The following is a 115,343-nucleotide window of genomic DNA, read 5'->3' on the forward strand; positions in this document are numbered from 1 at the left end:
ATCGGTTTAATCATTCTTCGCTAGGTTTGCTGATGGCTTAACAGCATGGTATGCTTGGCAGCGGTTTCGTTAATTAATGTTTTAGGAATTTACTATGGCAATTTTGCCAAAAATTCTGCGTCGTTATGCCAAAAATTCATCACGCGTCTACCTTGAGCAATTTGTTCAGCAGGCTGCTCAACGTATGCAACCAGGTCAGCGCATGCTTGATGCTGGCGCTGGTGATGCTGCCTATCAGCGTTTTTTTCAGCACGTCACCTATGAATCAGCCGACTTTTGCCAAGTTGATAAAGCCTACGCTACGATGACGTATGTCTGCGATTTGGCAGCAGTGCCGGTTGAGGATCAGCGCTACGATTTGATTTTGCTGACCCAAGTATTGGAGCATTTACCTGAGCCTCAGCTGGTATTAAAGGAGATGCTGCGGCTGCTCAAGCCCAATGGGACGCTTTGGCTTTCAGCTCCTTTGTTTTATGAAGAGCATGAAGTGCCGTTTGATTTTTATCGCTATACGCAATTTGGCTTTCAGCAGCAGTTGACCCAAGCTGGTTTTCAGGTTGAGCAAACCCAATGGCTTGAAGGCTATTATGGAACCTTGGCCTATCAGGCTGATTTAGCGGTACGCAGTTTGCGGCTCAATCCACGCTTTTATGGTGGCGGCTGGGCAGGTTTAGGCGGTAGTTTGGCCGCGCTTCTGTTGCGCCCAATCCTCGTGGCTACATCATTACTGTTTAGTCGCCTCGATCTGCACTATAAATTTACCGAAGCTGGAATGTGCAAAAATTATGCGCTAATCGCCCGTAAACCTGCTTAAAACTGACTAATCCTTTTGGGTTAATTAGCGAGTTTAAGGCTGTTTAGAGGGGTTAATTTCGCTCGATTAACGAGGAGTTGCCAGATTTGGGAATCAAAGCACGCTTAAAGAATAGCTCGTCAAAACTGATCAACACATGGCGTTTGAGTACGCTCAATCGGGTGCAGCCAAAGCTGGTAAGTGCGATCAGTCATGTCCAAAAACAGCACTTAACCTACCTTGATCAAGCTGCCTTAATCGATCTTGGCTTGGCGGTGCGTGAGCTTGAACAACAAGGGATAGCTGGTCAAATGCTCGAACTGGGCTGTGCTGCTGGTGGCTCAGCGATTGTGATTACCAGTGTCAAAGCTAAACAACGTCCATTTGCAATTTATGATGTCTTTGGCATGATTCCGCCACCGTCAGAGCGTGATGGTCACGATGTGCATCAACGCTACGAAGTGATTAGCACTGGTAAATCGCCTGGGCTTGGGAATCGCCGCTACTATGGCTACGAAGAGGCGCTTGATCAAAAGGTAATTGCCGCCTTTGCCGATGCAGGCTACCCAATTGAGCAACACCATGTAAGCCTAGTAAAAGGCTTATACGAAGATAGCCTCCAGATCGATCAGCCAGTCGCTTTTGCCCATATTGATTGTGATTGGTACGATTCAGTGATGGTTTGTCTTGAACGGATTGTGCCGCATCTGGTTCAAGGCGGCATCTTAGTCATTGACGACTATGAGAGTTGGTCTGGTTGTCGCCAGGCTATCGATGATTTCTTTCGTAATCGCCAAGCTGAATTTCGCTTTGAGCATAAAAGTCGCTTGCATATCACTCGGCGCTAATTTCGTGTTTTAAGAAAGAGGTACATTGTCTATGCGCAAAATTATTCTGACAGGCTTGATCCTTGGAGCGTTGGTTGGCTGTAGCGATAGTAGTTTGCCCGCTACAACCAACCCCTTGCCAACCGCTAATAACACCTTGCCCACGGTAGCAACCCTGCCAACCCCAACCCTCATGATCGCCGAAGATCGCGATTTGAGCCAGATCAAAGATCCTGAAAGTGGCCGGACAACGGTTTTTGGTAATGTTAGCAACCCAACCAATAACCAACCCTATAGCCAAGTGCCCGTTCAATTGGCTGAAGCCTATGATAATGATCAGGGCCAAACTAATTTTGTGCTCAACACTGCTAAAAGCCCAATCACGATTGCCGATGATCAGGGCGATTTTGTCTTTGAAAATATTCCACCTCATCGCTACGTGGTGGTGGTCGGCGATGTGTTTGGCAATTATAAGGTGTTGCTTGGCCCTGATCAGGTAACGCTGGTCATTGATGCTAAAAGCGACGAAAAGCTTGATCTTGGCAAACTCAAGGTCGATATTTTTGCTCCCTAATCAGCCGTTCGTAGATTGCCTCATACTGGGCAGCAGTGCGCTCCATCGTGAATTGCTGCCCCCACTCGTAGCCGCGCTGGCCCATCAGCGCCGCTTCGCTGGGATGTTCCAGCATCCAAATCATGGCTTCGGCCACAGCGCTAGCATTTTCTGCCTCAACCAATAGCCCCGTCTCGCCATCGACCACTTGCTCGTTGTTGCCGCCAATATCGCTGGCAATAATTGGCGTGCGCGCTGCCATTGCTTCCAAAATAACCGTTGCGAAGCCTTCCCAGCGCGAGGTTGAAACTAGCACATCAACGTGGCTCAAAACCTCGGGAATATCATCGCGTGGCCCAAGGAATGTTATTGCATGCTCAATCGCTAGATTGGCTGCAAGCTGGCGGAAATTAGCTTCTTGCGTGCCTTCGCCTGCGAGCCAAAATTCTGCATTTGGAGCGTGTTGCAGCACCAAGGCCGCCGCTTGAATAAAAATATCTTGGGCTTTTTGAATTTCTAGCCGCCCAATTAATAAGAAGCGTGGTGGGCTAAACGGGATGTGCTGTTTTGGCAGATCGAATTTTTGCAAGCGAGCCAAGGGTAGGCTATTTTGAATCAGCGTTGCTGAACGCCCAAAAACCCGCGCCGCCATCCGCTGATCAAGCATCGTTTTGGTGGCTTGCGAAATCGCAATTTCTTCGCTAAACAATTGGGTGTAGGCAATGTTCATCAAGCGCCGCACCAACGGCCTCGTTACCCACATCGAGTTGATATGCAGGGTTCGCACTAATTTGGGGTAGTAGCTTGGGTGCAAAAGTTTTTGCACACTAATGAAAAATTCGATCCGTTCGACGTGGGTATGAATAATATCAACTGCTTGCTCTTGAATCAGTTGATTGAATAAGGCACTAAAACGCACCATATCGTAGCGCAATTTTCTGCGTTCTGGCACCATAATTCTGGTTTCGATGCCTTCAGCAGCCAAAGTTTCGAGCCAGCGTTGCTCGGATGGAGCTTCGTAGCGATGAATTCCACAGACAATTGGTCGAAAGCGGCTTTTATCGAGGGCGCGGGCAACTTCGATGCCAAACAGCGCTGAGCCTCCAGCACCTTCGGCGCTGGCAAAGCCGGTAATCACATGAGCGACAGTTATTTTATCCATATACTTTGCTACTTTGCTCCTCGTAACCAATTGCCAACCGCTGCCCGAATTTGGCTGGGCAAGCGCGCTAGTTGGCTTTGCAGGCTGGGTATTGTGCTGTGCATCAGGCTTTTAATCAAGCTGCGCGCGGCAACGGTTTGGTCGAATGCGCTGATAAGGTTGGCACTCTCAATCGATTCGATCGGAATTTGATAATCAGCTAAGCCCAGCATCTGCATAACGCCCGCCGATTTGTGCAAATAGCCAATCACAAAACTTGGCGTGTTGCTGCTCAAGGCAAAAATCGCCGAATGCAAGCGGGTTGCCACCAACAAATCAAGCTGGCTATACAATTGCTTGAGCATCGCTGGCTGCAAACGATCATCAATAAAGGTAATTGGGGTTTCAGCAGGCAATTGAGCCAGCAAACGCCGCGCCACAACCCGATCATCCTCGGCCTCGCTCGCGCCCACACATTGGGCAAATACCAAGATATGCACATCGTTGCGCTGGCTGATATGCTGAATCAAATCAAGCAAGGCTTGTTCGTAGCGCTGACCATGGCTAAAGCCAGAGCCTGGATGCTGAATGCCAAAATCCATCGCCGTAAGGCCAACCACCAAGGCTGGGCGTTTGGCTGGTTGCCACCAACGTGCCAAATAGGCTTCGGCTTGGGCTGGCTCGACAGTTGGGCAATTGAAGGCCACATCGGGCACAACATGGACTGGTTGATTCACTCCAATGTTATACAAATACTGTTGCGAGCGCTCCTCGCGAGCATAAGCCAGCACCGAGCGATTGACCAACCATGCCAACAGCAGTTGGTTGAGCTTGCCAGTGACTGGCCCAAACGATTGCGGCAACAGCACCAGCGGCTTGCCCATCAGCACCGGCAAGGCCACGCCCAACCAAACCCAAATATAGTTAAGGTCAAAGGCTTTGGTGGCGTACAAATAGCCACCACCAATCGCCGCAGTTACATCGGCCTCAAAATAATGATCAAGTAATTCGCGCCAAGCACTAGTTGCCCGTGGCCTGAGTTTGAGGCCTGTCCAGCGATAAATTAAGCTGATGCTGACCAACCAGATTGCCAAGCCAAGCATCAGCCATTTGCGCCGTGACTTGGGAGCATCTTTGATCAAATTGGTTTTATGTTCGTGAATCGAACGAATATATGGCACATTGGCTGGCAGCCAAGCTGCTGGCTCTGGCTGATTGATCACATAACTCAAATCGGCGTGAGGAAACGCTGCCTGTAAATGGGCCAACGATTGCTCAAGCAAGGCCAAATCGCCAGCATTTTGCGGCGAATGGGCGTTTAACAACAAAACCTTCATCGCATCACTTTCTGATAGGTTAGCCAAGCACCATATCCATACGAGATAAACAGGGCAATTTCGGTGATCATATTGATAATCGCCACGCCTTGCAAGCCATACAACGGAATCACCACAAAATTGCCGAGAATGCTAATGGTCGCGCCGATAGTTTGCAATTTGACCCGTAATGGCTGCTGATCGTTGGAAACCATAAAGGTCGCCCAGCAAAAATTCAGGCTCTTGAGCAAGGGAATTATCGCCATAATTTGCAACAATGGAATTGCATCGGCATATTGCGCGCCATACATCAGGTTGATAATCCAATCGGAATACCATGTGAGCAGCGCGAACCATGCCAAACCATACAGGATGCTCAAGCCAATTGCCAAGCGAATGACCCGCCGATACAGTGGCGATTTTGGCGAATGCTTGACGATCATCGGGAGCAAAATTTGGGCGGTAATGCTCGGCACCAAAAAAGTATTGTTGATAATCGCTAGCGGTGGCGCATAAATTCCCGAATCGATCGTTGGTAAGAGCAAGGCCACCAAAAAGAGGTCGACGCGCAAGGTCAGGTAGGCCATAACTTCGGAAACAAAGTAGAAGCGGGCCTCGCGAATCGTATTAATCCATTGGCGCGGCTGCCAAACCCAGCGCAAAATGCCATGCAAATAGTAAGCGCTCAGGCCAAAACCTAGCGCCACCGCAATACAACGATAGAGCACCACAGTTGAGAATGGCAATTGCGGCGTAAGCCAAATTGGCACAAACAAACTTAGCGCGACGACAATTTGCAGGCTAGAGGCTTTGAGCACCTGAATCGAGGCCCGCAATGCAGTATCGGCAGTGCCAACCAATAAATCGCCAATAATGCCTGCGCAGGCCAAGGCGATCAAGTGCGGCGTAAAGGCGGGGTTGCGCATGCTCACAAACGGCGCGGCGGCCAATAATAGCCCAGCCAACACAAAGCCACGTAAAGCAAAAACGCGACTGACCGATTTATTCAACAGCACCCGATCGGAGCTTTGGCGCAGCAGCCAATTATCCAAGCCCAAATTGGCGAGAATAATTAATGGGTTCAGCAAGGCGTAGAGTGAGTTGAATAAGCCATATTGCTCGGCACCTAAGCGGCGGGCCAAAATAATTTGGGTGAAAATACCCAATAGCCGCGCCAACATAACGCCGCCAACCCCAAAGCTAATCTGAAAAAGCCGTGCCCGGGGTAATTTGGCCGATGCTTGGGTTTCGCTTGCAGTGGCTTGGGTTGCGGTGGAATCCTTAATCATGATGCTGCTCGCTCATTGGTTGGGGCCAGATCAGGCGGCTCATTTGCATATTATTCCTCGTAGCCTGTGCGCCAACGTAGCGCTAAAGCAGACCATGCATAGTCAGCAGCGCGCGCAAAACAGGCTTGACGATCTGCATTGCTCCAGCTTGCGAGCACGCTTTGTAGGGTTTGGGCTAAACCTAAGGCGTCGCCAGCAGGCGCAATCAAGCGATCGGCGACAAAATTCAAAATCAAGCGCCGATCGCCGACATCGCCTGTAACCGCAGGGATGCCTAAGGCCAAACTTTCAAATAGCTTCAATGGCGAACGTGCTTGCGCCACCGCATCATCATACACGGGATCAACCGTAACATCGGCAAGCGCCATCCAAGTCGGAATCGTGCGCCGATCTTGATGGCCGAGGCAGATGATCCGCTGCTGATAGCCATGTTCACGAATCCAATTTTGGATATAGCCCAAATCTTCGCCGCCGCCAATCAACAGCACGCGAATATGTGGATCGTGTTTTAATTGCAGGTCAAAGGCTTCGAGAAGCAAATTGATTGGGTGATTGTGGAGGGCAATTGTGCCAACGTAGGCAATCACTGTTGTGCCAGCTAAGCCCAAACTATTGCGCAAACCAGCCAAAACTGTTGGTTCTGGTGCTTGAAATAAGCTATGATCAACGCCGTTGGGCACATAGACAATTTTGGGCACGCGCGCTTGGCGCATGCGGGCGGCCAAGGCTTGGGTATTGACGGTTACGCCTTTGGCCAAGCGCGGCAAAAGCCATTGCCAAAAAGCAAAGACCATGCGCTGCGCCTGATTGGTGAGCCGATTACTGCCAACTTCATCGTCATCGCAATCGACCCAAAAGCGTTGGCCACGCCCAAGCATTACGCCTAAAACCGCCGCTAATCCATTGACGGGCTGCGGCTTGCCAAGATGATAAATGGCTGCTGGCGAGCAGAAAATGCCCCAAAGCATGCCCAAAGTTGCGCTGATTAAGACCCAGAGCAATTGCAAGGGCGAAAATGGCAGCACCTCGCCATGGCGTTTGCGCGAGTGCATCTGGCCAACATACCAAATTTCTACACCATCTTGGACAAAGCGGCGCTGTTGGCACTGGGCCAAATCGGGGTGTAAGGCCAAAATGCGCACCTGATCGCCATTGCGCACCAACTCGCGGGCCAGATTAAAGTAGCGCTGGCCCGAAGGTCGTTCAATGCCCATCGTTATCAGAAACACGATCCGCCGCATTATTTGGCCCCAATTTGTTCAATGCAGTTGATCAGATTCTCCCAGCCATGCAATTGTTGGCCGCGTTCAGCCTGAACCGCTGCCGTCATCGGCGCTTTAAGCTCTTCTTGAAAATAGCGCACAATTGCCTTGGCCAAAGCTACTTCATCTTGTGGCGGCACAACCAAGCCATTAACCCCATCGCGCACAACTTCGTGCAAACCGCCAACGCGGGTGGTGATGACTGGCTTGCCAAGCCCAAAGGCCAATTGCACGACTGCGCTTTGGGTTGCCGAGATATAGGGCAAAACAACGACATCGGCCAGATCGAAATACGGGCCAAGCTCTTCGTTGGGCACATAGCGATTCACAAACGTCACATTGGCTTCAACCCCATACTCGCGGGTGTAGCGCTGATAAAATTCGGGCGAAGCCCAAAACTCACCAACCACCAGCAAATGCACAGGCCGCTCTTTGACTACCAATGGCAAGGCTTGAATCAAATATTCGAGGCCTTTGTAGGGCCGTACAAAGCCAAAAAATAGTAAAATATCGTGCTCGCTGGCGATGCCAAGCTGGCTGCGCAAACCTTCAATCGCCGCCGCATCGGTGTGCTTGGCAACCTCTTCAAAGGTTGGTAGCTGCGATTTAAGCACGGCAGCTTGCGGCAACAGCGCTTGAGCACGATGCAAATCTTGGTCGCTATGCACAATTAAGGCATCGCCCTGCTTGAGCACCGTCGAAGCCATGCGCCGATCCAAAAAGCCGCCGCCATCATGCGGCATGACGTTGTGGCAAATATAGACAACTTTGGCTTTGGTGTGTTTTTTCAGCCAGCGCGAAATATAGCTCAGCGAGGGTGTCCAGTAGGGGACCCACCATTGTAACACCACCAAATCTGGATTATCGGCGCGAATTTTGCGGCATAAACGCCACCAGGTAATCGGGTTGGTTGGGTCGAGCACATATTCGCATTCAACTCGCAATGGCGTTGCACTAGGGTCTTTATCGGTTTTGCCTGGAAAAAGCCAGCGCGGATATTGGCGGGTATACGAATAAAATCGCACCTGATGGCCAACTTCGCGCAAGTGTTTGACCAAAAGCGTGGTGTAATGAGCAATCCCCCCACGATAGGGATAGGTTGGTCCAACCACACACAGTTTCATTGTTGCGCCTTTACTGCAAAGATCACCACTCCATCACGCTCGTAGACAATTGGAAATTGCTCTGGCCGATAACGAAGGGCTTGAATGTTCAGCTGGGTGTTTTGAGCATTCTGGCCCATATGCGGGCCTGTATAAATATAATCAACCTGATTTTTCTGAAGCAAGGCGCTGCCTTCGGCGCTTTCTAAGGCGGTCGAACGCAAGGCGTCATAGAGCATATACACGTCGCGATCAAGGTTTGGATCGCTGGATTTTTCCGAGCCATAGGTTAATGGCGGAATGGTGGTTTGGCGACCAGTTAGGAAGGGAATCCACATGCCACCATCATCGGCAATAATTAATGCATCGCCATAGCTCGATAGCCCATTGATCAAAAAGCGTGCATCTGGCTCGGTTGTTGTGCGAATCCAATTCATCGCTTGCTCATCAGCGCTGGTTAATAGCCGATTTTGTTCATTCACAATCGCCGTTTGCCATGGTGTCGACCACACGATCAAGCCATACAAACCAACCACAGCCGCAGCTTTGAGATACCAGTTGCTGCTGAAGCGATCGAGCAACAGCCCAATGGGGTAGGCGGCTAAGGGAATAATCGGAATATACAACATAATTGAAACTGCGAAGCCACTAATGATGCCACTAATCGGCAAATTAAAGACATATGGAACCGCTAAAATCTCGATTCCAAGGCTCCAAACCAATAGCAAGAGCATGCGCCAGGCGCGTTGGGCAAAAGCCAGCCAAATGCCAACAAATGCCAACAACATAATTGGCGCTTTAATATAGGTTGGCACAATTTGGTCGAGCGTGGCAACGGTTGCCGCATAGCCTGAACTATAGCCAGTCACATAGTTGCGGGCAATCGCCGTAAGTTTGCTCTGAATAATCGTATACAGCCACGGCGCGGCGATCAGCGCGCTGGTTAGGGTAATGACGCTCGCTCGTAAGCTCAGCTGCTTTAACTGCTCAAATGTTGGGCGCAGGGCTAATAATGCCAAAATTAGCATGCCAACCATCACCACCGCAAACAGGGTTACCAAATAGTGGGTCAATAACAAGCCAGTGGTCAGAATCGTGGCTAAACCAATCAATTTCCACGAAAAGCGCGAGTATTCCAAGGCCATAAACCAAACGACGACCAAGCCCACCAAAATAATTTGGCCAGTTAATTGGGTAAAGCGGCTCCAGTTAACATAAAAAGCGGGCATGAGATTGTAGAAGCTGGTGAGGGCAAAGGCGATCAAGCCCACGCTAGGTCGTCCGCTGAGTCGGCGCCCAAGCAGGTAGGCCATGACTGTGGTGGCAACGCCGTGGAGTTGGCCGGTATACAACACGCTGGTTGTGGCGGCGAGCTGGCTCCACCAGGCCAAAAAGGCGCTATTCGCATGGAATCCATAGTGATAGCTGAAGGTGTTTAACGCTGCATAGGGTTGCCATGTCTCGAAAATGCCACCATTATCTAAAAAGAGCTGCGTGATAATTGTATGATGATAAGCATCGTTCCATTGGGCAACGCTTAAGTTGCGCACTGCCAGCATGCGTTGTAGCAGGCTCACCAGCGCAATGCTCAAAAGCAGCCAGCCATGGCCGCTAATCTTGATGGTTTTAAGCTGGCTAAGCCGCGTCGTCCAACTTGAGCGTGGCGCTGGCCAGATTGCAGCGAGCAACCCGATCAAGGCATAGGCGATAATCACCCAGCGATTGAGTGCTAGCCCAAGAATTGCAAAGAGGTTTAAGCTGATTGGCGGCAACGCAATCCCAACGCACCAACTCAAGGCCCAGCGTTCGCTTCTACTAAGCACTTGGGCAGGGCTAAGCCAGCGAATGGCTGCCCAGCCAGGAATTAACATCACAAAGAGCAAAAAACTGCCAACCCCAACCAGCGGCATGAGATTAAGCTTAAACCAATCGATGCTCGGCCCAAAGCCAAAGCTGAATAATGCCAAGATGATAGCTAGGCCTGCGCTGGCAATCGTTATCAATGGCTGATAGCTCTGCCAACCTGATTGCTTCACCTGAGTTGAAGGATGGGATTCGATCTGCATGCATCGTGGCCTTTAATTCATGTGACAGGTGTCACAACGTGGCGAGTATAACAATAGCCTAAAACGCTGTCAAACCTTAAGGCTTGGCCAGAGCTAGGCTATTGTGGGTTTTTGGCACGCTTAGGCTTGGGCTACTGGCCGCACTTTAACGTCGCCTGCATAGACCGTTTGGAGTTGGCCTGTGCTGTCGCGCACCTGCAAGCCACCATGCTGATCAACCGCTTCGGCCACGCCAACAAAGCTATGGCTGCTTAGTTCAACCTCAACCATTTTGCCCAAGGTCGTTAATCGATCCAGCCATGCTTGGCGTAATGCTTCGCGGCGTCCGCTGCGCAAATTGAGATAATGGCGGTCGTAGCTGTACAAAATTGCTCGTAGCAAGCTAGCTCGATCAACCTCATGGCCACATTCGCTTGCCAACGAGGTTGCCGCTTGGTTAATTGTTGGATCATCGCTTGGCTGCCAATTGACGTTGATGCCGCTGCCAATTACCGCCCAGCGCAACCGTTCGGGGCCTGCGGTTTCTAGCTCAACCAAAATACCAGCCAATTTGCGCCCATTAATCAGCAGATCGTTGGGCCACTTGAGTTCAACTGTGCAGTTGGTTTCGCGCTCGATTGCTTCGCTGATGGCCACGGCGGCCAACATGGTTAATAAGAAGCTCTCGCTCGGCACTAGCCAAGTTGGCCGCAACAGCAGCGATAATAACAAACTACTGCCAGCGGGAGCGCTCCAGTTGCGCCCACGTCGCCCACGGCCTGCGGTTTGCTCGTTGGCCACAATCACCAAGCCTTCGGCGACACCAGCAAAGGCCCGTTCGCGAATCAAGCTGTTGGTCGACGCCGTTTGTTCAAGGCCGAGCAATTCTTGGCCAATAATCAAGGTCTCTAGTTGATACCGGGCTGGTTCGATAATTGTTTGTTCAAATGATGTCAACATAGGCGCGTTAACCGTCCCTCGTGTAAGTGCCAAATCTCGCCAGCAAATTGCTGGATAAAGCGCCGATCGTGCGAAACTGCAATGATCGGCCCAGCAAATTGATTGATCGCCGCCTCAAATTGCTCTAAAACATCAAAACTGAGGTGGTTGGTTGGTTCGTCGAGCAAGAGCACATTGGCGCGCAAGGCAATCAAGCGGGCTAATTGTAACTTATGCAACTGGCCTGTGCTAATGCCACCAACCGGACGGTTAACCTCGGCATAGCGAAACAGGCCCGACCACACTAGTTCGTTGATCAAGTCTTTGTTGAAGCCAATTAAGCCCTCGCGGTAGGCTTCAAACAGGGTTTGCTCAGGCTTGGGGCGCTGATATTCTTGGCGTAAATAGCCAATTTGCAAATTCGGGCCAGAGCGAATTTGACCACTACTGGGTTGCAAATCGCCTGCGATCAGATCAAGCAATGTGGTTTTGCCGCTGCCATTGGCGCCGGTTATCAGAATCCGTTGGCGAGGCCGTAATTCCAAATCGATCTGCTTAAGGATGGTTTGTTGCTCGCGTTGGTAGCTTAGGCCTTCGATCGAGAGCATTTGTTGGCTGCCATCAGGGCTTGGGTTAAAGGTTGGGTTAATTGCTAGTGGTTTGGGTGGCTCGGCAATTGGATCGGCCAAAATCCGATCGAGCGCTTGTTGGGCTGAACGCACATTGCGCGAAACTGCCGCCGCCACATTTTCACCCTTGGAATGATAAATAAAACCATCGTTATCGCGCGGCGCTCGATTATGGGCAACTTGTTGATTTTGAGCCTTGGCACGCTGTTGCAACTGGCGAATTTCGGCCTGCTGACGCTCATAATCAGCTTCCCAGCGCTCGCGTTCTGCTTGCTTGGCGGCAAAATAAGCAGTGTAATTGCCGGGGTAAGTTTTGAGTTGATGGCTATGTTCGTCAAGCTCAAGAATGGTGGTTGCCACTTGGTCGAGAAAGGCTCGATCGTGCGAAACGACCAAAATTGCACCAGTATGCGCTTGCAGCCAGGTTTCCAGCCATGCGCTAGCCTGATGATCAAGGTGATTGGTTGGTTCATCGAGCAACAATAAATCGGGGTTGCTAATCAGTAGTGCTGCTAAACCAAGCCGCGTTTTCTCGCCACCAGATAGCTCTTGCACCGAGCGTTCGCGTGGAATATGGCTCAAGCCAAGGCCTTGCAGCACTTGATCGATGCGATGATCAAGCTCGTAGCCACCACGCAGTTCAAAGCGTTGGGCCACATCGCCATAGTGTTCTAAAATCGCTGAAAGCTGATCGGGGTCGGCGCTTGCCATATGGGCACTTAATTGCTCAAGTTCTTGGCTTAGCGCGCTCAGCTGTTGTTGGCTGGCGGCCAATAATTGCTCAACATTGACATCAGCGGGGCTGGTTAATTGCTGGGTTAAATAGCCATATTCGCAGCCTTCGCCCAAGCGAATCGAGCCAGTATCTGCTTGCTCTTGGCCAATAATTAAGCGCAGTAAGGTTGATTTGCCAACGCCATTGGCTCCAACTAAGCCAATCCGTTCGCCGCGATTGATAATTAGCGCAATGTCGCTGAGGATTTGATGTGGGCCATAGGCTTTGTTGAGGTTGTTGATCTGCAATAACATATGTTCGATGATCTCCCGTATAGTCTATTTTGGGCCGAAGCGCGATTCAGGATCATCAAACGAGTAATTTTCATTGGTGTAACTCCCTAAAAGAATCAATAACTTCAGTGTAGCATAGCTAGGCCCGCCCCAAGATCGGGCTTGCGAAGGAGGAAATCAAGAGCATAGAGCAAAGAACATAGAACATAAGGATGAATTATGAGGGAGTAGGATTCAGGGGTCAGGCTTTGGGCTAAAGGAAGATAATCAACATAATCTGATCAATCTGTGGCCAACGGCAAGGATGAAGGATGAGGGATGAAGGCAAAAGCGCTAACGCAGAGGCGCAGAGAACATGAGGCTATGAGTTGTAAACGAAAGGCTATTGATCTTTCCAACGAATTTTCGCTAGCCAAAAGCCAATAGCCAATAGCCATTTCCCTTTGCGCGCTTCGCGTCCTTCGCGGTTTCAGACTTCGTGCTCTTTGTGCACTTCGTGGATCAATATGGTCATTTTCGCATACTTGCATAGCGCAGCACATCGCAGTAGAATGGCGCTACTTGAATCTGGTACGGTAGCTCCGTACAGCAGCAAATGTTCGGGAACAATTGGGTTCTTGAGCGTTTTTTTATAGGCAGTGGGAAACGGCCTGTTGCCAAGGACAAACGTGCTATGCAATGGAAATTAGCACTTCATCGGCCAATTGCTCCCCGAGCGAGCAATGAAGAAACTTTGCGCCGCAACATGCGCTTAGGAGTGGCCAATGGAGTTTTATTTATTTTAGCCGACGCATTTAGCGATGCGAATTTGGTTTTGACCGTGTTTGTGCGTGAGTTGGGCGCTGCGCCGTGGGTGGTTGGCCTATTGCCATCGCTCAAATCGGGCGGTTGGTTGTTGCCACAATTGTTGAGCGCTGGGCGTTTGCAAGGCATGACCTACAAACTGCCAGTCTATCGCCAAGTTGGGATTGTGCGCTTCTTTATTTGGTTGGCGATGGTGCTGGTGGTTTGGAACGCAACTAGTTTGCCAGTTTTGGTGCTACTGCCATTGTTTTTGCTGGGCTACGCCATGTACAACTTTACTGGCGGTTCTGGTTCGGTGGCGTTTCAAGAAGTGGTGGCCAAAACGATTCCCGCTCGCCAGCGGGGCAAATTTTTTGGCTCGCGCAATTTGATTGGTGGTTTGCTCTCGTTTGCCTTGGTTAGCCCCTTGGTTGGTTGGCTGCTTAGCCGCAGCAGTCCCTTGGTTTTTCCGCACAACTACGGCATTTTGCTGTTTATTTCGTTTGTGCTGATTGGCTTTGGGATTATTTCGTTTAGCTTATTTGCCGAGCCGCCAACGACCAACCCGCCTGCGGCTATCTCGGCCAGGCAGATGTTTGCCAAAATTCCGGTGTTGCTCAAGCACGACCGCAACTTTCGCCAATATGTGCTTTCGCGTATGGTCACGCGCTTGGGTGGCTTGGCCGACCCATTTTATATTTTGTATGCCCGCGAAGTTCTGCACGTCTCACCACGTATGATTGGGGTCTATTTGGCGGTGCGGGTGTTCGCCGCAGCCCTATCCAACTTGGTTTGGTCACGGATTGGCGATCAACGTGGCAATCGCTTGTTGATTGTATTAACTGGTGCGTTGATTATTACTGTGCCAAGCTGGGCTTTGTTGATTATGCCCTTTGCCAGTGTTTTAGGCCCAGAGGCCTTGGGTTGGCTGTTTGGCGTCATCTTTTTGCTGATTGGCTTGAGTGTCGATGGCTCGAATACCGCCAGTTTAACCTATGTGATGGAGCTGGCGCCAGCTGAGCAACGGCCTGTGTATGTGGGCGTTTGTAATACGCTGATGGGCGTGGCAACCTTCTTTCCCGTCTTGGGTGGCTTGCTACTGGCCCAATTTGGCTATTTGCCCTTGTTTTGGATCAGCGCTGCCAGTGGTTTTGGCGGCTGGTTGCTCTCGCGCCGTTTACCTGAGCCACGAACGTAGAGCAAAGAGCATAGAACATAGAGGGTATTTTGGGCTATGATTTAACGCAGAGGCGCAGAGGATTAAGCTGTAACTGATCATCAGTCGTAGCTTGGTTGCTCTGTGTCTCTGCGTTAAAGCAAGATTACGAAGGATCGTAACCGCGAAGAGCACGAAGGACACAAAGGATTATTTTCGCCACAGATTTTTAGGCTTGGGCTTTTGAATTCTGCCTTTTGATTTTTGCCTTCATCCCTCATCCTTCATACTTTCTCTCAATGTTCTAGCAATATGGTATGATGGCGCAAATGTATAGCTGAGAGCCAGACCCGTTTCGGAGTGCAAGGAGGCATTTGCATGCTACGTGGCCTGATGATGGACTATCCGCTGACTGTTGATCGGTTGCTCGACCACGCTTATAAACTCTACCCCCACAAACGTGTTACAACCAAGCAACCAGATGGCTCACTCCACCGCTATTCGTTCGCCGATTTATACCACCGCGTCAAACGCTTAGGGAATGTGCTCCACAAACTTGGCATCAACCAAGGTGATCGAGTCGGTACGTTTGCATGGAACAACTACCAACATCTTGAACTCTACTATGCAATTCCTTGTGCTGGCGCTGTCTGCCATACGCTCAACATTCGGCTTTCAAGCGAGCAATTGGCCTATATCATCAATCACGCCGAAGATAAGGTGATTTTTGTTGATGCGACCTTGTTGCCGTTGTTCTCCAAACTTGCCGATAGCATTCCTGCGGTCGAAACCATTGTCTTGATCAATGGCCAACCTGGCATCGAACTCCCCTTCCCCAATGTTGTGCACTATGAAGATTTGATGGCCGCCGCTGAGGCTGAATTCGCTTGGCCCGTGACTGATGAGCGCCAAGCGATGGGTTTGTGCTACACCAGCGGCACGACTGGCAATCCTAAAGGCGTGTTGTATAGCCATCGCTCGCTCTATTTGCATACGATGGGCGAAAATCAGGCCACCGCCTTGGCCTTTACCCCCGATGATATTGTGATGCCTGTTGTGCCCCAATTTCATGCGATGGCTTGGGGCTTGCCCTACTCGGCCATCTTTGCAGGCGCAGATTTGGTGATGCCTGGCTTGCACTTGAATCCAGTAGCCTTGGCCGATTTGATTGCCGAAGAAAAAATAACCTTTCCTGCTGGCGTGCCCACGATTTGGACGGCGATGTATCAAGAAATGCGGGCTAGACCACGCGATTTTTCGCATGTGCGCTGTTTGGCTGTGGGTGGCGCGGCTATGCCACGCGGCTTAATCGAAGCCTACGAGCGCGATTTTGGCGTGCCAGTGCTCCACGCGTGGGGCATGACCGAGCTTTCGCCCTTGGGCACAATTTCGAGTTTGCAACCGCAACATCGCAACCTAAGCGACCACGAGCGTTGGGATTTACGCGCCAAACAAGGCTATCCAATTGGTGGTGTTGAGCTGCGCATTGTCAACGATGCAGGCGAGGAATTGCCGTGGGATGGCACGACGGTTGGTGAGTTGCAGGCGCGTGGCCCGTGGGTTACTGCTGGCTATTACAAAGTTGAGCCAACTGCCGAGCATTTTACCGCCGATGGCTGGTTTCGTACTGGCGATGTAGCCACAATCAACCACGAAGGCTATTTGGGCATTACCGATCGCACCAAAGATTTGGTCAAGAGCGGCGGCGAATGGATTTCGTCGGTCGAGCTGGAAAATGCCTTGATGGGCCATGCTAAAGTGACCGAAGCAGCGGTGATCGCAATTCCTGATGAGCGCTGGAGCGAGCGCCCGCTGGCCTGCGTGGTTTTGACTAACGATGCTGGCGAGGTTGCGCCAAGCGAATTGTTGGATTATCTTGAGCCGTTGGTTGCCAAATTCTGGCTGCCTGAGCGAGTTGTCTTTCTCAGCGAAATTCCTAAAACCAGTGTTGGCAAGTTTGATAAAAAAGTCTTGCGTGCTCGCTATGCCAATGGCGAACTGGGCTAAATAAAAACAGGGCGGATGCACCATCCGCCCTGTTTGATCTATCGCTTGGAGTTTAACAGACTGTTTCCCCAAAGCAGGCTTCAAGCAGGGTGCGAATTTGAGTTTGGTGTTGTTGCCACCAGCCGCGCCCGCCGAGCACTTCGACAACGGTTACAACTTCGGTAAGTTGGTAACATGTAGCCTCGATGCCATCAGAGCGCACAATTGAAATGCTTTGCTCATCTGCATTGGGCGAAATTTTGATTGTATATGTTTGTGTTTCAAGTACCATGCTCATTTGTGTGCTACTACCCTTTCGTTTCTACTATGTACCATAGATTCCGCTGCTTGGAAACGTTTTCGCCTGTAAGCGGACTATGATTTTAGCCTACAATTTCAAGTTAACCAACTAATTTACCCAATTTGCTTTCGTTGTAAGTAGAACGTTTGAAAACGTCGAACGTTCCTAGAAAATTCCTTTTTGGCTACTCTTTAACATTGTGCTAACAGTAGTTACTCGTTGGGCTAGGCTTAACGTTGACGCTTACCCGGATAAATGTATGCCGCAGTTTTCCCACAATCTTGAGGCACATCGACCACGGCCTTGCAGTGCGAACATGCTTAGGCCATTGCTGGCAAAGGTGAGAGTATTTGAATTTACTTTGCCAGTATGTTGGAACGATTTGCCCCAAGCATAATGGTTCTGTCGCCTGCGATCACTATCATCTGTGCCTGGTTGGACAGCAATTGGGCTTAAATGCTGAGCGATTTTTGGCCAGTTGGACCAGAATTTAGCCCAACAGCAAGCGCGATTGATCAAACTGAGCTGGATGTTTAGTGGCGCTTCCTTGAGAGCCTTTGCTAAGCAAATATCGATCCATGGCTATATATGTATAGTTGTAGGGCTAATGATGAAAATCAGAAGGCAAAATAGCAGGATGAAGGATGAGGAATGAAGTCAAAAATCAAAAATCAGAAGGCAAAAGTCAAAAGGATGAGGGATGAAATGATAGCGATAGGCTGATGGCTATGGGCTGGCGAGAATATAATCCTGCTCATCTGTGCCAATCTGTGGCTAAAATAATAAGGACTTTTAACCACGAAGAGCACGAAGGACACGAAGGGGATAAGTCTAATGGCTTTTGGTATGCGGCTATCGGATCGTTTGAAATTCCAAACCAAATTCCGATAGCCTATCGCCCATAGCCTTTATTTCTCTGCGCTGCTGCGTTAAAACTTTGCGCGCTTCGCGGTTAATAAACGTATGTTCTATGCGCTATGTTCTATGTTCTGTTTACTGCCCCAAAATTAAGGCAAACATCAACGGCGCCACAATTGAGGCATCGGATTCGACGATAAACTTCGGCGTGGTTGGCTCCAACTTGCCCCAGGTAATTTTTTCGTTGGGCACAGCGCCTGAGTATGAGCCATAGCTGGTGGTCGAATCGCTGATTTGGCAAAAGTAGCCCCAAACTGGCACGTTGCCCATCTGCATGTCTTGGTGCAACATTGGCACAACACAAATTGGGAAGTCGCCAGCGATGCCGCCGCCAATTTGGTAGAAGCCAATTGAATGGGTTTTGCTGGTTTCAATATACCAGTCGGCCAAGTAGGTCATGTATTCGATGCCCGTGCGCACGGTGTGCACATTTTTGACTTCGCCTTGCATAACGTGAGCTGCAAACATATTCCCAGTCGTCGAATCTTCCCAGCCTGGCACGATGATTGGCAGGTTTTTCTCCATTGCGGCGTACATCCACGAATCTTTGATGTCGATTTGGAAGAATTCTTCCAACACACCTTTGCGCAAGATCCGATATAAAAACTCGTGGGGGAAATAGCGCTCGCCAGCAGCATCAGCCGCTGTCCATTCATCGACCAAGGCCCGTTCCAAGCGGCGCATTGCTTCTTCTTCTGGAATACAGGTGTCGGTGACGCGATTCATGTGGCGAGCCAACAGCGCTGCTTCATCGTCTGGGGTTAAATCGCGATAATGCGGCACGCGTTCGTAGTAATCGTGGGCCACCAAGTTAAACAAATCTTCTTCGAGATTGGCTCCGGTACACGAAATAATTTGCACTTTATCTTGGCGAATCATTTCGGCCAACGAGAGGCCCAATTCGGCGGTGCTCATCGCGCCTGCAAGCGTGATCATCATTTTGCCATTGTTGGCAAGGTGCTGCACATAGGCATCGCTGGCATCGATTAAGGCTGCCGCATTAAAGTGGCGAAAGTTATGGCGCAAAAAATCGCTGATAGGAGTTGTGCTCACAAGCTACCTCTTTATTGATAATGCAAAGATTAAGGCGCTAGATCGAGCCAGCGCCGCCGTCTATTGTACCGCAGGCTGCCGCATTATTGTGCTAAAACGAGGGCAATCCGCTTGCGTTCTTGATCGATTGATTGAATGCTAACATCCAAAATATCGCCAACGCTCAAACTCAAGCCCCGCGGAATTTGCGAACGATGCAATAAGCCGTCGTGTTTGACCCCTAAATCGATGAATGCACCCCAATCGACGACATTGCGCACGGTGCCTTTGAGCTGCATGCCTGGCTGCAAATCTTCAAAGGCCAGCACATCGCTGCGCAAAATCGGCGCTGGCACATCCTCGCGTGGGTCGCGGCCAGGCCGAAGCAATTGATCGATAATATCGCTTAGGGTTGGCACGCCGGTGCCTAATTCTGCCGCAAGGCCATGCAACGGCTGATTCTTCAGATCTTCCAAGCGTTTGATCCGTTCGTTGCGGCCTGTTTTGGCGTTGATATTGAGCTTGGCTAGCAAATTTCGTGCTACAGCATAGCTTTCTGGGTGAATGGCGCTGGCATCCAAAGCTTCATCGCCATCGCGAATGCGCAAGAAGCCTGCTGCTTGTTCAAAGGCTTTTGGCCCCAAGCCTTTGACTTTTTTGAGCGCGATGCGCGAACGAAATGGCCCATGTTCCTCGCGATGGCTGACGATTTGGGCCGAAAGTTTGGGGCCAATGCCTGCAACGTAGCGCAATAGCGCAGGCGAGGCGGTGTTGACATCAACGCCAACATTATTCACTGCGCTTTCAACCACCCCATCGAGCGCATTGCTCAGCGCCGTTTGATCAACATCGTGTTGATACATGCCCACGCCAATCGCTTTTGGCTCGATTTTAACCAACTCGGCGAGTGGGTCTTGCACGCGGCGGGCAATCGAAACCGCGCCGCGCAAACTCACATCAAGATCGGGCAATTCGTTGCGGGCAAGGGTGCTGGCGCTGTAGACGCTCGCTCCCGCTTCGCTAACAATCAAATATTTGAGGCCAGGATTGTGGCGAATCACATCGGCGACCAATTGCTCGGTTTCACGCGAGGCTGTGCCATTGCCAATGGCGATTAAACTCACGGTGTAGCGTTTGATCAAGCCCTGTAATTCTTGAAACGCTCGTTCGCGGGCTGCCGCGCCGCTGTGGGGATAAATTGTGGCGGTGGTCAGCACATTGCCAGTTTGGCCAATAATTGCCACTTTGCAGCCAGTGCGAAAGCCTGGGTCAAGCCCCAGCACGACGTTATTGGCAATTGGTGCTTGCAACAACAACGAATGCACGTTTTTGGCAAAAACGGTGATCGCGTGGCTTTCTGCTTGTTCAGTTAGGGCGCGGCGCACATCGCGCTCGATTGCTGGCAGCAGCAAGCGCTCAGCGCCATCGTGAACCGCCAACCGTAATTGCTCAGCCCAAGGTGAGCGTTGATCGAGCGGGAAATATTTGGCGGCAACATCAGCCCAATCGCGTTCGCTGACCTGAATTTTGAAGCGCAAAATATGTTCGGCTTCGCCGCGATTGAGCGCCAACACTTGGTAGGGCTTGAGCCGATTGGCGATGGCTTCGAATTGATAGTAAGTTTGATAGACGCCTTTGCTATCGTCTGCATCGGCGATTAACTCGCTACGCGCAACGCCCCAACGCAAAGCTCGTTCGCGGGTTTGGCGGCGCACTTCAGGATGCTCGCTTAGCTGCTCGGCCACAATATCGCGTGCTCCGGCCAAGGCATCTTCAATGCTCGCAACTTGGTCGTTGAGAAACTGGCGGGCAGTGGCCTCGATTGCATCGTTGGGCTGCATTTGAATTATCTCGGCCAAGCCTTCGAGGCCACGTTCGCGGGCGATACTGGCACGAGTGCGGCGTTTGGGCTTGAACGGTGCATACAAATCTTCGAGCGTCGTTTTATCGCTGGCTTCGGCCAAGGCTTGGGCAAGCGTATCAGTCAAGGTGCCTTGTTCGCGCAGGGCATTCAAAATCGCCTCGCGACGTTCATCAAGCTCGCGCAAGCGGGCAATTTGGCTTTGGATGCTGCGCAATTGTTCTTCATCCAAGCCGCCAGTTTGCTCCTTGCGGTAGCGAGCAACAAACGGCAAGGTATTGCCTGCATCAAACAATTGAATTGCGGCGGTAACTTGGTCGGCACGCACCGTCAAGCTTTTGGCAATTAAATGAGCATAATCCATACAAGTTCCCAATCTAGCTAAACCAATAGCTTCATTTTAACATAGCAGGTTTGATCGACGTAGGGGAAATTGGGATGAGGGATAAGCGTTCAGGGGTCAGGGTCTAGGGAGACGGAAACCACGAAGAGTTTTTAACCACGAAGGACACGAAGTGCACGAAGTTTAGATTTATTGGGTTAGTCACAGATTGCCACAGATTGTTTTGATTAGGTTCTTCTTAGCCACGAAATTTCACAAATTGCCCAAATGTTCACTATTCATCACTCATACTTCATCCTTTGGTTATCTGCGCCGCTGCGTTAATATTTCGATCTACGAAGAGCACGAAGTATAGATTCAGCGTGCTCTGCTATTTGGCGGTAATTCATAGGTATCTTCAACCTTAGTCCCTGGCCCCTGACCCCTACTAATTCTACTCAGGATTGAGTTGTGGGCGCGTAAATGGATTGCTGAATGCTTCGCCCCAAGTCGCGCTGAGAGGCTGGCCTTCGATCGTAATAACAACCTGCTGGACGCTGCTGAATGAGGTTAATGCCAACACCAAGGCATCAACTGCTGCGCGGGGATTGCTGGTTTGGCTGAATTCAGCGCTAAGATCGAGCTGGGCCACGCCATCGACAATGACTAAGCGCCGAACCTGGCTTGTGCTAGGAATCGCGCTGCTGACTAGGTTACTATAGCGACCAGCACCGCGAATAAGCTCATCGATAGTGGCCCGCGCCTCGGTTTTGGTGCTTGGCACAAGGCGCATCACCCGTACCCAACGGCCAGTGCTGGCTTGGAAATACAACGGTAAGAACGAAGTTGTGTTAAACTGACCATTTAAACCCTGCGGATTATCGGGATTGACGTTGGGTCGGTAACGCAAGCCCCCAAGATTCTGGCCTTGGACTTGAAGCTGCACTTGGCTAACGTCTGGTTGTTCAGTCAAGGCCAAAACAATCGAACGCAAGCCCAAATCTTCTACACCTGAATTGCCAAACGTCGGGATACGGTTAAAATTAGCCGTAGCGATGCCATTGTTCAGCCGTAGCCCAAGCAATTGGGTATCGCTTGGCAACAAACTGCGCAAATCGCTGCGTGCCCCAGCAATCAACTCATGAATTGCGGCAGTGCGTGGTTGGCGCGTCGTTACAATTTGGCGCGAAACCGGCACCAACACTTGGCCGCTACTATCGGCAAAAAACAGGGTTACTTGATTGACCTCACGGCCCCCAGTTTCCTCGGTTGGCTGTGCAGTTGGTTCTGGCAGCGGTTCGCTGGTTGGCTCGCTTGTTGGTTCAACAGTTGGCTCGCTGGTTGGTTCAACAGTTGGCTCAATGGTTGGTTCAAGCGTTGGTTCAACAGTTGGCTCGCTGGTTGGCACAATTGGCGATAACGTTGGCTCGAAAGTTGGCAGATCGGTGGCAAACGGAATGCTAGGAGTTGGACTGGCAACAATCACATCTTCAGTTGGCGGTACAATAACAAATGTAGGCGATGCAAGAATCACCTGAGTGGTTGCAGAAGCCGATGGCGTAGCAGAGACCGAGGGAGTGGCGGTAGTGGTTAGAGCGATAGCTTCGGCTGTTTGAGTTTGACGAACCGCTGCTGTGGCAAAGGCATTTGGCGATGGTGAAACGGTTAATGTTGGGCCAGCGTTGGTTGGTTGGACGACTAACGCTGTGGTGCTCGGTGTCGTAGGGCTGGAGTTGTTGCTAAATAAGACAACCCCGCTAATGGCATAGGCCACAATAATTAAGCAGAGCAAGCCGACCAAGGTGGCATAAATGCGGCGATCACGGCTTGATAAGCCAGCGACCCAACCGCGCCAACCACCAACCCCAACCGGCGTAGGCGGGCTAACCGCCTGCTCAATCGGCAGATCTTCACCAGTATATAATGGGCAACGCACATGGTTGCTACTTAAACAAAACGCTGCTTGGGGCACTGGAATATCGTGGGCCTCACCAGTTATGTAGCAACGGTGCTCCGACGTAGGACTCGCGAAACGAATCGCACGATTTTGTTTAAGGCCCACATATGGGCAGTGATGCACTGGTTCCACGACGTTCCTCGTTCAAGCTCAAAAGGCTCCTGACCGCCATTATACTCTACCAACCCTTGCCACAGAAACAGCGCTTGATTGCAGAAAGGTAACACATGCGGGTTCTGGTTCTTGCTGATATTCATGCTAACTTAGCCGCACTGGAAGCTGTTCTTGGAGCAGCAGGCGAGGTCGATTCGGTTTGGTGTTTGGGTGATACGGTTGGTTATGGGCCTCAACCAAATGAATGTGTAGCGCTCATGCGTGAACGCCAGCAAGCGATGTTGGTCGGGAATCACGACCTTGGTTGCCTTGGCTCAATTTCGCTGAGCAATTTTAATCGTGATGCTCGGATTGCCAATGAATGGAATGGTTCGCAATTAACCGAGGACAATCGCGAGTTTTTGCTCAGCCTTAGCCCCATGCAACAGGTGAACGATACGGTTACATTGGCTCATGGCAGCCCACGCGACCCAGTTTGGGAATATTTACTTGATACGGTGGGGGCAACCTATTCGTTTGATCATTTTAGCACACCTATTTGCTTTGTTGGCCATACCCACCAACCAGTTATTTTTACTGCCGATATGCTTGGCGACCATTGCACCGCCACGATTCCTACCGATAACTTGGTGCTGAAGCTCCAACCAGATAAACGCTATATCATCAACCCTGGTGGCGTAGGTCAACCCCGCGATGGCGATGCCCGCTCAGGCTGGGCGATTTACGACGATGAGCAACAAACGGTCACCTTTCATCGCACAACTTACAATATTCGGCGCACCCAAACCTTGATGCTTGAACATGGCTTGCCTAATATTTTGGCTGCCCGTTTGAGCTTTGGGATGTAGCTATCGGCCCACACCAGGCAAAAAGATGTTGGTAATTGGTGTCCAGCTGCGAGTTTCAGCGAGCGCATTCGTGCCATTCCACCCACCAATGCTATAAATATCCCGAGCATTTGAAAGCACGAGGTGTTCGCTGAGGGCATGGCCTGTGCGTAAATCAGTTATCGTCCAAAGGTTGTTTTGCAACACCAGCACCGGCTGATCGCCTTCCGCGCCGCCAACCAGATAGATTTGATTGGTAATATAGACTGCGCCAGCGTCAATTCGTGGGGCTGGCAAATCAGCCAAGGCCTGCCATACGCCAGTTTGCAAGCGCCAAGTTTTGAGGTTTGGGCCGCTCGTCGTTTGACCACCGATCAAGACCACATCGCTGCCGCTTTGGGCAAGCGCTGCATCGCGTAATGGCAATGGGATGGGGGCACCTTGGCTCCAGCTTTTGCTATCGGGGCTATAAATAAAGCTGGTTGCGGCAATCACGCTTTCGCTTTCGCCGCCAAATACATAGACTTTGCCATCAATTGCCGCAACCATGGCGTTGGCGCGCGCTTCTGGCATGGCTGGCCCACTTTGCCAGCGATTTTGGGCCAGATCAAAAATCTCAAAGCTCTTGCTTGCATTGCCATTTTTATCGCGACCCCCAGCCACATAAATTTGGCCTGCAATCTGGACTGCGCCGCTAGCTGCGACTGCGGTTGGCTTGGGCGCAAGCTCGCGCCAAGCTCCAGTTGCAAGGTTAAGTTGCCATGTCTGGGCTACCACGCCTGTATCCGTGTTGCCGCCAATGACAATCAAGCTATCGGCCAAAAAGACTCCGGTATGTTGATAGGTTGGTTGGGGCAAGGCAGTCAGCGGTTGCCACATATTGCTCACAACTGTGGTTGGCGCTGGTTGGGTTGTGGGCGTGATGTTGTTGCGCACAACAAACCAGCCAATGGCCATGACCGCCACAATCAGCCCTCCCAACACGCCCAAAATTGCCAACGCATAGCCGCGCGGAATCGTAATTTGATTGGTTGGTTGGGTCAGGACTGGGGTAATTGGATCTGGCGTTGGGGCTAAAGTTGGTTGAACAAGATTGGTCGCTTGAACTGGCTCTGCTGGCGTTGGCTCACTGCTTGGGGATGTTACCATCGCTTCTGGCTCGGCTGGGCCAACTTCTGGCTCTGGCGCAAGGGTTGGGTTAATTGCAACCTCAATTAAGCCGCGCCGCACAGCTTCGAGCGTTGCCTCTGTTCGTGATAACACCCCTAATTTAGCATAGATATTGCGGATATGTACTTTAACCGTGTTGGGGCTGATGACGAGCGTATTGGCGATTTCGTTATTGCTTGCCCCCAGCGCTAGCTGCTGCAAGACTTCAATTTCACGCTCGCTAAGTGGTGATTGTTCAGACATATTCCTCAATTCCTGAGCCAATTCTCGATCGTTTGCATGGTAGCTGAACGCAGGTGCAAAGTCAAAGGGTTAATCAACAATCAGGGGTGGAATCGTATGCTGATTCCTACCCCTGATCGCTTCGTTAACATGGTTTATTTGGCTGGTTGGGCATCCGAATCGGCTGCTAGATCTGGATCATTAGCATCGTCAGCGTTGTCAGATTGATCATCATCGCTGGCATCGTCTTCATCGTCTTCATCAGCATCAACATCGTCGTCGAATTCGTCATCACTGGGATCAACATCGTCGTCGAATTCGTCATCGTCGTCATCGTCGTCATCGTCGTCGTCATCGTCGTCATCCTTGCCCAAACCCAACGATTGTTTGGTCATCAACAAGGCTGCACGGCCACGCAACATCAAATCGTCAAACTTCGATGGCTCTTTTTCTTCGCGTGGCAATACCGAGATAAAATGATTGAACAAGTGGCTATTTTCGCGCACAAACTGGTTCAAATCAGCATCGGGATTGCGCAATTGCCAATCTTCCAAGCTCACAGCCAAAAACTCAGCAAGTTTTTCTACCGTGTCGGGGGTGGTTTGGGCCGCAGCGCCAGCAATGTAGTATTCATCGCCAACGGGCACAAGGTGGGCAAAAATCAACTCGTTTTCTTCCAAGCGCTTGGCAGCTGCATGGTCGCGCAGGGTAAAGGTTTCTTTGGTCAAAACTTCTTCAATCAACGCGCCTTTGCCCTTAATAATTTCGGTAATCAGATAGGGACGCAAGCGAATGCCCGACCACGTTGGCAGCAGATTAAGTTCATGCTCGTCAAGTTCAAGCTCTGCTGGCGGATTGGCAGCGATCCGTTCGACCAAGGTTGAGCCATCGTCGCCACTTTGCGCATCGAAGGCCAGCCACGTCAAAAAGCGCTCTGAGCCACGATCTTCCTTCTCGTCGAGGTCGATCATATCAGCGGCAGTGTAGCGTCCACCCCAATATTGCTCAAACAAGGCTGGGGTTTTGGGCGCTAAATCGTCGTTTTGGCTGGCATCGATCAATTTAGGAAACAAACGATCTTGGGCGCGACGTAACAAGCGCAACTGGTCTTCTTGCGCTCGATCAGCTGCTTCATGACATTGTTTATATTTTTTGCCACTGCCACATGGGCATGGATCATTGCGGCCTACTTTTGCCATGGAACTACTCCTGATTATGCTGCTGAGGGCATGCTAAAGATAAAGGTACTGCCTTTGCCAGGCGTGCTATCGACCCAAATGCGGCCACCGTGGGCCTCGATGACCTGCTTGCAATAGGCTAAGCCAACCCCGCCAATGCGTTGCTCGCCAACCTGTTTGCTGAAGCGGTCGAAAATGCGGCCCGCAAGCTCGACCGGAATACTTGGGCCTTGGTCGGCGATGCGCACTTGGGCATTGCCACCAGTATTGCTGACTTGCACCCGCACCGTGCTATAGGCTGGGCTACGGCGCAAGGCATTATCCAACAGATGGCTCATCACGCGGCGCATTTTATCTGCATCAAACGCCAGCCCACCGCTATCAGCGCCATATTCCAACACCAGGTTGATTGCGCGTTGTTGGGCTTGGGGCGTGGCTTGGGCAATGCTGCCTTCGATCAATGGCCGCAAGGGGTTGGCCAAACGATGCAAGCTATTGGCATCGCCATGTAAACGGCTCATTTCCATCAGTGTATTGGTCAGTTCAACCAAGCGCGAGGTTGTGCGGCGGGCGGTCGATAATACCCGCTCATTGCCATCGCCTAAATCGCCAGCCAACAAGGTATCTTGGGCCGCCAACACCGAGTTAAGCGGATCATGCATATCTTGCACCAAGAAATCGAGCAATTGCGAGCGCATTTCCTCAACTTCCAATTCGGTGGTTTTATCGTGAAAGACCCCAACATAGCCCAAAACGCTGCCAGCGCTACTGCGAATTGGCACTTGATTCAGGCCAATGACGGGCTTGCGCGTGCCTTGTTGTTGCTCAAAAACCACCCGTTGGCGTTCACCTTCGCGCTCATTGCTGATCACGCGCAGGCGGCCTGTGTTTTCTTGGCTCCATTGATTGAGCGCTTGGCCTTCGAGTGTGCCGCCAAAGGTTTCATTCAACAATTGGCGCGCAGCAGCATTGGCCTGCAAAATGATGCCATTGCTATCGGCCAAAACCACGCCATCGCTGGCAGCGCCAATCACCGCCGCCAGCCGATCGCGCTCTTGCACCAGCAATTGGGCGGCGCGTTCGACTCGCTCTTGTTCTTCGCCAAGCTGCTTGTTGAGTTGGGTCGTCGATTCGTGACCAACGGTTTGCTGGCGGTCAAAGGCGCGCAAGGCTGCGCTACATACCAAGCCAAAAATGCTAATCACTAGCACAAAGGCGCTCAGCACGCCCCATTGAATTAATTGGTTGCTGTTTGGCTCGGCAGCGGCAAAATAGGCTGCTGCCCACAAACTAGCTAAACTAACAACCGTAACAATAGCAGTGTGCAAGGGGCGCAAGGTTAAAGCGGCACACAACACCGGCAAGGCCGCGCTGATAATCGCCAATTCACGTTGGTCGGGAAAAACCATGGTTGCGCCGAGGGCAATGCTCAGAGTGCCAACGACCAAAGCCCAACCACTCAAGGGCAAACGTCGACGCAGGCCAGCAATCAAGCCAACCAAGGCGGCGAGTGCGCCAACCCCGCCAGCAATTGCGCCAATTAGCATGGGTTGCGAACCAAAATTAAGCCCACACCACGCTGCTAGCCCTGCGCCAAGCGCCAAGATAACCAAGGCAATTGGCAATAATAACCGACTTAAGGGCGAACGTGGGCTGGGTATGGCAGCCGTTTGGCTAGGCTGCTCGGCAATTGCGACGCTTTCAGTCATGAGCCAATCCTCAATCCATCTAAGCTAGGGCTGCCCAATTATACTACGGTGTGACGTTATAGCTGTAATCGGCTGCTTCGGTTGTGGCTTGCGTCGTTGCATTGATCACCAAAACCGCGCGCTGATTGGCCGGAATCACCCAGCGCGCTTTGCCGTTATCAGTTGGAATTGACATAATTTTGATTGCCCCAGTTTGATCATAAAGTACCGCCGTCAGCATCCAGCGCTGGGCTAGTTGATTGCGCACGCGTACAAAACCAGCGCCCTGCCATTCTGGCGTTAAGCCAGCGATTGTGAGATCGCTCAAGGCCAAGCCTGGAGCATTATAGGCTTCATCATTGATGACCCAAAAACGAAGTTGAATATGTTGGCCCGCCCACGGCGTGAGATCGACGGTTTCTGCTTGCCAACTGGTTTGTTGGCCTGTCCAGCCAGCGCCAATATTTAAGCCAACTGGATTCGCGCCTGTGCTCGCTTGGGTTGCGATTGCCTGCCACGTTTGGCCTTGGTCAAGCGAGACGCTGAGATAGGCATAATCGTAATCTTGCTCTAAATCAAACCAGCGTTGATAGCTTAGGCTGCTGCCCGTGCTGGGCACTTGAAGCGCCGTGGTTAATGTGCTGACGCGGGCATCGCCGCGACCACTCCACCATGTGGCGCTATTTGTCACATCAGCAGCGAAAATAGGTACAGTGTTATTGCCCTGCCACTCAACTGTGCGTTCGAAGGCTGCTGGTTCAAAGGCCAAGTAATCGCTGCCAAATTGTTGAATGTTGAGTTTTTGTTCGCTGCTTTGGGCTGGCTCTGGCACGATGGGTCGCGGCAGATCGTAGCCATAGCGGCCATCAGCCAAACTGCGATCATTAACCAAATTGGCCACCGACCAAGCTGCAAACACTTGGTCAAAGCTGGTCAAATCGGGGTAGCGGGTGGCCATCAGGCTGGTAATGCTGGTTAAATTGTCGCCAGCATCGGCAGCGGCCAAGGTTCCCATCGGCAAGCCGTCGAGTTGCTGATCAAGGTACCTGAGAAAAAGCTGCGCTGCGCCATAGTGCTTGAGGGCAGTGCCCGGACTACTGGCCCATGCATTCAGTTGGGTATCGGGTGAGGCCAGAAAATCGAGCGCCAAGCTATCGTTGCCATAGCCCGAGCGCTGTTCGCTCAGCATCGAAGCGCCTTCGTTGATCCAAGTTGCTGGATGGCTTAGCACATTGCGCTGCAATAAATGCTGCATCTCGTGGATGACGGTGGCAACATAACTTGGATCGCTTGGTGGCGTGGCCGCAGCGTTAATCACCACCATCTCGCGCTCATTCGAAAAAGGATTGATCGCTTGGGGCAATTCATTATCGCTGGCATAGTAGCCGCCAGCCCCGCTAATCTTCGTATTCAATACAGTTACGGGCACTTTGGGCCAAGCCTGTTGCGGATACCATTTGGCAAGTAGCGGCCAGCCAACTTGCTCAAATTGCGTGGCAGCATTGCTCAGCGCTGCTTGATCAACTGGCAAATCGTCAGCCACATAGATTAACAAGTGGGTTGTGCTGAGTTGAAGGGTGGCACTGATATTGCGCTGTTGATTGCTCGTTAAGTCGGTAACCCAAAAGCTGCGCTGCTCGTATGGGGGTGGCATTTTGGGCAGCACGGCTGGTGGTTTGGCCGCAATTAAGCGCCAATCAACTGCCAATTGGGCTAAATCGCGCTCAAGCCCTTGTTGGTTGGCTTGTTCCACGGCTGCTTCATCAGCAATTATTGGAAGGGTTGTGGCGACAACGTGCGTCGGATTGAGTGACTGAGTTGGAGTTAATGAGCTTATAGTTGGTGGTTGGGTGGGCTTTGCAGGGGTGGTTGGGCTACAACCGACCAACATCAAAAGCAAAAGGCAGATTCGCCAGCAACGCATACCATTGATCCTTATCGCAATTTTGCTATCAGGATAGCACAGAACTTCGGTAGACATGGCATGGTTTGCCATCTATAATCGCAGTATCCTCCGTTAGACTATTTATTGAAGGAGCGAAACCCATGAAACAATGGATGAGCCGTATTTTAGTCGGCGTTTTAGCACTTTCCTTGAGCGGTTGTGTTGCCTCACAAATCGAAACTTCGATTAAAGATGATGGTACTGGCACAAACACCTTTAAAGCGGGCTTGGGCGAAAAAGGTTTGGCCATGCTTCAAGAGCTTGGTGGCGACGATGCTCAAGAGCCATTCGCTGATGTTAAAGAAGGTGTATCTGCCTATCCCGCCGCATGGGGCGCAACCGCCGCTGATTGGCAAGAAACCATCAATGGCACGACCTTCAAAGGCGTGAAGGTTGACATGAAGTTTGATAACCTTGCTATGCTCAATGAGCAACTGAACAAATTTATGAGTGATTCAAATAGCGAACAAATCCCCGCTACCCAGTCATTATCAAATTTGAAAGTGACTGATGATGGCGATAGCTACACGGTTACTGGGAATGCGACCGCTACCGACTTGGCAGCTGACCTTGCAGCTCAAGGTGGCGGCGAAATGGGCGAATTACCCAGCGAAGTTGAAGATCCAAAAAGCGCTGTGATTGTCTGGCAGATCACCTTGCCTGGCGAAATTACCGAATCAGGCCCAGCTGAAATTACTACCGTCAATGGCAATACCGTAACTTGGAAGATTCCTGCCGACAAGGTTGCAACCTATAGCTTGAAGGCTGTTTCGTCGAAGGGTGGGAGTAACTTGCCGTTGATTATTGGCGGCATTGGTTTGTTGGTGGTTTTGGCAGGTGTCGGCTTATTTGTGATGAATCGCCGCAAAGCAGCTCCAGTCGCCGCTGGCTATCAACAATATGGTGGCCAAACCTACGACCCGAACGCCCAACAAAATTATTCAGATCCTAATGACCCTAACCGCAAACCATAACCAAGCTTGAAACCTTTTCAACCAACACTCCGTCTTTAGGGCGGAGTGTTGGCGTTTTAGCGGGCAAAAATGCGGTACGATTAGAGTGAGCGATTTTTGATTAATGGAGGCTTGTGTATGCGCGCTTGGTTGTTGCTTCTCGGTCTGATGTTGTTGAGCGGGTGTGTGAGTCAGCAACAACAAACTGAATTTAATCCCGATGGTAGCGGTTCGTATGAAATTCGCATTGGCTTTTCGCAGCAAATGCTTGATTTTGCCATGATGGGAAATTCTGGGGTAAGTGATGACATGCTTGATGATGCGCTGGTAGAGTTAGGCTCAATTGCCAATGGCTTGCCCACTGAATGGCAAGCAAGCAGCGAAAATTGGAAAAGTGATGATGGCAAATATCGCGGCACATTAATTCGCATGCAATTTCGCGATGCGGCGATGCTGCGCGATCAATTGACGAGCGCTGAATTAAATGAATTGTATAGTTTGGTGCGCTTTGAAGCTGTTGAAGTTGTTCAGGATGACCAGCAAGTCCGCATCCTTGCAACGGTCAAAAATGGCGAAAATAGCATGTTCGATAGCCAAGAAAGCGCTGATGTGCTAGGCGCTGGGTTGATCGCTAGCCCAACCACGAGCTGGACAATTCGCTTTCCTGAAAGTATCGATTCGTGGAGCGAACGCGAAATTGCCTCAATCAGCGAAGATAAAAAGACCTTGACCTATGAGTTTCCTTACCCGCTCACTCGTGATTATCAGCTTGAGATCGTTGGCACACTCAGCCCGGCTGTGCCGCAATGGGCGCTTTGGGTTGTTGGTGGCTTGGTTGGCGTTGGCTTGATCTTGGTTGGTATTGGCTTCGGGTTGAGCCGCCGTAAACCAACCACGAGCTATCAGCCCTATGATCTAGCAACTGCTGGCCCGAGCACTGCGCCCTATCCAGCAGCCAGCCAAACCGCCCCGCTGGCTCCACCAAGCTACGCGCCTAAGCCCGCTGAATATCAACCAAGCGATAGCATTGCGCCCTATGCTCCCAAGCCCGCTGAGTATCAACCAAGCGATAGCATTGCGCCCTATATGCCCAAGCCTGCTGAGTATCAACCAAGCACCAGCTACGAACAGCCAACCAGTTTTGGCTCAACGCCTGCCGAGTATGGTGGGCGCACGCCAACCCGCTCCTTGGGCATATGGCAAGATCCCAACGATCAAGCCTAAAGTCGATATGGCGCGTGTGGCGCTGCATTTGGCTTATTTTGGGCTTGAATATGATTAATAGCTGCCAGCGGCCCAATAATCACCAGCTGATCGCCGCTGGTCAAGCGTTCATCGCCACGTGGGCGTAAATCTTCGCCATTACGCCCACGTCGATAGAGCACCGAAATATCGTGTTGATTTTCGACCGTCTGAATCAAGCGCCCATCAAAAATGCCATCACGTTCGACCGTGATTTCTACCGTCGAAAGCAATTTGCCTGCAACATACAACGCATTGGTAATGCCTCGACCCAAGGCTGCTGCCGCCAAGGTTGGCGCTGCCAAAGCCGAGGTGCTAAATGCAGTCTGAATATTAAACGCCGAGCTGAGTTTGCCTGCCAACGAATCGTTGAACACCCGCATCACAATATGAATATCTGGGTGTTGTTCGCGAGCGGTCAGCGCAATATCAAGGTTGGTCAAATCGTCGCCAGTGACGACGGTGAGCGAGGTGGCATGATGCAGCCCCGCTTGTTGCAACAGCTCTGGCTGGCGCGCATCGCCAATAATCACTGGCACATGCTGGCCCATCACCAATTCATGAAACGGCCCATCGTTATGGGCATCGATCACCACAATATCGCAGCCGCTGGCCAACAATTGGCCAACCACCCGATAACCAATCTTGCCCAAACCACAGACAATAATATGATCACGATAGGTTGATGCTAACGCCATTTGCCATGCCTCCCGTCGATTGCGTTTATCGAACAGCAAAATGCCCATGTTGAGCGCACCTCGCGCCAGCAAAATAATATTCAAGGCTGGCGCGAGATAAAACAAGAGCTGCAACCACCATGGCTCGGGCAACGGCACCGGGTTCAGGGTCATTTGGCTAAATGCTTGATATAACGCCTCATGAAATGCCAGCACTGGGCGCGTACCCGCCCAAATTGCCATCGTAAATCCCAGCCAGAGCAAGAGCCACAAACCCAACCAGACCCACGAATCGCGAAACACAATCCAGCCGTCGCGCAACGAGGCAGCGACCAAGCGTTTCCAACGGGCTTTGCGACTAGGGGCTTTGGCTCGTTTCATGCGTGATACATTGCCTCGCTCGCTCCCTCACGCAGTTGTTGATCAGCTTGTTGAATTGTGCTGGCAGTCCCAATTAAGGTTAGTTGATCTGCTGCTTGTAATTCGGTTTGACCATCGGGCACAAATAGATTGCCCGCCCGCCGAATCGCCACAATCAACACATTACTTGGCAAATTAAGCTGTTTCAACGGCTTACCCACAACCCGCGGATTGGATACTTCAACTTCGTAAATGCTTTGATCTGCTTGATGACTTAAGAGCATGCTCATGGCTGATGGGCCTTGAACCAATTGAGTCAAAGCATCAATTGATGCTTGCAAGGGATTCAACACCATAATCCCGAGATCGCGCAAAACGCTGCTGGTACTTTCATTGTCAGCCCGAGCCACAATGGTTACAACCTTGAAATGCGAACGCACAACTTGGCTTACCAACAGATTGAGTTTATCACTCGGGGTCAAGGCTACAACCGCTTTGGCCCGTTCAACGCCAGCTTTACGCAACACTTGCAGATCTGTCGCATCGCCAGTGATGGTACTTATGCCATGTTGGCGTACCCGATCGATCAATTGTTGATCAGTATCGATCACGACTACATCGTGATGTTGGCTATGTAGTTGGCGGGCAAAGAGCTGGCCTAAATCATTTGCGCCAATAACTAAAGTGGTCATCGGTTCAACTCCTAATAAACGGGCAAATAGTGGGGTAGTGAAGCTTTGCAACACAACTGTGCCGATCACGGTCATAAAGACCAAGCCAATCAACAAATTGCCCCCAGCAAATCCTGCTTCTTCCAATGAGATCGAGGCAAAGGTCGCGACCGAAGCGGCCACAACTCCGCGTGGGCAAACCGCAGCAATAAATGCCCGTTCGCGCCAGGTTAACGTTGAGCCAAGCGTCGAGGCAAAGACACACAATGGTCGAACCACCACAATCATCAACACTACTGCCAACACGCCCCACCAGCCAAGCGCGGCCAAATCGGCAAATTTCAAACGAGCTGCCAGCAAAATAAAAATAATTGTAATTGCCAACATGGTTAGGTCGCCCTTGAACAACACGACTTCTTCTTCATGCGGAAAATCAATATTGCCAACGACAATCCCTGAAACTGCGGCGGCGGCAATCCCAGCTTCATGCGAAATCGCTTCGGCAATAATAAAGATCGCAATTGCGCCACCCAACGCGCTCAAACGGGTGGTTTCAGCATTGAGTTTCGAGCCAATAAAGCGCAACGCATAGGCCAAACCAATGCCGCCAACCAAGCCAATCAACGAACCAAGCAATAAGCGTTCGGCCCAATCGAAGGCTCCGCTAATGGTTGTGCCGCTGGTAAGCAAGACATCAAGTACAACCACTGCCAAAATAGCTCCAACCGCATCGACCAGCACGCCTTCAGCTTGTAACAACACTTTTAAGCGTTCTTTGGCATTGCTGCGCCGCATCAAGGGTGTGATCACGGTTGGCCCAGTGACACTCATTAACGCCCCAAACAAGGTTGCTAGTGGCCACGATAAGCCCGCCACAAAATGTGCTACCAGGGTTGCACTGCCCCATGTCACCAAGGCTCCAACACTCATCAACATTTGCAATGGGTAGGATAAACGGCGCAAATCGTTGATATCGAGCACCAAACCACCCTCAAACACAATAATCGCCACAAACAATGGAATTAATACTCGCAGCCCAACCCCTAAGGCCGATGGATCAACCAAGCCAAAAACTTCGGGGCCAACCAGCACCCCTACCAACAGCAACAATACAATCGACGGGATGCCAATCCGTTCGGCCAGCACGAAGGTGGCAATACCAAAACAAATTACCATTCCCGCCATCAACAGCAAACTATGTGCATCCATATAACTCCTTTCTGTGCGCCATGGTACATTGACACAAACCTAAGCTATGCTACTATTATTGTTAGGTTTGTCGTTTAACTTAGTTAACAAAAGGACCCAAACGATGGCGCGGATTTACGAAAACATTACCCAACTTGTCGGCAACACGCCGCTGGTTCGCTTGGGCAAAGTTAATACCACGGGGGCGACGGTATTAGCGAAGCTTGAGTTTTTCAACCCAGCAAGCAGCGTCAAAGATCGGATTGGCTTGGCGATGATCGAGGCAGCGGAGGCCGACGGTCTGATCAATCCAAGCGAAACCACGATTATCGAGCCAACCAGTGGCAATACAGGCATTGGCTTGGCCTTCGTGGCAGCAGCCAAAGGCTACCGGATTGTGCTGGTTATGCCAGAAACGATGAGCCTAGAGCGACGCAAATTGCTCAAAGGTTTTGGCGCTGAATTAGTGCTGACCCCAGGGCCAGAAGGCATGACTGGCGCGATTCGCAAGGCCGAAGAAATAGCCGCCGAACGACCTGGCAGCTTTATTCCACAACAATTCAAAAATAAGGCCAATCCAGCAGTGCACCAACGCACAACCGCTGAAGAAATTTGGAATGATACTGATGGCGCGGTTGATATTTTGGTTTCTGGGGTTGGCACTGGCGGCACACTCACCGGGATTGCCTCGGTGCTCAAAGCGCGCAATCCAAACTTTAAGGCCATTGCGGTTGAGCCAACTGCCTCGCCGGTGCTTTCTGGCGGCAAAATGGGGCCGCATAAAATCCAAGGCATTGGGGCTGGCTTTATCCCCGATGTGCTTGATACCAGCTTGATCGATGAAGTGATTCAGGTAACCAATGAACACGCCTTTGAATGGGCGCGCAAATTGGCCCAAGAAGAAGGCTTGATGGTGGGTATTAGCTCTGGAGCTGCCGCTTGGGCCGCTTTACAAGTAGCTGCCCGCCCAGAAAATGCTGGTAAAACGATTGTCTTTATTGTACCAAGCAATGGCGAACGCTACCTCAGCACGCCATTGTTTGATGCTGAGTAGCTAACGCTAGGGGTCGGGGATCGGTTGGTGGGGGTCGAAATCTAATCATAAGCTATGTTGCATCTCCCGATCCCCAACGACCAAGAACCAAACCCCATAAAAAACCCACCCCCAGCACTTAAATATGCTGAGGGTGGGTTTTTGGGTTTTAGCCAAACTTAGGCAGCTGGAGGAGCTTCGTCGCCGTCGATGCCCAATTTATCTTTGGCAGCTTCATAGACATCGCTGGCTTTATCGCCAACGACTTCGGCAACATCGCTAATTTTTTCTGCTGCTTGTTCTGCAAGGTCGCCTGCTTTTTCAGCGGCATCGCCTAAAAATTCACCAACCGACTCGGCAACATCCTTGGCTTTATCAACCAAATTTTCGAAAAACCCTGGTTCATTATCAGTCATGGGGTTTCCTCCAAAATGCCACGTGGTAGCTACCACGATCCGGTGCTTAGCTCTATTGTAGTAGATTCATGCCAACTTACAAGTAGCAATTTGGTTCCATTCCACTGCAGTAAGCGCTGATCTGCGTAGGCTGAAACCGCGAAGAACACGAAGGACACGAAGGTTAAGTTTTTTCGCCACAGATTGGCACAGATTGAATTTCCACGAGCCCATAGCCCATAGCCCATAGCCCATAGCCTAGAGCCAAAAGCCTGTACCCTTATCCCTGAATACGCGCCCATCCATTCTCATGTCGCGTATAATCGAAATACATAGCAAGGAGTGAACAATGAAAGTAATTTGGAGTTTTCATTGCGATTATTGTGTATCATGGCAAGAATTTCACGATGATGATTGGGAATTGCCAGATGATTATTATTGCCCCAATGGCCATGAACTTGTAACTGCTTCCAAGCGATTGCTATCCGACAAACCAATTATTTGTTTGTATCCAACCAACACCTATGATCCGATTAAAAAACAAACTAGCGAAGACAAAAATTTTTGGCTGATGATTCAACATATTCATACTGGCGAGCAAGTTTTTTCGCAAAACTTCTATCTTTTGGCCGATGCGCTCAAAATTGTTGAAAACTTACATCTGTTGACATGGGAACGAGCACTGTGGTATTTGCAATTGAAAAAGATTTAATCGTTGGATGAGGCTATAGGCTCTGGTCTATCGGGGCATAGTTGAAATGACCCATGCAGGCTGAAACCGCGAAGAACACGAAGACCACGAAGGTTAAGTTTTTTCGCCACAGATTGCACAGATTATCGAGATGAATTCTTTTGGCCACGAATTGCACGAATTTTACCAATTGATGAGCCAAAAGCCCATAGCCCATAGCCAAATTTCCTCTGCGCCTCTGCGTTAAAGACCACGAAGGTTAAGTTTTTTCGCCACAGATTGCCACAGATTTGTTTGATTTTCCCCCATCAACCCCTCGTCGAGCGCCTGATCCCTGAGTCCTCATTCCTTCTGACTTTTGACTTCTGACTTTTGCTCTTCATCCTTCATCCTTTGTTCTATGCTCTCTGTTCTATGTTCTTATTCTGGTACAATATACGCACAGTTGAGCGACTAGATTTGAACATAGAGCCAATTTCTATGTTCTTTGTTTTGATGGCTATGCAAGCAAATCAGTACATTATTGACCTTGGCAAAACCTTGGCCGCCGAGGAAAAAGCCGGTTGCGACGACACCGCAACTCCCGAAGGCATCAGCGTCTTTCTGCGCGAATGGCAATTGCAGCATCCCCAAGCCTTGCACGAACCAGTTGTGCAGGGCGTGCTTGATGCGCTCGATGGCTATTCCGATTTGGGCTACGCCGAACGTGAGGCGCGTTTGAGCGTTGCGCTTGATCGGCTGCGCAATTTGTTTCGTAAGCAGCCCAAAGCTCCTAGCGAGCCAGTTGGCGCTGTACCGCCGCTCGATACCTTGCTGAAAAATTTGGCGGGCATTGGGCCAAGTACCGCGCGCTCGTTTGCCAAGCTGGGCGTGCATACCCTCGAAGATTTGCTCTATCACGTGCCCCATCGCTACGACGATTTTAGCAAACGCAAGCAGATTTGCGATTTGGTGGTGGGCGAAACCGATACCGTGATTGTGACCGTTGATGCGATTAAAAGCTTTAATGCCAAAGGTCGCCAAGGGGTTGAAATTACGGTCGGCGACGATACTGGCGTGCTCAAGGCTTCATGGTTTCGTGGCACGTGGATGGCCAAGCAATTTCGCGAAGGCATGCGGATTGTACTAAGCGGCAAAGTGAGTATGTTCCGCGAAATGAAATCAATGAGCAACCCCCAGTGGGAGCCATTTGTCGAGGACGATTTGGTGCATACTGGCCGACTTGTGCCAGTCCATCCGCTGACCAAAGGCTTGCAAGATCGTAATGCGCGCCAAGTGATCAAACGGGTGGTTGATGTGCTAACGCCAACTTTGCCCGATCCATTGCCAATTGAGCTACGCGAACGTGCCAGTTTGTTGCCCTTGGGCGTGGCAGTCAGCCAAATTCATTTTCCTGATAGCTGGGCGATGGTGCAACGGGCGCGTCAACGCTTGGGCTTTGATGAATTTCTGTATATTCAGCTGGGCGTGTTGCAGCGCAAACGGCTTTATCAAGGCGTGCAAGGCCAGCCAATTCCCTTTAATCAAGCAATTCACGATGCCTATTTGGCTTCGTTGCCCTTTGCTTTGACCAATGCTCAAGCGCGCACCTTTACCGAAATTTGCCGTGATTTGGAGCGGCCTGTGCCGATGACCCGCTTGGTGCAGGGCGATGTTGGTTCGGGCAAGACGGCGGTTGCAGCAGCAGCCTTGGTGCAAGCAGTTGCTGCTGGTTTTCAAGGTGCGATGATGGCTCCGACCGAAATTTTGGCCGAGCAACATTATCGCGGCCTGAAAAAACTGCTAGCGAATGTTAAAATTCCTGGCCGTGAAACGCCGACGAATGGCGATTGGCGCAGCGATCTGGATCAAGAAAAACGTAATCGGCTGGCCCAAATTAAGCAATTGCTGATGCTCGCCGATGAGCCAGAGCCAGAGCCAGGTGGGATTCGGGTGGCACTTTTGACTGGCAGTCTCAAGGCTCGCCAACGCCGCGAAGCACTCAAATTAATTGCCGATGGCGAAGTTGACATTATCATTGGCACCCATTCGCTGATTCAAGCTAATGTCGATTATCAAGCGCTTGGCTTGGCGGTGGTCGATGAACAGCATCGCTTTGGGGTTGAGCAACGTGAGGCGCTCAAACGCAAGGGCTTTAATCCGCATCTCTTGGTGATGACGGCCACGCCAATTCCGCGCTCGCTAGCCTTGACGATTTATGGCGATCTTGACGTTTCGGTGATTGATGAACGCCCACCAGGCCGCCAGCCAATTCGCACCAAATGGATTAGCTCAGGCGAACGTAGCAAAGCTTACAAACATATGCGCAAAGAGATTGCTGATGGCCGCCAAGCTTTTGTGATCTGTCCATTGGTTGAGGAAAGCGAAAAACTCGAAGATGTAAAATCAGCGATTGTTGAGCAAGAGCATTTGCAGCACGAGATTTTCCCTGAACTGAAAGTTGGCTTGATTCATGGCCGCATGACTGCCAGCGAAAAAGACACGATTATGGCGCAGTTTCGCGACCGCGAATTTGATATTTTGGTGGCGACGGCGGTAGTTGAAGTTGGCATCGACATTCCCAACGCGACCACGATTATGATCGAAGGTGCTGAGCGTTTTGGTTTGGCTCAATTGCACCAATTCCGTGGGCGGGTTGGGCGCGGCAGTCATCAATCGTTCTGCATTTTGGTCAGCGATAAAGAAGATAACGATGTGACGGTGGCGCGGCTTTCATCGATGGAAGAAAGCGAAGATGGCTTTCGCTTGGCCGAGGTTGACCTTGAATTGCGTGGGCCAGGCGAGTTTTTTGGCATTCGCCAGAGTGGCACGCCCGATCTCAAAGTGGCCCAACTGACCGATACCCGCTTGTTGCATGCTGCGCGAATCGAGGCCGAGCGCATCTTGAAGATCGACCCTGAGCTAGAATTGCCTGAGCATGCTAAAGTGCGCGAAAAGCTCCAAGCCTTCTGGGCTGGCATGGAAACCCAAAGTAACTAGTAGTTGTAGGTTGCAAAAATTGGCCAACTAAAACACCAAAGACCCTCTTGACAGAGAGTGATTGGTGGTGTACTATCTATTCAAACCTTCTCCTCTCTCTTCTCTCCCACAAGCGGCTCCATTATGCGAGCCGTTTGTGGTTTAAAACGCTTTTTTACTTCCCTCAAGCCAAAACTCTTTGCTTTTGCACTTAAAAATTTTTGATTTATCTCCAAGGGTAGCGAAACTGTAACATTCTGTCACTTGGCGCATGCTATGCTCAAAGCCTAAACCGCGAGCGCCCAAGCATAGTGGTTTAGGTTATTAAGGATTAAGCTTGCCGTTCGCTCGCGACGGCGCTATAATCGACAGACAATCAACCCTCACATTGATTCCGTCGTCGTTTCAAGTAACTCCAAAGGAGGAGTCTCTATGAAAGAGTACGGTCCGGATCGTATCCACACAATTGGCCTATTTGGCCATGGCGGTGCTGGCAAAACCACCCTCGCTGAAGCCCTGCTTTTTGCCAGCAAAGCCCTCCCACGCATGGGGCGCGTTGAAGATGGCTCAACCGTGAGCGATTACGATCCCGATGAAGTCAAACGCCACGCCTCAATCAACCTCTCGGTAATTCCAATCGAATGGAACGGCAACAAGTTCAATTTTATCGATGTGCCTGGCTATGCCGATTTTCGCGGCGAAGCTGCTGCGGCGCTCAGGGTTATCGATGGTATGGTTCTGGTGCTCGATGCTGCTGGCGGGGTCGAAGTTGGCGCAGAATTGCTTTGGCAAATGGCTCGTGAGGCGAATATCCCACGAGTTGTTTTTATTAACAAGCTTGATCGCGAAAATGCCAACTTTCAACGGACTGTCGAACAAGCCAAAGGCCTGCTGAGCGAGGCAATCACGCCGATGCATATGCCTATTGGCAGCGGCGCCAACTTCAAGGGCATTGTTTCGTTGCGCAAACGCAAAGCATGGCTGCATCATAATGGCAAAGATGGAGCCTATGAGATTGCCGAAATTCCTGCTGAGATTCGCCCAGCAGCGCTGCAAATGGCCGATGGCTTGATTGAAAAAATTGCCATGACCAACGACCACTTGATCGAAGAATATTTGGAAGGCGGCGCAGAAGCGCTTAGCGATGAAGAGCTTCGCCAAGGCTTTCAGGCTGCAATCAATGCACATACGATTATGCCGCTGTTTATCGGCTCGGCAACCACGCTTTCGGGCATTCCTCAGTTGCTCGATGGCATTCTCGATGCGATTCCTTCAGCTGCCAAGCGTTTGACCACCGCCCACGATTTGCGCAACGATGATGATTATTTTCTCGAAGGCAAAGCAGATGAGCCGCTGAGTGCGCTGGTTTTCAAAACCCACGTCGATCAATATGTTGGGCGTTTGAGCTGCTTCCGCGTATTTAGTGGCGAGCTGCACTCAAATTCGGTGGTGCGCAATGCGCGTACAGGCCGCGACGAACGGATTGGGCAACTCTTCCAGCTGCGCGGCAAGGAGCAAACGCCAGTCTCGGTGGTACGTGCAGGCGATTTGGGAGCTGTGGCCAAGCTCGCCGACACCCTGAGCGGCGACACACTCTACGGCCCTGAAAATCCGCTGCGTTTGCGCGGTATTAGTTACCCCGAAGCCGCCTTTACCGCCAAAGTCACCCCACACTCCAAAAACGACCTCGACAAGTTAGGCAATGCACTGCATCGAATTATTGAAGAAGACCCGATTTTGCAGCTTGGACGCGACATCCAAACTGGCGAAACCTTGCTTTCGGGCTTGAGCGAAAGCCACTTGAATTTTGTTGCCGAACGAGTGAAGCGCAAATTCGATGTGCATTTCGATTTGGCAATTCCCAGCGTGCCCTATCGCGAACGCATCAGCAGCACTGCTAGCTCAACCTATCGCCATAAAAAGCAAACTGGTGGAGCTGGCCAATTTGCCGAAATTTCGCTGCGACTTGAGCCATTGCCAGCCGATCCCGATCGCGCTGATCCACTTGAATTTGCCAGCGAGATTGTGGGTGGAGTGGTTTCGCGTTCGTTTTGGCCTGCGATTGAGAAGGGCATTCGCGAATCGATGGCGTTGGGCGTGCTTTCTGGCCACCCAGTGATTGACGTGAAGGCGGTGATTTACGATGGCAAGGAACACCCAGTTGATAGCAAAGAAATTGCCTTCAAAACTGCTGGTAAATTTGCCTTCCGCGAAGCTGCCCGCAAAGCCAATCCCGTGATTATCGAGCCAATTTATGTGCTGAATATCAATGTTCCCGATGAATATGTTGGCGATATTTTGAGCGATTTGAATGGCAATAAACGCGGGCGGGTGCAAGGCATGGAGCAAATTGGCCATAGCCGCACCTTGATTACCGCCCATGTGCCATTAGCCGAATGCCAACGCTATTCGACCGATTTGCGTTCGATTACCCAAGGCCGTGGCGATTTTGTGATGCGGCTTGATCATTATGATGATGTGCCCCATAGCGTCGCCCAAACCATCATCGCCAATGCCAAGCAACACCACGACGACGATGAATAGAGCTGATAAAGGATGAGGGATGAAGGCAGAAATCAAAAGTCAAAAGTCAAAAATTTAACGTAGCGGCGCAGAGAACCAAAGGATGAAGGATGGAAATTCGGGCTATAGGCTTTGGGAACAATTCCTATAGCCTATAGCCAACAGCCCATAGCCAATAAATCTCTGCGCCTCTGCGTTAAAACCCCGATCTCTTATCCCCTATGTTCTATGTTCTATGCTCTATGTTCTTACTTCCCGATCCCCAACCCCCAACAACCGATCCCCGAATTAAAGCAAAAAAGCCCACAGATGGGGCTTTCATTGCAGAACAGTGCTAAAAATGGCAGAGCTTATTGCACGGTGGTGCGGGTGCCGATGCCATTAGCAATGTTGAAGCGGCGAACCAACCGTGATTTGCGGCGGGCTGCTTGGTTTTTGTGAATGATGCCTTTAGCGGCTGCTTGATCCAAGGCTTTCAACGCTGCTGCCAACGATTCTTTGCTAGCTTCGTTTTTGGCATTGACGCTTTGGGCTGATTTCTTGACCAAGGTTTTAAGTTGTGAGCGCACCATAACGTTGCGAGCATGGCGGCGAGCAGTTGTCCGAATGCGTTTGCGGGCTGAAGCTGTATTAGCCAACGTGACCTCCTCGAAGGTTTGGTATCATAAGAAAACGCCGAGGCCACGCAGCCTGCGGCTAATTTGGTTTCGCGACGATGGATTATACCAGAAAGAATCAAAATGAGCAACGAGTCATTATCGCCGACTCCCACGCCGAATTCCAGCCCGTTACGCAAGCGCTCGATGAGTGCAGTGCTCAATAGCGCAATCGTGATGTTGGGCTATTTATTAAGTCGGGTGATTGGGATTGTGCGCCAAACGGTCTTGTCGAGCTACTTTGGCACCAATATTGTCAGCGATATTTATACCACTGCCTTTCAAATCCCCGATTTGCTGTATTTGGTGATTATTGGCGGCGCGTTGGGCACAGCCTTTATTCCAATTTTTATCGAAGCCTATACCAACCAAACCCATGAACGAGCGTGGCAAGTTGCCAATTTGGTGATTAATGCCGCCTTGGCTGTTTTGAGTGTGGTTTCATTAGCAATTTTGCTGCTGGCCGCCCCGCTACTGCGTTGGCTTAACCCCACTTATACCCCTGAACAACTCGGTTTGGCGATTTATTTGGTGCGCTTATTTATGCTCTCGCCGTTGCTGCTTGGCTTGGGTGGTTTGGCAATGGCAACGCTGAATGCGCTTGATCATTTCACCATGCCAGCCTTGGTTCCGGTGATTTATAACGTGGCGATTATTGCGGGGATTGTGCTAATTGGGCCGTTGCTGGTGCGTTTTGGCTTGGTGCAACACCCGATTAGCGTGGTTGAGCATAATGGCCAAGCGGTGTCGATTGAAGGCGCTGCCTGGGGCGTGGTGCTGGGTGCGTTGCTCTATTTGGTTTGTCAATTGCCGGTGCTCTATCGGGCGGGCTTTCGCTACCAAGTGTTGTTCAATTGGCGCGATGCTGCCTTGCGCCGGATTGGCCTGTTGATGGGGCCGCGGGTCTTTGGCCAAGCAGCGATGCAAATCAACACCATTGCGATTTTCAGCTTTGCCAAATTGCTTGGCGATGGCCGCGCCACGGCGTTGAGCAACGCATTAACGTTGATGTTGTTGCCGCATGGCATTTTTGCCCTGAGCCTAGCAACCGTGATGTTTCCCCAACTCAGTCGCTTGGATGCAGCAGGCGATGAGGAAGGCTTTAATCAAACGACGCGCAGCACCTTGGGCACAGTGTTATGGGCAATTATTCCTGCCGCTGTTGGCTTGCTGCTGCTGGCCACGCCAATTGTCCAAGTGCTGTTCCAACGCGGCAACTTCGATAGCCAATCGACTTTGTGGGTGGTGCAAGCCTTGATGATGTATGCCACAGCGTTGCCAGCATTTGGCGCTGCCGAAATCTTGATTCGCGGCTTTTATGCGCGCCAAGAAACCACAATTCCGGTGGTGATTGGGATTGTGACCGTGGTGTTGAATATTGGGCTGTGTTGGATACTAACTCGTTATAGCACCAGCCATATTGTGCTGGCTGGCGCATTTAGCGTTACCAACAATCTTGAATTGTTGTTGCTGCTGGTGATGTGGCGGCGGCGCAATGGCAACCTTGATGGTGCTGGTCAATTGCAGCGTTCGTTGCTAATTACGCTGCTTAGCTCATTGGCGATGGCGTTGGTGTTGCAAGCGCCGATATTTAGCCTGTTGATTGTTGGCTTGCTTGGCTTAAATTATGGGTGGCGCCGTTTGAAAGCCGAGCCGCTGCCCCAATGGCTGGGCTTTGCAATTGCTGCGATCGGTGGCTTGGGCTTGGCATGGCAAACCAACGTATTCGATCTAAAGGCTTGGGTGCAAATTGCGCCACAAGCCCAAAGTTTATGGAGTTTGCTTGGTTCGCTGGTGGTTAACGGCTTCTTGGCGATTGCGATTTATTTTGCGTGTTCAAGCGCCTTGGGTGCGCCCGAAGCAGCAGTCTGGCAACAACGCATTTTGGGGCGACTGAAACGACGCTAAATCAGCTGTGAGCTAATTCACACTAAAATTGCTCAATTCGTGACAGAACATGACACACAAGCCAATTATAGTATCTCCATCAACAGAAAATTGTTTATGGAGGAACGTATTCATGGCTACACGACGGATTTCAACGCTAGTAATGGCAGTTTTGGGTTTGATTATGTTAGTTGGTTTATTCTTGCCCTATATTCAAAGCACAAGCTCGCCAGATTTAAAGATTAGCGTGTTTCAAGTGCTTGGTGGTGAAATTAGCGATTTGATTCCAGCAGCAAATAAAACAATTTATCTGGTTATCGGTGCTGCTGTGGCAATTGGTGGTTTGTTCGCATTACTGAGCCTGACTGGCAAAAAAGTATTTGGCGTTTTCAGTATTATTGCAAGTTTTTTGATTGCTGCATTCCATGGCTTGCTCACGATTGGATTCTCGGAAAAACGCGATATTGTGGCAGGCTTAGGGTTTTGGTTGCTCTTAGCAGCAAGCTTGGTTTTGTTTGTTACGAGCATTGTCTTTGTTGCGCGTAAACCAAAACTTATCTAATTAATTGTGACGGACGGCGGCAGTTCCACCCAACTGCCGCCGTTTTGTATTTAATTAGCGATTGGATTTAGCAAACGGTAGATACATACGAAAATTCAAATTTGGCACCAGCGTTGGTGTGCGACTTGGGGTGATGGTAATTGTCGCGGGTGTGCCAGTCGCAGTGCGAGTTGGCGTATTGCTTGGTGTCGTCGTTGCAGTACGAGTTGGGGTGTTGCTTGCGGTTGGCGTTGCGGTACCGCCATTGCCTGCCAATCCCAGCTCATACAAATTGGGAAAGTTGCCCGTTAGCAACAACATATTCAGCAAGCGCCAAGCGTTGGGATAATAGCTGTTGGGCGTATCTTTGGTTGCAAGCACGGCGTTGTAGGCTTGTTGCGGCGTGGTTTTCAGGCTGGCGGTTGCAGCGCCACAATTGACAGCTTGCGGAGCTGGCGCGGCCCAAATCGCGGCAGCAGCATTGGCCACGAAGAACACACCGCGATAATTATCAACCGAGGTGCCATCGAGCCGATAGCGCGCTTGTAGGTTGTCGATGCCGACACTACTGAAAAAACCGCCAATTTCGTTCATGGTTTCGCGTGAGCTGGCGGTGTTATACCACGCTTTATCGATTGCGATGCGCCATGCAAAGCGCGCTGCATCGTAGCTCCACCACGCCGATTCCTCAGGCTGCCACGAAACATATTGCACATCGCCATCATATTGATTCCAATTTGGCACCAGTTTGGAGCAATTGCCAGCCTTAGCTTGGACTAAATTGGTAATTGCATAGTTGCGGGTATTGACGGCGGCCCATTCGCTATTTTTATTGGTAAATTTACCAAAAACGGTGCTATAGCCAGGCGAAAAATAAGAGAGATTAACAATACCTTCAGTATATTCGGTCGCTGTTGACCAAGAATCACCTGGCAGCAGCTCGTTGCCTTGGTTGTTGGGCAAACCAGCAGGTGGGTTGCTGCCAGCATGATCAACTTCGTAGCTATAAATATTGTTGATCATCGTGGTTGCTAGGCTGCAATAATTCAAGCCGTTGCTGCTGGCGGGCCAAACCCCTTGTTGCACTTTGACACAGGCATTGACAAGGCCCAAAGCCATATCTTCATCGCCATCGGTCGCAGCGCCGCTCCCATTAATTTGGCCTGGATTGCCGATGTGCCAGTGCATCAAGCCGCGACTGGTCAAATAGTCGCGCGTGAAGAGCCAAAGCCCATCGAAGGTCGTCTGATCATCGAATAACGAGGCAAACAGCAGTCCATAGCCTTGGCCCTCGGAAACCGTCGTGCTATTGCTGACCCCACCAAGAACGCGTAGGCGATTGCCGCCGCCAGCGTTGTTGCTGGTAATTTGGGCGCTTTTCCATTCGTTCCAAGCTTGGGTGAGATCGGTCACATTGTAATTAATGCCAGAAGCTTGATTATAGGGAAAGGTAAAGCCTTGTGGGCTAGCCTTGGCTGCTTGCTCACGTGGCAACGTGAAGCCGAGAGCCACCAAAATTGCCAAAATAAGCCAACGCGTATGGAATGCTTGCTTCATCGTGCTTGCTCCTGCACACAAAAACAAGGATGCAGCTAAAACTGCATCCTTGCAATAAACCGACGGCTAGTATACCAAGAATCTTATGGCGCGACGCTACATGCAGTGCCATTTAAGCTAATGCTGCTTGGCTTCGCGTTGCTGCCGCTGTAGGTTCCTTGGAAGCCAAAGCTCGCAGTGCCACCACTAGCGATCGAGCCATTCCAGCCAGCGCTAGTGACGCTAACGTTTTGGCCACTTTGGCTCACAACGCCATTCCAAAGATTAGTAATTTGTTGATTGCCTGCGAATGTCCAAGCGACATTCCAATTATTAATCGCTGACCCATTGTTGCGAATGCTGACATCGGCGGTGAAGCCATTGCCCCACTGATTGCTGATGGTATAGGTGATTTGGCATGCGCCTGCAATTGGGGTGTTGGTTGGCGGCACGCTAGTTGGCACAGGTGTGTTGGTTGGGCGAATCGTTGGAACTGTTGTATTGGTTGGCAACACATTGGTTGGGACTGGGGTGTTGGTTGCTGGAACTGTCGTATTAGTTGGCAACACGTTGGTTGGGACTGGGGTGTTGGTTGCTGGCACGGTTGTATTAGTTGGCAATGGCGTGCTGGTTGGTGTAACACCGTTGGCCAATTCATAAATATTGGGGAAGTTGCCAGTCAGCAACAACATGCTCATCAAGCGCCAAGCATTGACATAATATGAATTAGGTGCATCTTTGGTTGCTAAAACCATGTTATAGGCTTGTTGCGGGCTGGTTTTGAGCGTGCCCGTGGCAGCACCACAATTGACAGCCTGCGCAGCAGGCGCGGCCCAAATTGCGGCAGCAGCATTGGCCACGAAGAACACGCCGCGATAATTATCAACCGAGGTGCCGTTCATGCGGTAGCGCGCTTGCACGTTTTCGATGCCAACGCTGCTGAAGAAGCCACCAACTTCGTTCATGGTTTCGCGTGAGCTAGCGGTGTTGTACCACGCTTTATCGACAGCAACCCGCCATGCGAAGCGCGCTGCATCATAGCTCCACCAAGCGTATTCTTCTGGCTGCCACGAAACGAGTTGAGCATCGCCATCATATTGGTTCCAGTTGGGTACAAGCTTCGAGCAGTTGCCCGGGCGTGATTGAGCGAGGTTGGTAATTTCATAATTGCGGCTGTTGACCGCTTCCCATTGACTGGTTTTGCCAGTGAATTTACCAAACACGGTGAAATAACCAGGCGAGAAATAGGAAAGATTGACGATCCCTTCTGGATAATCGCGGGCCAAGTTCCAGCCATCGCCGGGCAATAATTCGTTGCCTTGGTTGTTGGGCAAGCCAGCGACTGGGCTTGAGCCTGGGTGATCAACTTCGTAGGTATAAATATTGTTGATCATCGTCGTTGCTAAGCCACAATAATCGAGGCCATTGCTGCTTGGTTGCCAAACGCCCTTGCGCACCTTGACACAAGCATTGAGCAAGCCTAGCGCCATATCTTCATCGCCATCGGTGGCGGCATAGCTCCCGCGCAATTGGCCAGGATTGCCAATGTGCCAGTGCATCAAGCCGTTGGGGTCAAGGTGATCGCTGGTGAACAACCACAAGCCGTCAAGCGTGTTTTGGTCGTCGAAGAGCGAGGCAAACAACATGCCATAGCCTTGGCCTTCGGAAACAGTCGACGAATTATCGACCCCACCCATCACGCGTAGGCGATTGCCGCCACCAGCGTTGTTGGCGGTGATCATGTTGCTTTTCCACTCGTTCCAAGCCTGGGTGAGATCGGACACATTGAAACTAATGCCAGATGGTTGATTATAGGGAAACAACAATGGGCTGACATTATTGCCTTGAGCTGGTTTGGATTGCAACCAGGTCACGCTCATGAGCGTGAGTAACGCCACGAGTAGCAATATTTTGCGCTGCTTTAACATCAAACAACCTCCCAAAAGCACAATTGAGAAAAAAGAGGGCGGGCAATCAATTACTGCCGCCCTCAATGTACTCTTTATTAAAATATTTAATGAACAGGCGAAAAGTTCAAAGTACTATCTAGTAAGTGATGCTCGCCAGCGATTGCTGACGAGCATCGATAACGCTTATTGGAACAAGCGATCGTATTCGGCGTATGCCATTGCGATGTCTGCTTGGGCCCAGAAGCGGTGGTAGGTGAAGGTTGGGGCTGGGCCACCATTGAGGTAGGCTTGCACTGCTGGGAATGCTGGATCATCTTCATACTTGGTGCGAATGCTCAAGAACGTCGATGAATTGTTGATTGGATCACCATTGGCCATGGTGCCAGTCCAGCCGTTTGGCACAGACACTGGATCATCGAAGCGGTTGTAGTCGCGGCGGGTTTCTGGGTTAGCAACGCCCTTATCATCGCGATACTCCGTCCACATGCGGTCGATCAACTCTTTGGCCATGGTTTGTGAAGCAACGTGTTGGGTGCCATAGCGCTTGGTTGCAGCGCTGTAGTACATCAAGGTTTTGGCATAGGCGGCGGCAACACCCACGTCTTGGGTTTTATCAACAACCGTGACGTGCAAGTTGGTGTTGGCGGCTGGGTTGCTGGCGTTCCAAGTCGCTGGTTGGCCAGTCCATGCCAAGGTTGATGGAATTTCGTAGCTGCCATTGCTGGTCAAGGTGGTGTTGGCCAAGGCCCAAGTTACCCACTTGTCGAGCACGTTTTTGGCTTTGACATCGCCTGAAGCGTAGTAGTATTCAGCGACCCGTTCCATCGACCACGCTTGGAAACCAAACCAGGTGTTGCTCGCAGGATCGTGATAGACCGGTTTTTCGTCGTAGGCCATGTTGTAGAAGGTGCTCGTGCCTGCTGGCGGCGTTTCGTAGCGGCCATTCCAGCTGTTGGTAGCGCCACCTGCGATTGCGCCTTCGCTTGATTGCAACCAGGTGTAGAACTCAATTTGGCGGGTCAAGCTGGTGTTCCAGTCGCGAGCGCCGTTGGGTGAAGCTGGTTTGAAGGCTGGTTGGCTGCCCAAGATCCAGGCTGCCATTGGGTTTTGGTAGCCAAAGTGATTGTGGCTGCTGCCGATGCGCCATGCCCAGCCGCCGCCGTTGCCAATCGAGCCGCCCCAAGCGTAGTACCACGACAACAGATAGTGAGCGCTGTTGTAGCCTGAGCCTGCTGGGCACGAGGTTGATTTACAGCCAATTTGCTTGAAGTACTTGTCGAAGAAGGCGTAGCGCAGGTAGTCGCCCATCTTGGAGGCTTTGGTTACCAAGCCATTGACGATTGGTGAGCCGCCTTGTTCGTCGGCCCATACTTTAGCCCAGTAGATTGCTTGGACAGCGCGGGCATCAGCATCGGGAGCGTTGGTGTAGCGCCATTGGCGAGCGTAGCTAGCATCGCCAGTGAACAAGTCTAAGAAGCCGTTGGGGCCGCCATCGTTGAAACTTTCCCACGATGGATGGGGCACGGTTTCCCACACTGATTCTTGTGCGCCACGTTGGAAGGTGTTGATATATGATGGTTTGCTGGTGCCATCGCCACGGCGGCCATAGCCATACCAGTTATCGACGTCGAGCAACCAGTGCATGCCATAAACATCGCTGGTGCCATAGGCCGAGCGCAATTCAGCGGCAATTGGGTCTTGGCCAACTGAAACGTTAGTTTGCAATTGTGATGGATATTGGCTAGGCAGTTCCCATTCGCCAGCGTAGGTGGCTGGGCTATTGGCATTGTATGAACCACTGCTTGGTTGATCTTGGCTGGTTGGAATGATGTACATTTCCATGTTGCGCCAAGCATCGGCTAATGGTTGCCAGTTGCCAGTTGCTTCGCCGTACATGGCTTCGAGCCACAACCAGTAGCTATAGGCTTCGGAAGTGGTTTCGTGGCCATAATCTGGGGCTTCGACAATCAAGGTTTCGATTGAGTGATAGGGCACACCTTCGGCGCTGAAGTAACCATTGGCTGGGTTTTTCAACTCAGCGTACAGCTCTAAGAAGCGTTGATCATACGTATCATCGCCTGGGAGCGTTGGCGTGCTGGTTGGTGGTACCACGGTTGGCGTATTGGTTGGCCGTGGGGTGCTGGTTGGGCCGTTGGTTGCGGTTGGTGGCACGGTTGTGTTGGTTGGCCGCGTCGTTGCGGTTGGCGGCACAGCCGTGTTGGTTGGTGGTACAACGACGGTGTTAGTTGGCCGCGTCGTTGCGGTTGGTGGCACGCTGGTATTGGTTGGGCCACTGGTTGGGGTTGGGGTGTTTTCACCACAAACCACGCCATTTAAGGTAAACACGGTTGGCAGGGCGTTAGCTCCGCTGTAGGTACCTTGGAACCCAACGTTAACAGCGCCACCGCTGCTAATTGCCCCGTTCCAGCCAGCGTTGCTGACCGTCACTTGGTTACCGGTTTGGCTGACAACTCCGTTCCAGAGGTTGCTAATTTGCTGATTGCCAGCAAACGTCCAGCTGAGCGTCCAGCTACTGAGGGCTGCGCCATTATTCTGAATGTTGACATCACCTAAGAAGCCATTGCCCCATTGATTGGGAACGCGATAGGTGACAACACAACTGGCAGCAGCGGCGGTTGGCTTGGCATTATGGGTGGTTAATAAGCCACCAATCATTGTTAGCAGCGCTAACAACATCGCCCCACGGGCATAATAGTGCCGAGACATACATGCTCCTTGGATAAATAAAAAGTTCGGAGACAATACGAAGCGAACCTCTGCCCAATCGACGGCAGAGCTATCTATTTCCATACAACTGGCCTAGCCTGGCCCGGGCAATGTTTGCAGCAAACAGCGCGGATCGTTCGCTGCAAACATTGCCGAGGATTTGCCGAGCAGTTGGTTATGGCACAAGCGTACAAGCAGCGCCATTTAGGCTGAAGCTTGTAGGAATGCTATTGGTTCCGCTGTAGGTTGCTTGGAAGCCAACATTGACCGAGCCGCCACTGGCGAGATTTCCGTTCCAGCCAGCGTTGCTGACCGTGACGTTTTGCCCAGTTTGGCTGACCACGCCGCTCCAGAGGTTGCTGATTTGTTGATTGCCAGCAAAGCTCCAGGTCAGCGCCCAGCTGTTGATGGCTGCGCCACCGTTGGTGATGGTCACATCGCCAACAAAGCCGCTGCCCCAATCGTTGGCAAGGCGATATTTGACTTGGCATGCGCCAGCAACAGGCGTGTTGGTTGGCAATGGTGTGTTGGTTGGCAACGCGGTTGCGCTTGGCAATGGCGTTGGGGTGTTGGTTGGGCGGATGGTTGGAGTGAGGCTTGGGCCAACGGTTGGAGTTGCAGTGTTGGTGGGACGAGTCGTTGGCAAGCTGGTTGCGGTTGGCGTAACGTTGCTGCCACCTGGCTCGTCGCCAAAGACCTTCAGGCCATTGTCGTAGACTGGAATCCGGCGGGTTTTGACCCGATCGGTGCTGGTGCCAACACCATTGAACGACCAGTCATTGGTGTTGTCCCATTGTTGGGCGTTGGTGGTGGTTGGCAAAGAAAGCCGAAATTGCACTTCTTTGCGTGATTCGGATTGGCCACCTGGATAGACATTGACTCCGTTGAAGCTCACTTCGACGTAGTAAATTGTGCCAGCCCATGGCTTGAGCGCTGAAACGCCTGAGCCTTGGTTATAGGCTGTGCTCACTGTAACGTCGCTCAAGCCATAGCCAGCAGCAAACACTTCGCTCAAATCAACAAAGTAGCGATAGCTGAGCTTGGTGCTGTTGCGGGCTGGCCAAGCACTTTGGTTGTGCAACACGCCGCTAATTTCGATGAAGCGGGGGCCTGAAGCATTCACTTTGGCTTCCACGAAAAATTCATCTTCAGGTGTTTCAATTGGTGGGAAGCTGGCGAGTGGTTCGCCGCCAAATTCGCGATACATACGTGCCAAGGCGCTGGTGAAGCCAGCGTTATAGTCGGTCGCCACTTCGTTGGCCACATAATCGTTGCGGCTATCGGTGTAGGCATCGCCTGCACCCTTGGCTGGGCCGCCAACCAACGCGCCGTACAAAATATGGCGTTGATTGACTGGATTGCTCAATGAGTCAGTCCATGAGCCGTGAGCGGTGCGATGGTGCACATTGACTGGCGAATTATTGCCGAAGCCGACGACATAGCTGCTATTGCGGGGATTGCTGCCCAGCATATAGTTGATTTGGCTGACCGCAAAATCGTGATAGCGCGCTTTTTTGGTGGCATCAGTAATGTAGTCGCTGTAGACAAAAGCGGCGAATGAGGTGTTGGCCGAGTAGCGCAAGGCTCCCCAAGTATCCAACTGGGCCAAACCGCCTGGCGAATAGGTGATGCGTTGGCCGTTATAACCAACCGTCCAATAATCCAACCAGCGTTCAGTATCATCTTTGTATTGTTGTTTGCCTGTCAATTTGGCCAGCAACAAATAGCAGCCATAGGATTTATCGTCCCAGGCGATGCTCCAGCGATATGATTTGATGGTGCTTTGGGGTTCGGTGCTGAGGTTGGCATAATATTGTTCGGCTTTGTTGAGGTAGCTGGCCTCGTTGGTTGCCCGATACAACCAAATTGCACCCCAGACCAACTCATCGTTGTAGCCGCTCCACGAATTGTAATAGGTGGTGGCATCGGTGATACAGTCGCTATATTTGCCGCGCACTGTGTCGGCAAAGGTATAGAGTTGGCGGGCATGGCTCAGCAAGGTATCAGCATAGGCTGGGTCGGTTGGCCGAAACACAATCGACGAGGCGGCCATGGCAGCGGCGGTTTCGCCAGCCAAATCCGAACCACCACAGGTTGCATCGATTTTGTATGAAGGACGTGGCCCTGCTTGATCATCGAGATGAACAATTTCTGCTGGCCCCCAGAAGGCGTGGTCTTTGCCACCATTGCCAACTTGGCCATAGAGCACATTGGGCGAGGGATGGGCATTGATGAAGTAGTTGTTGACGAAGCGCAAGTTGTTCAGCAATTCGTCAAGCTGGCCGCTTTGGGCATAGGCATCGCGATATTCAACCGCGCCCCACGCCAGCATTGTGGCCGAAGCTGCCATTGGAAAGCCGAATTTGACGTGGTCGCCAGCGTCGAACCAGCCGCCACTGAGATTAAGCCCAACGTCAGCGCCATCGTTGAGCACTGAATCGCCGCGCCATGTCACGCGGTTCCAACTTGGTTTTGGGCCTGCCTGTTGTGCTTCGTAGAAGAAAAAGGACTTTTGCAGTGCTTCGCCGTAGGCATACAGCGGCGCGGCTGCTTTGGTGGGGGTGGTTGGGCTAAGAACTAACCCTGCAATCATCAAACAAGCAACGATTCCGGCGAAAAGTCGCCAGCGTTGGCTCGAACGTTCGAGCGGTGTACTCATCATTGGACACTCCTTCCTACATTGAAGGCTTTAATGTTGATTGCATGTACTTGGCTGCTGTGTGGCACAACAGCCCGATCATGGACGCTGTGGCTTCAGCGCGCTTGTTTGGACAATTGAGACCGCTCCCAATTGCTTTCGATCAAGCGTTGGCTGCGTGGTTGAGGAGGAAGGCGAGTGATGGAGGAGTAGAATGAGATCGCTCCCAAACACAGGTTGTTATGAAAGTAAAAATATCTTAAATGATTCGTTGCAACTTGTCAAGCGTATATTTTAAAAACTTTTTAGATTTGAAATTTGCCTATTTTAAAGGGCTGAAAGCCTACTACACAACCAAGAATAGCCCAAAAGAGCGTTTTGAGCCAAGCACAGCTTGACAAAATACATAAGATCTTTTATTCTCTCTTCAAGACTTCTGAGACCGGTTCCAAAGTATTTTAAATCAGTTTGTGGGGTTTCACCGTGGAACAACTCACGATTCGTCAAATAGCCCAACTTGCGAATGTTTCACGCTCAACCGTTTCGCGGGTAATTAATAATCATCCCAGCGTGCGGCCTGAAGTGCGACAACGGGTGTTGGAAGTTATTCGCGAACAAGAATATGTTCCGCAGGCAGCCGCACGTAGTCTGGCAAGCCGCCGAACCAATGTGGTGACCCTGTTGATCCCACGCAGCTCGGCAGTTATCTTCACTGACCCATTCTTCCCTTTAATTATTCAAGGAATTACCGAAACCTGTTCAGAACGGGATTACTCGGTGATGCTCTCGATGGTGACGGGGCTCCAAGAACGGGATTTCTATCAGCGGGTATTACGCAGTCGGATGACCGACGGTCTGTTGATGCTTTCGAGCGATATTGATGACCCAGTTTTGCCCTTGTTGATTAACGACCAAATGCCGTTGGTCTTAATTGGCGAACACCCCTATATGCAACCAATGTATACCGTTGATGTGGCAAATCGGGCAGGTGCAGTGCTGGCAGTCAATCATTTATTGCAACTTGGGCATCGCCGGATTGGGGCAATTACAGGCCTACTTCAGATGAAAACCGCCATTGATCGACGTGATGGCTACAAGCAATCGCTGTTGCAAGCAGGCGTCGCCATCGAGCATCAATTGATGATTGAGGGCGAATTTACCCAAGAGGGTGGCTATGCTGCAATGCGTCAATTGCTAAGCCTCGAAAATCGACCAAGCGCTGTCTTTGTGGCAAGCGACACCATGGCGTTAGGAGCCTTACGGGCTATTTACGAGGCCGGTTTACATGCCCCGCATGATATTTCCTTGATAGGCTTTGACGATGTGCCAGGCGCGGCCTACACAACCCCCGCCCTGACAACAATTCACCAACCGATTCAAAAACTCGGAAGTACCGCCGCTACGATGTTGCTTGACCATCTCGAAGGGCGACCACCGCTTCAGCAACACATCCGTCTCTCACCTTCGTTAGTCTTACGCCAATCGTGCGGACCACGGGTTTCATAAACCCGCCGGATTCACTAGATCGCATGGTCTGATCGAACACGGGAGTTTTTGGGAGCGATCCCAAATGCGTTCGCATTGGACACTGATGTTCAACCTACTCAACGCCGGAATCAAGGAGGATTCGTATGCAACGCTCACGCCGTCCGTTTATTAATTGGCTGACCCTCTTAACCCTGATCTCAATGATCTTAGTTGCTTGTGGTGGTGCTGAGACCGCTCCCACCGCAACCACTGCGCCAGCTGCAACCGCAACGACTGCGGCCCAAGTTGAGCCAACCACTGCGGCAACTGCCGAAACCGCAGCAACCACCGAACCAGCAACCGCTGAGCCAGTTGCTGGCGAAGTAACCTTGAAGCTGTGGCACATGCCAAACGGTGCTGCTCCAGCAGATGCTATCCAAGCAGAAATCGATGCTTTCGAAAAAGCTAACCCAGGCATTAACGTTGAGCCAGAAATGCTCGACTGGGGTGCAGCATTCCAACGCATCCAAACCTCGGTGCAAGGTGGCGAAGGCCCATGTTTGACCCAATTGGGTACGACCTGGAACCCAACCTTTGCTGCAATGGGTGGTTTGCGCCCATTCACCGCTGAAGAAATCACCGCCATGGGTGGCAGCGATAGCTTCGTCGCCGCTTCATGGGCAACCTCACAATTGCAAGGCATGGAAGGCACGTTCTCGATTCCATGGTTTGCTGATGTGCGCGCCTTGGCCTATCGCAAAGACTTGTTGGAAAAAGCTGGCTTGAAGCCAGAAGATGCCTTCAAGGATTGGGCTAGCTTCAAAACCACCTTGGCTACCATCCAAGAACAAAATCCTGACGTTGCTGGGATCGCTTTCCCAGGCCGCAACGACTGGAACGTTTGGCAAAATAGCTCAATGTGGATCTGGAATAGCGGTGGCGATTTGTTGAGCAGTGATCTCAGCGAAGCAACCTTCAACTCAGATGCAGCTGTGACTGGGGTTTCAGAATTTGCTAACCTCTACAGCAGCAAATTGACCGTCACCAACACCTTGGAATTGAACTCAGCCCAAGTTGATGCTAGCTTCGGCGATGGCCGCACTTTCAGCGCCATCACTGGCCCATGGTTGATCAGCAATGCTCGCACTGCTGCTGACGCTGGTGGCTGGGCTAACCGCACCGTAGCCGACAACTTGGCTTATGCCGAATTCCCAGCAGGCCCAGGTGGCTCATACACCTTCGTTGGTGGTAGCAACTTGGCTATCTTGAAGAGCTGCGAAAACGCCGAAGCCGCTGTCAAGTTCGTTCAATTCTTGGCTGGTAACGAATCACAATTACGCTACAGCCAAGCAATCGGGATGTTGCCAGCAACCAAGACCGCTCAAGCAGATGCAAGCATCGCCAACGATCCGTTGTACAGCGTGTTCATCTCAGCTGCCGCTAAAGGCAAGACCTCAGCACCTATTGCTGAATGGGGTCAAGTTGAGAGCGTGCTCAACGAACAACTTGGTTCACTCTGGGACGATGTAGCAACCGCTGGCGGCCCAGTCAGCGCTGAAGTCGTCAAGACCCGCTTGGATCAAGCTGCTCAAACCGTCAACGAATTGTTGGGTAACTAATCGGACTGATGCTAGGATGCAGGCAGCTTGCTGCTTGCATCCTAGTAGCGACAGCATCCACGCAATGGAGCGACGTTTATGGCTCTGGCACCAAAAAAAAATAAACTCTCATTGTGGCAACGGATTCGGCAAAACAGCCTAGCATATAAATTTATCGCTCCAACCTTTGTAGCGATGCTGGTTGTGCACTTGATTCCGATTGTGCAAGGCTTGTATCTTTCACTCCTCGACGTTCGCCTTACCACCCTGACCCTCTACCTCAAAGCTCCATTTGTTGGGCTGAAATACTACATCGAAGTATTCAACGCGATTTTTGGCATCGGCGAAGATGGCACCAGCTCGCGGGTAACTGGCCTAATTAATGCAGCCTCAAATACCTTAGTCTATACAATTTGGACGAATATTGGCACCTTGGGCCTTGGTTTGATTTTGGCTATGCTGCTGAATCGTAATTTCCGCTGGCGCGGGATTGCCCGAACCTTGGTCTTGTTGCCGTGGGTTGTGCCCACTTTCGTCACTGGCACGATTTTCAATTTTATTTGGCTCGAACAAGGTGGCCTTGCCAATCGCATTTTGCTTGGCTTGAACATTATTGATATGCCAATAACCTGGTTGATTGGCCCGAACTCGCTGTATGCCTTGGTGATTGCCACGGTTTGGCGCGGCTTGCCCTTCACCACAATTATGTTCCTCGCGGCTATTCAGGTGATTCCAACCGACTTATATGAGGCGGCCTCACTTGATGGTGCCAATGGTTGGCAGCGCTTTCGCCACATTACCTTGCCCTTGATTAAGCCAATTGCTGGAACTCAAGTGTTGTTTGGCTTGATCAATGGTTTCTATGGTGGCTATAATATCGCTGTCCAAATGTTTGGCGGTGGTACCGGTTTCGCTGGCGAATACGCCGACTTGCTCGTCCCTGCAATTACCCGTCAAACCTGGGAACGTCACCTATATGGATTTGGTTCGGCAGCCTCAGTGATTCTGATGGGCATGCTGTTGATTTTTGTTGGCATTTGGTATCGTGCATTCCGCGATAGCTTGCGGGCTGAATAAGGAGGCCGTTTATGGGTGTTTCGCTCAGTAAAAAGGCCGAATCGGCCCGATCTGCACGCGCAACGATCAATTACAAAGCATGGTTGCTCGATCGTGGGGGCGATATCTTATTGCTGGTGATCATTGCCTTAATGTTGTTGCCAATTATCTTCTTGATTGTTGGCTCGTTCAAATCGCGCGAAGAGTTTGCAGTGGGCAGTAATTTCTTCCCCAGCGACTGGCGATTTGAAAATTATAGCGAGATGTGGACACGGGTTAAGTTTGGCACCTATTTCAGCAATAGCTTAATTATTTGTGGCATTACCACGCTGGTGGTCACGATTTTGGCATCGATGTCGGGCTATGCCTTGGCCCGTTTTCGCTTCCCTGGTGCTGGCGGGTTGAGTATGGCGATTTTGGGAACCCAATTAGTGCCTGGCACGCTGTTCCTGATTCCGTTGTATATGACCTTCCTTTGGATGAAAAATAACCTTGGAATTCCCTTGATTGGCACCAATTTTGGCGCGATTGTGCTGTATGTTGGGTTCTTTTTGCCAATCTCGCTTTGGATTCAACGCAGTTTCTTTGCGACGATTCCAATCGATTTGGAAGAACAAGCCATGGTCGATGGGGCAACGCGCTTCCAAGCCTTTGTCTATATCGTTATGCCATTGGCCGGCCCAGGCGTCATTTCAACCGCGATCTTTGTGTTCTTGACTGCATGGGACGAATTGTTGTTCGCATGGGTCTTGAATGTTCAAACGATTCCGGTCGGAATTCGCCAATTTACCGGGGTTGCTGGCTCGCAAAATCGCTACGAGTTGCTTTCGGCAGCCTCGGTGGTGATTATTCTGCCAGTTGCTGCGATGTTCTTCCTGTTACAAAAGCGCTTTATCGCTGGCCTTACCGCTGGCGCTGTCAAATAGATTTATTTTCTCAACAACCGGGACAAAGGCGTGCAGACTTTGGCGTTGCTGAGGTCTGCACGTCGCTTTGTTATTTATCGAGCAGTGTTTGGCAATCGCAACCAAACATAGGAGCACAGGATCATGACCGAACAACGCCACCACCCCTCAATTCCTCTCGCAGCGTGGCAACGCCCGCTTGGCCTCGATTATCCGAATGCGGCGATTGCCGCCCACGATCATGGGCCAATTATTGACGATGGAGTCTTTCACGGTTTGCCAATTGGTGGCATGGGTAGCGGGGCGATTGGCCGCAACTTTCGCGGCGATTGGTCACGCTGGCATTTAGAAGTTGGCAAACACATCCATCGCAGCGTTTGGCCGAATCAATGGAGTGTTTTCTGGCAAACTGCCAGTCAACAAGCAGCCCAAGTGTTGTGTACAACCCAACCAGATACTGATGAATTGAGCAGCTGGAATTGGAATTATCCCGTTGGCGCTGGCAATTATCATGCGCTGTTTCCCCGCGCTTGGTTCGATTATCAACACCCAGATTGGCCGCTCGAATTGGTGCAAGAGCAATTTTCACCAGTCTTGGCTGGCAATCTCAAGGAAAGCAGCTTCCCTGTTGGCGTGTTTACGTGGCGCGTAACCAATCGTGGCAGCGAAACAGTGCGCTTGGGATTGATGCTGACCTGGGAGCATACCCGCGCCGTTGAAGCAGCAGGCCTGAACTTGCAACGCCAACACAGCGCTTGGCACGATGGCAATACGACTGGCGTGACCTTGAGCCAAACCAGCGATCAAGCCTTGAGTAGCCACAATGGCACTTGGGCGTTGGCCGTGCAAGCCCCAGAATCGGCGAGCGTCAGCCAATGGACGTGTTGGGATGTAGCCCAAGATGCAGCAGCGTTGTGGCAAGATTTTGCCAGCGATGGTCAATTGGCTCAATATCCAACCAGCCAATCGGTAGCCGCCGACCAACGTAGCGCTACCGCAATTGCCGTAACCCTCGAACTTGCGCCCGGTGAAAGCGCCGTGATTCCGTTCAGCCTCGCTTGGGATTTTCCAATTGTCGAGTTTGCTGATGAAAGCCGCTGGTACAAGCGCTACACTCATTTTTGGGGCACAAACGGCGATCAAGCCCAAGCTTTGGCAACTGCTAGTTTGAACAACGCCAATGCTTGGCGCACGGCAATTGAAGCTTGGCAAAACCCTATTTTGAATGACGATCAACGGCCACAGTGGTATAAATCTGCTCTTTTTAACGAACTGTATTATTTGGTTGATGGCGGCACGTTGTGGGTTGATCGCGCTGTGGGCGAGCCTGAACCTGCTGAGGATTCGGTAGGCTTGTTTAGCTACCTCGAATGCTACGATTATCCATTCTATGGCACGCTCGATGTGTCGTTTTATAGCTCGTGGAGCATCTTGGCCTTGTGGCCAGAGCTTGAACGCGGCGAAATTATTGCCTTCTCCAAAACCGTCAATGATGCTGATGATACGGTTGTGACGATTGTGGCAACCCAAGTGCAAGCGATTCGCAAAGCAGCGGGAGCCTTGCCCCACGATCTTGGTGCGCCCAAAGAGCAACCACTGATCAAAACCAATGCCTACGACTTCCAAGACATCAACAATTGGAAAGATCTCAACCTCAAGTATATTTTGCGCATCTATCGTGATGTAAGCTTGTGGAACGATCAGGCCATGCTTGAAGCAACGTGGTCAACAATTCCAACCGCCTTGGAATACGTGCATCAATTTGATAGCGATGGCGATGGCTTGCTTGATCATAGTGGAGCCGACCAAACCTACGATACCTGGGCGATGAGCGGGGCTGCTAGCTACTCGGCTAGCTTGTTGATTTGTGCCTTGGAAGCGGCAATTCGCTTGGCCCAACGCATGGGCGAGCATGCGCAAGCAGATGCTTGGAGCGAATGGTTGGCTGCTGCCCGCCAAAGTTTTGAAACTAAGCTTTGGAACGGCACTTACTTCCGCTATCACACTGCCGATACCGATTTGCGCGAAGTGATTATGGCCGACCAGTTGGTGGGCCAATGGTATGCAGGTGCAATTGGCTTGCCAGCGGTCGCCCCGCACGCCATGATTCGCTCGGCCTTGCAAACGGTCTATCGCTTCAACGTCATGCACTATGCCAACGGCGCATTGGGTGCGGTCAATGGCATGCATCCAGATGGCACGGTTGATACCAGCTCGAACCAAGCTAGCGAAGTTTGGAGCGGCACGACCTACGCAATCGCGGCCATGATGCTGCAAGAAGGCTTGGATGTGGAAGGCTGGCAAACCGCTTGGGGAGCCTATAACGCCACCTATAACGAACTTGGTTTGTGGTTCCGTACACCAGAAGCATGGGGCGTGGAGCGAACTTTCCGCGCCAGTATGTATATGCGGCCACAATCGATTTGGGCAATTGAGCATGCCTTAGCGGTGCGTGCCAACAAAGCCTGATTAGCGGACAAGCCTCGCTTGTCGAACCTCTTCGCGTCGCCTTGACGCAACCATGCTTTAAAACCACGCTGGATTCTGGCCCAGCGTGGTTTTGCACTTACCACCGATCAACCATATCTTTGGCTTCTTTCAAGCCCAAATTAGTTGCTTGACGCACCAGCTTAATTGCCTGAATTTTGTTGCCTTGGCGGGCGATGGCTTGGGCTTCGCGCAAGAGATCTTCGGGCAAGACTTGAGCTTGAGGCGTAGCGCGATTTGCACTCATCAGCTGGCTGGGATTTTCGCCGCGTTCAATCATTTCGACATAATCTTTGGCTTCTTTGAGGCCAAGGTTGGTTTGCAGCCGCACTTGCTTGATTGCCTCGATCTTCTTGCCTTGGAGTAATAAGCCTTGAATAGCTGCTTGATCGATTGGCTTGGAATCGAAGCCAAGGCCAAATTGAGCACTTGAATTTGGCTCGAAGCTTGGCGTGCGGGCTGGATTGATTGGGGTTTGCTGGAGATTAATGCTGCTACTTGGCCGTTCTGAGCGTTTGCTCCAACGCCAAATCATAATCCCAATAAAGATTGCGGTTGAGATCCACCAAATTTCATTCGGCATATCATTGCTCCATTTAACTGAATGTTATATTGAGAGTGTATGTGAATCTATCATCAATGCAAGGACGAAGCGCGGAACCACGAAGGGCACGAAGCGCACGAAGGCTATTTTAGTCACAGATTCCACAGATTATTTTTGATTTCTGCACTTTATGCTCTCTGTTCTATTTAGGATCAAGACGTGGCAGCAGCACCAAGAATTTCTTTTGCAAGGCCGAAGTTGATCCACGAAGGGCACGAAGTACAGAACCGCGAATTCCATGAATAATTATGTTTTAGCCACAGATTTCATAGATTATTTTTAATTTTTGACTTTTGCTTTCTGATTTGGTTTTGCCTTCATCCCTCATCCTTCATCCTTCTTCTGAGTATAATTAAACCAATGGCTTATTCAATAGAGGAGGCTGCTGATGCAGATCACCATTACCTTTTGCATGTATTGAAACTACACCCCGCGTGCTGTCAGTTTGGCAGCCCAACTGTTGGACATTCATCGCCAAGCGATTCAGCAACTGAGCCTCGTTCCCTCGAAGGGTGGTTGTTTTGAAGTTGAAGTTAATGGGCAATTGCTCTATAGCAAACTTCAGACCGAACGCCATGCCGAGGCGGGCGAAGTCGAGGCCTTGATCGCTGCCTATCGCGACCAACAAGCCTAAACCGCTGCTGCAAGCTCACTTGCGGCATGCAGCGGGCTTGCAGCTTTCACAGGGCCAAATCCGCATGCTATAATCGCAGCCACAGCATCCTAAGCAAGGAGTCTCCCGTGTTGGTTTTGATCACCGGTTCCAGTGGGCAGATTGGCACCAATTTGGCGCTACGCCTTCTCGCAGATGGCCATGAAGTGTTTGGAGTTGATCAACGGGTCAACACGTGGACAAAAGCTTTTGAGTATGTGATTCAGGATTTAGGGGCACCCTACCGCGATTTCGAAGGCGGTATTGGCGGCGTGCCCTATCCCAAGCCCGATGTCGTGGTCCACTTGGCGGCCAATGCCAAAGTTCACGAATTGGTGACCTATCCGCACCGAGCGTTGGAAAATGTGATGACCACCTATAACGTATTGGAATACTGTCGCCATCAACAAGTGCCAATCATTTTTAGCTCATCACGTGAAGTCTATGGTGATATTCATCGCTACTTAACCGAAGAAGCCCAAGCCGACTTTGTATATACCGAAAGTCCATATTCAGCCTCAAAAATCAGCGGCGAAGCATTTATCTATTCCTATGCCCGATGTTACAACCTGCCCTATTTGGTTTTTCGCTTTTCGAATGTCTATGGGCGCTACGATAACGACATCGAACGTATGGAACGGGTAATTCCCCTGTTCATTCGCCGCATTCGCGACGGCCAACCTGTGACCGTCTTTGGGCGTGAAAAAACCCTCGATTTCACCTACGTCGACGATTGTGTCGATGGGATTGTGCGCGGAATCGAGCGGATTGTCAGTGGCCACGTTGCCAATCAGACCTTTAATTTAGCCTATGGCGAAGGCAATACCCTGGTTCGTATGGCCGAATTGATCGCCGAGGCGTTGCAAATTGAAGCAACGATTAACGTGCAACCGTCAAAACTCGCTGGTGAAGTCACCTACTATGTGGCCAACATCGGGCGAGCACGCCAACTCTTGGGTTACACGCCCCAAGTTGCTTTAGCCGAAGGCTTACGGCGAGCTGTCGCGTGGAACATTGCGTGGGATGAGGAACAGCGGCGATGACAGAACGATCACGGCAACGCGGCCATCGACAGCTGCAAACGCTGGCTAGCAAACGGATTCAAACTCGGCTTTTAGCGCTTTCACGGATCATGAACGATATTATGAATGTTGATGATCCTGCGCGCTTGATCACCGCCGCTAGTGCTCAATTGCGCCACGTTTTAGCTGTCGATGCGATTGCAGTGTGGTTTTATAGTCCTACTTCACATCGTTACCTGCTAAGCCACTTCAATAATGCCAGCCACGAGGATTTTAGTGCTGATGATCGCGAGGCGCTCAGTGCCTTGCAAGTGCGCAGCGGCGAGGCGCTGGCTGGGCGCGTCATCAGCGAAGGCCATGCGATTACCGCAAGCAACGTCGATGAATATCGGGCCATGTTTGGGGCGTTGGGTCGCCGCCGCGAGGCGCTTTTCAATCGTTGGCGCGCCTTATTGCCCATTTCGTTTCAAGTAACTGCGTTTACCTTGGGTGGCAATGGGCGGCCCAGCGGCGTAATTGAGTTTTTTTGTAGCAAACCCAGCCTCAACGCCAATTCGGCTGCTTGGTTGCAACCAACCCTCGATCAACTGGGTTCGTTGTTGCAGTTGGTGCGCCAACAGGCCGATGCCCGTGGCCAACGCCGCCGCTTGGCTGCACTCGATGCAGTTGTCACTGCAATCAGCACCTCATCCGATTTGCCCGACTTGCTGAATGTGGCTTTGTTGGTGGTGATTGAGGTCGTCAGCGCCAATGGAGGAGCAATTTGTTTGGCCTCGCCTGGTGGCCGCAGCATGTCGTTGGCCGCTCAACACCAACTTCCGCCGCGTGAGGCGCTGCTGCTTGGTTCGAGCCAAGCCAATAGCGTGCTCGAAGATGTAGTCTATTACGGCCAGCCAACCTTGCGACCAGTCATCAGCACCAGCGATCTTGGCGAAGATATTATGGGGCGGGCGGCAATGCCACTCTTGGCAGGCGGCACAATCGTCGGCGTTTTGGTGTTGTATGGCAATTACCAAACCTTGGCCACCAACATCGATTGGCCCTCGCTGGTTTCAATGGGTTCGCAAATTGGGATTGCAATTGCCAATACCCGTTTATATGAAGAAAGCCAGCGCGAACGCCAACGACTTGGCACGGTGATCGAATCAATTGCCGATGGCGTGGCGATTTGTAATGGGATTGGCGAGTTGATTTTGGCCAACGAAACTGCCGCCGGTTTGTTGGAAATTTCGATTTTGCCAACCTTGGCGACGAGCAGCGAAGCAGGCGCACGTTATCTCGATGGCAGTTTTGTTGAAGCCGATATGTTGCCGTTTGCCCGCGCCTTGGCTGGCGAAGTCTTTCGCGATTATCGTTTGATTGTGCCTGGTAGCCAAGATCAAGATGTGGTGCTGAGCTTTAGTGGTGCGCCCTTGCGCCGTTCAGTATTAATTGATAGTGGCGATACTTCGTTTGATGGCGCGGTGATTGTGTTTCGAGATATTACCGAGCAACGCCGTTTGGAAGAAGCCAAAGATGAGTTTTTGGCGGTTGCTGCCCACGAGTTACGCTCGCCATTGGCCGCAATCAAAGGCTATAGCGATTTACTGCTGCGCCGCGAGTTGAAGCAAGCCACTGAAGGCCGCGATTTACGCGGCTTTATTACGCTTAGCCAGCAAGTTAATATTATGGTGCAATTGGTCGATAACTTGCTTGATGTGTCGCGAATTGATGCAGAGCGCTATACGATTCAGCTTGATGCTGTTGATTTGGGTATTTTGCTTGATTCAGTTGTGAACCAAGCTCGTCAAACAGCCAACCATCATACCCTGCACTTTGAGCAACTCAATCACAGCGTTGTGTATGGCGATTCGCTGAAATTGCGCCAAGTTGCCACCAACTTTTTGACCAACGCCATTCGCTATAGCCCACAACAAACCCAAATTTGGGTGCAGGTGTTTAGCGATGAACATTTTGGCTATGTGCAAGTTGATGATCAAGGGCCAGGCATTCCCCAAGCCCAACGCGAACGTTTGTTTGAACGCTACTACAGAGTGCCGGGGATTCGGCGCACTGGCTCAAGCACCGAAGGCTTAGGTTTAGGCTTGTATTTATGTCGCGAAATTATTACACTGCACAATGGGCGGATTTGGGTTGATAGCGCACCGAGCGGCGGCGCACGCTTCTGCATCGCCATCCCGCGCTATATTCCTGAAAAACATGAAACCAACACCACCCAAACCACCCTCGATCTCGATGCATTTTTATTCTCGCCCCAACCAGGCCGGAGGAATGATGAATAGTAGTGTGATTGCAGTATTACGGCGCGTCGATATTTTTGCTGGACTAAACGATCTCGAATTAAGCCAAATTGCCCAGCTTTGCAAAGTTGCCAAAGCCAAAAAAGGCCAAATTATCTTTCGCGAAGATAGTGATGGCGATGATTTGTATGTTGTGCACGATGGCGCGGTGGAAATTCAAGTTCAGACCCGTGGCTCCGACGGCCAAAGCCGCTTATCAACAATTAACACTGCCTACGAAGGCCAAGCGTTTGGCGAAATTGCCATGCTTGGCGGCGGCAGTCGTTCGGCCACTGCGGTTGCCAGCATGAACCCAACCACCTTATTGGTGATCAATGGGCCTGAACTTTCGGCGCTCTGCGATACCAACACCGCGATTGGCTACCGCATTATGCGCAACTTCATCAATGATATGATTTACAAGTTGCGCTCAGCTTCGTTGCTCCTGCGCGGGCATATCAAATGGCAAGATAATCAATTGAGCCAAATTGAATAATTAGGTATCTGCAATTGAGGATCAAAAAACGCGTGGTAACTCCTACCACGCGTTTCTTTTTTGGGGTTTCGATATTATTGCTTGGGGAAAAATTCTGCTGAGCGCTCGGTTGCAGGCGGCTATTGAGAATCATCCCCAGTTGCCCGTTCAGAAAGCGAGTTTTATGCGGTGCTGCCAGTTCTTGTTTATGGCTCGGAATACCATGGTGCTTGACTTGTATCCCCCATCGAATCCCCCTCGACAACGCATCTATGGATGGAGTATACTCGTCTTCGAGATGGAAGAGAAGCTAGAATAATTCCCCTTTTTGAATCAATCCCTACCTAGCAAAATCTCTATCCTCCCATCTCAATCGCCCTATGTTGTATGGGTGAAAGGGAGCTATTAATGTATTAAATCAATTCATATCCTCTTCGTTCAGGCTGGTTAACGTGTGCAACGCGTGCTACTGGATGGCAATAGTTGGCGGCTTGCTGCGACTCGGCTTAAAGGATTCTGTATGAAACGTTATCTATGCTCAGTTCTTGGCGCGTTGGTTCTGGTTTTTGGGGGATGTGGGCCAAGCCAACCTGATCCAACGGCTCAAGCAATTACCTATCGCCTTGCCAAAGAAGGTGAAGGAAGGCATTTTGGTGATGATGCAAAAGTCTACCTTCCCAAGAACTGTTTCGATCTGCATGAATCAATCACCATGCAGATCACCTTGCAAGCAGGCAACATCGATCTTGATCTCACGAGGCTCTCATTCATTGTAAAAGGTCCGCTCTATCCCGATATACCGCAACGCTTTGTCTGGAATCCTCCCACAGCAACGATGCTTCGGGTCGGTGATCCAGCACAACAGTACGACTGGAAACTTGCCGATCTCGAACCTGGGATGTATATGCTCGTGATTGGCGATTCAACCAGCGAAAAAATCACACGGATGGAGTTTGGTGTCGCCTATCTGCGGAATTTCTATGATGTCAATATTCCATGTAATCAACTAGAAACAGAATAACCATAGCAGTTCGTCAGCGCATGGTGAGAAGTTATGCTTATTTCAACTACTCTGCTTTTTACTGCCATCGCCTTCGTACTCTATGTGCGCACGATTCGGATTCCCTAACAATACTGATGGATATCTGCTTTGTCGGCAAGATTGTTGGTTTCTAGGCTTCGTGCTCTTCGCGTCCTTCGCGGTTTCAGTGGCTAATTCTGATGACTGGCCCCTACAACCTCTCCGCTTCGTGTCCTTCGTGTTCTTCGTGGATCAAATCTGTGGTACGTAACTTGCGATACTGCTCAGTAGTTTGCATTAGCCTAGTTGAAGGAGTTCTATATGGCTACTGAGAAAAATGTGCATCAAACTGAGCGCTTGCTTTCGGTAGCAAGCGGCAGCGCACTGGTTGCATTTGGGATTATGCGACGGCATCTGCCAGTAAGTTTGGCAGCAATTGCTGGCGGCGCACCGCTCTTGTGGCGTGGCTTGACTGGCCATTGCCCAGCTTATAGCGCACTCAACATTAATACTGCTGGCCAAGCAGCTGAATCGACGTGGAGCAAGCCCGCTGCCCCAACAACCCCACGAATTCCGATCCCTACAAATCATACCAATTCTGATCAAGCAGGCGTTGATCAAGCCAAAGCGATCAGCGTTGAACATACAGTGACAGTTGAGCAGCCAGTCGCCGAGGTTTTTCGCTTCTGGGGCAATTTCGAAAACCTGCCCAAATTTATGCACTATCTTAACAGCGTCAAGATGTTTCAAAATGGCACCAGCCATTGGGAAGCGAAAGCGCCGTTGGGCCTGAGCATTTCGTGGGATGCTGAAATTGCCGATGCGAAGCTCAATGAATATATCGCTTGGCGTTCGCTGCCCAACTCGACCTTGCCCAACCAAGGCCGCGTCGAATTTACGGCCTTGAGCGATGAGCAAACCGAGGTTCGGGTGAAGCTCGATTATCAACCACCAGCTGGCGCTGTTGGCGAAGCAATTGCCAAATTGTTTGGCAATGATCCGCAAAAAGCGATTACCGAAGACCTCGAACGTTTCCGCAAGGTGATTGAGGACGAGGAAGAACGTACGGCGGTTAAGTCGAATGTGGTCGGCGAAAAGCCAGCCAGCAACGACCCACAATACACCGAGCAATTGAAGGTCGAAGCCAAAACCAATAAAGAAGAATCGTTGGAGAATGAAGATAAAGCAGTTGATACCAGTTTTCCAGCCAGCGATCCGCCAGCAACTTGGTAAGCAGCAAGAGCCTGAGGCTTTAAGAGCAGTGGCTAAATCCTAGCCGCGCCTTGCAATACGAGAGCAACCATTATGGTTGCTCTCGATAATTTAAGCAAGCTTTTTCTCGTAAATTCGGTAGGTTTTGTAGCGGCGCCCACCAAGCCCAGCAATCGTGTTGTTCATCACATCGTTGTTTTCGAGAATCCACGACATTTCGGCGGTATGATAGCCACGCTTGAGGCCAGCATTGCGCACCTCACGATAGAACACTGCATCAATCCCGCGCCGCCGATATTCGGGCAGTACGCCCATAATCAAGACCCGCATTTGATTGATTTCGCGTTTATGCCGTAGCATCGTGAGCCAGCCAAAGGGCAATAAACGCCCATCGCTGTAGCGCAAGGGAATGTTAATATCGGGCACGGCGATCAGTAATCCAACCATCCGCCCCTGATCTTCGGCCACAATCATCACTTCGGGGTCGAGAAAGGGCTTAAAGCTATAGGCCAAATGGCGAAATTCGGCCAGCGTCATATGAATGGCGCCCCAGTTGTTGGCCCATGCCTGATTGTAGACATGCCAACCAGCCTCAACTTCTTCGCTAAAACGCCGCATATTGAGCTTGCGAAAGGTCAAGCCAGTTTGGGCTTGAGCCAAGGCCGCTACCCGTTCGATTTTCGGGCCACGGCCTTTTTCGGCATAGCTCTGTTGATCAATGACCCACGCATAGAGATCAATCTTTTTGCCAAAGCCTGCTTGCTCAATATACTCAACATAACGCGGGGGATTGTAAGTCATCATCATCACGGGCGCTCGCTCAAAGCCTTCGATTAGCAAGCCACATTCATCATTAATTGAAAAATTCATTGGGCCGCGAATCGCCTTATAGCCGCGATCTCGCACCCAAGCACAGGCGGTTTGCAACAATGCGGCGGCGGCTTCGGGGTCGTCAAGCACCTCGAAAAAGCCAAAAAAACCAAGCTGCTCATTGTGAGTACGATTGTGCAGAAAATTGATGTGGGCCGAGATTGTGCCAACGATTTCAGTGCCTCGTTGGGCTAAAAATAATTGCACATCACCATGGGCAAAAAAGCCGCCATGCTTGGGGTTAAAAAAGCGCTCACGTTCGATCAACAACGGCGGAACCCACAAGGGGTCGGGGTTCGCGCCACGATAAACCTGCCAAGGAAAACGAATAAACTGCTGCCGCTGTTTGGCATTGCGCACGGCTACAATCTGCAACGGCACCATTAATGAACCTCAAACGCTAGGCTTTGGCTTTACGCCGTTTTGACCGCACTAAATCATACGAATGGCTAATCAAGGCCAAACATTCTTCGTCGGGCACGCTGCCATCAAGCACAATCGTGTTCCAATGGCGCTTGTTTAAATGATAGCCAGCAGTAATCGCCGGATATTGCTCGCGCAACATTTCAGCCCGATCGGGATCACATTTTAGGCTAATGGTGGCTGACTCGCCTTGGGTCAACAAGGCAAAGATTTTTCCTCGCTCATCGCCAATTTTAAACACCAATGGCTCAGGCCCAAACGGATGATCTTCGACCACATCATCAAGGCTTAGGCAATAGCTGCGCGCTTGGGCATAATCAACGTGGTTGCTCATTGGCTGGCTCCTTATCCTGCGTTGCTTGATTCTTCGGTTCTTTTTTTTGCTTAGGTGCTTCGCCGTTGACCGCATTCATGGCTTTGGTTATGCCATCGCGAATGCTCAATTCGCAGGCTTCAACCGCGCGATCATATAAATTTGGCAAGACTTCGCGTTCGGTAGCGTTCCAATTGCCCAGCACGAAATTGATCACTTCCCAGCCTTCTGGCGGGCGGCCAATCCCAAAGCGCAAACGAGCAAATTTTTGAGTTCCGAGCAATTGAATAATCGAATTCATGCCGCGCTGGCCGCCAGAACTGCCTTGATTGCGCAACTTGAGCGTGCCAAACGGTAAATCCAAATCATCATAAATAATCAATAATTCGCTGGCGGGATCGATTTTGTACCAATTAACCAAGCCCACGACCGATTTGCCGCTATCGTTCATAAAAGTTTGCGGGCGAGCCAACGCAACCCGCTGGCCATGAATGTTGCCCTCAGCGATGCGGGCATCGGCACGCTTGCCATCGAAGCTCAAGCCATGGCGGCGAGCAAATTCAGCCACACATTGAAAGCCCACATTATGCCGATTATTCAGATATTTTTCGCCTGGATTGCCCAGCCCAACAATTAAAAACATGACATCCCCACGACAGGTTTGGTTAAAATCGCGATATACTACACGCAATGCGCCGCCAATGGCGCAGGCTGAAGCATTGTACCATAGGGAAGTATGCGCATTCTACGTTTTATGATTGTGGCACTAGCGTTGCTGGTGCTCCTGCCCAACCGCGCTTTCGCGGATAATCCAACCGAGCAAGTGTTAATCGACGAAGTGCGCGGCGCCTATCGCGTTGTTGCTACGCTTGCCCCCAATCCACCAGCTGTTGGCGATGCCTTGTTGCGGGTGGTGATTACCGATGCCGCATCGGGCCAGCCTTCGCCGCTCAATTTGGTGCAGCTGTATGCAGCGCCCGAAAGTATTGGCCGCGAAGAATTGTTCATTATGGTGCCCGAAAACCAAGATCGCAACGCTGGCCGCTACACCAGTGAACGCTTGCGTTTTACGATCAGCGACCAATGGAACTTGCGCTTGATCTTAGGCGCGCCGGAAGGCGAGATGGTCTTTACCAGCAAGGTCCAAGTCGACTCGGTATTCAAGGCGATTGGCGAGGCCGCAGTAATTGCAGTGCCAGCAACCTTGGTTGCGTTGGCAGTGGTCTTTATTGGCTATAAAATTTGGCGCAAAAAACGCCAAGCAGCTTAGCTAATGCTGCCCGCTAGCATCTATCAAAGCCTTGAGCAGCATTTCGCCGCCACTATTCGGCCAATCAAGCCAATCTATGGCGGCGATATTAACCATGCAGTGCAAATTCAAATTGGCCAGCAAATTGCCTTGCTCAAATGGCGCGAGCAGCCAGCCAACGATTTTTTTGTGGCCGAAGCCGATGGCTTGGCCTGTTTGGCGGCGACCAGTGCGTTGGCTGTGCCAGCAGTTTTGGGCCTGAGCCAAAGTTGGTTGGTGCTCGAATGGTTTGAAGCTCAAGGCCGTTATCAGGCTGGTGATCTTGGCGCTGGCTTAGCCCAATTGCATCGAACTAGTGGCCCAAGTTTTGGCTATTCACGAGCCAATTTTATTGGAGCCTTGACCCAACCCAACCAACCAAATGCCAACTGGGCCGAATTTTGGCGCGACCAACGCTTGTGGCCGCAAGTTGAATTGGCGGCTCAAGCAGGCCGCATGCCCAAACAACGCCAGCAGCAATGCCAGCGTTTGGCCGATCAGCTTGATCGTTTATTGAGCCATCAGCCACAGCCAAGCCTTGTGCATGGCGATTTATGGGCTGGCAACGTGATTACAACTAGCACTGGCCAGCCAAGCTTAATCGATCCCGCGGTCAGTTATAGCGACCGCGAAACCGATATTGCCTTTGCCAGCTTGTTTGGTGGTTTTGGTAGCCAATTTTTGGTGGCTTATCAGGCTGCATGGCCGCTGTCGAACGAGTATCGTGAGCGCCAGCCGCTCTATCAACTGTATTGGTTATTGGTTCATTTAACCCTGTTTGGCGAGCAATATGGTCGCCAAATCGATCAGATTTTAAACTACTACAATGGTTAACCTATGCAACTAACAGCAGAAAATTACCGCGATCAATTGATCGCTTTGGCATTAACTGACGATTTTGTGCGCCTAACTATGAGCGGTGCGGCCCGCGCTGCCGATTTGCGCTGGCAACGAGTGGTGGTGCGGCCTGTGCAACTGAAAAATGGGCGGGCATGGCAAGCAGCCTACTTCGATCAGCGCCAAAATATCACCAAAAATTATGCGCTTGAGCAAGCCAGTGCCGCCTTGGGCGAAATTATCGACCTGCCGCTGAGCAACATCACCCTAGAAACAACCAGCGAGCGGATTCAAGTGCAGCGCAGCAAAAAGGGCAAAGTGATTCTTAGTCGGGCGCGTAATCAAGCTGCCGCACCAGATTTGCGCCATAATCACGTTAAAGCCCTGCCCTTGCCCAGCGATCGCCCTGATGCCTATTTGCAAAAAACGGGCATTATGACCAACGATGGCGTGATTCGCGCCAGCATGAGCAAAAAATACACCCAAATCAACGAATTTTTGCGGGTGTTTGATGAACTGGAACTCAAACCGCAGGCTGATCAGCCTTTGCGGATTCTTGATGCTGGCTGTGGCTCGGCCTATTTGACCTTCGCGGCCTACCATTATTTGGTCAATATTAAGGGCTTGGCGGCGGTGGTAATCGGTGTCGATTCAAACGAGTATTTAATTGATAAATGTCGTGCTCAAGCAGCAGAATTGGGCTACACGGGCATGGAGTTTATTGCAACGCCGCTGGCCGATTGGCAACCAGCGCAGCAGCCAGATGTGGTGTTTTCGTTGCATGCCTGCGACACTGCCACCGACGATGCTTTGGCCCTAGCTTTGCGCAGCCAAGCGCAGGCAATTTTGAGCGTGCCATGTTGCCATAAACATCTGACTCATCAGATTCAGGCCCCTGTGCTAAACCCAATGTTGCGCCATGGCAGTATTCGCCAACGCACCGCCGATTTGGTGACCGACAGCTTGCGCGCGCAAATTCTGCGGATCAATGGCTATCGCAGCGAAATTATCGAGTTTGTTGATGCAGAGCATACTGGCAAGAATTTAATGATTCGAGCCACCCGCAGCCCCAAGCCCGACCCCAAAGCTGTGGACGAATACGCAGCACTGAAACAATTTTGGGGCGTTACGCCGTATTTAGAGCAATTATTGGGATCAGGCAACTGATCCCGATTTTGATCCACGCAGCGCACCAAGACTGTTTTTTGATCCACGAAGGACACGAAGAAGGGATATTGGCTTTTAAAACACCACTGCATGTTCCGATAGCCCAAAGCCCATAGCCATCGTTTCTCTTGCGCCGCTGCGTTAACAATGAGACTTTTTTTGCCACGAATTGCACGAATTGCACGAATGCTTATTTTTGAGCCACAGATGCCACAGATTATTGTGATTATTCTCCGATAGCCCAAAGCCCATAGCCATCGTTTCTCTGCGCCGCTGCGTTAACAATGAGACTTTTTTTGCCACGAATTGCACGAATTGCACGAATGCTTATTTTTTTGAGCCACAGATGCCACAGATTATTGTGATTCTTCTCCTAGAGATAAAAGCCCATAGCCAAGAGCCATCGTTTCTCTGCATGTTCTATGCTCTCTGTTCTATGCTCTTTTTGCCTTCTGCCTTTTGACTTCATCCCTCATCCCTCATCCTTCATCCTTGTTAACCATCTCTTACACAAAACTAACATTCCATCTATATTGTTCTAGTGGATGATCGGCTATACTCCATACACAGGTCGAGCAGCGATGCAGCGCCTGTTCCAATAGATACGCAACAGATTAAGACATATCAATACATACTTTTTTGGAGGATTAACCGCTATGGCAAAGATTGTAGGGATCGACTTGGGGACAACCAACTCGGTAGTCGCTGTTATGGAAGGTGGCGATCCAGCGGTTATTGCAAACGTTGAAGGTGGTCGCACCACACCATCAGTTGTGGCCTTCTCGAAAAACGGCGAACGATTGGTTGGGCAAACTGCCAAGCGGCAAGCAACCGTCAACCCTGAAAATACCATTTTCTCAATCAAGCGCTTTATGGGCTTGGAGTTTGATAAAGCTACCCAAGAACGGAGCACTGTTCCATACGAAATTATCAATGGCCCTCGTGGTGATGCTCGGGTGCGCGTACCACGCACTGGCAAAGATTACACACCACAAGAAATTTCGGCCATGACCTTGCAAAAGCTCAAAAATGATGCAGAGCAATATTTAGGCGAGCCAGTCCGCCAAGCAGTAATTACGGTTCCAGCCTATTTCAACGATGCCCAACGCCAAGCAACCAAAGATGCTGGTCAAATCGCTGGCTTGGAAGTGCTACGGATTATCAACGAGCCAACCGCTGCTGCGTTGGCCTACGGCTTGGATAAAAAGAACGACGAAACGATCTTGGTCTTCGACCTTGGTGGCGGTACCTTCGACGTTTCAGTGCTCGAAGTTGGCGATGGCGTGATTCAGGTCAAGGCAACCAATGGCGATACGCACCTTGGTGGCGATGACTATGATCATCGGATTGTAAAATGGTTGATCGACGAGTATAAAAAAGATCAAGGCATTGATTTGACTAGCGACAAGCAAGCGTTGCAACGTTTGAAAGAAGCTGCCGAAAAAGCCAAGATGGAACTCTCGACCACCATGGAAACCGAAATCAACCTGCCATTTATCACGGCAGATGCTAGCGGGCCAAAACACTTGGTTACCAACTTGACCCGCTCGAAGTTCGAGCAATTGACCGCCGATTTGACCGAACGGCTCAAAGGGCCATTCAACCAAGCACTCAAAGATGCTGGCTTGAAAGCAACCCAAATTGATGAAGTCGTGTTAGTTGGTGGTTCAACCCGGATGCCAGTTGTCCAAGAATTGGTGCGCAAACTGACGGGCAAAGATCCACACAAGGGCGTGAACCCTGATGAAGTGGTCGCCATCGGCGCTGCAATCCAAGCTGGTGTGCTTGGCGGCGAAGTCAAAGATGTGCTCTTGCTCGACGTTACACCATTGTCATTGGGCGTCGAAACCCTTGGTGGCATTATGACCAAGTTGATTGATCGCAACACCACCATCCCAACCCGCAAGTCGGAAGTATTTAGCACGGCGGCTGATGGCCAAACCGCGGTTGATATTCACGTTTTGCAGGGCGAACGCGAGATGGCTAGCGACAACATGACCTTGGCTCGCTTCCAATTGCAAGGCATTACGGCTGCGCCACGTGGTGTGCCGCAAATTGAAGTGACCTTTGACATCGATGCAAACGGCATTATCAACGTTTCGGCGAAGGATAAAGCCACCAACAAAGAGCAAAAGATCACGATTACCGCCAGCACTAACCTGAGCAAGGACGATGTGCAAAAGATGGTGCGCGATGCTGAATCGAATGCTTCAGCAGACCAAGCCCGTCGGGCCAAGATTGAGCTGAAAAACCAAGCTGATAACATTGCCTATCAAGCTGAAAAAACGCTCAGCGACTTAGGCGATAAGGTTGACCCAAGCGTCAAGAGCCAAGCAGAAGCTCAAATTGCCGACTTGCGCAGCAAGATTGCCGAAGACGACGATGCTGGAATTCAAGCAGCTATGACCACCTTGCAACAAACCTTGATGAGCATTGGCGAAGCCCAGTATAGCGGCGACCAAGCTGCTGCTGCTGGCGCAACTGCCAATAGTAAACCAGCTGATGATGGTGTGGTCGATGGTGAATTTACCGTCGAGTAAGCCCCAATTCCTTCGCTCAAGCCACCTCTATGCAATGCATAGGGGTGGTTTTTTATTGCTTGGGGGAGAAAATATCCCACCAATTTGGCTAAAATTCAGTCTTGCGATGGAGCAAAAAAATTGCTATCCTATTTACACTATCGACCAGATACATTTTGAAACTAAGGAGGGTCTCTATGGCTGCCGTGATTGTTTTCTCAAACGGGGAGTTATAGTAGCTAGGGCTCGATATCCTTAACCATCGGCCCTGGGGCAGGCTCCCCGTAGCGCTCGCGTTGCGGAATCAATTTCTATTGAGGAGTAAGCTGTCGCCATGAAAGGCCAAACCCGAAATTATTTGAATGAAGACTGGATTGAAGACCAAGAAGTCGAAGAAATAGCTGAGCGCCGAGAACGCAAAAATGACGATCGCCCACCGCCCAATCCGCGCCAACAAAAGGCCAAGGAATGGGGTCGGGCAATGGCGAAATATCATCGCCAGCGCAAAAAAGAAGGTCGCCAATAATTCCAAAAGCCCGCTGCACTTGTTGCAGCGGGCTTTGTTGTGGAGGCTTGATTGCTTAGTTGAAGATTTCGCGTAAAGCAACGAAGTTATCGATCACTGAAGGCGTTACCCGACGAACCGTATTCACATACGAGTTAAGGTTTGAACAGGTGAAACATTCTTCGGTGATAACCACAGCTGAGACAACTGGCATTTCTTGGCCGTGATGGGCACTGTATTCATAATGATAAACTGGGCTGCCACTATGGCCTGCGCTAAGATCACATTTAACATCGTAGCGCATTGACCAACCAGCGCCATCCAAATTTTTGAACCAACGTGCGCCACAATCGTTCGGATCACCATACATGCGGGCTACTTGGCAGCCTGCAGGCGCATTGCCGCGAGTCGCACCATCGCCATTACAATTTGGGTAGCCCCGATTATAGCTGGTGGTGTTCTTCAAATAGCTGGCTGTACGTGGCGCAACGCCCATCCACGAGGTCGTATCGCCCAAACGATCAGGCACAACGATCATCCCAATGTCCCAACGACGACGATTGCTTTGGTTAGGGTCGCGCCATTCGTCAAAGGTCCAATACCACGATTCAACTGGTGGCGATGGATTGAGCGTAATTACGCTTGAGCCATACGGTGCCGAGCCGCTGCCTGTGCCATTGCGCCCAGGCGTCACTTTGGTGGTAAACCACACGTTGGTACCTACACGATTGATACAGTGGGCTGCTGTAATGAGGTGGCGTGGGCCAACAAACGTGCCCGTACAGTTGGAATCTTGGTTGCCGCTCACCCGCGAAAATTGGCTGATTGTGCGTAATGGATATTGGCTGGTATTAGTTTTCAATTCACGGTTATCATCGCCATTGCTCCAGCCAAAGGGTGTGAACACTTCGCTTTGCTTGCTGCGTTGGGGCGCTGGCGCATCGATGTTGCCAGTGTAATCGCTTGGCGCGTTACCGCTGAGCAAATTGTTGCGTTCGTAGCAATCGCGGATGTTGCTCACCGCATTAGCTTGCATCACCACCCGAAACTCGTTCAAGGTTAGGGTGTTGAACACCCGAAATGTGGCGGTTGCCGCAGGCACAGGCTCGCGTTCGTATGGCTCATCATCGCCAGTTTCTAATGGCTCACTTGGCATTATTGGTGCTTCGCTGGTCAACACGCCAGTTGTAATAAATTCGACCGTCAAGTTGCGATTGACTCGTTGAATGCCGCTTGGTGGATTGGCTTGGCTTAGTTTGGTCTTCAGCGCGTTCAACTGGAATGGATCGCCAGTCAAACATGGTTGGGCACTGCTGGTTTGGGCCGATGCTGACGTGCTGGTCATTGAGAAGCTGCCAGCCAAGAGGCCAACCGTGCCAAGCAGGCTCAGCGTCGAGCGCCAAAGGTGATGGGTTCTGCGTTTCATTACTACACTCCTTCTTTGATTTCGATGGGTGTAGCATAGCAGCGCGACGCTGAGCAAAAGTCTCATTTCACGAGCAAAAAGTCTCACACTTGAATTGGCAAGACCAAGCCATCGTAGGCAAGTTGGACATGGCTGGGCAGGCTAGCGTTCTCAAGCGCGTAATCGAGGCTATGGCTGGTATGCACAAAAAAGGCTTGTTGCGGCTGAATCCGCTCTACCGCAGCAAGTGCTTGCGCAACCGTAAAATGCAACGGGTGTGGCTCATGGCGCAATGCCCCAATCACCAAGCGCTTAACGCCATGGAGTAAATCAAAGGTTGGCTCTGGAATATGGCTCACATCAGTCATATAGGCCAAATCGCCAATCCGAAAGCCCAAAATTTGCCAGTTGCCATGCTCAATTGGCAAGGGAATAATTGGCACATCGCCAATCTGTAACGCTGAGCCATCGAGTAAGTTCAAGCCCAAGCTAGGGCGAGTTGAAGCAGATTCGCCACTGGCAAAGGCATAATCATATTGGTAGCGAATGCGATCGAGGGTGAATTGGTTGGCATACAGCGGCAAGCTGCGTTGGCTGTGCAAGGTAAATGGTCGTAAATCGTCGATGCCGCCGATATGGTCTTGATGGGGGTGGGTAACCAACACCGCATCAAGTTGTGAGAGACCTTGGCGCAAGCCTTGAATCCGCAAATCAGGGCCAGGATCGATCAAAATCGTTGTGCTTGGGCTTTGAATTAATCCAGCAGTGCGGGTACGCTGGTTGCGCGGCTCATTCGAGGTACACACTGCACAGTCACAGGCCATCATTGGCACGCCCATGGAGCCGCCACAGCCCAAAATTGTCAATTGCATCAAACCCACTCCTTGGTAGCCTATTCAAGAAAATCGAGTGCAGCTAGCATTTTAGCATGGCCCAAGCCCTTTTACCGTTACAATGGAGCGAGCTTTGTTGATTGTTGGAGGTTGGAATGAGTGCAGTTGTTGAGTTAAATCGCGCCGAGCTGGTGACGATTTGTGCGGTGGTTAGTGCCGCCACGATTATGGGCGTTGAGCCAGCAGCCAATCCGAGTGAGCATGCCCAGCTGGTACAGCACGGCGAAGCCAGTTTGCGCCAACGCAAGCTCGCCCAATCCGATCACGATGGGATGCTGATGATTGCCCGCGATACCTTGGCGCTGGTCGCAACCTGTGCCTATCCCCAACGCAGCCTGATTCTGCATCATCTGCCAAGCAATGGTGCGTTGTTGCAGGCTTTTGGCCATAAACACGCCGATTCAGTGGTTTTCCACGAGGTGCTCAATCCCGATGCCCAACGCTTGCAGGCACTTGGCTCGTTGGCGGATTTGACCAGCCATGTGCTCGATTGGTGTGGCTATGCTGGGGATGCCCAAACGCCGTTGCGCTTTCATATTCAAAGCGCGGTTTTGGCCGCCGTCCGTAGCCTCATCGAACGCAGCGAAGAGCAAGCAGCCTTGCAAGCCTTGGCTGATTCTGGGGTGAGCGCGCAAGCAGCCAGCGTATTTATTGATATGCTGAGCCAAAACCACACAACCAGCATTTTCAATGCGGTGGTGTATCAGGGCCAACAGGTGTTGAGCCGCGAATATACGCTGTTACAGGCAGGCGATCAGGCCTTGCTGATGACCCAAACCAATATCGAACAGGATCTCTATCAATTGGAAACAACTAGCCGCGAACGCTTGGCCAGTTTGTTGCTTCAATCGTTAGCATAGTTAGAAGGACGGGGCGTGAATTCGCAGCACTCAAATCAGCTTATTCAGGGCGAAATGCTTGCCGTTATCGCCACAATCGCGCCACAATCGATCGATTTGTTGTATCTCGACCCGCCGTTTGCTGCTGGTCGGGTGTTTGCTGATAGCGCTGGAGCGTTTGATGATCGTTGGCACGGTGGTTTGAACGAATATTTGACTTGGCTCGAGCAACGGTTGGTGGCTGCACGTCAGCTTGTAGCTGAGCATGGCTCGTTGTTTTTGCACCTTGATCGACGGGCGGTGCATTATGCTAAAGTGCTGCTTGATCGGATTTGGGGCTTCGATTGTTTTCGCAATGAAATTATTTGGCATTACACTGGCGGCGGGCGCGCGCGGCGCAGCTTTTCGCATAAGCACGATACGATTCTTTGGTATAGCAAACATCCCCAACAATGGACATTTAATCTTCAGGCAATGCGCCAACCTTATAAAGCAAGCAGTGGTTTTGCCAAGGCGGGCATTCGCTCGGCGGCAGGCAAGCACTATTTGCCGCATCCAGATGGCACACCGGTTGATGACGTCTGGGATATTCCAATGCTCAACCCGATGGCTGCCGAGCGTTTGGGCTACCCTACCCAAAAGCCTGAACGCTTGTTGGAGCGGATTATCCTGGCTGCAAGCAATTCAGACGATCTGGTTGCCGATTTGTGTTGTGGCTCTGGTACGACGGCGGCGGTGGCGCAACGCTTAGGTCGGCGCTGGATTGCTGCTGATCAATCGGCTGATGCCTTGGCCTTGGTGCGCACTCGGTTGCGCCAGCAGGCCGCCGAATGGCACGAGCACGTTATCCAGCCTCAGCCAGATTGGCTTGCCGCCAAGCACTAAGCGCCGTCGCCGCCACTGTTGAATCCCAATCTTGGCCAATTGTTTGATCGATCAAACCTTGTAGGGTATTGTCAAGGCTGTTTGGTTGTGCCCGCAGATGGTCGAGCGCATTCGCCAAGGCAATAATTTGCGCGCTGCTGGTTGGATATTTGCTGCCACGTGGAAAGCCAGTGCCATCAAGCCGTTCGTGATGCTCAGCTACTAACGGAATCAGGCTGTGCAAGCTTGGATATGCTTGCAAAATTGCGATGCCTTCGTTGACATGTTGCTGATAGAGCGCAACTTCCCAATGCGGGCTGCCAAGCGCTGGGCGAACCACCATGCTGCGCGGGAGGCGGGTTTTGCCACAATCGTGCAAAAGCGCTGCCAGCCAAAGCTGCTGCTGTTCGTATTGTGGTAGGCCCAGCGTTTGGCTCATATGCCATGCCATATGGCTAACCCGTAGCGAATGTTGATAAAGTTGGTACGAATGCTGCGCGATCGAATTTGCGATTAAGTGGGCGGGGTAGGGCAAAGCTGATAGATTTGGCATCAAGGCTGCAAGCTCACGCGGAATGGAATGCCAAAGGTCTGGAAAAGCTGTTGTATCCATACCGCGTTCTCCTTCTCGGCTAAAGCCTGCCAGATTCAATATTGCCCCATTGCCAGGCAACGTTCAATGGAGCGGTTTGCAATTGTTGGGTGACGGTGATGGTTTCGATATCGCCCCATTGCCAAGCGGTGTTAAGTGGTTGTGTTTGCAATTGCTGAGTGACGGTGATGGTTTCAATATCGCCCCATTGCCAAGCAGTGTTGCGTGGTTGTGTTTGCAGTTGTTGGGTGACGGTGATGGTTTCAATATCGCCCCATTGCCAAGCGGTGGGAGCTGCTGGTGTATCAAATTGAAGCGTTTGGCTGCTTGTGAGGGCAGTGTAAACAAAACTGACCAAAATCAGGCCGAAGGTTGCGAAGGCGAGTAAGATGCGGCGGCTAATTGCTGATGAGTTGTTCACTGAGAGCCTCCTAAGCTGTATCAATTTGGGTATGGACACAGCTTCGTTTTCTCGGTGCGACAACCCTGTGAAAGGCCTGCGACACGCATGCGACAATTATTTTGGGTATATTTAATTGATAGGTTTTTGAAAAAGGCTAAAAATTAAAAAAATCAGCCATGGCGTTACGAATGACGCTCATGACTGATCGATTTAAGCCGATTAATCTTAATTTATTGCTTAGTTCGCTGCCTCCGGCGTAATAACACCAGCATTGGCCATAAACAGCAGCTTGCGGCCACAAACGCTGCGGGGAGGCCCATGCGACTGGCGATTAAGCCAATGATTGGGCCTCCCAAAATCTGGCCAAAAGCATCTGCTTGGCTATTCATCGAGATAATTGTCGCGCGACTGCGCCCTTCAATCAGCCGATTGAGCCACGCACCATACAAGGGTTGAATGCTTTGGCGTAACATTCGAATTAACATAATCCAAAATAAGGCTATAGCAAATTGTTGGGCGAATGCTAAGCCAAGTAAGCCCGCTGCCAACAAGCCATATTGCCAGCGTAATAGCCAAATACTGCGCTCGGTGGTGTTGCTGGCTAAGCGTTTAATCACGCTAACTGCCGCCAAACTAGCTAAGGTTCCCAAGGCGGCGATTGCCCCAAACCAAGTAACTGGCTGGAGATTAAGCCACGTTGGTAGGCCAATATTGTTGAGCAAATGGGCTTCCCACAGCCGATCATAGCCCTCGGATGCAGCGCCAGCAATTGCACTCATTAGCAATAAACTCGTCAGCACTGGCTGCCCGCGTACTGCTTGCCACCCATGACGAAGGGTGGCTCCAAAGCGGCCCCAACTTTGGCGCTCAGTTGCAGGCGCGGGGGCAAACCCAGTTTCGGGCATCAACCAGCGCATGGTGATCGCTAAACCAACCAAGGCGATGCCACCACTAACGATCGGCCAACCCAAGCCAATATTTGCTAACGCCACCCCCAGCCCAATGCCAAGTAAGCTGGCGATGCTGTTGAGCTGAGCAGCCTTGAGAAATAACGGCTCGACTGCTTCAACCCCGAGTTCATCGGTGATCCAAGCTTCGGTTGCGCCGCTCATCAGGGTATAGCCCAAGGCCCATACAACTTGAGCCAACAAACTACCAACGAAACTACCCAGCCAAACCTCGCTGAGCGCTCCCAAGCCCAAAAAGGCTACTCCCAATACGACCGACAAACGCCGACTATAGACATCGGCAATTACGCCCGTGGGAATTTCGAGGGTGAAGGCGGCAGCCTCAAGCATTGTGCCAACTAAAACCAGTTGTAATGGATCAAGCCCAAGCACTTGAATCCGATACAGCATCGAGGCAGTAAAAATACAACTTAAGAGCAGCCGAGTACCAAACGATAAACCCAAATAGCTAAAACGCGCTTGCGGTTGCACATGCAACTCCTGCTAGAAAGATTCAGTCCAGCTAGCTGAGCCGCAGCGCGATGAGTCCCATTGACCATTGATTGACCTTTCGGGGCTATCCTTGCTGTTGCTCAACCCGAACAATACCAGCAGTCGTTAATAGTGTTTGCATGAATTGCCTCCAAATCAAAACGGTAGCTGGTTTATACCAAGTTTTGGCGGGCTTAGCCTCCGCCTAAGGACGCATCTCCAACACAATGCTAACGTAGAAGCCTTCTCGGCGAGGGCTTGGCTATGCTACAATCGGCCTAGCAGTTAAATTTTGATTTAGAAGTTTGCATAAGGAGTAGCGACCTATGGCTGAGCAACACGACGTTGCCAACGAGCGCGAACAGTTTCAATTTCAAGCTGAAATCCAACAAGTTTTACATATTTTAATTCACTCGCTGTATACCCACCGCGAGATTTTTGTGCGTGAATTAATTTCGAATGCCTCCGATGCCTTGAATCGGGTGCAATTCGAGATGCTCACCAACCAAGATGTGCGTGATCCTGAGCTGGAATTGGCGATCACCTTGGAAGCCGATAAAGATGCGCGGATCATTCGGATCAGCGATACTGGCATCGGCATGACCCGCGATGATATGATCAAGAATTTGGGGACTGTGGCCCAATCTGGCGCGAAAGCCTTTTTGCAAAAGCTTGGCGAAGCCAACCCAACCAATAGCAGCGAAATTATTGGCCAATTTGGCGTAGGCTTCTACTCGGTGTTTATGGCTGCCGATGAAGTGCGAGTGACTTCGTTGTCGCACCAGCCCGATGCAACTGCATGGCGCTGGACTTCGCGCGGCGAAGCAACCTACACCTTGGAAGCAGCAGAACGCAGCGAACGCGGCACCACAATCGAAATTGTGCTCAAAGAAGATGCAGAAGAATACGCCGAACGCTGGAAGCTTGAACAAATTGTGCGCCAACACTCGAATTTCGTGGCCTTCCCAATCTACTCAGCTGAGGGCGACGAAAAGAAGGTGCTCAACCAACGCACAGCATTATGGCGCAAGCAACCACGCGAAGTCACCCAAGAAGAATATAATGATTTCTATCGCCAAACCACGATGGATTTCAGCGAACCACTGAGCACAGTCCATATCAGCACCGATGCGCCAGTCGATTTGCATGCAATTTTGTTCTTGCCCGCCAAACGCGAGCAAGGCATGATGCGCCAAATTCCTGATCCAGGCTTGAAGCTCTACTCGCGCAAGGTGCTCATCCAAGATCGCAACGAAGAATTATTGCCCAAACATCTGCGCTTTGTCCAAGGTGTGGTCGATTCAGAAGATCTGCCGTTGAATGTCTCGCGTGAAACGGTCCAAAGCAGCGGGACGTTGCGCCAAATTGCCAAAATTATCACCAACAAAATCACCAAAGAAATTGAAACCTTGGCCGATAACGATGCCGAAAAATTTGCTGAGTTCTGGCGTGAATTCGGGCCATATTTCAAAGAAGGCTTGGTCACTGATCCTGGCACGCGCAGCCAAATTGAGCCACTGTTGCGCTTCCACTCGACCAACAGCGAGGGCTTGACCAAGCTCAGCGAGTATGTCGAGCGCATGAAGGAAGGCCAAGAAGATATTTATTATGTGATTGCCGACAACGTGGAAACCGCCCGCCGTTCGCCACACCTTGATTATTTCAACGAACGCGGCTACGAAGTGCTGTTGATGCATGAGCCAATCGATAGCTTTGTTATCTCAAGCTTGCGCGATTTCCAAGGCAAAAAGCTGCGCTCAGTTGATGATGCCGATATTGCTGGCGACGATGTTGAGTTGGAGGGCTCGCTCTCAGCAGCCACCATCGGCCAGCTTGGCGACCGAATCAAAGAATTGTTGGGTGAGCAAATTAGCGAGGTGCGCGGCTCGAAGTTGTTGCGCAGCAACCCTGTACGTTTGGCCGCCCCCAGCGACGATTTTGGCCGCGATATGGATCGGATTCGGCGCATGATGGGCCAAGAATATAGCGTGCCAAGCAGAATTCTTGAACTCAACCCACGCCACGCGATTGTTCACAACTTGGCTGCCCTGCTCGACGAGCCAGATCAAGCAGAGTTGTTCAAGGTTGCGGTCGAGCAATTGTATGGCACGGCCTTGTTGGGCGAAGGCTTGCACCCCAATCCCAGCGAGTTGATCAGCGGCGTCCATGCCTTGATCGCTGCCGCCACTAAAAAGCAATGACATTGTTGGTCGCGCTTCGTTTTAGCTAAAATTGCACAGCCATCGATCGCATCATTAGCATTCGATTGTTGATGCGATGGTTATGCAAGCGGTGGAATTTAGGCGGTGCAGGGGGATTAAAGCCCCTGCGTTCCCCGCCTTGAGGCGGGGCGGAGGGGTGGTGATCACCCTTGTATCGAAAACGTAGAAATGAAGTTCTTTGCCCATAACGCTTAAGTTATGGGCTTTTTTACTCCTTAAAATCCTAACCTGCGAATGATTACGTCCCAACTACTTCAGCCTATGCTAGGCAACGTTGAACTATTATGAGGTGCACGATGAGTGATGAGTTTGTAGCCTTTCCCAAAATTGCCCGCCTAGCGCGCCAAGTTATTGTGACCGAGAAAATTGATGGCACCAACACCTGTATTTTGATCAACCAACAGGGCGAGATTCGGGCTGGCAGCAGGAGCCGCTGGATAACCGTTGATGATGATAAATAACTATGGCTTTGCCGCGTGGGTTGCTGCCAACCACACTGTGCTGCTTGAACTGGGCGTTGGTACGCACCATGGCGAATGGTTTGGCCATAGTGTTGGCAAGCGCCAATATGGGTTGAACGAACGGCGCTTTGCCTTGTTTAATACTTCGCGCTGGAACGCCGAGAATCGACCTGCTTGCTGCGAGGTTGTGCCGGTGCTCTACGATGGTTTGTTTGATACTACTGCCATCGAGGCATGCCTAGAAGATTTGCGCGTCAATGGCAGCCGCATGGTTCCTGGCTTTATGCAGCCCGAAGGCGTGATTATCTATCACACTGCTGCCAACAGCTTTTTCAAGAAAACCATGCCCAACGATGGAGCTAAAGGCAACATTTAACCAATAAACATCGATCTTAATCAAACAGGCGCGCGATCAAGCTTGATCGCGCGCCTTTATACAGTCAAATTCTAAAGAAATACTTAAGATTTTAATTGACTCTTTACAAATTTATACTATTATCGCTGCTGGGAATGTTCCTGCATTCGCTCTGACTCTTGGCCATTCGCAGGTGTAGCCATCGCATCCTAGCCTCGTTCTATCCACGATTAATACCCAATGCTGAGTGTCCTCAATCAAAGGAGATTGTCGCTATGTGGTCGAACCTAAGCCGTTCGCGGTCGTTGTTGACCATTGCGCTCCTTGGGGTCTTGCTTGGTTCACTGAGTTTGTTACCAACGCACACCACCAAGGCCGCAATTACCGCCTATCAAGCCGCCGATCCGAATCTTGCCCCGTATGCCCAAAATGTGCTCGATCGTTTCGTTCAATACAAAGGTCAGTATTGGCTCGGCGGTCAGCAAGAAGTCCACTGGGATAACGCTCGCAAAGACGAAATGTCGAACGCAGTCTATGCCCGTACCAATCCACAACGTTACCCCGCCCTGCGTGGCTGGGATTTTCCCATCGGCGGCGCATTGCCCAACGATGGCCAATGGATGATCGATGCGATCATCAGCGATTGGACTAACGCTAAAGTTATTCCAACCATCAGCCAACACTGGACACCTCTCGCTAGCCAAGGCACCAACCACCAAGATATGTTCACCGTGGTTGATATTGATCGTATGTTTGTTGATGGCACTGCTGAGCGCAATAATTATCTGATTTGGCTTGATAATATTGCCGATGATTTGCAACAACTCGAAGATGCCAACGTGCCAGTGCTGTGGCGACCCTACCACGAGGCTGGTGGCGGTTGGTTCTGGTGGGATAAAGATAACGGCGCGACCAACTATCGCCGCCTCTGGGATGATATGTTCAGCTATTTGGTGACCACTCGTGGCCTGCACAACTTGATCTGGGTTTGGACACCTGGGGTCAAAGGGGTCAGTACCGCTTGGTATCCCGCTGGCCAAGCAGATATTTTGGGCAGCGATGTCTATAATGAAACCTCGGGTAACTATGTCAGCTGGTACGAAGATCTTGGCCGTTTTTCGCAAACCAAGATTAAAGCCCTCAGCGAAACCGACTATATGATGGACCCAGCGCTTTTGAGCAGCGCCCCCTTCGCCTACTTTATGATCTGGCACACCGATATGTTTTATCGCAACACTGATAGCCGGATTCAAAGCACCTATGCCCACTGGGCAACCTTGAATCGAACCAATGTTGGTCAACTTTGGAATGGCACGCTTGGGAGCGCTCCCACGGCAACGCCAGGTACGCCAAGCCCAACGCCATTGCCCGGCATCGTGGTGAGCGATTTTGAAGATGGCACGCTCCAAGGCTGGACTGGCTCGAATTTGGTTTCTGGGCCAGTTGTCACTACTGATTGGGCAGCCAATGGCCAACGCGGCATCAAAGCCCAAGTTGATTTGGCCGCGACGCCAGCAGCAATTCAGCTGCCAATTCAGCTCAACTTGGCTGGTCAATCACGGATTCAAATTCGCTTGAGTGCCCAAAATGTTGGGAACGGTCTCAATGCCAAGCTCTACATCAAAACTGGCAGCGCTTGGCATTGGAAAGATAGCGGCACGGTGCTGCTTGATTCAGGCACCAGCTTGCTGACGATTGAATTAGCTGGCGTGCCAGATATTAACCAAGTGCGCGAGTTGGGGGTTGAATTCAATGCCTTGACTGGCAACACTGGCACGGCAACGATCTATGCCGATTATTTGACGGTTGGCGTGATCAATAGCAGCCAACCAACCCCAACCTCGGGGCCAAGCGCCACGGCTACGCGCACGCCAACCCAAGCGCCAACCGCCACTTCAACCAGCATTCCAACCGCAACCAGCACGCCAACTCAAGGCCCAACTTCGACGGCAACCAGCATTCCAACGGCGACTTCAACCAGCGTGCCAACCGCAACCAGCACGCCAACTCAAGTGCCAAGCGCCACGCCAACCAGCACTGGCGGCGCTTGCAAGGTTGATTTCAAGCTTGCCAGCCAATGGGGTTCTGGCTTCGTTGCCGATGTAACCGTAACCAACTTGCAAGCAAGTGCCTTGAATGGCTGGAATGTCAAGTTCAACTTGCCCAACGGCCAGACCATCAGCAACCTGTGGAATGGCACGGTCAGCCAAACTGGCAGCGCAGTCACGGTCAGTAACGCTGGCTGGAACGGCAACCTTGCAGGCAATGGTGGCAGCGTCAACTTTGGTTTCCAAGGGGTTGGCAGCCCACCAAGTTTGGCCAGCAGCGCCTTCCAACTCAATGGCGTAACCTGCCAATAAACTAAATTGCAACTCACCAACGACGATCTCAGGAATGGGATCGTCGTTGGCATTTAAGCACCTCGATCATTACTCGTAGACTTTTGTTGGCCTGTACTACGGGAAGAGTTGGTTTGATAAGGATAGATTATTAATCTCTCTATGCTTGAGCCAAGCAATGACTGGTTCATCGCTCGATGATTACTATCCATTTGATGTCATTTAGGGGGTGTAGGGGGATGAAAACCCACTACGTTTCCCGCCTTGAGGCGGGACGGAAGGGTGGTGAAAATTGAACGATTCCGATAACCAATCCTTGGATAATAATCTATGGAGCCGAGAGAAGGAAGGTTTTGCACCTAGGTGCTAGCTTGCAGCTGGTATGATGAAATCATTGGTTTATAGGTAGCACTCAATGATTTTTATTCTGCAATCGATTGCCCTCGCAATTTCCATTTTTAATGCAATTATCTGTTTATGGCTGGGTATGACTGTGACGCTTGATGGCGGGCGTGAGCGTGGCCCACGTTTGGCAGCAGCAGGTTTATTGATGGCTGGCGTGTTCTTTTTGATTCACGCCGCGATCATTGGCCGTGGTCCGCCGGTGGTTGATGTTGGCTTGCCCTTTTGGTGGCGGGTCATCAGCGTGGTTTCGCTGCTCGCGCCCTATGCCTGGTATGCCACAATGATTTGGTATACGGGAGTGAGCGGCAAGAGCCTGCGCATTCATAAATTGCTGCTCTTTACGATGGGCATTTTTATTGGGATTTTGGGCTTGGTGCTGACCGCAATTTACCCGCTGCCCCAAGAAGCCCGCATTTTGGCCCTGAAATTCGTCCCAGCATGGCTGGTTGCTAACTTACCATTTATCGTGGCGGGCTATCTTTTGGCCTTGATAATGTGTTTTAGCTTGCCAATTCATGCTCTGCTGACTGGCCCCGGGCGGCGCAATAACCTGCCGCATCAAGCGTGGTTGCGGGTGCGCTCGTGGCTAATTCGCACTTCATTGCTTGGTTTGCTGGCGGGAATTGTGGCCCTGATCGGCGCGGTGGTGGTGTTTTCGCAAGGCTCCTCGGTGCGCACGCCAGAGGTGGCATGGCTCGCCGATCGGGCAATCGAGCTGTTTTTTCAATTAGATGTGATGGTGCTGATTGTGGTTGCCGCAGCCTTGGGTGCTGCTGGCCAAGCCATGGGTGCCTATGCGGCCTTTACCGATCGGCCCTTGCCGCAGTGGAATCGCATCGATCAATGGCGTTGGTTGGTGGCAATTGCTGGCGGTTTTGCCTTGATGGTCGGCGTTAGTTCTGCCTTGCAAGTTGCCTCGATCTATATTGTGTTGTTTGCTACAACCTTGGCCTCGTTGGCCTATGGCTTGTTGAGTTGGCGCTATCGGGTGGAGCACGAGGCCTTTATGGAACGCTTGCGGCCTTTCGTCGGCAGTTTGCACTTTCAAGATCGTTTGCTTGATGGCGGAGCCAGCCTTTCGGCTTCAGTCGAGGGCTTGGTCGAGGCGATTAGCCGCGATGTGTTGCGCGCCGAACGAGCATGTTTGTTGCTGCGTGATGCAGTACCTGGCTTGCCTAAGGTGATTAGCTATCATTGGGGCCAAACGCCAACCCCCATCCTTGAGCAATTGCCAATTTCCTCAGAACGCCGTACTTCGGGGATTCAATTAAAAGCTCAAAGTGGCGCTGAATGGGCCATTCCATTGTGGGATGGGCGCGGTTTGGCTGGGGCCTTGGTGCTTGGCTCGCCCCAAAGCGGCGCGGTTTATAGCGAGGAATTAATGGAAGTTGCGGCGGCATGCTGCGCCCGTTTAACCGATGCCTTGGCTGGCGAACGGGCGGCGCGCATGTTGGGCGATGTGTTGCGCCAGCGAATTGCTGAAGTCAAAGTGTTGGGCAGCCAAGGCCGCCGCACCTTGCACGACGATGTGTTGCCGCAAATTCACGCCGCGCTGATTCATTTGAGCGCGGTTTCGGCCAACGATCCACTGGCCCAACAAACGATTCAGGCTTTATCCGAGGCCCATACCAAGCTTTCGGCGCTGATTCGCTCGTTGCCACCTGCAACCCCGCATCGTTTGGCCCAAGGTGGCTTGGCGCAAACCTTGCACGATATGGTTTTAGTTGATTTTGGCAATGCCTTTGATCAGGTAACTTATCGCGTTGCACCCGCTGCTGAAGCCCGTTTGGCTGATACACCGCAGTTTATTGGCGAAGTGATTAGCTATGCGTTGCAAGAAACATTGCGCAATGCAGCCCGCCATGCCCGAGGCAACGACCCACGCCGTCACTTAAATCTTAATGTTCAGATCGATTGGCAACATGGCTTGGTGGTCGATATTTGCGACGATGGCGTGGGCATGAGCGCAAATCCATCAAGCTCTGCTGGCAGCGGCAGCGGCCTGCGCTTACATCGCGGCTTGTTGATGGTGATTGGCGGCAGTCTGACAATTTCCACTCCTGCCCAAGGCGGCACCCAGATTCATATGCAAGTGCCTGAAGAGTTGTGGAATTTGCCAGTGCTTGAGCCAGAAGAAATTGCCTGAATACTTAGCGACCTAATACCCGATGAATCTGATCGATTGCCTGGGCCGTGCCATGCTCAGCTTGAATCTGCTCGCCAAGCTGGGCTGCGCGCTCGCGAATCGCTGTTTGCTTGGTTACCTGATTGATTGCCGCAACCAAGCGCTCGAGCGTCAGTTGCTTGCGCGGAATGGGCGCAGAACCCACGCCAAGTTCAGCAACCCGCCGCCCCCAGAATGGTTGATCGAAGGAAAATGGCACCACGATTGATGGCTTGCCACTGCGTAAGGCCGCACCAGTTGTGCCAGCACCGCCATGATGTACAATCGCCGCCATTTGGGGGAAAAGCCAATAATGCGGGACATCCTTAACGAACAATAGCTGATCGTTGGCATCCGTCGTTTCACCTAAAGCTCCCCAACCGCCAGCTAAAATTCCCCGTTGGCCAGTGCGCGCTAATGCCTCGCTCACAAGGTTGGTCAATGTTTGTGGATCGCCGCCCATCATGCTGCCAAAGCCAATATAAATCGGCGCCGACCCAGCAGCGAGAAAATCGGTTAGTTCAGCTGGTGGCGACCAGTCGCTAGGCGGCGGCAGAAACCAAAATCCTGTAACTTTGTGTTGATCAGGCCAGTCGTTTGGGCGAGGTACCACATAGTTGCTATAGCCATGCAGCCGCAACGCAACCTGCCCACGAATCTTGGCAAATGGGCTACCAAATCCATACGATCGCAAGCCAAGCACCTGCGTTCGCACCCGATTGACGGTCGGTCGGAAAACTTGCCAAAACATTTGCTCAAACCCAAGGTGGGTCAGATAGTTGGCAAAGCCACCAAGTTTCAGCCAGCTGGGGGCAATCGGCGATGGAAACGATCTAGTTGGAGTTACAGGTTGCAACACAGCTTCGATAAACGGCACCCCGACTTTTTCGGCGAAGCTGGCAGTTTGGGGGCCAGTGCCAATGATGCAATCAGTATCTTGGCATGCCTGCAAGGTTTCGTGGGCAACTTGCTCAATCAGCTCATTCAGTTCATTGTGCAAGCTTTTCAACAAACGGATCGAATTGTTCGATTTGGATAAACTTGCCATTCGTTCGCGCAAATAGGCTTGAAGATCAACCCCAACCGAGGCAAACGGCACTCCTGCTGCTTGGCTCAAATCGGCAAAATTGGCAGGGCCAATCAGCTTAACGGTATGCCCAACGTGCTGTAATGCCCGGCCAAGCGCCAAATAGGGCTGCACATCACCCCGCGAACCGTAACTCACAATCGTAATATCCATCGACGACACCTCATGTCTAGGCTATGTATGGATCGGTTTCGCTTGCTTACTATGTAACAAATATCACAATCTAGGGCAGGTGTCTAGGATAAAGCGAGGAATTGGTTGGGAAAATAAAAAAGCGTTTTAAACCACAAACGGCTCGCATAATGGAGCCGCTTGTGGGAGAGAAGAGAGAGGAGAAGGTTTGATTGCATTATAGCTTGCTTCTCTGTATTGTCAAATTAGAGCAACATTAATGAGCCGCGCTTGGCAACCCATAATGCTGCACAATGAGTTGTTGATAATCATGCCACTCGCTTGCCCAGCGCTGTGCATCCCAGCCCAATTCCTCAGTGCAGATTGCTTGAATTTGGGCCTGATAGGTTGCTGCGCCATTTGGCAGCAACATACCCAATCGGCTGCGACGCAACAGCAAATCGCCCAAATTCGTCACTGCTTCGTAGCGCGCGGCCCAGCGCATTTCGGCCCATAAACTTGGCAAGCCTTCGATGGCCGCAAACTCATGGGCTGGGAGTGCTTGTAGCATTGCTGGCGCTTCGGCGGCATAGCGCCCCAACAAGCGTTGCTTGATCGGCAACGCTAGCTTGCCAGCCAAATCAGCTGGCGCAGGATTGAGCCGTGGTGCATGCGGCCAAAGCTTGATTTGGGGCAAGCGTTGGCGTAAAAGCTTTAATGCTTCTAGCGCAATGAGGCGAAAGGTAGTTAATTTGCCTCCGGTTACGGTAAGCAGCCCTTGCTCTTGCCACAACACATAATCGCGCGATTCCTTGGATGGATCACTGGCTCCCGTATCGACCACAGGCCGCACCCCGCTCCAGGTTGAAATGACCTGCTCTGAAGTTAAACCCAAACTTGGAAAGGCTGTTTGCACCGCTTCGAGCAAATAGGCAACTTCAGCAGGGCTGATACTTGGCTCTTGCCATAAATCTGGCTCGTGATCAAGATCGGTTGTACCAACGATGCTCACCCCTTCCCACGGCACAAAAAAGACTGGCCGCCGATCGCGGGGATGCTCAAGATTAATCGCTTGGGCCAGCGGTAAGGCTGCTTGGGCAAATACTAAGTGGCTGCCGCGCAACGGGCGCATTTTAGCTGGCGCTTGAATCTGTTGCCGCAACTGATCAACCCAAACCCCAGTTGCATTGATAACTGCTTTGGCTTTGAGGGTTTGCTCACGGTCGCTAAGTTGATCGCGCACCACAACGCCGACAACTTGCTCAGCTTCACGAACTAATTGGGTAACTGCTGCATAATTTAATAAGCTTGCACCTGCTGCCGCTGCTTCGCGCAAAATCCGCAAAACCAACCGCGCATCATCGGTTTGAGCATCGCTGTAGCGCAAACCAGCCGCTAGTTTGGTCTCATCGAGGTAGGGCGCAAGCAAACGCAAATTGGGCAGGCTCAAATAATGGGCTTCACTGCGGCGAGCCAAGGCATCGTAGGCCAATAATCCCGCCTGATACACCCAGCGCTTCAGTGGTTTGCCTTGGGGCAGCCCAATCAAAAAGCCCAGCGGCTCCACTAACCCAGGTGCTTCATTCAAAAGTTGTTCGCGCTCAATCACCGAATCGTAGGTTACCCGCACTTGGCCTTGAGCCAAATAGCGTAAGCCACCATGCACTAATTTGGATGAGCGGCTTGAGGTTCCCCAAGCAAAATCGCGGGCTTCGAGCAAGAGCACGTTGAGACCAGCGCGGGTTGCTTCGCGCAATAAACCTGCTCCAGTGATGCCCCCGCCAATGATAATCACATCCCATTCTTGCTGTAGCTCGCTCCATGTGCGTTCGCGCCAAGCAGCATTCCATTGCAAACGTGGGTTCATTGGCCGTCCTCATATAATTTGGCGGGGTTTAGCAAGCCCTGCGGGTCAAAATGGTGGCCAAGTTGTTGCAACGCAGCAATTCCCAAACTCCCTTTTTCAGCCTCAAGATAAGGCCGATGATCAAGCCCCACGCCATGTTGATGACTGATCGTGCCGCCTGCTGCCACAATTGCTTGGCTGGCAGCGGTTTTGAGTTTTTGCCAATGCGCCATGGTTGTTTGGGCAGTGTCGCCCAGCCGAAACACATAGGTGGTGTAAATGCTTGAGCCTGTGGGGTAGAAATGCGAAAGATGGGTGAACACATGCACCTGTTCGTGCTCAGCGGCTAAGCCATTGCGCAGGCTATGTTCAAGCTGCTGTAATAATGGGTTGACGTTTTCCCATGTTGTGGCGGTTTCGACCGTATCCACGCCATAGCCCAGCTCCCAAAGCCGATTGCGCAGATAGGGCGCACGAAAACGGCCAGCTTGCCACGCTTTGCCAAAGCTTTGGCCAATATGCACCCCGCCGTGTTGGCGAGCCAAGCCTAAAACAGCGTCACGGCTGAGCGCAACTTGGGCTTTGCTGCCGATGAATCCAACCAGCAGCATGCATTTTTCGGCTCCAACGCCACGCAATTTTAAAAAGCCTTCTAGCAGGCCAATTGCCCGTTCGTGGCCCGCTAAAGCCAAATTGGTCATGGTTTCGGTGGGCGTGCTCAGGCGCAGCATTCCCAATGGCACATGAGCTTGGACAATCGCCCGCGCCGCAGTTTGGGCTTGCTGCCAATTAGCAAAGAAGATCGCATGCACTACATCAAGCGCGGGAATTGGCCGAATTCGCACCGTGGCTTCGGTGATAATGCCATAGCGACCTTCGGAACCAAGCAGCATTTCGCGCAGGTCGGGGCCAGCAGCCGAAGCAGGAAAGGGTGCTAATTCGAGCGCGCCTTGGGGTGTTTCAATGCGTCCGCCAGCCCATAATTGCTCAATTCGCCCAAAACCAAGCGATTGCTGGCCACTTGAGCGTGTGGCAATCCAGCCGCCAAGCGTGGAAAGCTCAAACGATTGGGGAAAATGGCCGAGCGTAAAGCCCAAGGCCCGCAATTGGGCTTCGAGATCAGGGCCTTTGATACCAGCACCAAAACGAGCTAAGCGCGCCGTTGGATTAATATCGAGCAAGCGATTGAGCTTGGCAAGGCTAACGGTCAAAATTGGCCGCTCGCCTGCAACTGGGTTGATATGGCCCGCTACGCTTGTGCCGCCGCCATAGGGAATCACGGTGATGTTATTGGCGCTGGCCCAATCGAGCAACGAGCGCACGTCCTGACTGGTTTGTGGCAAGGCCACGCCATCAGGAATTTGGCCCAAATCACCGCTGCGAGTGGCTACTAAATCAGCAAAGCTCTGGCCGCGTGCATGGCGAATCCGCAGTTCAGGATCGGTGCTAATCAGATCGTGCTGGGGCAAGCGTGATGCTGGCACCTTGGCCAAAACATCAGCCAAACCTACATCTTTTGGAGCTGTGCCAACCCCAATTAACTGCTTTAACAAGCCTAAAATGCCAGCTTTAACCGGATAATCTTTCGTTTCATCGCCCCAACCATTCCAACGGCGCATATTAACCCCTTTGTTCAGTTATTGATTGGTGTTTGTGCTGAATTCTTGCCAAAGCTCGATGCTTTGTTGCATGGCTGCTTGGCTCGCTTGGCGGGCAAGGGCCACATCGTGCGTCTTGGCGGCCTGCAACAGGGTTTGATAAAAACTCGCCGACTGTTGCCGCGCCTGCGCTAACTCAAAATAGTTCAAGGCCATCATGCTGTAGAAACCACGAAAGCCATTTAAAATTAAGGTATAAATTGGATTCGTCGAAGCGATCGTCAGTTGATGCTGTAATTGCCAATCGAATGCTGCATAAGCCGCAGCTGTATCAGCTAATGGCAGCGCTGTTTGCAACAAGCCCACAAGCTGCTCAGCATGGTGTTCAATTGCCATTGCAGTATAGCTTGGGGCTAAATCAAGGCGTACCGCTAGCAATTGAGGCACAATTTGGGCTGGTAGCTCGGCGCTATGCTGCACCAAACTTCGCAACACGCCTAGCCCGCCATCATGCCAAATATTGCAGACCATCGTTGGCTTGCCTTGCTGTACCACGAGCCAGCCATCACGCGCCAAGCGTTGAATTGCCTCGCGCAAGGTTGGCCGCGTAACACCTAACTGTGCGGCTAGCTCGCGCTCACTGGGCAAGCTCGTTCCTGCTGCATAGTTGCCACCAATAATTCGTTTGATCAATTGCGCTTCGCAATACGATGCAGGTCGTTGTAATTCACTCATATTCACCAACTGGTCAGACCACTTACCAGTCGAGTATAGAGAATTGTTTGTACTCTGTCAAGAGTGGGGATCGGGGTTTGGGGTTTGGGGATCGGAATCGCGTAGAACGCGAAGTTGTATTTTTTTTTCGCCACGAATTGCACGAATTCCACGAAGGAAAATGGTCGGGGGTTAGGAAATATAACGCCAATCTACGAAATAAATATTTGGGGGTACAGGGGGCTGAAAACCCCCTGTGTCTCCCGCCTTGAGGCGGGACGGAAGGGTGGTGATCCTTGATGTAACAATATGCTTTTGAGAATCTTATCAAGGACACGAAGCGCACGAAGGATAGAAACCACGAAGAACGCAAAGTTGTATTTTTTTCGCCACAGATTGGCACAGATTTTTATGATTATTTTACATTCTTTGCGCTCTGACTTCTGATTTTTGATTTCTGACTTTTGACTTTTGATTTTTGATTTTTATGTTCTATACTCTTCGCCCTTCTAATTCTGCTGGGTAAACTGCTGCACAGCATAATAAATAGCCTTTGGTGTGCCATCAGGAGCCACAAACGTATAATTATCAGCATAGGTATAGGTCAAATTGGGCAACGAGAATTGCCAAAAACCAACCGTTTGCATCCATGGCCAATGCTTTTCGGCCCATGTATAGGCGGCAATTGTATTTTGCACCCGAATTGGCGGCGGCACCGCGTTGGGCCAGCGCGGATGGTCGTTCCAGCCGCCTTCGGTAATATAAAATGGCACATCATAGCCTGCCTTCACTACCAAAGCATGAATGAGTTCTGTGCGGCGAAAGTTGGTAGTGCTTGGCTCGGGCGCTTGATCAGCAGGGTTGATCGCGCCATAGGCATGCACCGAAACTGCATCAAACGGTGGTTTTTCAGCTAAACATACTTCTAAAAAACTCAGATCATTAACACTCAATGTTTGGGGATCAATCGGCCCAGTCGGGCCTCCAGGGGCCAGCCCAGCCAAGGTTATCAGCGCTTCAGGCGCAACTGCCTTAACTCGTGGATAGACTACTTTCAAAAGGTTGGCATAGGCCACTGGGTCGGGCGCACGGTCGCCCCATTCAAAGCGCAAATTTGGCTCGTTCCAGATTTGCAGCACCCGCACGCCTTGCGGCACATAGCGCTGCGCAAACGCCGCCACAAAATCTGCATAGGCTACATAGTGATTAGGATCGATATAGCGATCATTGGTGTTGGCTGGCCGCGCCCAAGCTGGCACAAAATCGAGCCGTGCAATCACGCTGAGGCCTTGGCGTTGAGCGTGGGCAATCAACATATCGCTGCCTGTCCACTCGTAGCTGTTGGCCGAACGAGGCTGAATAACCGCCCACGGAAAAAGATCGATGATTGTGGTTGCGCCCATTTCGCGCACTTGCTGCAACGTCCGCCGAATTGTCGCCTCATCCAAACCCATCAGGCGAGTGTGAATGCCAACAATTGGGTGCGTCGTTTGAACGCTCGCAGGTGCTGGCAGCTTGAATGCTGCTGGCACCCGTTGGCGATACAATTGCAACCCAGCGATGCTCAAGATTGCAAGCATCAGCATGCTTTTGATTAATAGACTGCTTGATAACCGCATGACTTAGAGCTTTTCACGCAAAATTCGCAGGCCACCGCTGCGCATCGATTCCTTACGCGAGGTCTGAATTGCATCGACCAAGGCAAAATTACCTGCTGCTTCTAATTCTTGCACCAATTGCTCAATCCCTTTGCGATCGTAGGACACGATCACTGAAGGATTGGAGATTTGGAGCGTGCCAAAGCCCCGCAATTGAATTTTGCCGCCCAGTTGATCAACCAATTCTGAGAGTCGCGCCCGAATGGCTTCGCGCTGAGCTTCAAGTTCGCTTAATTGTTCTTCGACGGCGACAAGATCGTTGCAGAGGCTTTTGAGTAACAGTTGATCAGCGGGGTTTAACATGGACCGGCTCCTTCAAAAAAACTGCTTGCGCCATCGTACATGATTCGACGATGCTTGCCAACTAGCGCTTGCTGCGCCAGCAAACGCTCAATCGATTGCTAGGCCATCATTCAAAACGGGACTGCTTGGGCTTTCGGCAACATCGACATTTGCGGCGAGCGGCGGCAACGGGCCTGCATTAATTAATTGGGTGCCGCACCAAGGGCAGTACCAATGATCGCGGGGCGGAGCATCGCCAATGCTCCACCAGCCGCTACATGCGCCACATTGAAAATGGTGTAATTGCTCGATTGAAAAATGCACATGGCTCATTCACGTTCCTCATCACGTAGGCTTTGCCGAATTTCAACTAGTAATTGCCCAAGCATATTTTTGCCTGAGCCATCGGCGCCGCAGCCCCAATAATAATCGCCTGGCGCGTTTTCGACGATTGGCTGATCGCCAGTTGCCAACAAAATGGCTCGAATATCGGCGTGGCTGCGAAATTTTGCCAACAAAGCTTGGCGCATCACGTCATCCTTGATTGCTTCCCAATCGCGGCGTAACGGTTGTTTGCGGCTACGACCCAAGCGCGCGGCAATTGCTGGCGATTTGGCTAGCCGAATAGTCGTAGCATAGTCAGTGCCAGCAAACTTTTGGGCTTGAAAATAATGCTCGCTGGTTGGCCAATAGTGGCCATCAAGTTTAAAGTCATGGACCGAAAAGTTCGAGAAACAGCCAAATTCAGCCGAAACTGCGTAAAAAGAGATTGTCATGATTGTACTCCAGGCAAACATTTGTTATGCTATTTTTGCTTGTTTGTTGCTTTGAAGCTATCTGCATGCGACCGATTTAAGCTGCATCTTGCGACGGATGGTGGGCTAGGCATTTATTGGTATGCTATGCTTGAAACAAAAGATCTGAGTAAAACGTCTTAACTACAGACACACCTTCAATCAACGTTACAATAATTTAACAGCGCGCTTGTTGGCGCTAAGGAATTTGTTATGACCCAAGCATTTTATAAAATTTGCCCAACCTGTAGCACCCAAACGCATCCTGATGTAATGTTTTGTACTAATTGTGGTGGCTCGATGCAAGGCAGCCCCCTCCATGGCGCCCAAACCGTCGCCTATCAGCAAAATCCAGCTCCAACCCCGGTTGGCTATCAACAATATGATCAGCCAGTGCAACCACCACCAATGTATCAAAACAATTATCAACAGCCAATGGTGAGCTACCAACAGCCCTACCAAGTGCCGCATGGCTACGCCCAGAGCGAAAAAAATAAAGTTGTGGCTGCTTTGTTGGCGTTCTTCTTGGGGCCATTTGGGATTCACGGTTTTTATTTGGGCAATAATCAAATGGGACTGATTTTCTTACTGTCGAATTTGATTTTTCTGCCATTAACTTGTGTGGTGATTGGCTTTTTCGGCTATGCTATAACTGGAATTATCTGTTTGGTGCAAACCGTGCTGTATCTGGTGGCCTCAGATGCTGAGTTCTATCAGAAGTATGTGGTACAAAAAAGCTGGTTCTAAACAGTTTATGGCGCTACGGCGCTGCTCGTAACTATCGTATGGTTTGGCTATAATTGGAGCTTGCGCTAGCTTGCAATTGTTGTTGCAATTTGGGCGCGGCTCCAATTATATTTTTGGGGTTAGTCGTTGCTCCAAAAGCGCCAAAAGGCCATAACACACCAAGGCTAACGCAGCAATGCTGATCGTGCCAGCCCAAATCATATCGGCGCGATCGAAGGTAATGCCTTGAAACAGCAATTGGCCCAAGCCGCCCACCCCAATCATCGCGGCAATTGAGCTAATTGCAATGCACATGATCGCTGCAATTCGCAAGCCAGCTAGCATAATTGGCAAGGCCAAGGGCAATTCAACCCGCCACCAAATTTGCCAAGCGTTCATGCCCAATCCCCGCGCTGCTTCGAGCACTGCCCGATCGATACTTTGCATGCCAACCACAATGTTGCGCACCAAAATCACTTGGGCATAGATCACCAAGGTCACAACCACGGTGGTTTTGCTTAGACCAAAGACTGCAATTAACATAATCAGCATTGCCAAACTTGGTACGGTGTAGAGAATGCTGAGCAGTGCCATGACGATGCCCGCTAACCAGCGCACCCGCACTACCAGCAAGCCCAAAGGCAAGGCAATCAGACTAGCGATCAATAAACCTAGCAGGCTAATTGTTACGTGTTGGCCGAGCAATTGCCAAATCGCTGTGCGCTCGGTCACGAGGTAGTTGAAGCCATCAACGATGTCGTTCATTGATGACCTCTGGGTGGAGATAGGCGTGAATTGCTGCCAACGAAAGCATGCCAATTGGCTGATTGTGCTCGACGACCAGCAATTGGTCGTTGCTGCTGGCCAGCAATTGATTTAAGCCATCGCGCAAATTGTGGCTACTTTCAATTGTTGTCAGGCTTGCAACGTAGCTCTTGGGCAATGGCTGGAGCACATGGCGCACCTGAATCAAGCTCAAACGGCGCAACAAATCATCGGCTCCCAGCAATTCGGCCACATATTGGTTGGCAGGGTTGCGCAATAAATTCAAGGGCGTATCGTATTGCACGATTGTGCCTTCGTGGAGAATCGCAATTTTATCGGCCAAACGCAAGGCTTCTTCAACATCGTGGGTCACAAACACAATTGTTTTATGCAGTTGCTGTTGGATACGCAGCATCTCATCTTGCAAAATTGTGCGTGTAATTGCATCGATTGCCCCAAACGGCTCATCCATCAGCATCACGCCAGGATCAGCCGCCAAGGCGCGGGCTAAACCGACCCGTTGAGCTTGGCCGCCGGAAATTTGGGCTGGGTAGCGGTGGCGAAATTGAGCGGGATCAAGCTGAATCAGGCTGAGCAATTCATCGATGCGGCTTTGGATTTTGGCCTTAGGCCAGCCGAGCAATTTAGGCACGACCGCAATATTTTCGGCCACCGTCATGTGGGGAAACAAGCCAACTTGCTGAATAACATAGCCAATCTGTTGGCGCAACTTGGTGGCATTGACCGTCTGAATATCGACTCCATCGAGCAAAATTGTGCCGCTACTTGGCTCGATGAGGCGATTGATCATCTTCATCAAGGTTGTTTTGCCACAGCCTGATGGGCCAAGCAAAATCACAAATTCGCCGCGATTGATCGTCAGCGAAATATCGGCGAGCGCCGCAGTTGTGGCCTTGGGATAGATTTTACGAACATGCTGAAACTCGATTGTGCTCACACCTGCTACTCCCTTGGGCAAAAACAGTATTGGGTAGCGGCGTTTGTAACCACTACCCAATTGAACCAACCTACTTGAGCAAGCCTTGAGCGGTTAAGAACTCTTTGGCTACATCTTCGTACTTGCGATTATTGCCACTAACTTCGAAGTTGAGTTTTTGCATGGTGGCATCATCGAGTTTCGGCGCCAAGGCGTTGAGCAATTCGGCCACTTTAGGATTGGCATCTAAGACACTTTGGCGAACCAACGGTGCGATTTGATAGGGTGGGAACATCGCGCGATCATCTTTCAAGACGACCAAGCCATAGTTGGCAATTTCGCCATCGGTGCCGAAGGCCACGACCACATCTGCATTGCCTTCGACCAAGCCCTTGTACTTGAGGCCTGGATCAACTGGCACATATTCTTTGAGTTCGAAGTTTCCATATTTGGCTTGAATGCCTGGCAAACCATCTTCGCGCTCTTGGAATTCTGGTGGGCCGATCATGCGCAATTCGCTTGCTTTGGCAGCCATATCGGAGATTGTGATAATGCCAAATTTCTGGGCGCCTTCTTTGGTCATGGCCAACGCTTGGGTGTTATTCATTGGGGCTGGGTCGAGCCACGCAATTTTGAATTGTTCAGCATAGCCCTTTTTGACCGTTTCGTAGACCGCTTTAGGATCGGTTTGGGTGGGCAATTTGAGCACGGTCAATAAACCAGTGCCCGTGTATTCGGGATAAATATCGATCTCGCCTTTTTCCATGGCTGCTTGAGCAACATCGGTTGCGCCTAAGCCAATTTTGCGCTCCACTTTGTAGCCTGCTTGCTCCAAAATGAGGGCATACATTTCGCCGACAATAAATTGCTCGGTAAAATTCTTTGAGGCAATCCGAATCACCTGATTCTCACTACCACTTGGCGCGGGAGTGCTGTTGCCGCTTGGGACGCTGGTGCTGGCTGCATTATCGCCACACGCCGCTATGATCGTCATCAAAAGCGTGAGCAACACCGTTCGCTGGATGAAACGTCGCATGAATCCTCCTGTCCAAACAAACTAAAACTGTGGTGGTCGTACCCATCGCAACAGCCCTGCCATTACGATTTCGGCCACGATGGCCAGCAATGCCACCGGAATAGCGCCAACAAGCAAAATATCGACGCGGCTCATACTAAATCCTAAGGTGATAAAACTGCCCAGCCCGCCAGCCCCAATAAAGGCTGCCAAGGTTGCGCTAGCAATCACCTCAACCAAGGCAATTCGAATGCCCGAGAGAATCACGGGCGCCGCTAAAGGCAATTCGACCCGCCATAATTGCAGCCATGCGGGCATGCCCATGGCTTTGGCTGCTTCGCGCACCGCTGGGTTGAGTGTCCGAAAAGCGGCATTGGTGTTGATCAAAATTGGCGGTAAGGCCAAAATTGTCAGCGCCACAATTGCCGAACGAATGCTCAGGCCATAGCCAGGAATAGCAACAAAGAGAAAGAGGATTGCAAGGCTTGGGATGACCCGCAGAATATTTGTGGTGTTGATCGCAAGCGCGCTAATGATGCGTGAGCGACTGCTCCACCAGCCAAATGGCAAGCCAAGCAGCAATGCAATTGCCATCGCACTGGCCACAAGCTGCCCATGCCGACTGAGTGCCGCGCTTAATCGCGCCAAATTGCGCGGCTCAAGAGCATACGCCAATGCCTGCTGAAATACACTCACACCGATTCCTCTATGCTGGAAACCTCAAAAAGCATACCACAATTTAGGCCAAAAAGTAGCTCTAAAGTGCTTGTAATAAGGCCACTAATTGATCACGCAAGTCGGATAAACCGGCGCGAACTTCTTCGGAGCTTGGCAGTTCGACACTCAAAGCTTGGCTTAGGCGATCAAATTGGGCTTGGATATTGCTGGCAATATCGGGAAAGGCGGCCTCGACGGGCACGCGTAGGGCATTCCAACCTTGTTCGACCGTGCTAAACAAGGCGCGGGTACGTTCCCAATCGTTATTGCGCACTGCTTCTTCGATGCCCGATAAACGATTAACCAAATCTTGGACTGAGGTTTCGCTTAATTGTTGAACTGTATCGGAAACTTGGGTAGCGATGCTACTACCTGAACAGCCAGCGAGCAGCAATAGCAGGCTCAGACCTACAAACCAACGACGCATTATCGACCCTCCTTTGGGTTAAGTTACGTCTGTCATTCTAAACGGTGTGTAAAGGGCAAGTGCTATGCCACAACCAAAAAGCCCCTCGCTGGCAAACGAGAGGCTTTATAACAGCATTGGGGAGATTTTCGTTTTAAGATGGACGTTCGGTGAGCGTAATTTGGACATCTTGTTGTTGACCGTTGCGCTCAATTGTAACTGTCACCGTATCGCCTGGCTTATATTGCAACAACAGGCGTTGCAATGAATGGCGTTGGGTAATTTCCTCGCCGTTGACTGCAAGAATAATATCGCCACGGCTAACCCCAGCGCGGCGGGCGGGCGTGCCTTCATCGACGTTGGTTACAAAAGCGCCCTTACCATTGGCGATGCCAAGATCGGCGGTTTCGGGCGAAAGCAGCTCGTAGCTAATACCCATGTATGGCCGAACCACTTGGCCATTGGCAATCAAGGTATCGCTGACTTCGCGCACAATATTCGATGGCACTGCAAAGCCCAAGCCTTGTGCTTCATCGATGCTGCCAATATCCCCACGAACAACCAAGGTATTGATGCCAACAATCTCGCCTTTGAGGTTGATCAGTGGGCCGCCGCTGTTGCCATGGTTAATTGCAGCATCAGTTTGAATCAAGCCTTCCATGCGATCGATGGTGCGATCGAGGGCGCTGACCACCCCAACCGTGACACTATTTTGAAATTTGCCAAGCGGGCTGCCGATGGCGACAACCGTCTCGCCAGGTTTTAATTCATCTGAATTGCCCAAGGAAATTGTGGCTGGCACTGCATCGAGCACCCGAATCACCGCAATATCCGAAAAAGCATCGGTGCCGATCAATTCTGCATTGTGGCTTGTGCCATCGGAATAGATAACTTGCAAGCGATTTTGGCCTTCAACGACGTGATTATTGGTGATGATATAGCCATCTTCGTTGATGATTGCGCCTGAGCCGCTGGCCTGACCGCCAGCAACGGTGCTGATGATTTTGACCACTGCTGGCGAGGCATTGGCAACGGTTTGGACCACCGCATCGTTACTATTGGCGACGACTGGTTGGGCCGTCAGATTTGCGTTGGTTTGGGGGTTGGCGGTGGTTGGGGTAACGTCAACCGCAGTTGCCGTTTGATCAACTTGGGCCAAGCGATAGCCTGCCACGCCCCCAACCATGCCACCACCAACCCCTGAAAGCACTAAGGCGGCAATGATCAAGCCGCCGAAACCGACGGTCCGTTTTGGATTACTCATAACGATTCCTCGTAGCTGCGTGTTTATATTGCTGCTTGTATTGTAGCAAGATTTAGCTAAAACGCAGGCTAACGTAGGCTAAATGGTGGTTTAGAAAAATGGCTATTAATCGGGCTTTTGCTCATTCAGCGTTTAACCAATTCTGCATCAAATCTTCACAGCGATCAGCTAGGCCCAAAAAAAGAACCCGTGGCTGAACCACGGGTTGCGTGCGGCGAATGATCCAGCTTATTTAGGCATCTTTACTAACCCACGGCAGATAGACTGGAATGAGGGTTGGGCCTGTGGTTGCGCTTGGGCTAGCCGTTGGCGTGTTGCTTGGCGTAATTGTCATTGTCGGCGTATTGGTATTCGTCGGCGAAACCGTACTTGTTGGTGTATTGGTTGGTGTTGCTGGGGTTGGGCTTGGCGTTGGCGTAACACTCACACTCCCCGTTGGCGTGACGCTTGGGGTTGGGCTATTGGTTGGCGTTTCAGTGTTGGTTGCCGTCTCCGTGATTGTTGGGGTTGGGGTTTCGGTTGGTGTGCTGGTATTAGTTGGGGTTTCGGTTGGCGTGCTGGTATTGGTTGCGGTTGGCACTTCGGTTGGGGTTGCGGTTGGCAGCGCCACACAGCCCATAATTTGGAAGTCATCGATGGCAATCCCAGCGAGATTGACACTCGTATCCGAATCAAGATGGTAAAGCACTTTGATCGTTTGACCTTTGAACTCGCTGATATCGTGTAATTGGCGACTCCAAGCAGTGCTTTCTTGATAGGTGATATTTGTACCAACACTATTCGTCATGGTTGCTGCATCAAATTCATAGAGTGTTTTGGTAATAACACCTGAGCCAATTGAAGCTGTGTAATGATCAAACGAGGCATTTTCCATTTGATAGCGTTGTTGCCATTGCAGATAGACTGGGCCTGCAACGTTGGGAATACTGATGTTTGGCGAGAAGAGATTGGCAACACTATTGGTTGAGTAATTCCCATCAAGATTTGTCTTCCAGCTATTGACTCCGCTGTAGCTACCGATTAATGGGGCGGCAATTGGCGCGCCATATTCCCATGAATCCAAGGTTCCGCTATGGGTGAAGCCACCATCGTTGGCCTCAAAATCGTTGCTGGTGATAGTTGTCATGGCGGTTCCATCGGGACAGCTTGCTGGCGGAGCAGCACAGAGTCGAATACCCCAATTTTGGAGGATTCCTCCATTGCCTGCTGTATCATCGTGAATTAACAATGTCCATGTGCCAGCAGTACGCCCACCATCAAACCAGTCGAGGCGATAATTCAACTCAGGAATAGAGCGCATTCCCGCGACAACACTGAATGATCCAATTGGAATCGCCGCTTCATCATCTAAATCAAGATTCATTGTGGTTTGGCTATTTGCGCCAATATCGGTAAAGAGGCCAACAACATTGCCATCTGGGCCTTGCAACTGCACATCAAGGTCGGCCATATTGGTATGGGTTAATTGAATCGTAACATCGAGATCGGCGATGATCATGTTTTCTGGGATGGTCAGGGTTGAGGTGATGAAACTGGTAGTTGTTGGAATAACCTTGCCAACATTGGTGCTGTTATAGGTTGTACAGTTGGCCTGCTGCGCGGCAGGAAACACCGTTACACCTAAGAGATAGGTGGCTGCTGCAGGAATACTGGTGCTAGCCGTTGAAACGAGCACATAGTAGGTGCCACTTTGCTTAACCGTCATAAAATGCGCTTCAGCATTCGGCGAGGTCACACTGATATCATCAATTAATAAAGTAAAGTTATTAAACGTGCCGATTCCAAGCAAACCATTCCAGGTAGTGCCATCGCGCTCTGGGTTAAGGTCAAGGCTGGTAAAAATAGTATCACCAGCATTCAGATTAAATTGGACATAATCAGAATCGGTCACACTAGAGAGGGTTCCCGAGAGAATCCCGCTTGGCGGTAAGATTTGAGCTTCGGGAATAGTATTATTTGGCTCTTGTTCAGCAGTCGGTACTCCGCTCAAGACACGCACGTGCAAATCGTAGTAGCGAAGCTGGGTTGTGCCAGTGCTGTTAACTCGCAGGTAATAGGTTGCAGTTGTTGTGACTGGAGCTGAGCTAATGACCGATGATGAAGTGCCAAAAAAGCCATCATCATTATCAACTTCAATGATGGTGCTTCCATTCGAGGCATACAGGGTTAAGGTTGAGTCACCATTGGTACTCGCCGAAGCTGAGGTCATTGTGGCTGCACTGAGCCGTTCACCTGCTGCTAGTTGAATACTATAAAAATCAACATCGCTAGCCCAAATATTAGCTCGCACAATGGCGCTACTAGCCAAAATCGGATTGGCGGTTGCTGGCGTATTATTGCTCTCCTGCTCTTTGATGCGCACCGCACCGTGCGGAATCGTGGCTTGCTGAATCTGTGGGGAATGGACGTTACTGGGTGCTGCTTGAACCTGCTTGAAGGTGCGAAAACTGCCAGTTAGCCCAACTAAAGCGATCATGAGGCCGATAAACCCAATCCGGAGACGCATGCAAACCTCCTAAACCAAGGCTGTTGCTAAGGCAAGAATGTCGGGGGTTGGGTAAGCATAGGCTACGGATTGCTGAAACACAAGGGTGAATTTGGGGGAACTGCTCCAGTCTGGTATCCCCCAAAACTGGAGCAGTAGTCAAGCAATTTTAGTATTCGACGATGACGAGCGGCAGATGGATGTAGAAGCGCGCTGGGTCAAGCGTTGGGGTTGGGGTCATGCTTGGTGTTACGATGGGGGTTGCGCTTGGGGTTGGCGTTGTGCTTGCTGTTGGTGTGATAGTTGGCGTAATTAAGCCAGCATCAATACAACCAGTAATTTCTACATCATCAACTGAGATGCCCGCAAAATTAGCATACGAGTCGCTCCCAAAATCCCATTTTAATGAGAGTGAAGCCCCTGCATAGCTGCTGAGATCATGGCGTTGCAAACCCCAACCAGTACTTTGCTCAAGAATTTGGCTTGGGTTGCCAAGCTCAGTCCGCATTTCGGCGCTGCGATGCTCGAATAGCGGTGAAAAGAACAACGAAGACGATGGGTGGGCTGTTACGATATAAAAATCATTCAGGCTATTGCCAAGCTGATAGCGCTGATACCAACTTGCATAAATTGGCCCGCTGACGTTGCTAAGATTGATATTGGGCGAGACCAACTGCATGCGCGCGCTATTGGGATAATTGCCAGTTAAGTTGGTGTTCCAGCTGTGTTCGCCGCTATAGCTACCAATAATTGGTGGGCTGTTATGGTTGCCCCAAACCCATTCGAAATCATAATCGCCTGAGCCGAAGCCACCGTTATCAGCCTCAAATTGGCTGCTATAAATCACGCTGCGAGCCTTGCCAACTGGGCAATCTGCAGGAGCAGGCATGCCACAAATTCGCAAGCCCCAGCTATTGAGCGTGCCGCCATTGCCGTCAGCAGTATCATAGATTGTGAGCGTCCATTGGCCTTGCGCTTGTTGGCCAGCAAACCAATCGAGGCTAAAAGCTGCTTCTGGCGCAAAATGCACGCCGCTCAAATTGTGATAGCTGCCTAAAGCCAAAGCTGCTTGCTGATCGAGCACCAGATCAACATTGGGGCGCTGGGCGCTGCCAATATCGGTAAAGAGCGCAACCACGTTGCCATCAGGTGCAATTAAGGTCACATCCAATTCAGGCAGCATGCTATGCTCTAAATCAAGCAGCACATCAAGATCGGCAATATTGGCTCCTTGCTCAACCGTTATGCTTGATTGCAAGACTGATTGATTGGGGCCAATTGCTTGCGCTGTTTGGCTTGTAACGGTCTGGCAGTTAGCTTGGGTTATTGCTGGAATAATCACTACTTGGGCCAGATAGCTGGCTTGGGGGCCACCATCAGCTTCCGAGCCAATCACAATCTCATAACTCCCTGCATCCTTAACCGTCATAACGTTGGCTTCAGCATTTGGTGAAACGCTATTGGCATCATCAACTTGGAAATAGGTCGTGTCAAGCTTTCCAAGCCTCAGAAATCCATTCCAGGTTGTGCCATCACGCTCAGGGTCAAAATCAACAGTGCTGAACATCGTATCGCCAGCATTGAGATTAAACTGATAGCGATCAAGATCATTGCTTGCTGAAAGGACGCCACTGATGCTGGCTTGGGTTGTAATAGCTTGAGGCAGCTGATCGTTGGGTTCTTGTTCGCTAACCGTTGTGCTCAACACGCGCACATATAAATCGTAGGGTTGGATGAGCGTGGTGGACGTGCCACCTTGAACTTTAATGTAGTAGCTGCCAGTGGTGGTGATTGGTTGCGAGCTAATGACCGATGAGCCATTGTTATGAACACCATCACTCAAATCGGTTTCGATCAGCGTTAGTGTCGGGTTAACATTGTTGCCATCCGAGGCGAATAAGCTGAGCGTTGTATCGCCAGACGCGATGCTTGTTCGCGTCATGGTTGCTAAAGCCACTCGTTGGCCAGCACTCAAATCGATTTTAAAGTAATCAACATCGGTTTCCAGAATCGAGCCACGCACGATTGTATTGCTGCCAACCAACAGATTAGCATTCAATGGCAAGTCATTAAATTCTTGCTCTTGGATGCGGGCAAAGCCATAAGGAACACTCGTTTGATCAGGGGTTTGAGGCTGTGCTTGAGCAACATACTTGGGGCTTTCCAGCATTTTACCAACGCTGATCATGAATAGAAGCGCAATGATCACGCCAACACGGACACGCATACAACCTCCTAAAATTCACATCTAGACTCACAAAACCTATCGCGTCATTCTATACTCAGCAGGCTCAGAATAGTTTCAATCAATTGTTGGTGCTGTTGTGCGTTAGGTAATTGATTTCTGCTCCAATCGAGGGCTAAGAGCGGAGTGGTAATCGTCGCCGTCCAATCCGCAAGCAAAGAGCCAAGTTTGGCTAGATCAGCGCGTTGAGCAATTTCGAGCGGGCGATTGCGTTGCTGATAGCGTTGGATAATGACCTCGAGCGGCGCTTCAAGGCTAATGATCAAATCGGGCTGGCCTAAACCAGCACGTAGTTCGTCGTATAAGCGTTCGCAGAGCGCAAATTCAGCGTCAGTTAAGTAGCCCTGCTGCTGAAAATGCTTGCTAAACACCCAAAAATCTTCATCGAGGCCACCATCTTGCACACCAATGCCTGGCTGCGCTCGAATTGCCCGTTCTTGTTCGGCTCGTAATAAAAGGTAATCGAATTGGTTGGCAAGGGCATAGCGTTGGAGATTTTGGGCAAATAGCTGTTGAAATGGTCGTTCGGCATGGCTTTCTAGGGCCGCAAAAAAACGCTGATCGCTGCATAGGAGCTTCGTGAGGGTAGTTTTGCCAATGCCCGCGTTGCCTACAATCGTAATTAATTTGCCCATGATGTTGTCCTTGATTGGTGATTGACGTGTTGCTTTTGTACCCGAAAGCGGCCAAAGTTGCAACTGCAAACAACATCAGGGCAAATTCCCAAGCTGCGAACCCTAAAATGACACGGCTACGCTCAACGCTATTGGGGCAGGCCGACTAACAGCTGCCTGTAGTCGCAAAGTTTCAATTGGTGCTTTTTAAACCAGCAAGCACCAACTTAATGATGCTTGCTTGGCTGATTAAATTTGGCCAACCCAGCCGCGATCATGGGCCTGAAATTGGCTGGCGAGGTATTGATAGAGCTGCGGTTCAAGCGGGCCTTGATTCAAAAGGGCTAAATTATGCTGCATATGTTCAAGCTTGCGCGAGCCAACAATGCAGCTATGCACGCCTGGCGTGTAGGCAGTGAAGCGTAGCGCAATCCCTAAAAGATGCTCAGGATCGAGATCAAGCTGCATGGCTTGAAGCCGCTCCCAATAGACCTCAGCATAATCGCCAACTGGCCGCTGTTGAAACCGCCAAGCAACATTGGCAACTGGGCGTTTGGCAATCACACCAAGCTGCTGGTGCTGGGCTTGTGGCAAAATCTGGCCAATCACTCGTTGATCAGCAAGGTTTACCGAGCATTCAATTGCCCCAAAATGGCCAGCTTGCACCGCCCATTCCAAGGGTGCGTTATCGCCTGAGTAGGCTGTAACCAGCACTTTGCCTGCTTGGACTGCCCGATCCAAGGCTTCAATAACGTCGCCTGCGCGCAAGGTTTCGAGGGGGCAGGAATGAAAATGCACAATATCAAGATAATCGGTCTGCATTTGGCGCAGCGCCGCATCGATGCCCGCTGTGATAATTGGACTCGTCCAATCGTCGTAGCCCTCGATGCCATAGCCAATTTTGGTCGAAAGCACAAACTCATGGCGACGTTGATGCAGATGTCGCCCGATGCGCTCCTCGGAAAGGCCATAGCCCCGCGCAGTATCGATTAAATTAATCCCGAGATCGAGCAAGCCATTTAGCAGGGTGCCAACTTCTGATTCAGTTAATTCGTTGCCGCCAATATGGCCTGCGCCAAACCCAAGGGCCGAAACCTGCAAGCCAGTTGCGCCAAATTCGCGCAGCGATCCACCATTCATTCAGTTCCTATTCAACCAATAATCTCAGCGTGGAGATGCTTGGTGCTTAAAGCGGGCGTTCGAGCCATTCAGGCTCTGGAGTTATGCTATCTGCTGGGCGTGGGCCAGGGTCGGGCAAGCCCGAATCGCTTAATGTCATCAAGGGCTGAAGCTGCATATCAGCTTCACAGCTAATTTGGCAGGCCAAACGCACGCCAGTTAATTTGGCCTCGGCCAATTTAAATGATTCTGCCTTGGTGATGGTGCTTGGCTCGCCAGCCTGAAACTCGACCCGACAGGTGGTACAGCGGGCGTTGCCGCCACAGCGGTGCAAAATATCAATGCCCTGATCTTCTAGGGCATTGACCAAACGCGTGCCACTTGCTACCTCGAATGGCGCTTGTGAACCAACAGTGATCTGGGGCATGCTCCACCTCCTAGAATAATGATCGGTTAATTGTTCAAACTGGCTTAATCTAGTGATCAAGTGCGCCAGTATCGAGCAATTGTTGCAATTGATTGACCACCAATCCTAATAATGGTTGTGGGATGCTGGCTGGTTCTTGGGTGCGCTGAAGTTGGACAACTGGGGCGGCAGTACGTCGCGCCAAGCCAGCAGTGCGCAGATCATCAGCCAACAAAATGGTGTTGCCAAGCTCATCGGCGGTCAGGGCTGGTAAGCCTGCTGCCAAGGCTTGTTCTTCTGGCAAGCCGCTGATGCTCAGCACAATCCCAATCGTACAGCGATTAAAGGCTAAACCACGCTCAACCACATCTGCTTGATCTAAGGCAACAACAAACAGTTCAGCTTCTGGTTGAACCAGCGCTTGACGCACGCTTGCGTAATCGCCCTTGGCAATATGCACAACGTTTTGCCAACCAGCAGCAGTTAGGCCTTGAGTAATTTGTTTAGCTGCCAATCCTGCGCCAAGCCCGCCAATTGCAATCAAGGGCACGCTGCGAATTTGCTCCCATGGCGGGTTGACCGCGAGGCCAAGGCTGAGTTGGGCAGGATCAAAGCGCCAGCCACCGCTGCCTGTGCCAAGCTGCAACATGCCATCGCCAACCGGCAAGACTGGAATCACCCGCCCTTGGGCTTCGGCGCGCAACTGCAGCAATGGCAAAACTGGGTCGATCCGCATGCGTTGGCGGCGCAAGTCGAAGAGCGCATCATCGTGGCTCCAATCTTCATCTTGGCGTTCGGCAGCCAGAATATCGTCAACTGCGTGTTGCAAACTTGCTGCGCCAAGGTGGGGGTGGTTGCAGGTAAAACTCAGGCTCAATTGCCAGGTTTGCTCGTCAAGTGGCTCGATTTTCATACGCAGATAGCCGATGATCAAGCCAACTGCCTGGGCCCACGTTTTGAGTTGGCGACCGATTTCATCGCGGAGATCATGACTGACCTGCAAGGTTGCAGCTACCCCAGCTTGGGGATAGTAGATATTTGGGCCTTCTAAAACGCGAACATGGTCGATTGTGATTGACATTGATTGATTGCTCCCAGCCATAGCGGCACGCTGCGCTCGGGCTGTCTGTTATGGAATTGCAATGACGACTTTACCAAATTGCTCTGCTGATTCAAGGTAGGCGTGGGCCGCTTGAAGCTCGCTCAGTGGAAACACTTTGTCGACCAGTGGCTCAAAGCGGCGTTCCCAGAATACTAAGCGCATAATGGTGTTGAATTCACGATTATTAGCCATTGTTGAGCCAATCAGATTAAATTGGCGCCAGAAAAGTTTGCGAATATCGATATTGACAATTGGGCCAGTCGTTGCGCCATAGGTTACGACCGTGCCACCTTTGGCTACGCTGCGCAATGAGCTTTCCCACGTTGCTGCGCCAACATTCTCTAAAACGACGTCAACGCCGCGCTTGTTGGTTTGTTGCCAAATCTCGCGGCCCCAATCGCCATCTGATCGTAGCACGTAATCGGCCCCCAGTTCCTTGGCCCGTGCCAGTTTTTCTGGCGAGCGCGAAGCTGCATAGACGGTTGCGCCTGCATAACGAGCAATTTGTATTGCTGCACTCGCCACTCCGCCACCAGCACCCAAAATTAAGACACTTTGGCCAGCCCGCAGTTGCGCTTGGCCAATTAATGCTCGCCACGCCGTCATCCAGACTAAGGGCACAGCTGCTGCTTGCTCAAACGAGTAATCAGCGGGAATCGCATATACATTGCGGGCTGGCACGGCGATATATTGCGCCAAGCCACCAGTTTGGTGCTCGCCAAGCACGCCATAGCTATCGCACAAGGTTTCTTCGCCTGCGATGCAAAATTCGCACTGCCCGCACCAAATATTGGGATTAACAATCACGCGCTGGCCTTCGTTCCAGCCAGTTACACCCTCGCCTACTGCCGCAATTTCGCCAGCAATATCGCAGCCGCCGATATGCGGCATATTCAGTTTTAGGCCGGGCAAGCCTTCACGCACAAAGAGATCAAGGTGATTCAGGGCGGCAGCGCGGATGCGGACCAAAACTTCATCTGGGCCAGCCACCGGCTCCGCCAAATCGCCATATTCGAGCACATCTAGTCCACCATGCTGGCGGAAAAATCCTGCCTTCATCATACCGTCCAAGCCTCCTTGCTCAAAACAATGGCTATAGTGTAAAGGATGTTGGCAGTTTTTAGATCCACAAAGAGCACGAAGGCTTGAAACCGCGAAGCACGCGAAGATTGCGAAGATGGGCTATAGTTTTTAGCCACGAATTGCACGAATTTCACGAATAATGTTCCGATAGCCTATAGCCTGATCCCTGGCCCCTAGCCACTTCATCCCTCATCCCTCATCCTTGATCCCTTACTAATTCCTCGCGCTCTTTGAATTGGGTATGATAGAGCTGAGCGTACAGCCCTGCCTGTGCCAACAACTCGCTATGGGTGCCGCGTTCGATCACTCGGCCTTGCTCGACGACCAAAATCAAATC

At 51.1% G+C, this 115,343-nt stretch carries 92 protein-coding genes and 1 pseudogene (1 of these 93 only partly in view); 38 read left to right on the plus strand and 55 right to left on the minus strand.

The window, feature by feature from the left end:
- Nucleotides 1–94 precede the first annotated feature (94 nt).
- The 3 genes from SE18_RS13870 to SE18_RS13880 all read left to right on the plus strand — a co-directional run bounded on the left by SE18_RS13870 (nt 95) and on the right by SE18_RS13880 (nt 2,194).
- Nucleotides 95–814 (plus strand): class I SAM-dependent methyltransferase, encoded by a 720-nt coding sequence (locus SE18_RS13870; protein WP_054535063.1) that lies wholly within the window; start codon nt 95–97, stop codon nt 812–814.
- Between the two features lie 86 nt (nt 815–900).
- Nucleotides 901–1,641 (plus strand): TylF/MycF/NovP-related O-methyltransferase, encoded by a 741-nt coding sequence (locus SE18_RS13875; protein ID WP_054535064.1) that lies wholly within the window; start codon nt 901–903, stop codon nt 1,639–1,641.
- Between the two features lie 31 nt (nt 1,642–1,672).
- Nucleotides 1,673–2,194 (plus strand): hypothetical protein, encoded by a 522-nt coding sequence (locus SE18_RS13880; protein WP_054535065.1) that lies wholly within the window; start codon nt 1,673–1,675, stop codon nt 2,192–2,194.
- Here the strand turns inward: SE18_RS13880 and SE18_RS13885 are convergent.
- From SE18_RS13885 to abc-f, 8 genes are all read right to left on the minus strand, one after another.
- Nucleotides 2,169–3,335 carry a glycosyltransferase family 4 protein gene (locus tag SE18_RS13885; protein ID WP_054535066.1) on the minus strand — a complete coding sequence of 389 codons (1,167 nt, stop codon included), beginning with the start codon at nt 3,333–3,335 and terminating at the stop codon, nt 2,169–2,171. The two genes, SE18_RS13880 and SE18_RS13885, sit on opposite strands and share 26 nt — an antisense overlap.
- Nucleotides 3,336–3,343: 8 nt before the next feature.
- On the minus strand, nt 3,344–4,651 hold the full coding sequence (locus SE18_RS13890) for a polysaccharide pyruvyl transferase family protein (RefSeq protein ID WP_054535067.1): 1,308 nt from the start codon (nt 4,649–4,651) through the stop codon (nt 3,344–3,346).
- Nucleotides 4,648–5,919, minus strand: coding sequence for a lipopolysaccharide biosynthesis protein (locus SE18_RS13895; RefSeq protein ID WP_054535068.1), 1,272 nt, complete (start codon nt 5,917–5,919; stop codon nt 4,648–4,650). Before SE18_RS13895 ends, SE18_RS13890 begins: the two co-directional genes overlap by 4 nt.
- Nucleotides 5,920–5,969: 50 nt before the next feature.
- A complete protein-coding gene (locus tag SE18_RS13900) occupies nt 5,970–7,160 on the minus strand; it encodes a glycosyltransferase (protein ID WP_054535069.1) in 1,191 nt (396 codons plus the stop codon).
- Complete coding sequence (locus tag SE18_RS13905; protein ID WP_236706873.1) at nt 7,160–8,293, minus strand: glycosyltransferase; 1,134 nt, start codon at nt 8,291–8,293, stop codon at nt 7,160–7,162. The genes SE18_RS13900 and SE18_RS13905 overlap by 1 nt, the downstream gene beginning before the upstream one ends.
- An 8-nt stretch (nt 8,294–8,301) precedes the next feature.
- A complete protein-coding gene (locus tag SE18_RS13910; protein ID WP_054535071.1) occupies nt 8,302–10,350 on the minus strand; it encodes a hypothetical protein in 2,049 nt (682 codons plus the stop codon).
- Nucleotides 10,351–10,470: 120 nt separating this feature from the next.
- Complete coding sequence (locus SE18_RS13915) at nt 10,471–11,289, minus strand: biotin--[acetyl-CoA-carboxylase] ligase (RefSeq protein ID WP_054535072.1); 819 nt, start codon at nt 11,287–11,289, stop codon at nt 10,471–10,473.
- Nucleotides 11,283–12,926 carry a ribosomal protection-like ABC-F family protein gene (gene abc-f / locus SE18_RS13920; RefSeq protein ID WP_054535073.1) on the minus strand — a complete coding sequence of 548 codons (1,644 nt, stop codon included), beginning with the start codon at nt 12,924–12,926 and terminating at the stop codon, nt 11,283–11,285. The genes SE18_RS13915 and abc-f overlap by 7 nt, the downstream gene beginning before the upstream one ends.
- A 652-nt stretch (nt 12,927–13,578) precedes the next feature.
- On the opposite strand from abc-f, the gene SE18_RS13925 reads away from it, so the two are divergent.
- Nucleotides 13,579–14,886: an MFS transporter gene (locus tag SE18_RS13925; protein WP_054535074.1), complete on the plus strand. Its 1,308-nt coding sequence runs from the start codon at nt 13,579–13,581 to the stop codon at nt 14,884–14,886.
- 336 nt (nt 14,887–15,222) lie between these two features.
- Nucleotides 15,223–16,851, plus strand: coding sequence for a long-chain fatty acid--CoA ligase (locus SE18_RS13930; protein ID WP_054535075.1), 1,629 nt, complete (start codon nt 15,223–15,225; stop codon nt 16,849–16,851).
- Between the two features lie 52 nt (nt 16,852–16,903).
- Here SE18_RS13930 and SE18_RS13935 read toward each other — a convergent pair whose 3' ends face one another.
- The 4 genes from SE18_RS13935 to SE18_RS13950 all read right to left on the minus strand — a co-directional run bounded on the left by SE18_RS13935 (nt 16,904) and on the right by SE18_RS13950 (nt 23,353).
- The gene (locus tag SE18_RS13935) at nt 16,904–17,122 is read right to left on the minus strand and encodes a hypothetical protein (protein ID WP_054535076.1); all 219 of its coding nucleotides are present in this window, start codon (nt 17,120–17,122) and stop codon (nt 16,904–16,906) included.
- Between the two features lie 1,002 nt (nt 17,123–18,124).
- Complete coding sequence (locus tag SE18_RS13940; protein ID WP_054535077.1) at nt 18,125–19,102, minus strand: deoxyhypusine synthase family protein; 978 nt, start codon at nt 19,100–19,102, stop codon at nt 18,125–18,127.
- Between the two features lie 83 nt (nt 19,103–19,185).
- Nucleotides 19,186–21,306, minus strand: coding sequence for a Tex family protein (locus SE18_RS13945; protein WP_054535078.1), 2,121 nt, complete (start codon nt 21,304–21,306; stop codon nt 19,186–19,188).
- Between the two features lie 412 nt (nt 21,307–21,718).
- The gene (locus tag SE18_RS13950) at nt 21,719–23,353 is read right to left on the minus strand and encodes a GerMN domain-containing protein (RefSeq protein WP_054535079.1); all 1,635 of its coding nucleotides are present in this window, start codon (nt 23,351–23,353) and stop codon (nt 21,719–21,721) included.
- Between the two features lie 95 nt (nt 23,354–23,448).
- On the opposite strand from SE18_RS13950, the gene SE18_RS13955 reads away from it, so the two are divergent.
- A complete protein-coding gene (locus SE18_RS13955) occupies nt 23,449–24,183 on the plus strand; it encodes a metallophosphoesterase family protein (RefSeq protein ID WP_054535080.1) in 735 nt (244 codons plus the stop codon).
- Here SE18_RS13955 and SE18_RS13960 read toward each other — a convergent pair whose 3' ends face one another.
- The 4 genes from SE18_RS13960 to SE18_RS13975 all read right to left on the minus strand — a co-directional run bounded on the left by SE18_RS13960 (nt 24,184) and on the right by SE18_RS13975 (nt 30,344).
- Entirely contained in the window at nt 24,184–25,575 is a 1,392-nt protein-coding gene (locus SE18_RS13960) for a kelch repeat-containing protein (RefSeq protein WP_054535081.1), read from the minus strand.
- Nucleotides 25,576–25,709: 134 nt separating this feature from the next.
- Nucleotides 25,710–26,753, minus strand: coding sequence for a YecA family protein (locus tag SE18_RS27815; protein WP_054535082.1), 1,044 nt, complete (start codon nt 26,751–26,753; stop codon nt 25,710–25,712).
- 14 nt (nt 26,754–26,767) lie between these two features.
- The gene (locus SE18_RS13970) at nt 26,768–28,441 is read right to left on the minus strand and encodes a sensor histidine kinase (protein WP_054535083.1); all 1,674 of its coding nucleotides are present in this window, start codon (nt 28,439–28,441) and stop codon (nt 26,768–26,770) included.
- 43 nt (nt 28,442–28,484) lie between these two features.
- Complete coding sequence (locus tag SE18_RS13975) at nt 28,485–30,344, minus strand: immune inhibitor A domain-containing protein (protein WP_054535084.1); 1,860 nt, start codon at nt 30,342–30,344, stop codon at nt 28,485–28,487.
- A 122-nt stretch (nt 30,345–30,466) separates the two neighbouring features.
- On the opposite strand from SE18_RS13975, the gene SE18_RS13980 reads away from it, so the two are divergent.
- Complete coding sequence (locus tag SE18_RS13980; RefSeq protein WP_054535085.1) at nt 30,467–31,339, plus strand: LppM family (lipo)protein; 873 nt, start codon at nt 30,467–30,469, stop codon at nt 31,337–31,339.
- A gap of 117 nt (nt 31,340–31,456) precedes the next feature.
- Nucleotides 31,457–32,542 carry a hypothetical protein gene (locus SE18_RS13985; RefSeq protein WP_054535086.1) on the plus strand — a complete coding sequence of 362 codons (1,086 nt, stop codon included), beginning with the start codon at nt 31,457–31,459 and terminating at the stop codon, nt 32,540–32,542.
- Here the strand turns inward: SE18_RS13985 and SE18_RS13990 are convergent.
- Nucleotides 32,539–33,618 (minus strand): potassium channel family protein, encoded by a 1,080-nt coding sequence (locus tag SE18_RS13990; RefSeq protein ID WP_054535087.1) that lies wholly within the window; start codon nt 33,616–33,618, stop codon nt 32,539–32,541. The two genes, SE18_RS13985 and SE18_RS13990, sit on opposite strands and share 4 nt — an antisense overlap.
- A complete protein-coding gene (locus tag SE18_RS13995) occupies nt 33,615–35,477 on the minus strand; it encodes a cation:proton antiporter domain-containing protein (RefSeq protein ID WP_054535088.1) in 1,863 nt (620 codons plus the stop codon). The genes SE18_RS13990 and SE18_RS13995 overlap by 4 nt, the downstream gene beginning before the upstream one ends.
- A 103-nt stretch (nt 35,478–35,580) precedes the next feature.
- Between SE18_RS13995 and cysK the strand changes: the two genes are divergently transcribed.
- Nucleotides 35,581–36,510 (plus strand): cysteine synthase A, encoded by a 930-nt coding sequence (gene cysK / locus SE18_RS14000; protein WP_054535089.1) that lies wholly within the window; start codon nt 35,581–35,583, stop codon nt 36,508–36,510.
- Nucleotides 36,511–36,668: 158 nt separating this feature from the next.
- On the opposite strand, the gene SE18_RS14005 is transcribed toward cysK, so the two are convergent.
- Complete coding sequence (locus SE18_RS14005) at nt 36,669–36,905, minus strand: YtxH domain-containing protein (RefSeq protein ID WP_054535090.1); 237 nt, start codon at nt 36,903–36,905, stop codon at nt 36,669–36,671.
- 328 nt (nt 36,906–37,233) lie between these two features.
- Between SE18_RS14005 and SE18_RS14010 the strand changes: the two genes are divergently transcribed.
- From SE18_RS14010 to SE18_RS14025, 3 genes are all read left to right on the plus strand, one after another.
- Nucleotides 37,234–37,596, plus strand: coding sequence for a hypothetical protein (locus SE18_RS14010; RefSeq protein WP_054535091.1), 363 nt, complete (start codon nt 37,234–37,236; stop codon nt 37,594–37,596).
- A gap of 480 nt (nt 37,597–38,076) precedes the next feature.
- Nucleotides 38,077–40,554 carry an ATP-dependent DNA helicase RecG gene (gene recG, locus SE18_RS14020; protein WP_170206280.1) on the plus strand — a complete coding sequence of 826 codons (2,478 nt, stop codon included), beginning with the start codon at nt 38,077–38,079 and terminating at the stop codon, nt 40,552–40,554.
- Nucleotides 40,555–40,965: 411 nt separating this feature from the next.
- Complete coding sequence (locus SE18_RS14025; RefSeq protein ID WP_054535093.1) at nt 40,966–43,077, plus strand: elongation factor G; 2,112 nt, start codon at nt 40,966–40,968, stop codon at nt 43,075–43,077.
- Nucleotides 43,078–43,406: 329 nt separating this feature from the next.
- Here SE18_RS14025 and rpsT read toward each other — a convergent pair whose 3' ends face one another.
- Nucleotides 43,407–43,694, minus strand: a complete 288-nt coding sequence (gene rpsT / locus SE18_RS14030) for a 30S ribosomal protein S20 (RefSeq protein WP_054535094.1) — start codon at nt 43,692–43,694, stop codon at nt 43,407–43,409.
- Between the two features lie 102 nt (nt 43,695–43,796).
- On the opposite strand from rpsT, the gene murJ reads away from it, so the two are divergent.
- On the plus strand, nt 43,797–45,620 hold the full coding sequence (murJ, locus tag SE18_RS14035; RefSeq protein WP_054535095.1) for a murein biosynthesis integral membrane protein MurJ: 1,824 nt from the start codon (nt 43,797–43,799) through the stop codon (nt 45,618–45,620).
- Nucleotides 45,621–45,732: 112 nt separating this feature from the next.
- Nucleotides 45,733–46,161, plus strand: a complete 429-nt coding sequence (locus SE18_RS14040) for a hypothetical protein (RefSeq protein WP_054535096.1) — start codon at nt 45,733–45,735, stop codon at nt 46,159–46,161.
- A gap of 54 nt (nt 46,162–46,215) precedes the next feature.
- Here SE18_RS14040 and SE18_RS14045 read toward each other — a convergent pair whose 3' ends face one another.
- The 4 genes from SE18_RS14045 to SE18_RS14060 all read right to left on the minus strand — a co-directional run bounded on the left by SE18_RS14045 (nt 46,216) and on the right by SE18_RS14060 (nt 54,975).
- Complete coding sequence (locus tag SE18_RS14045; RefSeq protein WP_054535097.1) at nt 46,216–47,697, minus strand: glycosyl hydrolase family 8; 1,482 nt, start codon at nt 47,695–47,697, stop codon at nt 46,216–46,218.
- A gap of 83 nt (nt 47,698–47,780) precedes the next feature.
- The gene (locus SE18_RS14050; RefSeq protein ID WP_054535098.1) at nt 47,781–49,604 is read right to left on the minus strand and encodes a glycosyl hydrolase family 8; all 1,824 of its coding nucleotides are present in this window, start codon (nt 49,602–49,604) and stop codon (nt 47,781–47,783) included.
- A gap of 165 nt (nt 49,605–49,769) precedes the next feature.
- On the minus strand, nt 49,770–52,313 hold the full coding sequence (locus SE18_RS14055) for a glycoside hydrolase family 48 protein (protein ID WP_054535099.1): 2,544 nt from the start codon (nt 52,311–52,313) through the stop codon (nt 49,770–49,772).
- A 175-nt stretch (nt 52,314–52,488) separates the two neighbouring features.
- A complete protein-coding gene (locus tag SE18_RS14060) occupies nt 52,489–54,975 on the minus strand; it encodes a glycoside hydrolase family 9 protein (protein WP_054535100.1) in 2,487 nt (828 codons plus the stop codon).
- A 459-nt stretch (nt 54,976–55,434) separates the two neighbouring features.
- Here SE18_RS14060 and SE18_RS14065 point away from each other — a divergent pair, with 459 nt between their 5' ends.
- The 5 genes from SE18_RS14065 to SE18_RS14085 all read left to right on the plus strand — a co-directional run bounded on the left by SE18_RS14065 (nt 55,435) and on the right by SE18_RS14085 (nt 62,446).
- Nucleotides 55,435–56,457: a LacI family DNA-binding transcriptional regulator gene (locus SE18_RS14065; protein WP_054535101.1), complete on the plus strand. Its 1,023-nt coding sequence runs from the start codon at nt 55,435–55,437 to the stop codon at nt 56,455–56,457.
- Nucleotides 56,458–56,582: 125 nt separating this feature from the next.
- A complete protein-coding gene (locus SE18_RS14070; RefSeq protein ID WP_054535102.1) occupies nt 56,583–58,037 on the plus strand; it encodes a sugar ABC transporter substrate-binding protein in 1,455 nt (484 codons plus the stop codon).
- 78 nt (nt 58,038–58,115) lie between these two features.
- A complete protein-coding gene (locus tag SE18_RS14075; protein WP_054535103.1) occupies nt 58,116–59,093 on the plus strand; it encodes a carbohydrate ABC transporter permease in 978 nt (325 codons plus the stop codon).
- An 11-nt stretch (nt 59,094–59,104) separates the two neighbouring features.
- The gene (locus SE18_RS14080) at nt 59,105–59,998 is read left to right on the plus strand and encodes a carbohydrate ABC transporter permease (protein ID WP_083469911.1); all 894 of its coding nucleotides are present in this window, start codon (nt 59,105–59,107) and stop codon (nt 59,996–59,998) included.
- Nucleotides 59,999–60,121: 123 nt separating this feature from the next.
- Nucleotides 60,122–62,446: a GH116 family glycosyl hydrolase gene (locus tag SE18_RS14085; RefSeq protein ID WP_054535104.1), complete on the plus strand. Its 2,325-nt coding sequence runs from the start codon at nt 60,122–60,124 to the stop codon at nt 62,444–62,446.
- Nucleotides 62,447–62,543: 97 nt separating this feature from the next.
- Here the strand turns inward: SE18_RS14085 and SE18_RS27820 are convergent, their stop codons facing one another.
- The gene (locus SE18_RS27820) at nt 62,544–63,047 is read right to left on the minus strand and encodes a ribosomal protein L7/L12 (RefSeq protein WP_054535105.1); all 504 of its coding nucleotides are present in this window, start codon (nt 63,045–63,047) and stop codon (nt 62,544–62,546) included.
- A gap of 454 nt (nt 63,048–63,501) precedes the next feature.
- Here SE18_RS27820 and SE18_RS14095 point away from each other — a divergent pair.
- The 6 genes and pseudogenes from SE18_RS14095 to SE18_RS14120 all read left to right on the plus strand — a co-directional run.
- Nucleotides 63,502–63,702 (plus strand): annotated as a pseudogene (locus tag SE18_RS14095) (Rdx family protein); the annotation flags it as partial.
- 107 nt (nt 63,703–63,809) lie between these two features.
- A complete protein-coding gene (locus SE18_RS14100; protein WP_054535107.1) occupies nt 63,810–64,763 on the plus strand; it encodes an NAD-dependent epimerase/dehydratase family protein in 954 nt (317 codons plus the stop codon).
- Complete coding sequence (locus tag SE18_RS14105) at nt 64,760–67,024, plus strand: GAF domain-containing sensor histidine kinase (protein WP_054535108.1); 2,265 nt, start codon at nt 64,760–64,762, stop codon at nt 67,022–67,024. Before SE18_RS14100 ends, SE18_RS14105 begins: the two co-directional genes overlap by 4 nt.
- Nucleotides 67,017–67,517 (plus strand): cyclic nucleotide-binding domain-containing protein, encoded by a 501-nt coding sequence (locus SE18_RS14110; RefSeq protein WP_054535109.1) that lies wholly within the window; start codon nt 67,017–67,019, stop codon nt 67,515–67,517. Before SE18_RS14105 ends, SE18_RS14110 begins: the two co-directional genes overlap by 8 nt.
- A 499-nt stretch (nt 67,518–68,016) precedes the next feature.
- Nucleotides 68,017–68,517 (plus strand): hypothetical protein, encoded by a 501-nt coding sequence (locus SE18_RS14115; RefSeq protein ID WP_054535110.1) that lies wholly within the window; start codon nt 68,017–68,019, stop codon nt 68,515–68,517.
- Between the two features lie 321 nt (nt 68,518–68,838).
- Complete coding sequence (locus tag SE18_RS14120) at nt 68,839–69,750, plus strand: YgaP-like transmembrane domain (RefSeq protein WP_054535111.1); 912 nt, start codon at nt 68,839–68,841, stop codon at nt 69,748–69,750.
- Nucleotides 69,751–69,840: 90 nt separating this feature from the next.
- Here SE18_RS14120 and SE18_RS14125 read toward each other — a convergent pair whose 3' ends face one another.
- Genes SE18_RS14125 through pth form a run of 3 tightly spaced genes read right to left on the minus strand, consistent with a single transcriptional unit; the run spans nt 69,841 to nt 71,978 of the window.
- The gene (locus tag SE18_RS14125; protein WP_054535112.1) at nt 69,841–70,983 is read right to left on the minus strand and encodes a GNAT family protein; all 1,143 of its coding nucleotides are present in this window, start codon (nt 70,981–70,983) and stop codon (nt 69,841–69,843) included.
- Between the two features lie 16 nt (nt 70,984–70,999).
- Nucleotides 71,000–71,356: an MmcQ/YjbR family DNA-binding protein gene (locus tag SE18_RS14130; protein WP_054535113.1), complete on the minus strand. Its 357-nt coding sequence runs from the start codon at nt 71,354–71,356 to the stop codon at nt 71,000–71,002.
- Complete coding sequence (pth, locus tag SE18_RS14135; protein WP_054535114.1) at nt 71,340–71,978, minus strand: aminoacyl-tRNA hydrolase; 639 nt, start codon at nt 71,976–71,978, stop codon at nt 71,340–71,342. Before pth ends, SE18_RS14130 begins: the two co-directional genes overlap by 17 nt.
- Nucleotides 71,979–72,071: 93 nt before the next feature.
- On the opposite strand from pth, the gene SE18_RS14140 reads away from it, so the two are divergent.
- The 5 genes from SE18_RS14140 to SE18_RS14160 all read left to right on the plus strand — a co-directional run bounded on the left by SE18_RS14140 (nt 72,072) and on the right by SE18_RS14160 (nt 77,672).
- Nucleotides 72,072–72,605, plus strand: coding sequence for a hypothetical protein (locus SE18_RS14140; RefSeq protein ID WP_054535115.1), 534 nt, complete (start codon nt 72,072–72,074; stop codon nt 72,603–72,605).
- Nucleotides 72,606–72,608: 3 nt separating this feature from the next.
- Nucleotides 72,609–73,457, plus strand: coding sequence for a fructosamine kinase family protein (locus SE18_RS14145; RefSeq protein WP_054535116.1), 849 nt, complete (start codon nt 72,609–72,611; stop codon nt 73,455–73,457).
- Between the two features lie 3 nt (nt 73,458–73,460).
- Nucleotides 73,461–74,627, plus strand: coding sequence for a class I SAM-dependent methyltransferase (locus tag SE18_RS14150; protein WP_054535117.1), 1,167 nt, complete (start codon nt 73,461–73,463; stop codon nt 74,625–74,627).
- 656 nt (nt 74,628–75,283) lie between these two features.
- Nucleotides 75,284–77,167: a molecular chaperone DnaK gene (gene dnaK, locus SE18_RS14155; protein WP_054535118.1), complete on the plus strand. Its 1,884-nt coding sequence runs from the start codon at nt 75,284–75,286 to the stop codon at nt 77,165–77,167.
- A gap of 313 nt (nt 77,168–77,480) precedes the next feature.
- Complete coding sequence (locus tag SE18_RS14160) at nt 77,481–77,672, plus strand: hypothetical protein (RefSeq protein ID WP_054535119.1); 192 nt, start codon at nt 77,481–77,483, stop codon at nt 77,670–77,672.
- Between the two features lie 55 nt (nt 77,673–77,727).
- On the opposite strand, the gene SE18_RS14165 is transcribed toward SE18_RS14160, so the two are convergent.
- Nucleotides 77,728–79,077, minus strand: coding sequence for a trypsin-like serine peptidase (locus SE18_RS14165; protein WP_054535120.1), 1,350 nt, complete (start codon nt 79,075–79,077; stop codon nt 77,728–77,730).
- A gap of 83 nt (nt 79,078–79,160) precedes the next feature.
- A complete protein-coding gene (locus SE18_RS14170) occupies nt 79,161–79,928 on the minus strand; it encodes an MBL fold metallo-hydrolase (RefSeq protein ID WP_054535121.1) in 768 nt (255 codons plus the stop codon).
- A gap of 116 nt (nt 79,929–80,044) precedes the next feature.
- On the opposite strand from SE18_RS14170, the gene SE18_RS14175 reads away from it, so the two are divergent.
- Complete coding sequence (locus SE18_RS14175) at nt 80,045–80,809, plus strand: hypothetical protein (protein ID WP_054535122.1); 765 nt, start codon at nt 80,045–80,047, stop codon at nt 80,807–80,809.
- Nucleotides 80,810–80,824: 15 nt separating this feature from the next.
- Nucleotides 80,825–81,673 (plus strand): DNA-methyltransferase, encoded by an 849-nt coding sequence (locus tag SE18_RS14180; protein WP_054535123.1) that lies wholly within the window; start codon nt 80,825–80,827, stop codon nt 81,671–81,673.
- Here the strand turns inward: SE18_RS14180 and SE18_RS14185 are convergent.
- The 3 genes from SE18_RS14185 to SE18_RS14195 form a co-directional block, all read right to left on the minus strand.
- On the minus strand, nt 81,633–82,265 hold the full coding sequence (locus SE18_RS14185; RefSeq protein ID WP_054535124.1) for an HD-GYP domain-containing protein: 633 nt from the start codon (nt 82,263–82,265) through the stop codon (nt 81,633–81,635). The genes SE18_RS14180 and SE18_RS14185 overlap by 41 nt on opposite strands.
- A gap of 19 nt (nt 82,266–82,284) precedes the next feature.
- On the minus strand, nt 82,285–82,665 hold the full coding sequence (locus SE18_RS14190; RefSeq protein ID WP_054535125.1) for a hypothetical protein: 381 nt from the start codon (nt 82,663–82,665) through the stop codon (nt 82,285–82,287).
- A 212-nt stretch (nt 82,666–82,877) separates the two neighbouring features.
- Complete coding sequence (locus tag SE18_RS14195) at nt 82,878–84,086, minus strand: MFS transporter (protein ID WP_054535126.1); 1,209 nt, start codon at nt 84,084–84,086, stop codon at nt 82,878–82,880.
- A gap of 326 nt (nt 84,087–84,412) precedes the next feature.
- On the opposite strand from SE18_RS14195, the gene htpG reads away from it, so the two are divergent.
- From htpG to SE18_RS14215, 5 genes are all read left to right on the plus strand, one after another.
- Complete coding sequence (gene htpG, locus SE18_RS14200; protein WP_054535127.1) at nt 84,413–86,287, plus strand: molecular chaperone HtpG; 1,875 nt, start codon at nt 84,413–84,415, stop codon at nt 86,285–86,287.
- 317 nt (nt 86,288–86,604) lie between these two features.
- Complete coding sequence (locus SE18_RS28160) at nt 86,605–86,769, plus strand: RNA ligase family protein (RefSeq protein ID WP_201783496.1); 165 nt, start codon at nt 86,605–86,607, stop codon at nt 86,767–86,769.
- Nucleotides 86,756–87,145 carry an RNA ligase family protein gene (locus SE18_RS14205; RefSeq protein WP_201783497.1) on the plus strand — a complete coding sequence of 130 codons (390 nt, stop codon included), beginning with the start codon at nt 86,756–86,758 and terminating at the stop codon, nt 87,143–87,145. Before SE18_RS28160 ends, SE18_RS14205 begins: the two co-directional genes overlap by 14 nt.
- A 254-nt stretch (nt 87,146–87,399) precedes the next feature.
- Nucleotides 87,400–89,484 (plus strand): glycosyl hydrolase, encoded by a 2,085-nt coding sequence (locus tag SE18_RS14210; protein WP_054535128.1) that lies wholly within the window; start codon nt 87,400–87,402, stop codon nt 89,482–89,484.
- A gap of 394 nt (nt 89,485–89,878) precedes the next feature.
- The gene (locus SE18_RS14215; RefSeq protein WP_054535129.1) at nt 89,879–92,014 is read left to right on the plus strand and encodes a sensor histidine kinase; all 2,136 of its coding nucleotides are present in this window, start codon (nt 89,879–89,881) and stop codon (nt 92,012–92,014) included.
- Nucleotides 92,015–92,018: 4 nt separating this feature from the next.
- On the opposite strand, the gene SE18_RS14220 is transcribed toward SE18_RS14215, so the two are convergent.
- The 8 genes from SE18_RS14220 to SE18_RS14255 form a co-directional block, all read right to left on the minus strand.
- Nucleotides 92,019–93,272: a glycosyltransferase gene (locus SE18_RS14220; RefSeq protein ID WP_054535130.1), complete on the minus strand. Its 1,254-nt coding sequence runs from the start codon at nt 93,270–93,272 to the stop codon at nt 92,019–92,021.
- Between the two features lie 235 nt (nt 93,273–93,507).
- Nucleotides 93,508–95,097: a glycerol-3-phosphate dehydrogenase/oxidase gene (locus SE18_RS14225; protein WP_054535131.1), complete on the minus strand. Its 1,590-nt coding sequence runs from the start codon at nt 95,095–95,097 to the stop codon at nt 93,508–93,510.
- Complete coding sequence (locus tag SE18_RS14230) at nt 95,094–96,695, minus strand: FAD-binding oxidoreductase (RefSeq protein WP_054535132.1); 1,602 nt, start codon at nt 96,693–96,695, stop codon at nt 95,094–95,096. Before SE18_RS14230 ends, SE18_RS14225 begins: the two co-directional genes overlap by 4 nt.
- An 18-nt stretch (nt 96,696–96,713) precedes the next feature.
- A complete protein-coding gene (gene fadR / locus SE18_RS14235) occupies nt 96,714–97,409 on the minus strand; it encodes a fatty acid metabolism transcriptional regulator FadR (RefSeq protein ID WP_054535133.1) in 696 nt (231 codons plus the stop codon).
- A 488-nt stretch (nt 97,410–97,897) separates the two neighbouring features.
- Complete coding sequence (locus SE18_RS14240) at nt 97,898–98,968, minus strand: GH39 family glycosyl hydrolase (protein ID WP_201783498.1); 1,071 nt, start codon at nt 98,966–98,968, stop codon at nt 97,898–97,900.
- Nucleotides 98,969–99,010: 42 nt separating this feature from the next.
- The gene (locus SE18_RS27185) at nt 99,011–99,349 is read right to left on the minus strand and encodes a hypothetical protein (RefSeq protein ID WP_054535135.1); all 339 of its coding nucleotides are present in this window, start codon (nt 99,347–99,349) and stop codon (nt 99,011–99,013) included.
- Nucleotides 99,350–99,436: 87 nt separating this feature from the next.
- Nucleotides 99,437–99,661, minus strand: coding sequence for a hypothetical protein (locus SE18_RS14250; protein ID WP_054535136.1), 225 nt, complete (start codon nt 99,659–99,661; stop codon nt 99,437–99,439).
- On the minus strand, nt 99,658–100,104 hold the full coding sequence (locus SE18_RS14255) for an NADAR family protein (RefSeq protein WP_054535137.1): 447 nt from the start codon (nt 100,102–100,104) through the stop codon (nt 99,658–99,660). Before SE18_RS14255 ends, SE18_RS14250 begins: the two co-directional genes overlap by 4 nt.
- Before the next feature lie 231 nt (nt 100,105–100,335).
- On the opposite strand from SE18_RS14255, the gene SE18_RS27830 reads away from it, so the two are divergent.
- Complete coding sequence (locus tag SE18_RS27830) at nt 100,336–100,869, plus strand: TM2 domain-containing protein (protein WP_054535138.1); 534 nt, start codon at nt 100,336–100,338, stop codon at nt 100,867–100,869.
- Nucleotides 100,870–100,974: 105 nt separating this feature from the next.
- Here SE18_RS27830 and SE18_RS14265 read toward each other — a convergent pair whose 3' ends face one another.
- The 14 genes from SE18_RS14265 to SE18_RS14330 all read right to left on the minus strand — a co-directional run.
- Nucleotides 100,975–101,613 (minus strand): ABC transporter permease, encoded by a 639-nt coding sequence (locus SE18_RS14265; protein ID WP_054535139.1) that lies wholly within the window; start codon nt 101,611–101,613, stop codon nt 100,975–100,977.
- Entirely contained in the window at nt 101,597–102,571 is a 975-nt protein-coding gene (locus SE18_RS14270) for an ABC transporter ATP-binding protein (RefSeq protein ID WP_054535140.1), read from the minus strand. The genes SE18_RS14265 and SE18_RS14270 overlap by 17 nt, the downstream gene beginning before the upstream one ends.
- A gap of 70 nt (nt 102,572–102,641) precedes the next feature.
- Nucleotides 102,642–103,586 (minus strand): glycine betaine ABC transporter substrate-binding protein, encoded by a 945-nt coding sequence (locus SE18_RS14275; RefSeq protein ID WP_054535141.1) that lies wholly within the window; start codon nt 103,584–103,586, stop codon nt 102,642–102,644.
- Nucleotides 103,587–103,607: 21 nt separating this feature from the next.
- Nucleotides 103,608–104,261: an ABC transporter permease gene (locus SE18_RS14280; RefSeq protein ID WP_054535142.1), complete on the minus strand. Its 654-nt coding sequence runs from the start codon at nt 104,259–104,261 to the stop codon at nt 103,608–103,610.
- A gap of 61 nt (nt 104,262–104,322) precedes the next feature.
- A complete protein-coding gene (locus SE18_RS14285; RefSeq protein ID WP_054535143.1) occupies nt 104,323–104,709 on the minus strand; it encodes a lipoprotein in 387 nt (128 codons plus the stop codon).
- A 133-nt stretch (nt 104,710–104,842) separates the two neighbouring features.
- The gene (locus SE18_RS14290; protein ID WP_054535144.1) at nt 104,843–105,952 is read right to left on the minus strand and encodes a S1C family serine protease; all 1,110 of its coding nucleotides are present in this window, start codon (nt 105,950–105,952) and stop codon (nt 104,843–104,845) included.
- Nucleotides 105,953–106,184: 232 nt separating this feature from the next.
- On the minus strand, nt 106,185–108,458 hold the full coding sequence (locus tag SE18_RS14295; RefSeq protein ID WP_054535145.1) for a proprotein convertase P-domain-containing protein: 2,274 nt from the start codon (nt 108,456–108,458) through the stop codon (nt 106,185–106,187).
- A 148-nt stretch (nt 108,459–108,606) separates the two neighbouring features.
- Nucleotides 108,607–110,664: a proprotein convertase P-domain-containing protein gene (locus SE18_RS14300; protein ID WP_054535146.1), complete on the minus strand. Its 2,058-nt coding sequence runs from the start codon at nt 110,662–110,664 to the stop codon at nt 108,607–108,609.
- A gap of 44 nt (nt 110,665–110,708) precedes the next feature.
- Nucleotides 110,709–111,317 carry a deoxynucleoside kinase gene (locus SE18_RS14305; RefSeq protein WP_054535147.1) on the minus strand — a complete coding sequence of 203 codons (609 nt, stop codon included), beginning with the start codon at nt 111,315–111,317 and terminating at the stop codon, nt 110,709–110,711.
- A gap of 228 nt (nt 111,318–111,545) precedes the next feature.
- Entirely contained in the window at nt 111,546–112,436 is an 891-nt protein-coding gene (locus SE18_RS14310) for an aldo/keto reductase (protein ID WP_054535148.1), read from the minus strand.
- A gap of 46 nt (nt 112,437–112,482) precedes the next feature.
- Nucleotides 112,483–112,842, minus strand: coding sequence for a 2Fe-2S iron-sulfur cluster-binding protein (locus tag SE18_RS14315; RefSeq protein ID WP_054535149.1), 360 nt, complete (start codon nt 112,840–112,842; stop codon nt 112,483–112,485).
- Nucleotides 112,843–112,891: 49 nt separating this feature from the next.
- Complete coding sequence (locus SE18_RS14320) at nt 112,892–113,902, minus strand: DUF4938 domain-containing protein (RefSeq protein WP_054535150.1); 1,011 nt, start codon at nt 113,900–113,902, stop codon at nt 112,892–112,894.
- Nucleotides 113,903–113,950: 48 nt separating this feature from the next.
- Nucleotides 113,951–114,985: a zinc-binding dehydrogenase gene (locus SE18_RS14325; protein ID WP_201783500.1), complete on the minus strand. Its 1,035-nt coding sequence runs from the start codon at nt 114,983–114,985 to the stop codon at nt 113,951–113,953.
- 217 nt (nt 114,986–115,202) lie between these two features.
- Nucleotides 115,203–115,343, minus strand: the end of a protein-coding gene (locus SE18_RS14330; protein WP_054535151.1) for an ABC transporter ATP-binding protein. 1,746 nt of this gene lie beyond the right edge of the window; 141 of the gene's 1,887 nt are visible here — the last part of the coding sequence; its start codon lies off the right edge, out of view; it ends in the stop codon at nt 115,203–115,205.

The sequence above is a fragment of the Herpetosiphon geysericola genome (genome assembly GCF_001306135.1).
Classification (GTDB): domain Bacteria; phylum Chloroflexota; class Chloroflexia; order Chloroflexales; family Herpetosiphonaceae; genus Herpetosiphon; species Herpetosiphon geysericola.

Coding starts and splice junctions, on each gene's coding strand:
- SE18_RS14070 (WP_054535102.1), top strand. CDS start 56,583: ATGCAACGCTCACGCCGTCCGTTTATTAATTGGCTGACCCTCTTAACC.
- SE18_RS14170 (WP_054535121.1), bottom strand. CDS start 79,928: ATGCAATTGACAATTTTGGGCTGTGGCGGCTCCATGGGCGTGCCAATG.
- SE18_RS13970 (WP_054535083.1), bottom strand. CDS start 28,441: ATGACTGAAAGCGTCGCAATTGCCGAGCAGCCTAGCCAAACGGCTGCC.
- SE18_RS13990 (WP_054535087.1), bottom strand. CDS start 33,618: ATGAAACGAGCCAAAGCCCCTAGTCGCAAAGCCCGTTGGAAACGCTTG.
- SE18_RS14140 (WP_054535115.1), top strand. CDS start 72,072: ATGCGCATTCTACGTTTTATGATTGTGGCACTAGCGTTGCTGGTGCTC.
- SE18_RS13935 (WP_054535076.1), bottom strand. CDS start 17,122: ATGGTACTTGAAACACAAACATATACAATCAAAATTTCGCCCAATGCA.
- SE18_RS14185 (WP_054535124.1), bottom strand. CDS start 82,265: ATGGATACAACAGCTTTTCCAGACCTTTGGCATTCCATTCCGCGTGAG.
- SE18_RS14225 (WP_054535131.1), bottom strand. CDS start 95,097: ATGAACCCACGTTTGCAATGGAATGCTGCTTGGCGCGAACGCACATGG.
- SE18_RS28160 (WP_201783496.1), top strand. CDS start 86,605: ATGAGTGATGAGTTTGTAGCCTTTCCCAAAATTGCCCGCCTAGCGCGC.
- SE18_RS14300 (WP_054535146.1), bottom strand. CDS start 110,664: ATGCGTGTCCGTGTTGGCGTGATCATTGCGCTTCTATTCATGATCAGC.
- SE18_RS14255 (WP_054535137.1), bottom strand. CDS start 100,104: ATGACAATCTCTTTTTACGCAGTTTCGGCTGAATTTGGCTGTTTCTCG.
- SE18_RS13975 (WP_054535084.1), bottom strand. CDS start 30,344: ATGCGTTGCTGGCGAATCTGCCTTTTGCTTTTGATGTTGGTCGGTTGT.
- SE18_RS14125 (WP_054535112.1), bottom strand. CDS start 70,983: ATGGTGCCGTTGCAGATTGTAGCCGTGCGCAATGCCAAACAGCGGCAG.
- SE18_RS14205 (WP_201783497.1), top strand. CDS start 86,756: ATGATGATAAATAACTATGGCTTTGCCGCGTGGGTTGCTGCCAACCAC.
- SE18_RS27815 (WP_054535082.1), bottom strand. CDS start 26,753: ATGGCAAAAGTAGGCCGCAATGATCCATGCCCATGTGGCAGTGGCAAA.
- SE18_RS14320 (WP_054535150.1), bottom strand. CDS start 113,902: ATGTCAATCACAATCGACCATGTTCGCGTTTTAGAAGGCCCAAATATC.
- SE18_RS13895 (WP_054535068.1), bottom strand. CDS start 5,919: ATGATTAAGGATTCCACCGCAACCCAAGCCACTGCAAGCGAAACCCAA.
- SE18_RS14285 (WP_054535143.1), bottom strand. CDS start 104,709: ATGCGTCGTTGGTTTGTAGGTCTGAGCCTGCTATTGCTGCTCGCTGGC.
- SE18_RS14290 (WP_054535144.1), bottom strand. CDS start 105,952: ATGAGTAATCCAAAACGGACCGTCGGTTTCGGCGGCTTGATCATTGCC.
- SE18_RS13995 (WP_054535088.1), bottom strand. CDS start 35,477: ATGGATGCACATAGTTTGCTGTTGATGGCGGGAATGGTAATTTGTTTT.
- SE18_RS14315 (WP_054535149.1), bottom strand. CDS start 112,842: ATGCCCCAGATCACTGTTGGTTCACAAGCGCCATTCGAGGTAGCAAGT.
- SE18_RS13985 (WP_054535086.1), top strand. CDS start 31,457: ATGCGCGCTTGGTTGTTGCTTCTCGGTCTGATGTTGTTGAGCGGGTGT.
- SE18_RS14010 (WP_054535091.1), top strand. CDS start 37,234: ATGAAAGTAATTTGGAGTTTTCATTGCGATTATTGTGTATCATGGCAA.
- SE18_RS14120 (WP_054535111.1), top strand. CDS start 68,839: ATGGCTACTGAGAAAAATGTGCATCAAACTGAGCGCTTGCTTTCGGTA.
- SE18_RS27820 (WP_054535105.1), bottom strand. CDS start 63,047: ATGCCGAATGAAATTTGGTGGATCTCAACCGCAATCTTTATTGGGATT.
- SE18_RS14085 (WP_054535104.1), top strand. CDS start 60,122: ATGACCGAACAACGCCACCACCCCTCAATTCCTCTCGCAGCGTGGCAA.
- SE18_RS14025 (WP_054535093.1), top strand. CDS start 40,966: ATGAAAGAGTACGGTCCGGATCGTATCCACACAATTGGCCTATTTGGC.
- SE18_RS13980 (WP_054535085.1), top strand. CDS start 30,467: ATGAAACAATGGATGAGCCGTATTTTAGTCGGCGTTTTAGCACTTTCC.
- SE18_RS13900 (WP_054535069.1), bottom strand. CDS start 7,160: ATGCGGCGGATCGTGTTTCTGATAACGATGGGCATTGAACGACCTTCG.
- SE18_RS14220 (WP_054535130.1), bottom strand. CDS start 93,272: ATGGATATTACGATTGTGAGTTACGGTTCGCGGGGTGATGTGCAGCCC.
- SE18_RS13880 (WP_054535065.1), top strand. CDS start 1,673: ATGCGCAAAATTATTCTGACAGGCTTGATCCTTGGAGCGTTGGTTGGC.
- SE18_RS14160 (WP_054535119.1), top strand. CDS start 77,481: ATGAAAGGCCAAACCCGAAATTATTTGAATGAAGACTGGATTGAAGAC.
- recG (WP_170206280.1), top strand. CDS start 38,077: ATGCAAGCAAATCAGTACATTATTGACCTTGGCAAAACCTTGGCCGCC.
- murJ (WP_054535095.1), top strand. CDS start 43,797: ATGAGCAACGAGTCATTATCGCCGACTCCCACGCCGAATTCCAGCCCG.
- SE18_RS14175 (WP_054535122.1), top strand. CDS start 80,045: ATGAGTGCAGTTGTTGAGTTAAATCGCGCCGAGCTGGTGACGATTTGT.
- SE18_RS13930 (WP_054535075.1), top strand. CDS start 15,223: ATGCTACGTGGCCTGATGATGGACTATCCGCTGACTGTTGATCGGTTG.
- SE18_RS14215 (WP_054535129.1), top strand. CDS start 89,879: ATGATTTTTATTCTGCAATCGATTGCCCTCGCAATTTCCATTTTTAAT.
- SE18_RS14325 (WP_201783500.1), bottom strand. CDS start 114,985: ATGATGAAGGCAGGATTTTTCCGCCAGCATGGTGGACTAGATGTGCTC.
- SE18_RS14075 (WP_054535103.1), top strand. CDS start 58,116: ATGGCTCTGGCACCAAAAAAAAATAAACTCTCATTGTGGCAACGGATT.
- SE18_RS14150 (WP_054535117.1), top strand. CDS start 73,461: ATGCAACTAACAGCAGAAAATTACCGCGATCAATTGATCGCTTTGGCA.
- SE18_RS14080 (WP_083469911.1), top strand. CDS start 59,105: ATGGGTGTTTCGCTCAGTAAAAAGGCCGAATCGGCCCGATCTGCACGC.
- SE18_RS13885 (WP_054535066.1), bottom strand. CDS start 3,335: ATGGATAAAATAACTGTCGCTCATGTGATTACCGGCTTTGCCAGCGCC.
- fadR (WP_054535133.1), bottom strand. CDS start 97,409: ATGAGTGAATTACAACGACCTGCATCGTATTGCGAAGCGCAATTGATC.
- SE18_RS14055 (WP_054535099.1), bottom strand. CDS start 52,313: ATGTCTCGGCACTATTATGCCCGTGGGGCGATGTTGTTAGCGCTGCTA.
- SE18_RS13890 (WP_054535067.1), bottom strand. CDS start 4,651: ATGAAGGTTTTGTTGTTAAACGCCCATTCGCCGCAAAATGCTGGCGAT.
- SE18_RS14265 (WP_054535139.1), bottom strand. CDS start 101,613: ATGAACGACATCGTTGATGGCTTCAACTACCTCGTGACCGAGCGCACA.
- cysK (WP_054535089.1), top strand. CDS start 35,581: ATGGCGCGGATTTACGAAAACATTACCCAACTTGTCGGCAACACGCCG.
- SE18_RS13925 (WP_054535074.1), top strand. CDS start 13,579: ATGCAATGGAAATTAGCACTTCATCGGCCAATTGCTCCCCGAGCGAGC.
- SE18_RS14050 (WP_054535098.1), bottom strand. CDS start 49,604: ATGTTAAAGCAGCGCAAAATATTGCTACTCGTGGCGTTACTCACGCTC.
- SE18_RS14045 (WP_054535097.1), bottom strand. CDS start 47,697: ATGAAGCAAGCATTCCATACGCGTTGGCTTATTTTGGCAATTTTGGTG.
- SE18_RS14115 (WP_054535110.1), top strand. CDS start 68,017: ATGAAACGTTATCTATGCTCAGTTCTTGGCGCGTTGGTTCTGGTTTTT.
- SE18_RS14240 (WP_201783498.1), bottom strand. CDS start 98,968: ATGCTTGCAATCTTGAGCATCGCTGGGTTGCAATTGTATCGCCAACGG.
- SE18_RS14060 (WP_054535100.1), bottom strand. CDS start 54,975: ATGATGAGTACACCGCTCGAACGTTCGAGCCAACGCTGGCGACTTTTC.
- SE18_RS14250 (WP_054535136.1), bottom strand. CDS start 99,661: ATGAGCCATGTGCATTTTTCAATCGAGCAATTACACCATTTTCAATGT.
- SE18_RS14005 (WP_054535090.1), bottom strand. CDS start 36,905: ATGACTGATAATGAACCAGGGTTTTTCGAAAATTTGGTTGATAAAGCC.
- SE18_RS14310 (WP_054535148.1), bottom strand. CDS start 112,436: ATGAATGGTGGATCGCTGCGCGAATTTGGCGCAACTGGCTTGCAGGTT.
- SE18_RS27185 (WP_054535135.1), bottom strand. CDS start 99,349: ATGTTAAACCCCGCTGATCAACTGTTACTCAAAAGCCTCTGCAACGAT.
- SE18_RS14145 (WP_054535116.1), top strand. CDS start 72,609: ATGCTGCCCGCTAGCATCTATCAAAGCCTTGAGCAGCATTTCGCCGCC.
- SE18_RS14275 (WP_054535141.1), bottom strand. CDS start 103,586: ATGCGACGTTTCATCCAGCGAACGGTGTTGCTCACGCTTTTGATGACG.
- SE18_RS14230 (WP_054535132.1), bottom strand. CDS start 96,695: ATGCGCCGTTGGAATGGTTGGGGCGATGAAACGAAAGATTATCCGGTT.
- SE18_RS14165 (WP_054535120.1), bottom strand. CDS start 79,077: ATGAAACGCAGAACCCATCACCTTTGGCGCTCGACGCTGAGCCTGCTT.
- htpG (WP_054535127.1), top strand. CDS start 84,413: ATGGCTGAGCAACACGACGTTGCCAACGAGCGCGAACAGTTTCAATTT.
- SE18_RS13870 (WP_054535063.1), top strand. CDS start 95: ATGGCAATTTTGCCAAAAATTCTGCGTCGTTATGCCAAAAATTCATCA.
- SE18_RS13955 (WP_054535080.1), top strand. CDS start 23,449: ATGCGGGTTCTGGTTCTTGCTGATATTCATGCTAACTTAGCCGCACTG.
- SE18_RS13960 (WP_054535081.1), bottom strand. CDS start 25,575: ATGTCTGAACAATCACCACTTAGCGAGCGTGAAATTGAAGTCTTGCAG.
- SE18_RS14110 (WP_054535109.1), top strand. CDS start 67,017: ATGAATAGTAGTGTGATTGCAGTATTACGGCGCGTCGATATTTTTGCT.
- SE18_RS13915 (WP_054535072.1), bottom strand. CDS start 11,289: ATGTTGACATCATTTGAACAAACAATTATCGAACCAGCCCGGTATCAA.
- SE18_RS27830 (WP_054535138.1), top strand. CDS start 100,336: ATGACCCAAGCATTTTATAAAATTTGCCCAACCTGTAGCACCCAAACG.
- SE18_RS14295 (WP_054535145.1), bottom strand. CDS start 108,458: ATGCGTCTCCGGATTGGGTTTATCGGCCTCATGATCGCTTTAGTTGGG.
- SE18_RS13910 (WP_054535071.1), bottom strand. CDS start 10,350: ATGCAGATCGAATCCCATCCTTCAACTCAGGTGAAGCAATCAGGTTGG.
- abc-f (WP_054535073.1), bottom strand. CDS start 12,926: ATGTTATTGCAGATCAACAACCTCAACAAAGCCTATGGCCCACATCAA.
- SE18_RS13945 (WP_054535078.1), bottom strand. CDS start 21,306: ATGGATTATGCTCATTTAATTGCCAAAAGCTTGACGGTGCGTGCCGAC.
- pth (WP_054535114.1), bottom strand. CDS start 71,978: ATGTTTTTAATTGTTGGGCTGGGCAATCCAGGCGAAAAATATCTGAAT.
- SE18_RS14105 (WP_054535108.1), top strand. CDS start 64,760: ATGACAGAACGATCACGGCAACGCGGCCATCGACAGCTGCAAACGCTG.
- SE18_RS14305 (WP_054535147.1), bottom strand. CDS start 111,317: ATGGGCAAATTAATTACGATTGTAGGCAACGCGGGCATTGGCAAAACT.
- SE18_RS14210 (WP_054535128.1), top strand. CDS start 87,400: ATGTGGTCGAACCTAAGCCGTTCGCGGTCGTTGTTGACCATTGCGCTC.
- SE18_RS14040 (WP_054535096.1), top strand. CDS start 45,733: ATGGCTACACGACGGATTTCAACGCTAGTAATGGCAGTTTTGGGTTTG.
- SE18_RS14130 (WP_054535113.1), bottom strand. CDS start 71,356: ATGAGCAACCACGTTGATTATGCCCAAGCGCGCAGCTATTGCCTAAGC.
- dnaK (WP_054535118.1), top strand. CDS start 75,284: ATGGCAAAGATTGTAGGGATCGACTTGGGGACAACCAACTCGGTAGTC.